Genomic DNA, 113,784 nt, shown 5'->3' with positions numbered 1-113,784 from the left:
GGCCGAGAAGCTGGGCACCGTGTTCACCGCCGTCGCCGGTGGGCTGGCGCAGTCGGTCACCGTCGAGGTGCGCGGCAAGCTCGCCGAGTTCGACGACTCGGTGCTGCAGCTGGCCGTGCTCAAGGGCGTGTTCTCCGACGTGGTCGAGGAGCAGGTCACCTACGTCAACGCCCCGCTGTTCGCCGAGCAGCGCGGCCTGGACGTCGCGCTCACCAGCGACGTCGAGAGCCCCGACTACCGCAACCTGGTCCGGGTGCGCGGCGCGATGGCCGACGGCCGCGAGGTCGCCGTCTCGGGCACGCTGTTCGGCAAGAACCAGGTGCCCAAGCTGGTCGAGGTGGACGGCTTCGACATGGACCTCGACCTCTCGGGCCACCTGCTGTTCTTCGTCTACACCGACCGGCCCGGCGTCGTCGGCACGGTCGGGGCGGCGCTCGGCGAGGCGGGTGTGAACATCGCCGGCGCGCAGGTCAGCCGCACCACCCGCGGCGGCGAGGCGCTCATGGCCGTCGTCGTCGACAGCCCGGTGCCGGCCGACCTGCTGGCCGACATCGCCGCGCGCATCGGCGCGCGCGAGGCCCGCAGCGCCGACCTCGATCCCCGCTGACCTAGGGTCGTCGCCATGCGCCTGGCAGTGATCGCGGGAGACGGCATCGGCCCCGAGGTGGTGGCCGAGGGTCTCAAGGTCCTCGGCGGCGTCGTCCCCGACCTCGAGACCACGGAGTACGACCTCGGCGCCACCCGCTGGCAGCGCACCGGCGAGCTGCTGCCGGACTCGGTGCTCGACGAGCTGCGCGGTCACGACGCGATCCTGCTCGGCGCGATCGGCGACCCCGGGGTGCCGCCGGGCATCCTCGAGCGGGGGCTGCTGCTGCGGCTGCGCTTCGAGCTCGACCACCACGTCAACCTGCGCCCGGCGAAGCTCTACGACGGCGTGCGCAGCCCGCTGGCCGAGCCCGGCCCGATCGACATGCTGTGCGTCCGCGAGGGCACCGAGGGGCCCTACGTCGGCAACGGCGGGGTGCTGCGCCGCGACACCCCGCACGAGGTGGCCACCGAGGTCAGCCTCAACACCGCGTTCGGCGTCGAGCGGGTCGTGCGGTACGCCTTCGAGCGGGCCACGGCCCGCCCGCGCCGGCACCTGACGCTGATCCACAAGACCAACGTGCTCACCCACGCCGGGTCGCTGTGGTCGCGGACGGTCGAGGAGGTCGGCGCGGAGTTCCCCGAGGTCACCGTCGCCTACCAGCACGTCGACGCGGCCTCGATGTTCTTCATCACCGACCCGGGCCGCTACGACGTCATCGTCACCGACAACCTCTTCGGCGACATCGTCACCGACGTCGCGGCGGCGGTGACCGGCGGCATCGGGCTGGCCGCCAGCGGCAACCTCGACGCGTCGGGCACCAACCCGGGCATGTTCGAGCCGGTGCACGGCTCGGCCCCCGACATCGCCGGGCAGGGCGTGGCCGACCCGACCGCCACCGTGCTGTCGGTCGCGCTGCTCCTCGAGCACCTCGGCCGCGGCGACCAGGCCCGCAAGGTCAACGCCGCCGTCGCCTTCGACCTGTCCACCCGCGACGCGCAGCGGCCGGTGCGCACCGCCGAGGTCGGCGACCGCCTGGCGGCGCTGGCCGGCGGCTAGGCACTCGACCGACCTCACCTCGCGGTGCCCGACCTCGCGCTGCCGGGTGAGGCCGGGCACCGCGGCGTGCGGTCGGGGGCGCGCTAGACTCCGCGGCGATGCACCTGTCCGGCACCACCCTCATCATCGACTAGCGCGCGGTCAGCACCCCGACCGCGCGCAGACCCTCCGTACCCGGGGGGTCTTCTTCGTGTGAGGGGCGCGATCGCCGTCGACACCCGGGAGCACCCGTGGCCACCGACGCCTCCTTCCACGTCTTCGACACCACCCTGCGCGACGGCGCCCAGCGCGAGGGGATCAGCTTCTCGGTCGCCGACAAGCTGGCCGTCGCGCGGCTGCTCGACGAGATCGGCGTCGGCTACATCGAGGGCGGCTGGCCGGGGGCGCTGCCCAAGGACACCGAGTTCTTCGCCCGCGCCCGCACCGAGCTCAAGCTGCGGCACGCGGTGCTCGTCGCGTTCGGGTCCACCCGCCGGGCCGGGGTCCGCGTGGAGGACGACCCGCAGGTGCAGGCGCTGCTGGACGCCGAGACGCCGGTGGTCTGCCTGGTCGCGAAGTCCGACGTCCGGCACGTGCGCGAGGCGCTGCGGACCACGCTCGAGGAGAACCTCGCGATGGTCGCCGACACCGTCGCGCACCTCGTCGCGCACGGCCGGCGGGTGTTCGTCGACTGCGAGCACTTCTTCGACGGGTACGCCGCCGACCCCGACCACGGCGTGGCGGTGCTGCGGGCCGCGTTCGCCGCGGGTGCCGAGGTCGGCGTCCTCTGCGACACCAACGGCGGCATGCTGCCCATGGGCGTGGGCCGCGTGGTGGCCGACGTCCGGTCGCGGGTCGACGGGCGGCTGGGCATCCACTGCCAGGACGACACCGGGTGCGCCGTGGCCAACTCGCTGGCCGCCGTCGAAGCCGGGGTGACCCACGTGCAGGGCACCGCCAACGGCTACGGCGAGCGGGCGGGAAACGCCGACACCTTCGCGCTGGTGGCCAACCTGGTCACCAAGATGGGCCTGCCCGTGGTCCCCGCGGAGTGCCTGCCCGAGCTGCAGCGGGTCAGCCACGCGATCGCCGAGCTCGCCAACATCGCCCCCGACGACCACCAGCCCTACGTCGGCGCCTCGGCGTTCGCGCACAAGGCCGGCCTGCACGCCAGCGCGATCAAGGTCAGCCCGGAGCTCTACAACCACCTCGACCCGACCGTCGTCGGCAACGACATGCGCATCCTGGTCACCGAGATGGCCGGCCGTGCCTCGGTCGAGCTCAAGGGCCGCGAGCTCGGCGTCGACCTCGGCGGGCACGGCGACGTCGTCGGCCGGGTGGTCGACCGGGTGAAGGTGCTCGAGGCCGAGGGCTGGTCCTTCGAGGCGGCCGACGCCTCCTTCGAGCTGCTGCTGCGTGCCGCGCTGCCCGAGGCCCCGCCGCCGCTGTTCGAGCTGGAGAGCTACAAGACCTCCGTCGAGCACAGCCGCACCGGCGACGTCGTCAGCGAGGCCACCGTGAAGGTGCACGTCGACGGCGAGCGGATCATCAGCACCGCCGAGGGGAACGGCCCGGTCAACGCCCTGGACAACGCGCTGCGCCAGGCGCTGGTCAGCCGCCACCCGCAGCTGGCCGACGTCTCGCTGGCCGACTACAAGGTCCGCATCCTGGGCTGGAAGGGTGGCACCGGCGCCACCACGCGGGTCCTGGTCGACACCACCGACGGCGTCGGCGAGTGGACCACCGTCGGGGTGCACGCCAACATCGTCGAGGCCTCCTGGCACGCCCTGGTCGACGCGCTCACCTACGCCGTCCGCCACCGCTGACCGCGGCCTCCCGGGTGGTGAGCGCAGGCGTCAGCGCCGGGGCCGGACCTCGCCCATCGGGCCGAAGCCGCTGACGTCGGGGGTGTCGACGTAGATGATCTGCGGCTGCTCGGCGACCAGGTCCGACATCCAGTCGAAGGCGGCCTCGGCGTGCGGGGTGGCCACGTGCGAGGCGCCGGCGTCGGAGTCCCGGAAGCCCTCGATGCAGACGAAGGTGTTCGGGTCCAGGACGCTGCGGGACCACTCGAAGAACAGGCTGCCCTCCTCGGCGTTCACCGCCGCCGCGTACTCGTCGGCCTTGGCGCGGAACTCGTCGATCGCGTCCGGCCGGACGGGGAACTTGATGACGATCAGGATCACGGGGCTCTCCTCGGATGACGGGTCACAGCGGGTCGAGCCGGCGGCGCAGCAGGCAGAAGGGGTTGCCCTCGGGGTCGGCGAGCACGTGCCAGCTCTCCTCCCCGGTCTGCCCGACGTCGGCCCGGGTGGCGCCCAGGTCCAGGAGCCGCGCGAGCTCGGCGTCCTGGTCGCGGTCGGTGGCGTTGACGTCCAGGTGCAGCCGCGGCTTGCCCGGCTCCCAGTGGTCGACGGGCGTGAAGACCAGGGTGGGGGCCGCGCCGCCGGAGCCGGCCTCCGGGCCGATCTCCACGGCGCCGTCGTCGTCACGGCCGAGCACCCGGTAGCCGAGCACCTCCGCCCACCACGCCGCCAGCGCCTCCGGGTCCCGGCTGTCGACGACGATCTCGCTCAGGCGGCAGGCCACACCGGTCACCGTAGGCGGGAGGGCCGTCCCGCGCGGGGTCAGTAGCCTCGACGTCGTGCGCATCGTCCGCTTCGCCTCGCCCTCGGGCATGTCCTTCGGCGTCCTCGACGGGGACGGCCAGGTCGCCCAGATCGAGGGCCACCCGTTCGGCACCATCTCCTTCACCGGCCAGCGCTTCCCGCAGGCCGACGTCCGGCTGCTCTCGCCGATCCTGCCCAGCAAGGTGGTCTGCGTCGGCAAGAACTACGCCGAGCACGTCCGGGAGATGAACACCGGGGACGCCCCGGAGCGGCCGCTGCTGTTCCTCAAGCCCTCGACGTCGGTCATCGGCCCGGGCGACGCCATCCGCATCCCGCCGGGCAGCACCAACGTCCACCACGAGGTGGAGCTCGCCGTCGTCATCGGCGCCCGCGGTGCGCGGAACCTGGCCCCGGAGCAGGTCGCGGGCAGCGTCTTCGGCTACACCATCGCCAACGACGTCACCGAGCGGGACATGCAGAAGAGCGACGGGCAGTGGACCCGCGCCAAGGGCTTCGACTCCTTCTGCCCGCTGGGGCCGTGGATCGAGACCGACCTCGGCGCCCTGGGCAAGGACGCGGGCGACCTCGAGATCACCTGCACGGTCGACGCCGAGCCGCGCCAGGCCGGCCGCACCAGCCAGCTGCTCTTCGACGTCCCCACGCTGGTCTCCTACATCTCGCAGGTCATGACGCTGCTGCCCGGCGACGTGGTGCTCACCGGCACCCCGGCCGGCGTCGGCCCGATCAGCCCCGGCCAGCGGGTCGAGTGCTCGATCGAGGGCCTGGGCTCGCTGGTCAACGGCGTCAGCGGTGCCGACACCGCCTCCACCGCGGGCGGCGCCCGGTGACCGCACCCGTGCGCACCCGCTTCTGCCCCTCGCCGACGGGCACGGTGCACGTCGGCCTGCTGCGGACGGCGCTGTTCAACTGGGCGCACGCCCGGCACACCGGCGGCAGCCTCGTCCTGCGCATCGAGGACACCGACGCCGCCCGCGACTCCGAGGAGTCCTACCGCCACCTGCTCGACAGCCTGCGCTGGCTGGGCCTGGACTGGGACGAGGGCCCCGAGGTCGGCGGCCCGCACGGGCCCTACCGGCAGTCGCAGCGCCACGACGTCTACCGCGAGGTGGCCGCGAAGCTGGCCGCGGCCGGGCACGCCTACGAGTCCTTCTCCACCAACGAGGAGGTCGAGGCGCGGCGGCTGGCCGCCGGGCAGGACCCCAAGCTCGGCTACGACAACGCCGACCGGTTCCTCACCGACGCGCAGAGGGCCGCCTTCCGGGCCGAGGGCCGCGAGCCGGTGCTGCGGCTGCGGATGCCCGACAGCGACCTCGCCTGGACCGACCTGGTGCGCGGCGAGGTCCGCTTCGCGGTGGGCTCGGTGCCCGACTTCGTCATCGTCCGGGGCAACGGCGCGCCGCTCTACCCCTTCGTCAACCCCGTCGACGACGCCCTCATGGGCATCACCGACGTGCTGCGCGGCGAGGACCTGCTGCCCTCCACGCCCCGCCAGCTGGCCCTGTACGCGGCGCTGCAGGACGTCGGGGTCGCCGCCGGCCCCCCGAGGTTCGGCCACCTGCCCTACGTCACCGGCGAGGGCAGCAAGAAGCTGTCCAAGCGCGACCCGCAGTCCAACGTGGACGTCTACCGGGAGCGCGGGTTCCTGCCCGAGGGCTTCGCGAACTACCTGGCGCTGCTGGGCTGGTCGATCGCCGAGGACCGCGACGTGTTCTCGATGGCCGAGATGGCCGAGGCCTTCGACGTCACCCGGGTCAGCGCCAACCCGGCCCGCTTCGACCTGAAGAAGGCCGAGGCGATCAACGCCACCCACCTGCGCGAGCTGCCCGTGGAGGAGTTCGTCGAGCGGGCGGTGCCCTTCCTGGCCGGCGCCGGACTGGTCGCCGACCCGCCCACGCCCGAGCAGGACCGGGTGCTGCGCGCGATCGCCCCGCTGGCGCAGGAGCGCAGCGTGGTGCTCTCCGACGTCGTCGGCCTGCTGGGCTTCCTGTTCGTCGAGGAGGTGCAGATCGACCCGGCCGCCGCGGCCAAGAACCTCCGGCCCGAGGACGGCGAGGTGCTCGACGCGGCCGCCGACGCGCTGCGCGACCTCGACGACTGGTCGACCGCGGGGATCGAGCAGGCGCTCAAGGCGGCGCTGGTCGAGGGCCTGGGCCGCAAGCCGCGGCAGGCATTCGGGCCGGTGCGGGTGGCCGTCAGCGGACGCACCGTCTCCCCGCCGCTGTACGAGTCGATCGAGCTGCTGGGCCCGGAGCGCACACTCGCCCGTCTCGCGGCGGCCCGGGGCGCGGCGGGGTGAGCCTCCCCCCGTGGGCGCCGCCGCCCGGCCCGGGTGGCTGGGACGGCGAGGCCTACACCGGCCCGCCGCCGACCGCCCCCTACGGCGCCCCGCCGAGGGTGCCCGGCACGTACGCGGGTGGGCCCGGCGGGCCGGTGCCGTGGGGGCCGCCCGGGGGAGCGGGGGTGCCCGCCGGGCCGGTGCCGTGGCCGCTGGGGCCGGTGTCCCTGCCGCCGGGACCGCACGGACCCGCGGGTCCGGCCCCGCTGCCGCCGGGGCTCAGGCTCGCCCCGCCGCCCGGGACGCCGCCGCACGACGAGCCGGTGCCCTTCCTGCTGGCCATGCGCTCCCGCGACTGGGCCTGGTGGCGGCCGCTGCTGGGCCTGCTGCTCTTCGTCGTCGCCTACTCGGTGGCCGCGTTCGTCGTCGTCCTGGTGACCCTGCTCACCGGGATCGAGCCCGACCTCGAGCTGCTCGACCTGGTCGACCCCGGCGTGCTGCTGATCACCAACCTCTCGCTGATCGTCGCCATCCCCATCGTGTCGCTGCTGTGGGTGGCCGCGCACGGGATGAGCCCCGGCTGGTCGGCGTCGGTGCTCGCCCGGCTGCGGTGGCGGCTGTTCGCGCCCTTCACCCTGCGTGCCCTGGCCACGCTCGGGGTGGGCATCGCGCTGTCGGTGGTGCTCGGCTTCGCGTTCGGCGACGGCGGGGTCAGCGGGCCGGTCGACGACCTGGTCTGGCTGCTCCTGGTCGTGGTGTTCACCACGCCGATCCAGTCGGCCGCCGAGGAGTACGTCTTCCGCGGGTACCTCAGCCAGGCGATCGCCGCGTGGATCCGCGGTCCGCGGGCGGGTGCGCTGGTGGCCGCCGTGGTCACCGCGGCGCTGTTCTCGGCCGCGCACGCCCCCGGCGACGTGGCCACCTTCCTCGACCGGTTCGCCTTCGGCCTGGCCGCCTCGGCCGTGGTGTGGCTCACCGGCGGACTCGAGGCGGCGATCGTGCTGCACGCGGTGAACAACGTGCTGGTGTTCTTCCTGGCGGGGACGCTCGGCGACGACGTCGCCACCGAGGAGGTGCCGGCCGGCACCGGGCTGCTGTTCCTCCTGCTCACGGTGGTGTCGATGGGCGGCTACGTGGCCCTGGTGGCCGCCTCGCGCCGGAAGCTGCGCCCGGAGCTCCTCACCCCGGCCCGCGACCTGCGCGTGCCGGCCGGCGACCCGCGGACCCGGGGGTGGTGACACCCCCTCCGCGGGCATCGGGTATGGTCGTACCCGGCGCCGCGAGGTGCCGGCCACGCCTTGGGGTATGGGGTAATTGGCAGCCCGACGGTTTCTGGTTCCGTTAGTCTAGGTTCGAGTCCTGGTACCCCAGCGAGGAAGCACCACCTCCTCACGCACGACCAGCACCACCGCACGGCCCCGTCGTCTAGCGGCCCAGGACGCCGCCCTCTCACGGCGGTAGCGAGGGTTCGAATCCCTTCGGGGCTACAGCGAGTGCGAGAGCCCCCGGTCCCCGGACCGGGGGCTCTCGCTCGTCCACGACCCGGCCGCGGCCCGCGTCCGGCGTCGTGGCAGGATCGAGGGTCCGGCCCCGTCGTCTAGCGGTCCAGGACGCCGCCCTCTCACGGCGGTAGCGAGGGTTCGAATCCCTTCGGGGCTACAGCGAGCACGAGAGCCCCCGGCCATCCGGCCGGGGGCTCTCGCGCTGTCCGGGCCCGGTGCCCGAGTGGCTGGCGATCACCACCGGGCATAGCGTTCGCAGGGCCCACCCGCGGGCCGGGAACGGGAGGCGGACGACTGTGATCCGGACGAGCGATCGGCTGGCAGACGGCCGGGAGGTCCTCTACTACGACGCGGACGGCTCACCCGTCCGGCACCCGGCCCGGGACACCCGCGACCTGCCGCCGGTCAGCACCCGCTCGCAGCTGCGCCACGACGCGCTGCTCGGGGAGTGGGTGGTCGTGGCCGCGCACCGGCAGACCCGCACCTTCCTGCCACCGGCCGACCAGTGCCCCCTGGACCCCTCGCGCCCGGGCCGGCCCACCGAGGTGCCCGAGGGCGACTACCAGGTGGTGGTGTTCGAGAACCGCTTCCCGTCGCTGGCCACCTCGGTCGACCGCGACGTCGCGCCGCACGCCCCCGGCGACCCGCTGGCCGAGCTGCGCCCGGGCTTCGGCCGCTGCGAGGTCGTGCTGTTCACCAGCGACCACGGTCAGCACTTCGCCGGCCTCGGCCGCGACCGGGCCCGCCTCGTCATCGACGTCTGGGCCGAGCGCACCGCGGAGCTGGGCGCCCTCGACGGCGTCGAGCAGGTGTTCTGCTTCGAGAACTCCGGCGAGGAGATCGGGGTGACCCTGTCGCACCCGCACGGGCAGATCTACGCCTACCCGTTCGTGACGCCGCGCGTGGAGAAGGTCCTGGCCTCGGTGCGCCGGCACCGGGAGCGGACCGGCGGCGACCTCTTCGCCGAGGTGGTGGAGGCCGAGCGCAGCGGCCCGCGGGTGGTCGCGGCCAACGACTCCTGGGTGGCGTTCGTGCCGGCCGCGGCCCGCTGGCCCTACGAGGTGCAGCTGTTCCCGATCCGCCGGGTGCCCGACCTGCCCGCCCTCGACGACGCCCAGCGCGACGACCTGGCCACGCTCTACCTCGACGTGCTGGGCCGCTTCGCGCACCGCTTCGACACCCCGATGCCCTACATCGCCGCCTGGAACCAGGCGCCGGTGCACGGTGGGGCCGACGGTGGCCGCGAGGACTGGTGGCTGCACCTGCAGCTGTTCTCGCTGCGCCGGGCCCCCGGCAAGCTCAAGTACCTCGCGGGCTCGGAGTCGGGGATGGGCGCGTTCGTCACCGACACCAACCCCGAGGACGTCGCCGAGCAGCTGCGGGCCGTGGTGGTCCCGTGAGCGAGGTGCCCACCGACGCGGAGGCCGCGGCGCGCGCGGTGGCCGCCTTCACCGACCGGTTCGGCGCGGCGCCCGAGGGCGTCTGGGCCGCCCCCGGGCGGGTCAACGTCATCGGGGAGCACACCGACTACAACGGCGGCGCGGTGCTGCCGGTGGCCCTCCCGCACACCACCCGCGCCGCGGTCGCCCGCCGCGACGACGGCCGGCTGGTGCTCGCCTCGCTGCAGCACCCGGGCGCCGACGCCGAGGTGGCCGTCGCCGACCTGGCACCGGGCGACCCCGGTGGCTGGGCCGGCTACCCGGCGGGCGTGGTGGCCGAGCTGCGGGAGTCCGTGCCCGGCGGGCTGAGCCTGCTCGTCGACGGCGACGTCCCCGCCGGTGCGGGCCTGTCGTCCTCGGCGGCCCTGGAGTGCGCGGTGGCCCTGGCGCTGCGCGACCTGCTCGGCCTCGACCTGGGCCCGGCCGACCTGGTCGACGTCGCCCGGCGGGCCGAGAACGACTTCGTCGGCGCCCCCACCGGCATCCTCGACCAGTCGGCCTCGGTGCTGTGCACCGCCGGGCACGCGCTGTACCTGCGGACCCGCGACCGCCGCAGCGAGCAGGTGCCCCTCGACCTCGCCGCCGCCGGCCTGGCGCTGCTGGTGATCGACTCGGGTACCACCCACAGCCACGCCGAGAGCGGCTACGGCGACCGCCGCCGCGAGTGCGAGGAGGCCGCGCGGCGCCTGGGCGTCGACCTGCTCTGCGACGTCCGCGACCTCGCCGACCTCGCCCCGCTGGACGACGGCGACGAGCGCGGCGCGCTGCTCCTGCGGCGCGCCCGCCACGTCGTCAGCGAGGACGCCCGGGTGCGCGAGGTGGTCGCGCTGCTGGGCGGGGGCGGCGACCCGCGCGCCGTCGGACCGGTGCTCACCGCCGGGCACGCCTCGCTGCGCGACGACTTCGAGGTGTCGGTGCCCGAGCTCGACGCCATCGTGGAGACCGCGCTGTCCGCCGGCGCGCACGGCGCCCGCATGGTCGGCGGGGGCTTCGGCGGCAGCGCCGTCGCACTCGTCGACGCGGCGGCCACCGACGCCGTCGCCACGGCCGTCACCGAGCGCGCCGGCGCCACCCGTTCGTTCGCCGTGGTCCCGTCCGCGGGTGCCCGGCGGCTGTCCTGAACCGACCCGAGTGGAGGCCTGAGTGGACGATCTGAGACTGGACGCGTCGTTCGTCGACTACCTGCTGGTGGCCGCCTACTTCGCCGTCGTGCTGTTGATCGGGGCCGCCGCGCGCAGGCGGGTGTCCGACAGCCTGGACTTCTTCCTGTCGGGCCGCTCGCTGCCCGCGTGGGTGACGGGCCTGGCGTTCATCTCGGCCAACCTCGGGGCCGTCGAGATCGTCGGCATGTCGGCCAACGGCGCCCAGTACGGCATGAGCACCATGCACTACTTCTGGATCGGCGCGGTCCCGGCCATGCTGTTCCTGGGCGTGGTGATGATGCCCTTCTACTACGGGTCGAAGGTCCGCAGCGTCCCGGAGTTCATGCGCCGCCGGTTCGGCACCGGCGCCCACCTGGTCAACGCGCTGAGCTTCGCCATCGCGCAGATCCTGATCGCCGGCATCAACCTGTTCCTGCTGGCCACCATCGTCGAGGCGCTGCTCGGCTGGCCGCTGTGGCTGTCGCTCATCGTGGCGGCGGCCGTGGTGCTCAGCTACATCACCCTCGGCGGGCTGTCGGCGGCCATCTACAACGAGGTGCTGCAGTTCTTCGTCATCGTCGCCGCGCTGCTGCCGCTGACGCTCATCGGCCTCAACCGGGTCGGCGGCGTCGGCGGGCTCGTCGACGGGATCACCGACTCCGGTCGCGGCGAGGAGCTCACCTCGTGGCCGGCCACGGAGCTGTCCGGCATCGGCAGCCCGGTCCTGTCGGTGATCGGCATCGTCTTCGGCCTCGGCTTCGTGCTGTCCTTCGGCTACTGGACGACGAACTTCGTCGAGGTCCAGCGGGCGATGGCGACCAAGTCGATGTCCGCGGCCCGGAGCACGCCGATCATCGGCGCCTTCCCGAAGATGTTCGTCCCGTTCATCGTGGTGATCCCGGGCATGATCGCCACCGTCCTCGTCCCGGAGGTCATCGAGGCGCGGGCGAACGCCGACGCGGAGTTCGACTACAACAACTCGATCCTGCTGCTGATCCGCGACACCCTGCCCAACGGCCTGCTGGGCATCGCCCTCGCCGGCCTGCTGGCGGCGTTCATGGCGGGCATGGCGGCCAACATCTCCGCCTTCAACACGGTCTTCAGCTACGACCTGTGGCAGCAGTACGTGAAGAAGGACCGGCCCGACGGCTACTACCTCGCCGTCGGCCGGTGGGCGACCGTCGGCGCCACCGTGGCCGCCATCGGGACGGCGATCATCGCGTCCGGCTACACGAACCTCATGGACTACCTGCAGACGCTGTTCGGCTTCTTCAACGCCCCGCTGTTCGCCACGTTCATCCTCGGCATGTTCTGGAAGCGGATGACGCCGACCGCGGGCTGGATGGGCCTGGTGTCGGGCACGCTGGCTGCGGTCGCCGTCGCCTTCCTCAGCGAGGACGCGTTCGGCACGGCGTCGCTGGGCGTCCTCCCGCTCGGCGGTCAGGGCGCGAGCTTCGTCGCGGCGAGCGCCGCCTTCGTCGTCGACATCGTCGTGAGCGTCGTCGTCAGCCAGGTCACCGCGCCCAAGCCGGTCGCCCAGCTCGCCGGGCTCGTCTACTCCGAGACGCCCAAGGAGCAGCGCACCGACCCCGACGCCCACCGGCTGCCCTGGTACCAGTCACCGACCAAGCTGGCCGGCATCGCGCTGGTCATGGTCGTCGTCCTCAATGTCATCTTCCGCTGACGTCAGGAGCACGGTCATGAGCAGCAGCAACCGCGCCACCCCGGCCAAGCAGGCGGCCGGTGCCTTCGACGTCCGCAACGTCATCGCCGCGCTGATCGGCTTCTACGGCGTCGTGCTGGTCCTCCTGGGCCTGTTCAGCGACACCGCAGCCGACCGGGAGCGGACCGGTGACGTCAACGCCAACCTGTGGGCGGGCCTGGCGATGCTCGTGTTCGCCGCGGCGTTCGCGCTGTGGTCCCGGCTGCGCCCGATCGTCGTCGAGGCCCCGCCGGACCGGCAGGACCCCGAGGACGACGGCAGCGGGCGGACCACCGCCGGTCACTGAGGGAGGCCCCTCCTGCCCCTCCCCGCTCGCACGCCCGCGGCGGGCCCCTGCCGTCGGGGGCGCCGCCCGGGGGTGCCCGGCCGGCGGTCTCAGCCCGCGGCGCGGGCGATCGCGGAGGCGGCCTCGAGGACGGCGCCGACCACGTCCGGCGACGGGCGCCGGCCCAGCCGCTCGACCGGGCCGGAGATGGACACCGCGCCGAGCACCGCGCCGCCCGGGTCGCGCACCGGCGCCGACAGCGACGCCACCCCGGGCTCGCGCTCGGCGACGCTGTGCGCCCAGCCGCGCCGGCGGACGTCGAGCAGCGTGCGGGCGGTGAAGCTGGCGCCGGGCAGCAGCGGCGTGACCTCCTCCGCCGGGGCGAAGGCCAGCAGCGCGTGCGCCGCCGAGCCCGCCGTCATGGGCAGCCGCGCGCCGACCGGGACCGTGTCGCGCAGGCCGGAGGCCCGCTCGGCGGCCGCCACGCAGACCCGGGTGCCGCCCTCGCGCACGTAGAACTGCGCGCTCTCCCCGCTGGCGTCGCGCAGCGCCACCAGGTGCCGGCCGGCCAGCTGCGCGAGGTCGGCGCTGCCCTGGCCGAGCTCGGCCAGCGCCGGGCCCGGCGCCCACGTGCCCGCCGGGGTGCGCCGCAGCAGCCGGTGGCCCTCCAGCGCGACGGCCAGCCGGTGCGCCGTGGCCCGCGGCAACCGGGTGCGCGCGACCAGGTCGGCGAGCGAGGCCGGCTCCTGCGCGACGGCGCGCAGGATGGCCACCGCTTTGTCCAGCACGGCAACGGGGTTAGGCTGTCCCACACAGCAATACTCTCATCTCACTCAATGAGATGGCCACCCCGGGAGGGACCCGTGCCGAAGACCCTGGCGGAGAAGGTCTACGACGCCCACGTCGTGCGCAGTGCGGAGGGTGAGCCCGACCTGCTCTACATCGACCTGCACCTCGTGCACGAGGTCACCAGCCCGCAGGCCTTCGACGGCCTGCGCGCCGCCGGCCGCACGGTCCGCCGACCCGACCTCACCATGGCCACCGAGGACCACAACGTCCCGACGCTGGACATCCTCTCGCCGATCGCCGACCCGGTCAGCCGGGCCCAGGTCGAGGCGCTGCGGACCAACGCGGCCGAGTTCGGCATCCGGCTGGCCCCGATGGGCGACCGCGACCAGGGCATCGTGCACGTCATCGGCCCGCAGCTGGGGCTGACCCAGCCGGGCATGACGATCGTCTGCGGCGACAGCCACACCTCCACGCACGGCGCCTTCGGTGCGCTCGCCTTCGGCATCGGCACCAGCGAGGTCGAGCACGTGCTGGCCACCCAGACGCTGCCGCAGTACCGCCCGAAGCAGATGGCCGTCACCGTCGAGGGTCGGCTCCCGGAGGGCGTCTCGGCGAAGGACGTCATCCTCGCCGTCATCGCCCGGATCGGCACCAACGGCGCGGCGGGCCACGTCATCGAGTACCGCGGCAGCGCGATCGAGGCGCTGTCGATGGAGGCCCGGATGACGATCTGCAACATGTCGATCGAGGCCGGTGCCCGCGCCGGGCTGATCGCCCCCGACCAGACGACGTCCGACTTCCTGCAGGGCCGCCCGCACGCCCCGCAGGGCGCCGACTGGGACGCCGCCGTCGCGCACTGGCGCACGCTGCGCACCGACGAGGACGCGGTCTTCGACGCCGAGGTCGTCCTCGACGCCGCCGAGCTCACCCCGTTCGTCACCTGGGGCACCAACCCCGGTCAGGGGCTGCCGATCGGCGAGTCGGTGCCCGACCCGGCCGCCATGACCGACGAGAACGAGCGCCGCGCGGCCGAGCAGGCGCTGGCCTACATGGGCCTGACCCCCGGCACGCCGCTGCGCGAGATCGGGGTGGACACCGTCTTCCTCGGCTCCTGCACCAACGGCCGGATCGAGGACCTCCGGACGGCCGCCGAGCTGCTGCGCGGGAAGCGGATCGACGGGAACACCCGGATGCTCGTCGTCCCCGGATCGGTCGGCGTCAAGCTGCAGGCCGAGGCCGAGGGCCTCGACCGCGTGTTCACCGAGGCCGGCGCCGAGTGGCGGGGTGCGGGGTGCTCGATGTGCCTGGGCATGAACCCCGACCAGCTGCAGCCGGGGGAGCGGTCGGCCTCCACCAGCAACCGCAACTTCCAGGGCCGGCAGGGCAAGGGCGGGCGCACCCACCTCGTCTCGCCGTCCGTGGCCGCCGCCACCGCCCTCACCGGGAAGCTGACCGCCCCGGCCGACCTCGCCGACGTCGCGCCGTGACCACCCGCCCCACCACCCCGGCAGGAGTCTGAGATGCAGCCCTTCACCACGCACACCGGCACCGCCGCCCCGCTGCGCCGCAGCGCCGTCGACACCGACCAGATCATCCCGGCCGAGTACCTCAAGCGGATCACCCGCACCGGCTTCGAGGACGGGCTGTTCGTGGCCTGGCGGCGCAACGAGCCCGACTTCGTGCTCAACCAGCCGCAGTACGCCGACGCCACGGTCCTGGTCGCCGGCCCCGACTTCGGCACCGGGTCCTCCCGCGAGCACGCCTGCTGGGCGCTCCTCGACGGCGGCTTCCGGGTGGTCATCAGCTCGCGGTTCGCCGACATCTTCAAGAACAACTCGACCAAATCGGGGCTGCTCACCGTCGTGCTGCCGCAGGCCGACGTCGACGCGCTGTGGGCCGCCGCCGAGGCCGACCCGACCACGCAGGTGACCGTCGACCTGCAGGCGCGGACGGTCTCCTACGGCGCCACGACCGTGCCGTTCGAGGTCGACGAGTACACCCGCTGGCGGCTGCTCGAGGGCCTCGACGACGTCGGCCTCACCGAGCGCCACCTCGCCGACGTCGAGGCCTACGAAGCCGGGCGCCACCCCTGGCTGCCGAAGGCGCTGCCCGCCAGGTGACGTGCAGGAGGACCCCGTCCTCCCCACCCTTCGCAGGCTCAGGGCGGGACCCGGGACGGGGCCGTCAGGGGGCGTCGGGGTCGGGGCCCAGGTCGCGGTAGTAGTCGGCGGACAGGGCGCCGGGCCGGCCGCCGAGTGCCCAGACGCTGCCCTTGGCCGACGGCGGGTGCAGCCGGGTGCCCTCCCACCGGACGCCGAGGGCCACCAGCACCGACGGGATGGCCCCGCCCTGGCTGCACACCACGCTCACCCCCGGGGCCCCGCGCGGGGCCAGCAGCCGCTCGACCACGGCCAGGCCGGCCTCCGGGTCGGCGGCGAACTCCTCCTCGCCGAGCTCCGGCAGGTCGCCCAGCGGCAGGCCGGTGCGCAGGGCCAGCGGCTCCAGCGTCTGGCGGCAGCGCACCCGCGCGGCGGTCAGCAGCTCGACCGGGCCGAACACCGGCAGCACCTCGGCGAGCTGCCGGGCCTGCCGCCGGCCCTGGGCCTCCAGCGGCCGCTCGTCGTCGGGGCCGTCCCAGTCGCTGCGGCTGCCGGCCTTGGCGTGCCGCACCAGCAGCAGCCGCGGCACCCGCGGGACGTCGGGGCGGGCCAGGTCGGCCAGCACCGCGCGGTCGTGCTCGTGGGTGACCAGGTCCGCGGCCTCGTCGAGCGGCAGCCAGCGCAGCTCGTCGACCTCGTCGTTGGGCGTGAAGTCCCGCGGGTCGCCGACGGCCTGCATGAGCCAGTAGTCGACGTGCTTGGCGCCCTCGGCGACCGTGTACCGGGTGCGCAGGCTGCGCCGGCCGGCGACGACGTCGAGGCCGGTCTCCTCGCGCACCTCGCGGACGGCGGCGGCCAGCGCGTTCTCCCCGGCGTCGAGCTTGCCCTTGGGCAGCGACCAGTCGTCGTAACGCTCCCGGTGCACCAGCGCGGTCTCCAGCCCCCCGCCGGGCGCCGTCCGCCAGACGGCGCCGCCGGCCGCGGCGACGACCCCCCGCCGGGCCTCAGCCGGCATGCTCGGTCACCGCGGCCGTCAGCGCGGCCTGGTAGTCGCGCCCGTCCAGCCGGGTCCAGGCGCCCTCGGGGCCGAGCTCCCAGCAGCGCACGCCGGGGGCCATCGCGGCGTCGAAGACCCGCTGCAGCTCGCGCTGCGCGGTCTCGTCGCAGACCCGCAGCAGCACCTCGACGCGGCGGTCGAGGTTGCGGTGCATGAGGTCGGCGCTGCCGATCCACCACTCCTGCTCCCCGCCGTTGCAGAAGGCCATCACCCGCGAGTGCTCCAGGAAGCGGCCGACGATCGAGCGCACCCGGATGCCCTCGGACAGCCCGGGCACCCCCGGCCGCAGCGCGCAGATGCCGCGGATGAACAGCTCCACGGGGACGCCGGCCCGCGCGGCCTCGTAGAGCGCGTCGATGACCCCCTCGTCGACCAGGGAGTTCACCTTGAACCGGATGCCGCAGGGCCGTCCCTCGGCCGCGTGCCGCGCCTCCCGGCGGATCTTGTCGACCAGCCCGCTGCGGATGCCGTGCGGCGCGACCATCAGCTGCCGGTAGCTGGTCTGCCGCGAGTAGCCGGTCAGGGTGTTGAACAGGTCGGTGAGGTCGGCGCCCACCCGCGGGTCGGCGGTGAGGATGCCCAGGTCCTCGTAGAGGCGCGCGGTCTTCGGGTTGTAGTTGCCCGTGCCGATGTGCACGTACCGGCGGATGACGCCGCTCTCCCGCCGCACCACCAGCGCGGTCTTGCAGTGCGTCTTGAGGCCCACCAGCCCGTAGACGACGTGGCAGCCGGCCCGCTCCAGCGAGCGGGCCCAGGTGATGTTGGCCTCCTCGTCGAAGCGCGCCTTGACCTCCACCAGCACCACGACCTGCTTCCCGGCCTCGGCCGCCTCGATCAGCGCGGTGACGATCGGCGAGTCGCCGGAGGTGCGGTAGAGCGTCTGCTTGATCGCCAGCACGTGCGGGTCGGCCGCGGCCTGCTCGATGAAGCGCTGCACGCTGGTCGCGAACGAGTGGTAGGGGTGGTGCACCAGCACGTCGCCCTCGCGCAGCGTGGCGAACACGCTCTTGGGCGTCTCGCCCTCGGACAGGCGCGGGTGGGTGGCCGGCACGAACGGCTCGTCCTTGAGCTCGGGCCGGTCGAGGTCGTAGAGCGCCCACAGGGAGGCCAGGTCGAGCAGGCCGGGCACGGTGACGACGTCCTGCGGGCTGACCTCGAGCTCGGAGACGAGGACGTCGAGGATCTGCGGGTCCATCGTCTCGGTCACCTCCAGCCGCACGGCCGGGCCGAAGCGGCGGCGGGCCAGTTCCCGCTCGAGGGCCTGCAGCAGGTCCTCGTCGCGGTCCTCCTCCACCTCGAGGTCGGCGTTGCGGGTGACCCGGAACAGGTGGTGGTCGACGACGTCGAGGCCGGGGAACAGCGAGGTCAGGTGGGCGGCGATGAGGTCCTCGAGCGGCAGGAACGTGGCCTGGCCGGAGGCGTCCTGCGCCTGGCCGGCGCCCACCGGCACGAACCGCGGCACGTTGTTGGGCACCTTCAGGCGGGCGAAGTGCCGCGTGCCGGTGTCGGGGTCGCGCACCGAGACGGCGAGGTTGAGCGACAGCCCGCTGATGTAGGGGAAGGGGTGGGCCGGGTCGACCGCCAGGGGCGTGAGCACCGGGAACACCTGGTCGCGGAAGTACTCGCGCAGCCGCCGGGTCTCGGGCTCGGCGAGGTCGGACCAGTGCACGATCCGGATGCCGGCCGCCTCCAGCCTCGGCGTGACGTCCTGCTCGAAGGCGACCGCGTGCCGGTGCACCAGCTCCTGGGTTCGCTCGGTGACCCGCGTCAGCTGCTCGCGGATGGTCAGCCCGTCGGGGGAGCGGACGGTCAGGCCGGTGCTCAGCCGCCGTTTGAGCCCGGCGATGCGCACCATGTAGAACTCGTCGAGGTTGCCCGCGAAGATCGCCAGGAACTTGACCCGCTCCAGCAGCGGCAGCGTCTCGTCCTCGGCCAGCTCGAGCACCCGCGCGTTGAAGTCCAGCCACGACAGCTCCCGGTTGAGGAAGCGGTCGGCGGGCAGCGCCGGCGGTTCCTCGCCCTGCGGTGCGCGCGTCGTCCCGGCCGTCGTCGTCTCCGCTGCCACGGCGTCATCGTGCCGCACCCGGGGAAACGGCGGACGACCCGCCGCGGGTCGCTCAGCCGGTGCGGGGCAGCAGCCGGGGGAGCAGCGCCGCGGTCGCCGGCCCCAGCCCCAGGGCGGCGGCCGCGGCGAGGTCGGCGGGGGTGTCGACGTCGCGGCGCAGCCCCGGCCAGTCCCCGCCCAGCGGCAGCGCCCCGGCGGCGGTGTGCGCGGCGGCCGAGCCGCGCCCGAATCGCGGGTCCAGCGGCACGCCGGCCGCGGTCAGCAGGGTGGTCCCGGTGCCGGCCGCGTCGGCGACGAAGCCCCGCGGCGCGCCCTCCGCGGCGGCCAGCGCCGCGGCCAGCTCGGCGGGGCGCAGTGCCGGCAGGTCCGACGACAGCGCGGCCACCGCCGCGGTCACCGCGGCGCCCGCGCCGTGGGCGAGGGCGGGGTTGAGGCCCCGGTCGGGCGCGTCGGGGACGGTGCGCGCCCCGAGCGCGGCGACCGCGGCGGCGGCGCGGTCGTCGTCGGTGACCACGACGACGTCGTCGACCGCGGGGCAGGCTCGGGCGGCGGCCACCGTGTCGGCCAGCAGGGCGAGCACGAGCACCGCGTGCCGGTCGCCCGCCGCGGGCCCGCCGGTCAGCGGGTGCAGGCGGGTCTTGGCCGCGCCGAGCCGCTTCGCCGGGACGACCACGGACCAGCGCACGGGGTCCATGTGAGCACACCGCGCCCGCCGCCGGACGGCACTGCCGGACCGGGGGCGCGGCCCCGGTGCGATCATGTGCCCGTCATCACGACCGAGCGGAGGGGTGCCGGTGACCGAGGAGCAGTCCGCCGGGCGCGGGACGGTCGCGCAGCCGCGACCGCGGGTCCTGCACGAGCGGGGCCGGCTGCCGTGGTCGCTCAGGCTCGCCGTGGTCGTCATCTACCCGGTGGCCTCCCTGCTGTTCCGGCTGCGCTACCGGCACGGCGAGCGGTTCCCGCGCACCGGTCCGGTGCTGCTGGTCGCCAACCACGTGTCGGTGCTCGACCCGCTGGCCTGCGCGCGGCTGGTGTACGACCACGGCCGCATCCCGCACTTCCTGGCCAAGCAGGCCGTGTTCCGGGGCCTGGCGGGCCGCATCCTGCTCGACGCCGGCCAGATCCCGGTCGCGCGCGGCTCCTCCGAGGCCCGCGGTTCGCTGTCGGCGGCCGCGGCCGACCTCGAGGCCGGCAACGTCGTGGTCATCTACCCGGAGGGCTCGGTGACCCGCGACCCCGACTGGTGGCCCATGGAGGCGCGCACCGGCGTGGCCCGGCTGGCGCTGACCACCGACGCCGTCGTGCTGCCGGTGGCCCAGTGGGGTCCGCAGCGGGTGCACGACTACCACGACAAGAAGCTGCACCTGCGGCTGCGCACGCCCGTCGACCACGCGATCGGGGAACCGGTGGACCTCTCCGCACTGCGGGCGGAGGTCCGCGCCGGGCGCGCGCTGACGCCCGACCTGCTCCGCTCGACCACCGACCTGATCATGGGCCGGGTGCGCGAGGAGCTGGCGGCGCTGCGCGGCGAGCCCGCGCCGCCGCCGTCCGCCCGTCGGCCGGGCCGGTCGCTGCCCGGCGACCCGCCCGGGAGCGCCGCGTGAGCGGGCCGGAGCGCTCGGGCCGCGGCACCCGCGCCGCCGTCCTCGGGGCCGGCTCCTGGGGGACGACGTTCGCCAAGGTGCTGGCCGACGCCGGCTGCACGGTCACGCTGCACGCCCGCCGTCCCGAGCTGTGCGAGGCGATCACCGAGACGGGGGAGAACCCCGACTACCTGCCCGGCGTCCGGCTCCCGCAGACGCTGACGGCGACCGTCGACGCCGCGTTGGCGCTCGACGGGGCCGACGTCGTCGTGCTCGCCGTCCCCTCCCAGTCGCTGCGGGCCAACCTCACCGCCTGGGCGCCCCTGCTGCCGCCCGACGCCAGCCTGCTGTCGCTGATGAAGGGCATCGAGCTGGGCAGCACCAAGCGGATGAGCGAGGTGATCTGCGAGGTCACCGGCGCCGGCCCCGACCGGGTGGCCGCGCTGTCGGGCCCCAACCTCGCCCGCGAGATCGCCGAGGAGCAGCCGGCGGCCACCGTGATCGCCTGCTCCGACGACGACCGCGCGACGGCGCTGCAGGCGGCCTGCCACACCCCCTACTTCCGGCCCTACACCAACCGCGACCTGGTCGGCTGCGAGCTCGGCGGCGCGGTGAAGAACGTCATCGCGCTGGCCTGCGGCATCGCCGAGGGCATGGGCTTCGGCGACAACACCCGTGCCTCGCTGATCACCCGCGGGCTGGCCGAGACCGCCCGGCTGGGGACCGCGCTCGGCGCGGAGCTGACCACGTTCGCGGGGCTGGCCGGCCTCGGCGACCTGGTGGCCACCTGCAGCTCGCCGCTGTCCCGCAACCGCACCTTCGGGGAGAAGCTCGGCCGCGGGATGTCGCTGGAGGAGGTGCAGCGCGAGACCCGGCAGGTGGCCGAGGGCGTCAAGAGCTGCCGGCCGGTGCTGGAGCTGGCACGGGCCCACGGCATCGACGTGCCGCTCACCGAGGCCGTCGTGAAGGTGTGCCACGACGGCGTCCCCGCCCAGGCGGTGCTCAAGGAGATCATGTCCCGCGAGGCGAAGTCGGAGTGAGCACGCTGCCCGACGGGTGGGGGGACGGCACCCGGTCGGTCCACGCCGGCGACGGGCCGCCGGTGCCCGGCACGCCGCTGCGGCCCTCGCCGGTGTTCGCCGCGCCCTACCACCTCGGCGGCCTGCCGCCCCGCGCGAACGGTGTGGACGCCTACGCCCGCACCGAACACCCGACGTACCGGGCCTTCGAGACGGCGGTCGGCGCGCTCGACGGCGGCCGCTGCCTGTCCTTCGCCACGGGGATGGCCGCGGTCTCCGCCGCGGTCATGGCGCTGGTGTCGGCCGGCGACCGGCTGGTGCTGCCCGCCGACGGCTACTACGCCACGCGGCTGCTGGCCCGCGACGAGCTCGAGCGGCTGGGCGTGCGCGTGGAGTACGTGTCCACCCTGGAGATCGCCGACGTCGCCGCCCGCGGCGACCTCGAGGGCGCCCGGATGGTGCTCCTGGAGACGCCGAGCAACCCGCACCTCGACCTGTGCGACGTCGCCGCCGTCGCCGCGGCCACCCGCGCCGCCGGAGCGCTGCTCGCGGTCGACAACACCACGGCCACCCCGCTCGGCCAGCGGCCCCTGGCCCTGGGCGCCGACCTCACCGTCGGCGCGGACACCAAGGCCCTCACCGGGCACAGCGACCTGCTGCTGGGCCACGTGTCGACCACCTCCGACGAGCTCCACGACCGGCTCAAGGGCTGGCGCGACCACACCGGCGCCACGCCGGGCGCCTTCGACGCGTGGCTGGGCCACCGGTCGATGAGCACCCTGGACCTGCGGCTGGCCCGCCAGGCGACCACCGCGGAGGCGGTGACGGCGGCGCTGGCGGCGCACCCGGCGGTCACCGGCGTCCGCTGGCCGTGGCGGCCCGGCGACCCGTCGTACGCGCTGGCGACCCGGCAGATGCTGCGCCCGGGCGGCGTCGTGTCGGCCGAGCTCGCCGACGAGGACGCCGTCGGCCGCTTCCTCGCCGCCACCCGGCTGTGGACGGCGGCGACCAGCTTCGGCGGCGTGCACAGCACCGTCGACCGGCGGGCGCAGTGGGGCGGGGACGCCGTCCCGGCGGGGTTCGTGCGCTTCTCCTGCGGCATCGAGGACACCGACGACGTCGTCGCCGACCTCGTGGCCGGGCTCGACGCCGCCTGACCGCGGCCGCGGGGGCGCCGACGGCGCCGTGGCTCAGGTGGCGGCGCGGGCGTCCCGGCGACGGCGGTGCGCCGCGCGGGCGGTGAGCCAGCCGCTGAAGCCCAGGTAGTACACGAGGTAGGCGAAGGACAGCACCACCACGACCGGGTTCGGGTCGGGGTACTGCACCAGCAGGACGGCGTAGGACACCAGCCAGACGACCGTCAGCAGCATGCTCAGCTGCCACAGCGCCTCGGTGCGCGAGGGGTAGAGGTAGCGCACCGGCACGAACACCAGCACCGAGCAGACCACCAGCGTGACGGCCACCGCGACCTGGGAGAGGTCGAGCACCACCGCGTAGAACGCGACGACGTTCCAGTAGCTCGGGAAGCCGAGGAAGGTGTGGTCGTCGGTCTTCGCGTCGACCCGGCAGAACTGGTAGCTCGAGGCCAGCAGCGGCAGGGCGGCGAGCAGCCAGCCCCGCCAGTCGTGCGGCAGCGCCCCGGTGGTCCACAGCAGGACCACCGGGGCGAAGACGTAGGTGAGGTAGTCGACGATGTTGTCCAGCAGCGCGCCGTCGAACCAGGGGATCGTCTCCTTGACCCGCGCGCGGCGGGCCAGCATCCCGTCGGTGCCGTCGATCACCAGCGCCGCCAGGCCGATCCACAGCGCGGTGACCGCCTCGCCCTCGAGCGCGGCGAGCACCACCAGCAGCCCCAGCACCGACCCCAGCGCCGTGTAGGCGTGCACGGCGGCGCCGGCCAGCCGCAGCCGGAGCGGGTGACGGCGCGCCGCAGCGACCCCGTGGTCAGGCCCCTCGTCGTGTGCCGTCGCCGCCGGAGGCTGGGGGTCCACCGGAGGGGCCGCGTTCTCCCGCATCGCGACGAGAGTCCCACACGGCGCGCGGACCGGCCCTGCCGGAGCGCGGGACGCGTGCCCGGCGTCGACTAGGGTCGGCCGCGATGAGCGGGACAGGCAGGGTGCGCGTCGCGGTCGTGTTCGGGGGGCGCAGCGCCGAGCACGCCATCTCCTGCGTCTCGGCGGGCAGCGTCATGGCCGCCCTCGACCCCGAGCGCTACGAGGTGGTGCCGGTGGGCATCGCCCGCGACGGGCGCTGGGTGCTGCCCGAGCCCGGCCAGCAGCTGGCCATCGACGGCGGCCGGCTGCCCGAGGTGACCGGCGGGACGGCGGTCTCGCTGGTCGGCGACCCCGCCGGCCGCGGCCTGGCGGTGCTGGAGCCGACCGCCGCGATCGGCCCGGCGCTGACCGAGGTCGACGTCGTCTTCCCGGTGCTGCACGGCGCCTACGGCGAGGACGGCACCGTCCAGGGGCTGCTGGAGACGAGCGGGCTGCCCTACGTCGGGTCGGGCGTGTTCGCCAGCGCCGCGTCGATGGACAAGGAGTTCACCAAGAAGCTCCTGGCCGCCTCCGGGCTGCCGCAGGGCGACCACGTGGTGCTGCGCGACGCCGGGGGAGCGCTCTGCGCCGACCCCGACGTCCTCACCGCGGCCGATCGCGAGCGGCTGGGGCTGCCGGTGTTCGTCAAGCCCTCGCGGGCCGGGTCGAGCATCGGCATCACCAAGGTCACCGACTGGGTGCAGTTCCCGGAGGCCGTGGCCACCGCCGCCGCCGTCGACCCGAAGGTGGTCGTGGAGGCCGCCGTCCCCGGGCGGGAGATCGAGTGCGGCGTGCTGGCCGGCCGCGACGGCGGCCCGCCCGAGGCCAGCCTGCCCGCCGAGATCCGGCTGCGGCCGGGCACCGACTGGTACGACTTCAGCGCGAAGTACCTCGAGGACGCCGTGGAGTTCGACGTCCCGGCCGACCTCACCGCCGGGCAGACGCGGATGGTGCAGGAGGCCTCCTGCCGGGCCTACCTCGCCCTGGACTGCGAGGGGCTGGCCCGCGTGGACTTCTTCCTCGGCACCGGCCCCGACGGCGCCGAGCGGCTCGTGGTCAACGAGGTCAACACGATGCCGGGCTTCACGCCCATCTCGATGTTCCCGCGCATGTGGGCGGCCAGCGGGGTCGGCTACCCCGAGCTGGTGGACCGGCTGGTCGCCTCGGCACTGGCGCGCGCGGGCCGTCCGGGGGACGCGCGGACCCCGCGGTGAACCCGGGCCGGTCGGTCGCGCTCGCCGTGGGCCTGCTGGCCCTCACCGGCTGCACGCCGACGGTGGCCGGCAGCGCCACCCCCGCGCCGGCGACGGCGACACCGGCGACCGTCGAGGAGCTCGGCGCGCTGGTGCTGGCCCGGGTGCCCTCGGGCCTGCCCCGCATCCCCGACGAGGACCTCGCGCCGCCCGCCGGTGCCAAGTCCGTCGACGACGTCGCCGGCTACGCCGAGGACCCCGCTCGCGAGCGCGCGGTGCTGCGCGACTACGGCTACCGGCACGGCTGGGAGCGGTTCTGGGGCTCGACCACCGGACCGCTGACCAGCGTCTTCGTCGACCAGTTCGACGCCCACACCGGCGCCGCGGCCTACGCCGAGGACCTGGCGGGCAACGACGCGGCGCTCTACGAGGGCGTGCTGCGCCGCGACCCGGCCGACCTGCCCGGGGGCTGCAGCCTGCTCACCGTGACCGCGCCGGCCGACGGGACCGACCCGACCACCGGCCTCTCCGGCCCGGCCGCGTTCGCCTGGTGCGCGCACGGCGTCTTCAGCGTCGCGGTGACCGCGGTGGCCGACAGCACGGAGGCGGCCACCGCGGAGCTGCGCGCGGTGGTGCTCGCCCAGCTCGACCGGCTGCCGCTGGCCTGAGCCGCCGGACGGGCAGGGCCACCGGGCGGGCAGGGTGATCAGGCGGGCAGGGCTACCGGGCGGGCAGGGCGGCGGCCAGGACGTCGCTGAGCGCGGTCACCGGGGCGCTGTCGACGTCCGGCGGCAGGCTGACCTCCACGTAGACGGCGCGGTCGACCGCCGTCCACACCGTGGCCTCCGGATCGGTCTGGTCGACATACCAGGTCACCCCGTTGATGGTGAACAGCCCCTCGCCGGGGACCAGGCCCTCCGGCTGCGGCACGCCGCACACGAGCACCACCGCCGGGTCGCCCCACGCGGCCGCGTAGGGGGTGTCGGAGTCGACCAGCCGGGCAGGGTCGCCGAGCAGGTCGAGGGGGAGGACCTGCATGAGCTGCGGGCAGGTGGCGTCGGCCTCGGGCGTCGGGGCCGGCACCTCGACCGGCAGCGGCGGGAGGTCCTCGGCGCGCTGCGGGCTGGTGCCCCCGCTCACGTCGGCGACCGCGTCGTCGTCGTCCGTGTCGCTGCCGCCGAGGACGTTGGCCAGGACGAGGACCACGACCAGCACCGGGACGGCGACGGCCAGCGCGAGCAGCGCCAGCCGGCGCAGCGGGTCGGGACGCCGGTCGGGCGCGCCGGCCCCGGGACCGGTCCCGTCGTCGGCGGGGGGAGGCTCGCTCAGCGGTCTTCAGATGTTGACGACGGGGCAGGTCAGCGTGCGCGTGATGCCGTCGACCGACTGCACGCGGGCGACGACGAGGCGGCCGAGGTCGTCGACGGTGTCGGCCTCGGCGCGGACGATGACGTCGTACGGGCCGGTGACGTCCTCGGCCTTGGTCACGCCGGCGATCTCGCTGATCGTCGAGGCCACCTGGGCGGCCTTGCCGACTTCGGTCTGGATCAGGATGTAGGCGTGGACCACGGGACGACCTTCCTCGGGCAGCGCTGCCGGTGCCGGTCCGGCACCGGCGGGCGGATCGGACCGCAACCTACCGCAGCCCCCCGGAGGACCCGGTGACACGACCCCGTCCGCTGGTCCCGCGCGAGGACCTGGCCGACAGCGTCCGCGTGGTCGGGGAGTTCGGGGTCATCGCCCGGGTGGTCGCGCGGGCCGGGTCCGCGGCGGCCGCCGAGGTGGGACCGGGCGACGACGCCGCGGTGCTGCGCGTCCCCGACGGCCGGGTGGTGGCGACCACCGACGTGCTCGTGGAGGGCCGCCACTTCCGGCGGGACTGGTCCTCGGCCGAGGACGTCGGGCACAAGGCCGCCGCGGCCAACCTCGCCGACGTCGCCGCGATGGGCGGGGTGGCCACCGCGCTGCTGGTCGGCCTGGCCTGCCCCGCGGACACGCCGACGTCGTGGCTGGAGGGCGTGGCCGCCGGCATGGCCGCCGAGTGCGCGCCGCTGGGCGCCGCCGTGGTCGGCGGGGACACCGTCGCCTCCGCGCCCGACAGCGCCGCCGTCGTGCTGTCGGTGACCGCGCTGGGCGACCTCGCCGGGCGGGCGCCGGTGCTGCGCTCGGGCGCCCGCCCCGGCGACGTGCTGGCCGTCGCGGGACGGCTGGGCTGGTCGGCCTGCGGGCTGGCGGTGCTGCGCCGCGGCTTCAGCAGCCCGCTGGCCGCGGTCACCGCACACCGGCGGCCCAGCCCGCCCTACGCCGCGGGGCCGGCCGCCGCCGACGCCGGCGCCACCGCGATGTGCGACGTCAGCGACGGCCTGCTGGCCGACGCCGGGCACCTCGCGGCCGACAGCGGCGTGGTGGTCGACGTCGACCGCGCGGCGCTGGTGCGCACGATGCTCGAGCCGCCGGGCCCGCTGCAGCAGGTGGCCGCCGCGCTGGGCACCGACCCGCTGGCGTGGGTGCTCACCGGCGGGGAGGACCACGCCCTGCTGGCCACCTTCCCGGGCGGGACCGCGCTGCCCGGGGGCTGGGTGGCGGTGGGGGAGGTGCGCTCCGGGGAACCGGGCGTGTTCGTGGGCGGGGAGCCGGCCGCGGAGGTCGCGACGGCACTGGGTGCGGGGAGGACCGGGCATGTCCACTTCGGCTGAGGCGCGGCTGCGGGACGGGACGGTCGCCGTCCTGCGCGCGGTGCCCTACGACGACCCGGTGGCCCGCGCGCTGGTCGACCGGGTGCAGCAGGAGTACGTCGACCGCTACGGCGGACCGGACGAGGCCGTGGTCGACCCCGCGGAGTTCGTGCCGCCGGCGGGGGTGTTCCTCGTCGCCGAGGTCGACGGCGTCCCCGCCGGCTGCGGCGCGTGGCGGCGGCACGCCGAGGGCGCCCCGGGCGAGGCGGAGGTCAAGCGGGTCTACGTGGAGCCGGCCTTCCGCCGCCGCGGGCTCGCCCAGGTGGTCGTGACCGCCCTGGAGGAGTCCGCGGCCCGCGCCGGGTACCGCGCGGTGGTGCTCAACACCGGGTACCGGCAGCCCGAGGCGGTGGCGCTGTACGAGGGGATGGGCTACGCGCCGGTCCCGGGGTTCGGCGTCTACGGCGGGGAACCGGGCGCGGTGTTCCTGGGCAAGCAGCTGGCCGGCCCGGCCGGGGAGCGGGAGGAGCAGCCGTGGGCATCGTGACGGTGTCGGCGTCCTACGGGGCCGGCGGGCCGGAGGTGGCGCCGGCGGTGGCCGAGCGGCTCGGCCTGCCCTTCCACGACCGCGCCATCCCGGCGCGGGTGGCCGGGCGCCTGGGCGTGTCGCAGGACGACGCCGAGGCCAACGACGAGCGCGTCCTGCGCGGGCTGTGGCGGCTGGTGGCCTCGCTCGGTGCCATGCCCGACCCCGTGGGCGGCGTCGTCCCGCTGCCCCCGCAGCCCGACGAGCGGGCCTACCGCGAGCAGACCGAGCGCGTGCTGCACGAGATCGCCGACGGCGCCGGCGGCGTCGTCCTCGGCCGGGCCGGCGCGATGGTGCTGCGCGACCGGCCCGACGCGCTGCACGTGCGGCTCGACGGGCCGCCCGAGGCGCGGCTGCGGGCGGCGGTGCTGCGCTACGGCCGCCCCGAGGGCGAGCTGCGGCAGGAGATGCAGGCCAACGACCGCACGCGCGAGGCCTACGTCCGCCACTTCTACCGGTGCGACCCGGCGGCGGCCCGGCACTACCACGTCGTCGTCGACGGGACGGCGCTGCCGCTGGACGCCGTCGTCGACGTGGTCGTGACCGCGGCGCGGGCGCGGGGGATCGGCGGCTAGGCCGGACCCCGGGTACGCGGAGGACCCCGGAGGTCGTCGACCTCCGGGGTCCTCGTCCCGTGCTGGAACGGCCCTCCTGCAGGGGCCCGCCGCGAGCCTGCGAGCGGTGGGGGGCAGGAGGGTCCTTCAGCTATGCGCGGACGACCTTGCCCGCGCGGATGCACGAGGTACAGGCGTTGATGCGGCGGCGGTTGCCGGGCGCGACCAGCGCCCGCACCGACTGGATGTTCGGGTTCCAACGGCGCGGCGTGCGGCGGTGCGAGTGCGACACCGACATACCGAAACCGGGCCCCTTGCCACAGACATCGCACACGGCAGCCACGGTGGATCACTCCCAGAAGATCGTCAGCAAACGGCGGCGCACGGACGGCGACCGCAAGACCGTCGGCCAGTCTAACCGCTCGCCGCGCGGGGCGTCGCCGCGGCCGGGCGCGGGCGCCGGCCGGGGCGACGCGACCGGGGGAGTCGGTGCCCGCAGGTACCCTCCGGCCGTGCTGCAGGCGCTCGACGACGCCGCGGTCGGACAGTGGTGCCGGGCCGCGGTCGCGGCGCTGTCCGCGGGCCGCGAGCAGCTCGACGAACTCAACGTCTTCCCGGTGCCCGACGGCGACACCGGCACCAACCTGGTGCTCACGGCCGAGGCGGCACTCGCGGCCCTGGACGCGGCCGGCGCGGAGCCCGCCTGGACGGCGCTCGCCCGCGGCGCGGTCCTCGGCGCCCGCGGCAACAGCGGCACGATCCTCGCCCAGCTGCTGCGCGGCCTGGCCGACAACCTCGCCGGTCAGGAGCCCGCCGACGGACCGGCCCTCGCCGCCGCGCTGCAGAAGGCCGCCGACACCGCCTACGGCGCGGTCGCCGACCCCGAGGAGGGCACCTTCCTCACCGTGGCCCGCGCCGGGGCCGAGACCGCGGGGGCGGCCGTCGCGGCCGGCCGGGCCGGACTCGCCGACGTGGTCGCCGCCGCCGCCGACGGCGCCCGCGCCGCGCTGGCGGCCACGCCCGGCCAGCTCGACGTGCTTCGCGACGCCGGGGTCGTCGACGCCGGCGGCGCGGGGCTGTGCCTGGTCCTCGACGCGCTGGTCGCCACCGTCACCGGGGTCGAGCCCGCCCACCTGCCGCTGCTCACCGGCGCCCCACGCCGCCGCGATCCGGCGCACGCCCCGCACCAGCCCCCGCCCGGTCCCGGCAGCGAGGTGCAGTACCTGCTCGCCGGCGCCGACGAGGCCGGCGTGGCCCGCCTGCAGTCCCGGCTGGCCGTGCTTGGCGACAGCCTGGTCGTCGTCGGCGTCGACACCCCCACCGGCCGCGAGTGGAACGTGCACGTGCACACCAGCGAGGTCGGCGCGGCGATCGAGGCCGGCATCGAGGCGGGCCGGCCGTACCGGATCGCGGTGACCCCGCTCGCACCGGTGCTCCCCGCCGCGCCCGTGCCCGGCCGCCGCGCGGTGGTCGCCCTGGTCCCCGGCGACGGCCCGGCGGAGCTGTTCACCGGCGAGGGCGTGCACGTGGTGACGGGCGGGCCCGGGGGGATCGGGGAGGACGACGTGCTCGCCGCGGTCCTCGCCTCGACCGCCACCGACGTGGTCGTGCTGCCCAACGACGCCGCGCTCACCCCCGTCGCCGCCCGGGCCGCGACCCGCGCCCGGGAGGCCGGCCGCGAGGTCGCGGTCGTCCCCACCCGCGCCCCGGTGCAGGGACTGGCCGCGGTCGCCGTGGCCGACCCCGCCCTGCGCTTCGGCGACGACGTCATCGGCATGGCCGAGGCCGCCGCCGCGACCCGGTGGGCCGAGGTCACCGTCGCCGGGCAGGACGCGCTCACCAGTGCCGGCCCGTGCCGCGCCGGCGACGTCCTGGGCTCGGCCGAGGGCGACGTCGTCGTGGTGGGAGCCGACCTCGCCGCCGTCGCCCGCGACCTGCTCGACCGGCTGCTGTCGGCCGGCGGGGAGATGGCCACCCTGCTGGTCGGCCCGGACCCCGCGCTCGGTGACGCCCTGTGCGCGCACCTGGCGCGGGCGCACCCGACGGTCGAGGTGGTCCGCTACGACGCGGGGGGCACGGTCCCGCTGCAGGCGGGGGTCGAGTGACGTGGCGGTGACCCTCGAGACCCCGCTGTCGCGGGTGCTCGGCGCGAAGACGGCCAAGGCGATGGCCGAGTCGCTGGAGCTGCACACCGTCCGCGACCTGCTGCGCCACTACCCGCGCCGCTACGCCCGCCGTGGCGAGATGACCCGGCTCGACGACCTCCAGGTCGGCGACCGCGTCACCGTCCTGGCCCAGGTCCGCCGGGTCACCACCCGCAGGATGCGCAACCGCCCCGGCTCGCTGACCGAGGTCACCGTGGGCGACGGCGCCGGGGAGATGCAGCTGGTCTTCTTCAACCGCAGGCACGGCAACCTGCGCGAGGGTGCCTGGGGGCTGTTCGCGGGGACCGTCGGCGAGTACCGCCGCGCCAAGCAGTTCGCCCACCCCGACTTCCACCTGATCACCGGCGACGACGACGAGGACTGGGCCCGCGCCCTCATCCCGATCTACCCGGCCACCAAGGACGTCTCCAGCTGGGTGGTGCAGAAGTCGGTGCGGCTGCTGCTCGACGCCTCGGGCGGCTTCGGCTTCGTCGAGGACCCGCTGCCCGAGGAGCTGCGCGCCCGGCACGGGCTGCCCAGCCTCCCGGCCGCGCTGCTCGACGTCCACCGCCCGACCTCGCAGGACGACGTCGACCGCGCCGCCGAGCGGCTCAAGTGGGACGAGGCGCTCACCCTGCAGCTGGTGCTCGCCGCCCGGCGCCGCGCCGCCGCGCTCGAGCCCGGCACCGCCCGGCCGCCCCGCGGCGGCGGCCTGCTCGACGCCGTCGACGCCGCACTGCCGTTCGAGCTCACCGAGGGCCAGCGCGCGGTGGGGGAGGAGCTGGCCGCCGAGCTCTCCCGCGACTCCCCGATGCACCGGCTGCTGCAGGGCGAGGTCGGCTCCGGCAAGACCGTGGTGGCGCTGCGGGCGATGGCGCAGGTGGTCGACGCCGGCGGGCAGGCCGCGCTGCTGGCGCCCACCGAGGTGCTGGCCGCCCAGCACGCCCGCAGCATCGCCGCGATGCTCGGCCCGCTCGCCCGCGCCGGGGAGCTCGACGGCGACCCGGCGGGCACGCGGGTGGTGCTGCTCACCGGCTCGCTCAAGGCCGCCGCCCGCCGCGAGGCCCGCGCCGCGGTCGCCGACGGCAGCGCCGGCATCGTCGTCGGCACCCACGCGCTGCTGCAGGAGGGCGTCGACTTCGCCGACCTGGGCCTGGTCGTCGTCGACGAGCAGCACCGCTTCGGCGTCGAGCAGCGCGACGCCCTGCGCGCCAAGGGCGACCGGCCGCCGCACGTGCTGGTCATGACCGCCACGCCGATCCCGCGCACGGTCGCCATGACCGTCTACGGCGACCTGGAGACCTCGGTGCTGCGCCAGCTGCCCAGCGGCCGGGGCGGGGTGGCCAGCTCCGTCGTCCCGGCCAGCGACAAGCCGGCCTGGCTGGACCGGGCCTGGGAGCGGCTGCGCGAGGAGGTCGCCGCCGGCCGGCAGGCCTACGTCGTCTGCCCGCGCATCGGCGACGACGACACCGGCAGCGCCGAGACCGACGCCCCCGACGACGCCGACGGCGCCCCCGAGGAGGCCGGCGGCGGCGACCGGCGCCCGCCGCTGGCCGTGCTCGACGTCGCCGAGGCGCTGCACGAGGGCCCGCTGGCGGGGCTGCGGCTGGCGGTGCTGCACGGCCGGATGACGCCCGAGGCCAAGGAGGCGACGATGCGCGCGTTCGCCGCCCGCGAGGTCGACGTCCTGGTGGCCACCACCGTCGTCGAGGTCGGCGTCGACGTGCCCAACGCCACGGTCATGGTCGTCCTGGACGCCGACCGGTTCGGCGTCAGCCAGCTGCACCAGCTGCGCGGCCGCGTCGCCCGCGGCAGGCACCAGGGACTGTGCCTGCTGGTGACCGAGCTCTCGCTCGCCTCGGCCACCGGGCAGCGGCTGACCGCGGTCGCCTCGACCTCCGACGGCTTCGAGCTGGCCCGGGTGGACCTCGAGACGCGGCGGGAGGGCGACGTCCTCGGCGCCGCGCAGTCGGGCCGGCGCTCGAACGTCAAGCTGCTGTCGCTGCTGGAGGACGAGGAGCTCATCGCCGCCGCCCGGCTCGAGGCCGCCGCGCTGCTGGCCACCGACCGCGGCCTGGCCGACCACCCCGGCCTGGCCGCCGAGGTCGCGGCGCTGGCCACCGACGAGCGCGCGACCTACCTCGAGAAGGCATGACGCGCCTGATCTCCGGCGCGGCCGGGGGACGGCGGCTCAAGGTGCCGCCCAGCGGCGTGCGGCCCACCGGCGACCGCGCCCGCGAGGGGCTGTTCAACAGCCTCGGCACGCTGCTCGACCTCGAGGGCGCCGCCGTGCTCGACCTCTACGCCGGCTCCGGCGCGCTCGGCCTGGAGGCGCTGTCCCGCGGCGCGGCGCAGGTGGTGCTGGTGGAGGACGGCCCCCGGGTGCTGCCGGTGCTGCGCGCCAACGTCGCCGCCGTCGGTCTGCCCGGCGCCCGGGTGGTGGCCGGCCCGGTGCGCGGCGTCCTGTCCGGTCCGCCGCCGGCCCGCTTCGACCTGGTGCTCGCCGACCCGCCGTACGCCACGCCCGCCGCCGAGGTCGACGACGTGCTGCGGGCGCTGGTCACGGGGCGGTGGCTGGCCCCGGGCGCCGTGGTCGTGGTCGAGCGGCCCGCCCGGGAGACGCCGGGGGAGTGGCCGACACCCCTCGAGCCGATCCGCGACCGCCGCTACGGCGAGGCGCTGCTCCGGTACGGTCGGCTCCCGTGAGGCGAGCGGTCTGCCCCGGGTCGTTCGACCCCGTGACCAACGGACACGTCGACGTGATCACCCGGGCCGCCGCGCTCTACGACGAGCTGGTGGTGGCCGTGCTGGTCAACCCCGGCAAGGCCGGCCTGTTCACCGTCGACGAGCGGATGGAACTGCTGCGCGAGGCGGTGGCCGACCTGCCCAACGTCGTCGTCGACAGCTTCACCGGCCTGCTGGTCGACTACTGCCGGAGCCACGACCTGCCGGTGGTGGTCAAGGGCCTGCGCGCCGTCAGCGACTTCGAGTACGAGCTGCAGATGGCGCAGATGAACCGCGAGCTGGCCGGGATCGAGACGCTGTTCGTGCCCACCGCCCCGCAGGTGGGCCACCTCTCCTCGAGCCTGGTCAAGCAGATCGCCACCTTCGGCGGGGACGTGTCCCGGCTGGTGCCGAAGGGCGTGCTCGACCGGCTGCTGGCCAAGCGGGAGACCTCGTGACGGAGGTCGTCTACCGGCTCTACGAGGTCGTCGACGAGCTGAGCCGGGTCATCGAGAGTGCCCGCGGCGTGCCCATGTCGGGCTCGTGCATGGTGCCGCGCGACCAGCTGCTGGACCTGCTCGACGACCTCCGCGAGAACCTCCCCGACGAGGTGCACGCCGCCGGCGCGATCGTCGAGCAGCGCACCGAGATCCTCGAGCAGGCCCAGGCCGAGGCCGAGCAGCTCACCGGCCGCACCCGCGACGAGGCCGACCGGCTCGTGGCCGCCGCCCGCCGGCAGCGCGAGGAGGTCCTCGGCACCGCCCGCCGCCAGCGCGACGAGGTGCTCGCCCAGGCCCAGGCCGAGGCCGACGACCTGCTGGCCCGGGCCGAGGCGGAGGCCGACCGGCTGCTCGCCGAGGCGCGCGCCCACCACGAGGCGCTGCTCGCCGACGCGCAGGCCCAGCAGGCGGAGCTGCTGGCCGCGGCGGAGGCCGAGCACGAGCGGCTGGTCAGCGAGACCGAGGTCTACCGCGGCGCGGTCCACCGCTCCGACGAGCTGGGCGCGCAGACCGTGGCCGAGGTGGACCGGATGCGCGCCGAGGTCGACGAGTACGTCGACACCCGGCTGGCGGACTTCGGCGCGACCCTCGAGCGGATGCTGCGCTCGGTGGAGAAGGCCCGCTCCACCCTCCGCGACTCCTGAGGGAGGACCCCTCCGCCCCAGGCCTCGCGAGCTCGGCCCGGGCCCCTGCGGAGGGGCCGTTCCCGTCCGTCACCGGCGTCGGACGGCGCCACCGCGGGATCGGGTAGTCTCGGTTGCTGGTCCACCGGTGACCTCCCCGGCCGGATCCCCTCCCACCTGCGACCCGCGAGTACCGACATGCCTGCCGCACCGCACCGCCCAGGCGCCGCGTCCACCGACGCCCGGCGTCCCACCGCCAACCCCTGGGCCGTCGAGCTGCGCGAGCTCGGCCGCCGCGCCGGCTCGATGCAGGAGCTCGACCGCACCATCCCGGCACCCGCGGGCTGGCGGCTCGAGCTGATCGGCGTGCCCGACGGCGCCCCGGTGCACCTGCGGCTGCGGCTGGAGTCGGTGATGGAGGGTGTGCTGGTCTCCGGCGACGTCGAGGTGCCGGTGGAGGGCCAGTGCGCCCGCTGCCTGGACCCGGTCGAGGACACGCTCGAGCTCGACGTCCAGGAGCTCTACGCCTACCCCGGCAGCACGACGGAGGCCACGAGCGAGGAGGACGAGGTCCGCCTCGTCGAGGGCGAGCGGATCGACCTCGAGCCGATGGTCCGCGACGCCGTCGTCCTGGCCCTCCCGCTCTCGCCCACCTGCACCGAGGACTGCGCGGGCCTGTGCTCGGGCTGCGGCCAGCGCCTCGACGACCTCCCGGCCGACCACTCCCACGAGCTGGTCGACCCCCGCTGGGCCGGCCTCGCCGGCCGTCTCACCACCGGAGCGGTCACCGACCGTCCGGACGACCCTGAGGAGAACTGACCGTGGCCGTCCCGAAGCGGAAGATGTCCCGCGCCAACACCCGCGCCCGCCGGTCGCAGTGGAAGGCGAGCGCCCCCACGCTCACCCCCTGCCCCAACCGTGCCTGCGGTCAGCTCAAGCCGCCGCACCAGGCCTGCCCGAACTGCGGCCAGCACGCCGGCCGCCAGGTCCTCTCGGTCTGACCCGCCTCTCGTGGGCAGCGCCGCTCCCCGCACGGCAGCCGTCCCCGACGGCGGCTCGCCGGCGGGGCAGGCGCACGCCGACCGCGCGGCCGCCTGGCTGCTCGACGCCCTCGGTGTCGAGCTGCCCGGCGGCCTGCTGGCGTTGGCGCTGACGCACCGCTCCTACGCCTACGAGCACGGCGGACTGCCCACCAACGAGCGCCTGGAGTTCCTCGGCGACTCGGTGCTCGGCCTCGTCGTCACCGACGAGCTCTACCGCAGCCAGCCCGGCCTGCCCGAGGGCCGACTGGCCAAGCTGCGCGCGTCGGTGGTCAACATGACCTCGCTGGCCGGCGTCGCCCGCCGGCTGGGCGCCGGCGGCCTGGGCCCGCACCTGCTGCTCGGCCGCGGCGAGGAGACCACCGGCGGCCGCGAGAAGGACTCCATCCTCGCCGACGCGCTCGAGGCGCTGATCGGCGCGCTGCACCTGGGCCTGGGGCTGGAGGTCACCAGCGGGCTGGTGCACCGCCTGTTCGACCCGCTGCTGGCCGACGCCGCCACCCGCGGCGCGGGCCTGGACTGGAAGACCAGCCTCCAGGAGCTCGGCGCCGCCCGCGGCCTGGGCGCACCGGTCTACGCCGTCGCCGACGAGGGCCCGCCGCACGCCAAGGTGTTCACCGCGGCGGTGTCGCTGGCCGACGTCGTCCGCGGCCGGGGGACCGGGCGCACCAAGAAGGCCGCCGAGCAGGAGGCCGCCGAGGCCGCCTGGCGCGCCTTGTCGAACGGGCGGGAGACCGCCGACGACGGCGGGGCCTGACCCGTGCCCGAGCTGCCCGAGGTCGAGGTGGTGCGGCGGGGCCTGGCGCGCTGGGTCGCCGGGCGCACCGTCGCCTCCGTCGAGGTGCACCACCCCCGCGCCGTCCGCCGCCACCTCGAGGGGACCGAGCACTTCGGAGCCGCGCTGACCGGCCGCACCCTCACCGCCGCCCACCGCCGCGGCAAGTACCTGTGGCTGCCGCTGGCCGAGCCCGACGGCACCGGCTCGGGGCGGGCGCTGGTGGCCCACCTGGGCATGAGCGGCCAGCTGCTGGTGGAGAAGCCCTCCCAGCCCGACGAGACGCACCTGCGCGCCCGGCTCACCTTCACCGACGGCGGCCGCGAGCTGCGCTTCGTCGACCAGCGCACCTTCGGCGGGCTGGCCGTGGAGGACGCGCCGGACGGCGACGGCGTCCCGCCGCGGGTGGCGCACATCGCGATCGACCCGCTCGACCCCTCCTTCGACGAGTCCGGCTTCAGCGCGGCGCTGCGCCGCCGGCGCACGGAGGTCAAGCGCGCCCTCCTGGACCAGACGCTCGTGGGCGGCGTCGGCAACATCTACGCCGACGAGGCGCTGTGGCGCGCCCGGCTGCACGGCACCCGCCCCACCGACCGGCTCACCCGCGCGCAGGTCGCCGACCTGCTCGACGGCGTGCGCAGCGTGCTCGGCGAGGCGCTGGCACAGGGCGGGACGTCGTTCGACTCGCTCTACGTCGACGTCAACGGGCAGAGCGGCTACTTCTCCCGCTTCCTGGCCGTCTACGGCCAGGTGGACCGGCCCTGTCCGCGCTGCGGTACGCCGATCGTGCGGGAGTCGTTCATGAACCGGTCGAGCTACAGCTGCCCGCAGTGCCAGCCGCGTCCGAGAGCGCGCCGCTCGTGAGCGACGCCGTGCGGGTGCACGCGCTGGTCTCCGGTCACGTGCAGGGTGTCGGTTACCGCTGGTTCGTCCGCGGCCTGGCCGACGCCGCCGGTCTGTCGGGCTGGGCGCGCAACCTGCCCGACGGCCGCGTCGAGGTGGAGCTGGAGGGGCCGGCCGACGACGTGCGCGCCGTCCTCGCTGCGCTCGAGGGGCCGCGCGCACCCGGCGCGGTCACCGGCGTGGTGCGCGAGGAGCGCCCGGTCAGCGGGGGTCGCGGGTTCACCACGGGGTGACGAAGACGACATCCGCCCGACACGGGAGGACTGCGTCCTTGGCGTTGACCTGCGTGTCCGGGGCTGTCACCCTGGTGGTACCGAGCCCGCGCCGACCGACTTCCCGGGGCGCCGGGCAACCCCCACGAGCTGTGAGAGGCCGTTTCGCCATGGCCAAGGCCCTGTTCGGTTCCGTCGTGTCCGGTGCGGAGCTCCGCGTACTCGAGGAGAACGCGGTGCTGCGGGCCAAGGTGCGCCGCCTGGAGCAGGAGCTGACCGAGCTGCGGGCCCAGCGGGACGCCGCCATCGCGCACGAGCTGCTCAGCCTCGCCGGCGACAACGCCGAGCCCGCGCTGGCGTAACGCCTCTGGCCCCGTCCGGAGGCTCACCCCGAGCCTGCGAAGGGTGAGAGGGACGGGGTCCTTCCAGTGCACCTCTCGAGCCTGACGCTCAAGGGCTTCAAGTCCTTCGCGTCCCCCACGACGCTGCGCCTCGAGCCCGGCATCACCGCCGTCGTCGGCCCGAACGGCTCGGGCAAGTCCAACGTCGTCGACGCCATCGCCTGGGTCCTGGGCGAGCAGGGCGCCAAGAGCCTGCGCGGCGGCAAGATGGAGGACGTCATCTTCGCCGGCACGGCCGGCCGCCCGGCGCTGGGCCGGGCCGAGGTGACGCTCACCATCGACAACGCCGACGGCGCACTGCCGATCGACTACACCGAGGTCTCGGTGACCCGCCGGATGTACCGCTCCGGCGAGAGCGAGTACGAGATCAACGGCGACAAGGTCCGGCTGCTCGACGTCCAGGAGCTGCTGAGCGACGCCGGCATCGGCCGCGAGATGCACGTCATCGTCGGCCAGGGCCAGCTCGACGCCGTCCTCTCCGGCCGCCCCGAGGACCGCCGTGCCTTCGTCGAGGAGGCCGCCGGCGTCCTCAAGCACCGCAAGCGCAAGGAGAAGGCGCTCCGCAAGCTCGACGGGATGCAGGCCAACCTCGACCGGCTGGCCGACCTGACCGCGGAACTGCGCCGCCAGCTCAAGCCGCTGGGCCGGCAGGCCGAGGTCGCCCGCCGCGCCGCCGGCGTGCAGGCCGACCTCCGCGACGCCCGGCTCCGCCTGCTCGCCGACGACCTCGTGGGCCTGCGCGAGGCGCTGGACAAGGACGTCGCCGACGAGACCGCCGCCCGTGCCCGGCGCGCCGTCGTCGAGGCCGAGCTGGGGGAGGTGTCCCGCCGGGAGCGCGCGCTGGACGCGGCGCTGGCTGCCGGCGCGCCGCGGCTGGGGGCGGCGCAGGACACCTGGTACCGGCTCTCCGCGCTGACCGAGCGGTTCCGCGGCGTCGCGCAGCTGGCCGCCGAGCGGCACCGCCACCTGTCCGCGGCCGTCCCGGCGGGCACCGGCGGCCGCGACCCCGAGCAGCTCGAGGCCGAGGCCGACCGGGTCGCGGCCACCGAGGCCGAGCTCGCCGCCGGGCTGGCGGCCGAGCGCGGCCGGTTGACCTCCGCCGTCGCGGCGCGGGCCGAGCTGGACGAGGCCCTGACCGCCGAGGAGCGCGCCTGGGTGGCCGCCACCCGCGCCCTGGCCGACCGCCGCGAGCGGCTGGCCCGGCTCTCCGGCGAGGTCGCCGCCGGCCGCTCGCGCGCCGCCGCCGGGCAGGCCGAGGTCGAGCGGCTGGCGCAGGCCGCCGCCGAGGCCGCGGCGCGCGCCGAGGCCGCACGGGCCCGGCTCGACGATCGTCGCGCCGGGGCCGCCGACGCCGACGACGAGGACGTCGCGCTGGTCACCGCGCACTCCGACGCCGTCGCCGCGCGGACCGCCGCCGCCCGCGACGTCACCGACCTGGCCGACGCCGAGCGCGCCGCCGAGCGCGACCGCGCCTCGTGGGCCGCCCGCCGCGACACCCTCGCGCAGGGCCTGGCGCCCGCCGACGGTGCCGCCGCGGTGCTGTCCGCGGGCGCGTCGGGCGCGCTGGCCGGCGTCCTCGGGCCGGTCGCCGAGCGGATCACCGTCGCGCCCGGCGCCGCGGTGCCGCTGGCGGCGGCACTGGGCGGGCTGGCCGAGGCGCTCGCCGTCGCCGGGGTCACCGCGGCCGCCGACGCACTGGCGCACCTGCGCGACGTCGGGGGCGGCCGTGCCGGGCTGCTGGTCACCGGCGGCCCGGAGCCGCTCCCGCGCGAGGGGTGGCCGGCCCTGCCCGAGGGCGTGCGCTGGGCGGTCGACCTGGTCGAGGCGCCCGCGGAGCTGCGGCCGGCGCTGGCGCGGGCCCTGGACCGCGTCGCCGTCGTCCCGACCCTCGGTGCCGCCGCCGCGCTGGTGAGCGCGCACCCCTCCGTCCGGGCGGTCACCGCCGACGGCGACGTCCTGGGCGCCGACCGGGCCTCCGGCGGGGCCGCCGCGGCGCCGTCGAACCTGGAGGTCCGCGCGCGGGTCGACGAGGCCGAGCGCGAGCACGCCGCCGCCGCCGCGCGCGCCGCCGAGCTGGCCGACCGGCTGGCCGCCGCGCGGGAGACCGCCCGCGCCCGCTCCGCCGACGTCGACGCCGCGCTCGCCGCCCGGCAGGCCGCCGACCGCAGCCGCTCTAAGCTGGCCGCCGAGCTCGCCGAGCTCGGTGCCGCCGCGCGTTCGGCCGACGCGGAGGCCGAGCGGTCGGCGGCCGCGCTGCGGCGGGCCGAGCGGTCGCTGGAGGAGTCGGCGGCCGCGCTGGGCGAGCGGGAGGTGCGCCTCGCCGCGGCCGAGGCGGCGCCGGTCGAGCAGGAACCCTCTCCCGAGCAGCGCGATCGTCTCCGGCTGGAGGTGGCCGCCGCCCGGCAGGTCGAGACCGAGGCGCGGCTGGCCGTGCGCACCGCCGAGGAGCGGGCCCGCGCGCTCTCCGGCCGCGCCGAGGCGCTGCGCCGCCAGGCCCGCCAGGAGCGGGCCGCCCGTGAGCGCGCCGCAGCCGCCGCGCTGGCCCGCCGCCGCGGCGCCGAGGTCGCCGCCCGCGTGCGCGCCGGTGCCGAGGAGGCGCTGACCGCGCTGGCCGGGTCGCTCGCCCGCGCGGCCGCCGAGCGCGACGAGCTCGCCCGGCAGCGCACCGCCCGCGAGGCCGAGCTGCTCGAGGTGCGCACCCGCGTCCGCGCCGCGACGGCCGAGCTCGAGCGGCTCACCGACGAGGTGCACCGCGACGAGGTGGCCCGCGCCGAGCAGCGCCTGCGCATCGAGGCGCTGGAGGAGCGGGCCGCCGAGGAGTTCGGTGTGGACCTGCCCACGCTGGTCGCCGAGTACGGCCCGGCCGCGCCCGTCCCGCCGACGCGGGCGCAGGTCGTCGCCGCCGAGACCGCGGGGGAGCCCGAGCCCGCGCCGGTGCCCTACGACCGCGCCGTCCAGGAGCGGCGGGCCGCCCAGGCCGAGCGCGACCTGACCACGCTGGGCAAGGTCAACCCGCTGGCGCTGGAGGAGTTCGCGGCGCTGGAGGAGCGGCACACCTTCCTCGCCACCCAGCTCGAGGACCTCCGGGCCACCCGGCGCGACCTGCTCACCGTCGTCCGGGAGGTCGACGGGCGGATCCACGACGTCTTCGCCGCCGCCTTCGCCGACGTGGCGCGGGAGTTCGAGGGGGTGTTCGCCACGCTCTTCCCGGGCGGGCAGGGCCGGCTGCTGCTCACCGACCCCGAGGACATGCTCACCACCGGCGTGGAGATCGAGGCGCGCCCGCCCGGCAAGAAGGTCAAGCGGCTGTCGCTGCTGTCCGGCGGCGAGCGCTCGCTGACCGCCGTCGCCCTGCTGGTGGCGATCTTCCGCGCCCGGCCCTCCCCGTTCTACGTGCTCGACGAGGTGGAGGCCGCCCTCGACGACGTCAACCTCGGCCGGCTGCTCACCCTGGTCGGGCAGCTGCGGGCGACCTCGCAGCTGATCGTCATCACCCACCAGAAGCGGACGATGGAGATCGCCGACGCGCTCTACGGCGTCAGCATGCGCGGCGACGGCATCACCGGCGTCATCAGCCAGCGCCTGCGCGAGCCCGACCCGGTCTGAGGTCGGGCACCTCCGCGGAGGTGCCCGACCTCACACCCCCGACGGGACGAGCAGGTCGACGGCGAGGGGCAGGTGGTCGGAGGCGCCGCCGCCGTCGAGGACCCGGGCGCCGGCCACCGCGATGCCCGGCGTCACCCAGACCTGGTCGATCCGCACGTGCGGCGAGCGCGCGGGGTGGGTGAGCCCCTCCTGGCGCTGCCAGAACCGCCAGCGGGCCTGGTCGTCGCGCTCGGTGGCCAGCGTCCACGCGTCGGCGAAGGACTCCCGCAGCGGCGCCAGCTCCGGGGCGTCGGGGCCGGCGTTGAAGTCGCCCACGACCACGCCGGTGGCCATGGGCTCGGTGTGCAGGTCCCGCAGCAGTGCCGCCTGCTCCGCCCGCTCGTCCGCCGACCGGGTGGACAGGTGCGTGGTGGTGACCCACAGCGCGCCGCCGTCGAGCTCGACGAGGGTGCGCAACGCGCTGCGCGGCTCGCCGCCGCCGGGCAGCGGGTGGACGTCGCTGACGAGGATCGGCAGCCGCGACAGCAGCGCGTTGCCGTACTGGCGGCGCGGCTTCCCGACGCGGCCCGGCTGGTCGATGGCCGGGCCCCACGCCAGCTGCATGTCCAGCGCCCGGGACAGCAGCACCGCCTGGTCGACGTCCTCGCTGCGCTCGCCGAAGTGGCTGTCGACCTCCTGCAGGCAGATGACGTCGGCGTCGGCTGCGGCCAGCACCGTGGCCAGCCGCGGCAGGTCGTGCCGGCGGTCGTCGCCCACCCCGTGGTGGGTGTTGAAGGTGACCAGGCGGACCGGGATCGGCGGCTGGTCGGGACCGGGCGCTGGTCGGGTCACCCCGTCAGCCTGTCACCTCCGCTGCGACCGGGTCGGCCAGCGGGAGGTCGAGCACCGTCCGCAGCTCCGCGCCGGCGTCGGGGTCGGTGCCGGTGACGTGCAGGACGAACCGCGCCTGCCGGCCCTCGAGCACCAGCTCGCCGACCTGGTTGCCGAAGTAGGGCCCGGCGGCCTTCGTCCACTCCACCGAGGGCGGCCGCACCCGCGCGGTCCGGGCGAGCGCGCCGGTCAGCCGCCGCGCCCAGCGGCTCCAGCCGATGCGGAAGCCCACCCGGATGGGGTGCGGCGCCTGGTTGTGCAGCGGGGAGACCGTCAGCTGGTGCACCCGGGTGGTCAGGTCGCCGGGGGAGACCACCTCGGCGGCGTAGGCGTGGTGGACGTCGCCGGAGAGCACCACCGCCGTCGACGGCGCCCGGCCGTGCTCCCCGCGGGCCAGCGCCGTCAGCGCGGCGGTCAGCCGGTCGAAGGAGTGCCCGAACGCGGCCCAGTGCTCGAGGTCGGCGGCCTGCCGCAGCGCCTCGGCGAGCCGGCCCAGCGGGCGGCCGTGGTGGCGCACCGCCAGCGCCTCGTCCCACCGCTCGACGGAGTCGATGGCGTGGGGGAGCAGCCAGGGCAGCGACGTGCCGACGAGCAGGTGCTCGACGCCGTCCTCGACCGCCTGGCGCACCGCGGCCTCGATCCAGGCGAACTCCTCGTCGTCGACCATCCGGCGGGCGTGCTCGTCGAGCACCCGCCCGGCCCGGCTGTCGACCACCAGCAGCCGGGCCTCGCCCCAGTGCCGCACGTAGCTCCACCGCACCGTGCGGGGGTCGCGGTCGGCGGCCCGCGCCATCTCGCGCAGCACCGGCTCGGCGTCGGCGTCGGCGGGCAGCGCCCGCACCGCCTGCCAGGTCGCGTTGCCGGCCAGCTCCTGGGGGCTGAGGTTGCCCAGGTGCTGGTAGACCCAGTAGCTGACCAGGCCGCCGGAGATCCGCTCGTCCCACCAGTCGGTGGCGGTGACGCGGGCGCGCCAGGCGGCCGAGGTGTTCCAGTCGTCGATCATCTCGTGGTCGTCGAAGACCATGGACGACGGGATGGTCGACAGCAGCCAGCGCACCTGCGGGTCGCTCCACGACTCGGCGTAGAGGCGGGTGTACTCCTCCAGGTCGCGCACCTGCCCGTCCTCGGGCACCGGCTCGCCGCGGCGGCGGGAGAGCCAGTCGCGGGTCGCCGTCGTCAGCTCGTCGGCGTAGACCTGGTCGCCGAGCAGCACCAGCGCGTCGGGCCACTCCTCCTCGGGCATCGCGGCCACCCGCACGGAGTAGGCGTCGAGCGCGTCGGGCGGGATGCCGTCGGCGAGGTCGACGGTCGTGGGCGCGGCGTAGCGGCAGGAGCCGAACGCCAGCCGGAAGGGTCCCGGCCGGCCGGGCGTGCGGATCCGGCTGGGCGGGAACGGCGCGGACTCCTCCGGCCACACCCGGACGCCGTCGAGGCGGACCTCGTAGGGCGTGGTGCTGCCGGGCTCGAGCCCCTCGACGAGGACGAGGGCGTACCAGTGCCGGCCGACGCGGAAGGTGCGCGCGCGGCGGCCGAGGACCTCCACGTCGCAGGGGCGGTCTGTCTCGACCCAGACGGTCGCCGAGACGGGGTCCACGTGCCGCAGCAGGGGGCCGAGCAGCAGGGTGGGGGTGTCTGACCCGGGCAGCGACATGCCCCCAGCCTGTCCCACCGACCTGGGTTCCGCCCAGGGCCGGCTGTGCGCGGGCTGGGAGACTGACCGGCATGGAGTTCGTGCTGATCGCCATCGCGATCGTCCTCGTGGCCCTGGTCGCCGGGGTGGGTCTGCTGGTCGGCCGCGGCCGCCGCACCACCCGGCTGGACGACGACGCCGCCTCCGGCACGACGCTCACCCGGCCCCGCCCGCCCGCGGCCCCGCCCACGGCCGAGCGACCGCCCGCGGGTGCGACCGCCTCGGGCCTGGGCGTGGCCCCGGCCGAGCCGGACGCCGTCACCCCCGACGCGCCGCCGGAGGTCGAGCTCCCGCCCGCCGTCGCCGAGCCGGACCTGGTCTTCGAGACCCCGCCGCCCTCGGCCGGCCGGCTGGTGCGGCTGCGGTCCCGGCTGGCCCGCTCGCAGTCCTCGCTGGGCCGCGGCCTGCTCACCGTGCTGGCGCGCGAGCGGCTCACCGAGGACGACTGGGAGGAGGTCGAGGAGACCCTCCTGGCCGCCGACGTCGGCGTCGCGGCCACCACCCAGATCGTCGACCGGCTGCGCACCCAGGCGATGGTGCTGGCCACCGCCTCGCCCGCCGACCTGCGCGCCCTGCTGGTCCGCGAGCTGACCGCCGTCCTCGGCCCCGACCTCGACCGCACCCTGGGCACCGACCGCCGCGAGGGCCGCCCCGGCGTCGTCCTCGTGGTCGGTGTCAACGGCGCGGGCAAGACGACGACGGTCGGCAAGATCGCCCGCGTGCTCGTCGGTGACGGCCGGAGCGTGGTGCTGGGCGCCGCCGACACCTTCCGCGCCGCGGCCGCCGACCAGCTCGAGACCTGGGGCGAGCGGGTGGGCGTGCTCACCGTCCGCGGGCGGGAGGGCGCCGACCCGGCGTCGGTGGCGTTCGAGGCGGTGCGCACCGGCGTGGAGGCCGAGGTGGACACCGTCGTCGTCGACACCGCCGGGCGGCTGCACACCAAGTCGGGCCTGATGGACGAGCTGGGCAAGATCAAGCGGGTCGTGGAGAAGCAGAGCCCGGTCACCGAGACGCTGCTGGTCCTCGACGCCACCACCGGGCAGAACGGGATCGTGCAGGCGCGGGTGTTCACCGCCGCCGTCGAGGTCACCGGCATCGTGCTCACCAAGCTCGACGGCACCGCCAGGGGCGGCATCGTCGTCTCGGTGCAGCGGGAGCTGGGCATCCCGGTCAAGCTGATCGGCCTGGGGGAGGGCGCCGACGACCTGGCGCCCTTCGAGCCCGAGGTCTTCGCCGAGGGCCTGGTGGGCGGCGCGGACTGATGGAGGACCCCCGTGCGCCCCGCCACCCGCGAGCTCGCGGCGGGCCCCTGCACGGAGGTCACGGGCCGGTCCCCCGCACGGGTCCGGCCGGTACGTGGGACCGGATCGCCGGTCCCGGCGCGGGAGCCGTCGAGAACTCGGGCAGCCTCGGGCTGGGGCTGGCCGGGGGCGTGCTGGCACCCGCGCTCGGCCGCGGCCGCACCGGGACGGCGGGGGCCGCGGTGCTGCGGCTGCTCGCGCTCGACCTGTGGGGCGGGGCGTGGTGCAACAACACCCCGGCAGCGGCGCGCTGGTACCACCGCCCGGGCCAGGGGCCGCGCCAGCACCTCGCCTTCGCCGCCGCGCACCTGCACCCCGTCGTGCTGGCGTGGCTGGACCCGGCCGGTCCGGGGGACAGGGGGGCGCGGCTGCGGTGGGCCGCCGCGCTCCACGGCTACCTCCTGGCGGCCACCGCGCTGCTCACGGCCACCCGCGACCGCCGCACCCGGCGCGTCCTCGGGCTGGCCGCGACGGCCGGGGGCGTGCTGCTCGACCGGGCGCTGGGCCCCTCGGCCGCCGCGCCGTGGTTCGCGCCGGTCTTCTACGCCAAGCTGCTCGCCGGCCACACCGCGGGAGCCGCGCTGCTGCCCGCCGACCCGCTCGCCCCGGCTCAGACGCGCGTGGGGTCGAACCCATAGGGCAGCTCGAGCCGGTGGCGGGCCAGCAGGTCGGCGTCGGCGAGCAGCTCGCGGGTGGGCCCGTCGGCCACCACGACCCCGCCGTCGAGCACCACCGAGCGCGGGCACAGCTGCAGGGCGTAGGGCAGGTCGTGGGTGACCATGAGCACCGTCACCGGCAGCGCCTCGAGGACCTCGGCCAGCTCGCGCCGGCCGGCCGGGTCGAGGTTGGAGGAGGGCTCGTCGAGGACCAGGACCTCCGGGTGCATCGACAGCACGGTGGCCACGGCCACGCGGCGGCGCTGGCCGAACGACAGGTGGTGCGGCGGGCGGTCGGCCGCACCGGCCATGCCCACCTGGTCGAGCGCGGCGGCCACCCGGGCGGCGACCTCCGGCTCGGGCAGCCCGAGGTTGCGCGGCCCGAAGGCGACGTCCTCACCGACGGTGGGCATGAACAGCTGGTCGTCGGGGTCCTGGAAGACGATGCCCACCCGCCGCCGCACCTCGGGCAGGTTCCGCCTCTCGACCGGGAGCCCGGCCACGCTCACCCGCCCGCGCCCGCCGGAGAGGATGCCGTTGAGGTGCAGCACCAACGTCGTCTTGCCCGCGCCGTTGGGGCCGAGCAGCGCCACCCGCTCGCCGCGCCCGACGCGCAGGTCGACCCCGAAGAGCGCCTGGTGCCCGTCGGGGTAGGCGAACGCGAGGTCCTCGACGAGCAGGCTGGGCGGGGCGGTGCTCACCCCAGCAGCATCCCCGCCGCCAGCACCGCCCCGGCGCCGAGGGGCAGCGCCAGTGCCGTCAGCCAGGCCTGCAGGGGGACCGCCGCGGCCGGGCCGGTGACCAGCCGGCCGGTGGAGCCGCGGGAGAGCATCGCCAGGTGCACCCGCTCGCCGCGCTCGTAGGAGCGGACGAACAGCGCCCCCGCGGAGGTGGCCACCACCCGCAGCGCGCCGGGGCCGCGGCCGCGGAAGCCACGGGACTCCCGCGCCACCCGCATGCGCCGCAGCTCACCGGTGACGACGTCGGCGTAGCGCACCATGAACGCCAGGATCTGCACGAGCACCGCGGGCAGCCGCAGCCGCTGCAGGCCGCGCACGAGCTCGCGCGGCTCGGTGGTGGCGGCGAGCACCGTGGCGGCCAGCACCGACAGCGTGGCCTTGGCCAGCAGCCCGCCGGCCGCGGTCAGCCCGCTCTCCGACAGGGACAGGCCCAGGACCTCCACCCGCGGGCCCCGCGCCACCAGCGGCAGCAGCAGCGCGAACACCACGAACGGCACCTCGACGAGCAGCCCGCGGGCCAGCCGCCCGGCCGGCACCCGCGCGACCGCGGCCGCGGCGAGGACCAGGACGGCGTACCCGGCGTAGGCCGCCGGCGCCCAGGGGGCGTGCACGGGGGTGGCGACGACGACCAGCGCGAACGCGAGGACGGCGACCAGCTTGGTGTGCGGCTCCAGGCGGTGCACCGCGCTGGTGCCGGCCACGTAGGCCGCGCCGAGCGGCCCGCCGTGCCCCGCGCCCACGGTCAGTCCCGGGAGGAGGAGGCGCCGGCCGGCTGCCGGTCGCGGCGGCGCAGCAGCAGGGTCAGCCCGCCGGCGAGCACCAGGGTGACCGCGACGCCGATGACGCCGGCCAGCCCGCCGGAGAGCCGGCCGTCCCCGACCCCGGCCACGCCGTAGTCGGCCAGCGGCGAGCCGGCGGCGGCGCTGTCCTCGGCGGTGTCGGCGAAGCCGGCCCGGCCCGCGGCCCACTCCAGGCCGTCGGGGTGCGCGCTCGCGTAGTAGCTGACGACGCCGGCGACCAGCAGCGTGACCAGCAGCCCGGCGATCCAGGAGGCACGGCGGCTCACACGGCGGCTCACACGGCGGCTCATCGCACGGGCTCCCGGTCGCGCAGGCCCGGACGGCTGGCCAGGTCGGCCGGCCGGCGCAGGTGCGCCGCGCCGTGCACCAGGTCGGGCCGCACCGACAGCACCGCGGCGAGCACCGCGACGCTGATCGCCGCCTCGCCCAGACCGATGAGCAGGTGCACGCCGCCCATGGCCGCCAGCACCGTGCCCAGCGGCACGTCGGCCACCCCGCCGGCGGCGAAGAGCCCGACGAAGGTCACCGCGGCGGCGGGCACCGAGAGGAAGGCCCCGGTGCCGGCCGCGACGAGCACGCCGGTGCGGGTGCGCGGCAGCACGGGCAGCAGCAGCCGGTACGCCCCGTAGCCCACGGCGACGGCCACCAGGCCCAGCAGCGTGACGTTGGTGCCCAGCGCCGTGAGGCCGCCGTCGGCGAACAGCACGGCCTGCACGACGAGGACGACGGTCATGCACAGCACCGCCGTCCACGGCCCCACGAGGACCGCCGTCAGCGCGCCCCCGACCAGGTGGCCGCTGGTGCCGGCGCCGACGGGGAAGTTCACCATCTGCACCGCGAAGACGAAGGCGGCCGTCAGGCCGGCCAGGGGAGCGGTGCGCTCGTCGAGCTCGCGGCGCGCACCGCGCAGGGCGATCGCCACCGTGCCGGCGGCCACCGCGCCGGTGGCCACGGACGTCGGTGCGTCCAGGAACCCGTCGGGGACGTGCACGGGCGGACCTCCAGGGTGCGTCGGGGCGGCCGGGCGCCGCACCGCGGCGACCTTATTGCACACGAGTTGCAACTGCACAGCTGTCGCATCGGGCAGGTCCGCCGGGACGCCGGACCCCGGGCGGGGCGTGCGCAACACGGCCGACACACGCCGCGCGGACACGCGGCCGGGAGTTCACCGACCGGAAACAGGCGGACGACGCCCCCGGAAACACCGGCCCGGCACGGTGAACGCCGCGTCGCCCACCCCGTCGGCCACCGGTGGCCGGGAGCGGGCGCGGCCCGACGCACCCCGGGTGCCCCCCGCGTCCCGGGTCCGCTCTGTGGCCCTGCCACACCACACGGTCAGGAGGTCGCCGTGGACACCGGTGACACCGCCTGGGTCCTGGTCAGCGCCGCGCTGGTGCTGTTCATGACCCCCGGTCTGGCGCTCTTCTACGGCGGCATGGTCCGCGCGAAGAGCGTCCTCAACATGATGATGATGAGCTTCGGGGCGCTCGCGCTGATCAGCGTGCTCTGGGTGCTCTACGGCTACTCGATGGCCTTCGGCGACGACGTCGGCGGCGGCCTGCTCGGCAACCCGTTCGAGTTCTTCGGGCTGTCCTCGCTCATCGGCACGGCCGGCCTGGAGGGCGCGTTCGCACCCGACAACCTGGTCTTCACCGTCCCGTCGCTGGCCTTCGTCGCCTTCCAGGGCGTCTTCGCCATCCTCACCGTGGCGTTGATCTCCGGCGCGATCGCCGACCGGGCCCGCTTCGGCCCGTGGATGGTCTTCGCCGGCGTCTGGGCCACGCTCGTCTACTTCCCGGTCGCCCACTGGGTGTTCGCCTTCGACGGCGCGGAGTCCGAGACCGGCGGCTGGATCGCCAACGGCCTGCTGGCCATCGACTTCGCCGGCGGCACCGCGGTGCACGTCAACGCCGGTGCCGCGGGCCTGGCGCTCGCGCTGGTGCTGGGCAAGCGGCGCGGCTTCGGCCGCGACCCGATGCGGCCGCACAACCTGCCGCTGGTCATGATCGGCGCCGGGATCCTCTGGTTCGGCTGGATCGGCTTCAACTCCGGCTCCGCGCTGGCCGCCAACGGCCAGGCCGCCGAGGTGTTCGTCACCACGCTCGCCGCCACCGGCGCGGCCACCCTCGGCTGGCTGCTCACCGAGAAGCTCCGCGACGGGCACGCCACCTCGCTGGGCGCGGCCTCCGGCGTCGTGGCCGGCCTGGTGGCCATCACCCCGGCCTGCTCCTCGGTCACGCCGCTCGGCGCGATCGCCGTCGGGCTGGTCGCCGGCGTGCTGTGCGCCCTCGCCGTCGGCCTGAAGTACCGGCTCGGCTACGACGACTCGCTCGACGTCGTCGGCGTGCACCTCATCGGCGGCCTCTGGGGCACCGTCGCCGTCGGCCTGTTCGCCTCGGCGGCCACCACGGCCGGCGTCGACGGGCTGTTCTACGGCGGCGGCGTCGACCAGCTGTGGCGGCAGGCGCTGGGCGCCCTCGCCGTCCTGGTCTACTCGTTCGTCCTCACCCTCGTCATCGGCGGCGTCATCGCCAAGGTCATGCGCTTCCGCATCCCCGAGGAGGACGAGGTCGCCGGCATCGACGGCGTCGTCCACGCCGAGACCGGGTACGACCTCGCCTCGCTCGGTGGCGGTGGCGGCTCGGCCCTCGCGGCCGGCGGCCAGTCCCGCGCCGAGGCCCGGGGCACGAACCTCACGGAAGGGAGCCGGGTGTGAAGCTCGTCACCGCGATCGTCAAGCCGTTCAAGCTCGACGACGTCAAGAACGCCCTCGAGCTGATCGGGATCACGGGGCTGACGGTCAGCGAGGTCCAGGGCTTCGGCCGCCAGCGCGGGCACACCGAGGTCTACCGCGGCGCGGAGTACCAGGTGGACTTCGTGCCCAAGGTCCGCATCGAGGTGGTCGTCGGCGAGATCGACGCCGCCCGCGTGGTGGACGCCGTCGTCGAGTCGGCCTCCACCGGCCAGATCGGCGACGGGAAGGTCTGGGTCACCACGATCGACGAGATCGTGCGGGTCCGGACCGGCGAGCGCGGCGAGGACGCGCTCTGAGCGGGTCCTGACCCGAGACCGGAGGACGGCCGGGGCGGTGGGGGACCACCGCCCCGGCCGGCGCCGTTCCACACGCCACCACCGAGGGGGGACCGTGCCGGACCTGGGGTCGCTGCCCGACCTGTCGCGCGCCGAGCGGGTGCGGGTGCTCGACGGCTGGCTGGGCGGCCTGCTGGCCGACGCCGTCGCCGGGACGCCGCCGCCGCGCCAGCGCCGCGGCGGGCCGCCTCCGCGGACCGGCGCCGACGGGGTCGCACTGGTGGCCGTCGGCAGCCTCGGCCGCCGCGAGCCCCCGCCGCACGGCGACCTGGACCTGGTGCTGGTGCACGACGGCCGCCCCGAGGTCGCCGCCCTGGCCGACGCCGTCTGGTACCCGATCTGGGACGCCGGCGTGCGGCTGGACCACTCGGTGCGGTCGGTGGCCGAGGCGGTCTCGGTGGCCTCCACCGACGTCAAGGCCGGGCTCGGCCTGCTCGACGCCCGGCTGGTCGCCGGCGACGCGGGGCTGGCCGGCGCGCTGCGCACCGCGACGCTGGCCAGCTGGCGGCAGTCGGCGGGCCGGCTGCTGCCCCAGCTGCGCGACCTGCGCCGCACGCGCGCCCGGCAGGTCGGGGAGCTGGCCTTCCTGCTCGAGCCCGACCTCAAGGAGGCCTACGGCGGCCTGCGCGAGGGGCAGGTGCTGCGCGCCGTCGCCGCCGCCCAGCTGGTCGACGAGCCCTCCGCCGAGGTCGAGGCCGTCTACGCCTTCCTGCTCGACGTGCGCGACGAGCTGCGCCGCCGCACCGGCCGCCCCGGCGACGTCCTGGTCCGGCAGGAGCAGCGGCCGGTCGCGGCCGCCCTCGGGTTCGTGACCGACGGCGCTGCCGACGAGGACCGGCTGCTGCGCGAGGTGAGCCTGGCCGGCCGCCGGCTGGCCTTCGTCGCCGACGACACCTGGCGGCGGGTCGAGGCGGCACTGGTCCGCCGGCCCCGCGCCCGCTACCGGCGGATCCGCCGCGAGCCGCTGGCCGAGGGCGTGGTGCGCCAGGGCGACGAGGTCGTGCTCGCCCGCGACGCCCGCCCGGCCGCCGACCCGGGGCTGCTGCTGCGCGGTGCCGCGGCCGCCGCCCGCGAGGACCTGCTGCTCTCGCCGTACACGCTCAGGGTGCTCGCCGTGCACTCCCCGCCGGTGCCCGAGCCGTGGCCGGCCGAGGTGCGCTGGTCGTTCCTGCGGCTGCTGGCCAGCGGCCGCCCGGCCGTGCCGGTGATCGAGCAGCTGGACCAGGAGGGGCTGCTGGCCCGGCTGCTGCCCGAGTGGGACCGTGTCCGCTCGCTGCCGCAGCGCCACCCGTGGCACCGGTACACCGTCGACCGGCACCTGGTCGAGGCGGCCGCGGCGGCCGCCGAGCTCACCCACGACGTCGACCGGCCCGACCTGCTGCTGGTGGCCGCGCTGCTGCACGACGTCGGCAAGGGCTGGCCCGGCGACCACAGCGTCGTGGGCGAGCCGGTCGCCGCCGGGATCGCCGCGCGGATGGGCTTCTCCGACGTCGACGCCGCCACCCTCGGCACGCTGGTGCGCCACCACCTGCTGCTGCCCGACACCGCCGTCCGGCGTGACATCGACGACCCGGCGACCATCGACCGGGTCGCGGCGACGATCGGCGGGGACGCGCAGGTGCTGCAGCTGCTGCACGCGCTGGCGCAGGCCGACGGGGCGGCGACCAGCAGCTCGGCCTGGTCGCCGTGGAAGGCGCACCTGGTCGCCCACCTGGTGGCCCGCGTGCAGGCGCGGCTGGGCGGCGCGCCGTCCGCCGACGCCGACGCCGACCCGGTGCTGCACCCGACCGAGCCGAGCGTGCGGGCCGCGGGGGCCGACGGCGCGGTGACCGTCGGGGTGGAGGACGTCGCCGACGGTCAGCAGGTGACCATCGGCGCGCCGGACCGCCCGGGGCTGTTCAGCCGGCTGTCGGGGGTGCTCGCGCTCAACCAGCTCGACGTCCGGGCGGCCAAGGTCAACGTCGTCGACGGGCGGGCGACGGCGGTGTTCGCCGTCCGCCCGCGCTTCGGCCGGGCGCCGCAGCCGACGATCCTGGCCGACGCCGTCCGCGCCGCGCTGGAGGGGACGCTGCCGCTGGCCGACCGGCTGCGGCAGCGCGAGGCCGACTACCGGCAGGGCACCGGACGCGCCACGGCGCCGCGGATCTCCTGGCACGACTCGGAGGTCAGCGGGGAGGCGACCAGCATCGTCGAGGTGCGCGCCGCCGACCGGGCGGGCCTGCTCTACCGGCTGACCGCGGCGCTGGCCGCCGAGGGGCTCGACGTCACCTCGGCGCGGATCGAGACCCTGGGCGCCGACGCCGCCGACTACTTCTACGTGGTCAGCCCGACCGGGGAGCGCATCGACGCCGGGCAGCGGGCGCGGGTGGAGACGGCCCTGGTCGCCGCCACGCGGGGCGCGGTCCCCGACCCCGCGCACAGCGGGGGAGGGGACACACCGGGCTGAGCTCCCCGGGACTGTCGGTGGGGCGTGGGACCGTCGCAGCCGAGCGGGACGGAACGGTCCCGTCGCCGACCGTCGAGGAGCCCCCGTGGACGCCCAGCAGCACTGGCCCTGTCCGACCTGCGGCGACGAGCGGGTGTTCGAGCAGCCCCCGTGCGTCGACGGGCACGCCGCCGACGGCGCCGAGTGCCCCGAGTGGGTGTGCTCCGACTGCGGCACCGCGTTCTTCCTCGGCGGCCTGGAGGCCGTGGTCCGGGCGGTGGCCGGACACCGCGCCGCCTGAGATCGGGTGCCCGCCGCGCGTACGGTGCCCGCGTGACCGCGTCGCCGCCGGGGTGGACCTTCCTCTCCAACCACGGGCACGTGCTGGTGAGCCTGGCCGCCGACCCCGAGGCCCGCATCCGCGAGATCGCCGGCCGCGTGGGCATCACCGAGCGGTCGGTGCAGATGATCCTGGCCGACCTGGAGGAGGCCGGCTACGTCGTCCGCGAGCGCGTGGGGCGGCGCAACCACTACACCGTCGTCGACCACGGCCGGTTCCGGCACCCGCTGGAGGGGCACGTGCGGGTCGGGGACTTCCTGGCCCTGGTGGTGCGCGAGCGGCCCTCGGCCGACTCGGCCTGAGAGGGGGTCCGGCCCGCCCCGCGCCCGCGGAGCAGCGGAGCGGTGGCCGCTTCTCGATACGCTGGACACCAGGAGGCGTGCAGGCCCGGCCGGACCGCGGCCGTCGCCGTGTCGCCGGTCGCGCGCCGACCGGGCGGGCCACGCCGCGAGCTCTGACGAGGACGTGCTGTGTTCGAGACCCTCTCCGACCGCCTCGACAAGGTCTTCACCGGCCTGCGGGGCAAGGGCCGGCTGACCGACGCCGACATCGACGCCACCGCGCGCGAGATCCGCATCGCGCTGTTGGAGGCCGACGTCGCGCTGCCGGCGGTGCGGGCCTTCATCAACGCCGTCAAGGAGCGGGCCCGCGGGGCGGAGGTCTCGCAGGCGCTCAACCCCGCGCAGCAGGTCATCAAGATCGTCAACGAGGAGCTCATCCAGATCCTCGGTGGCGAGACCCGCCGGCTGCGCCACGCCAAGCAGTCGCCGACGGTGATCATGCTGGCCGGCCTGCAGGGCTCCGGCAAGACCACGCTGGCCGGCAAGCTCGGCCGCTGGCTCAAGGGTCAGGGTCACACCCCGCTGCTGGTGGCCTGCGACCTGCAGCGGCCCAACGCGGTCAACCAGCTCTCGATCGTGGCCCAGCAGGCCGGCGTCGACGTCTACGCGCCCGAGCCGGGCAACGGCGTCGGCGACCCCGTCCGGGTGGCCGCCGACTCCGTCGAGCACGCCCGCCGCACCCAGCACGACGTCGTCGTCGTCGACACCGCCGGCCGGCTGGGCATCGACGCCGAGCTGATGGCGCAGGCCGCCGGCATCCGCGACGCCGTGCGTCCCGACGAGACGCTGTTCGTCGTCGACGCGATGATCGGCCAGGACGCCGTCACCACGGCCGAGGCGTTCCGCGACGGGGTCGGCTTCAGCGGCGTCGTCCTCACGAAGCTCGACGGCGACGCCCGGGGTGGTGCCGCCCTGTCGGTGCGCTACGTGACCGGGCAGCCGATCATGTTCGCCTCCACCGGCGAGAAGCTCACCGACTTCGACGTCTTCCACCCCGAGCGGATGGCCTCGCGCATCCTCGGCATGGGCGACGTGCTGACCCTCATCGAGCAGGCCGAGCAGGCCTTCGACGCCGACCAGGCCGAGAAGATGGCCGGCAAGCTCGCCAGCCGGGAGGGGTTCACCCTCGAGGACTTCCTCGAGCAGATGATGGCCATCCGCAAGATGGGCCCGATCGCCAACCTGCTGGGCATGCTGCCCGGCGCGGGGGCGATGAAGGAGCAGCTCAAGCAGGTCGACGACCGCGACCTCGACCGCACCGCGGCGATCATCCGCTCGATGACCCCGCAGGAGCGGGTCGACTCGAAGATCATCAACGCGTCGCGGCGGGTGCGCATCGCCAACGGCTCCGGCGTCACCGTCACCGAGGTCAACCAGCTGCTGGAGCGCTTCGCGCAGGCCCAGAAGATGATGGGCCAGATGGCCGGCAGCATGGGCCTGCCGGGCATGGGCCCGATGTCGAAGAAGGCCCGCGGCCGCCAGATGCAGGCGCAGTCCGCCAAGAAGGGCAAGGGCAAGAAGGGCGGCAAGAGCAAGGCCCCGGCCCGTCGGCCGATGGGCGCCCCCGGGCTGCCGACCGGCGCCGGCTTCCCCGGCCCGCTGCCCGGCGGGATGCCGTCGCTGCCGCCCGGCCAGGCGCTGCCGGACCTGTCCAAGCTCGACTTCAGCAAGTTCGGGGACGAGCGGCCCGGGCGGTGAGCGCCCCCGCGCTGCACCTCCGCGGTGTCGTCCTCCCCGAGGGCGAGCACCGCGACCTGTGGGTCCGCGACGGCCGGGTGACCTTCGAGGCGGTACCGGGAGCGGAGACCGTCAGCCGGGACGGCTTCCTGCTGCCCGGGCTGGTCGACGCGCACTGCCACGTCGGCATCGGCCCCGGCGGGGTGTCGGTCGAGGACCTGCCGGGCCTGCGGGAGCAGGCGCTGGCCGAGCGCGCCGCCGGTGTGCTGGCGCTGCGCGACTGCGGCTCGCCGGTGGACACCCGGGCCCTGGACGGCGAGCCCGACCTGCCCACGATCGTGCGGGCCGGCCGGCACGTCGCCCGCACCCGCCGCTACATCCCGGGCCTGGCCGTCGAGATCGAGCCCGACGGGCTGGTCGGGGCGGTCCGCACGCAGGCCCGCCGCGGCGACGGCTGGGTGAAGCTGGTCGGCGACTGGATCGACCGCTCGGTCGGCGACCTGGCGCCCGAGTGGCCGGCCGACGCCCTGGCCGCGGCGATCGCGGCCGCGCACGAGGAGGGCGCCCGGGTCACCGCGCACACCTTCGGCACCGACGCGCTGCCCGGCCTGGTCCGCGCGGGCATCGACTGCATCGAGCACGGCACCGGGCTGACCGAGGACCTCGTCGGCGAGATGGCCGCGCGCGGCACCGCCGTCGTCCCGACGCTGGTCAACGTGGAGAACTTCCCCGGCTTCGCGGCGGCGGGGGAGAAGCGGTTCCCGGCCTACGCGAGCACCATGCGGCGGCTGTACGCGCAGTCGGGCGCCGTCGTCCGCGCCGCGTACGAGGCCGGGGTGCCGGTGTTCGCCGGCACCGACGCCGGCGGCGGCATCAAGCACGGCCGGATCGCCGACGAGGTGCGCGCGCTGTGCCAGGCCGGCCTCCCCGCCGAGGCGGCGTTGGCCGCGGCGTCGTGGGCTGCGCGGCGGTGGCTGGGCCTGCCGGGCATCGAGGAGGGCGCGCCGGCCGACGTCGTCGTCTACGACAGCGACCCGCGCACCGACCTCGACACCCTGACCCGCCCCGTCCTCACCGTGCTGCGCGGCCGCGTCGTCTGAGGGCGCCGCGATGACCAGGGACCCTGGTCGTCGCGTGCCCGACCCGACGGTGGGACGTCAGGGAGGACGCGCTGCGGTGCGGGAGGACGGCGGCCTCGCGGAACGGGCTCGCTCCGGCCTGGGAGACTCCCCCCGTGCTCCTTCGCATGTCGACGCTGTTCCTGCGCACCCTGCGCGACGACCCGGCCGACGCCGAGGTCCCCAGCCACCGCCTGCTGGTGCGGGCCGGGTACATCCGGCGGGCCGCGCCGGGCGGCTTCACCTGGCTGCCGCTGGGCTACCGCGTCTTCCGCAACGTCGAACGCGTCATCCGCGAGGAGATGGACGCGATGGGCGCGCAGGAGGTGAACTTCCCCGCGCTGCTGCCGCGCGAGCCCTACGAGGCCACCAACCGCTGGACCGAGTACGGGCCCAACCTCTTCCGGCTCCAGGACCGCCGGGGCGTCGACTACCTGCTCGGCCCCACCCACGAGGAGATGTTCACGCTCCTGGTGAAGGACCTGTACTCCTCCTACAAGGACCTGCCGCTGTCGCTGTACCAGATCCAGACCAAGTACCGGGACGAGGCGCGGCCCCGGGCCGGGCTGTTCCGCGGCCGCGAGTTCACGATGAAGGACAGCTACTCCTTCGACGTCGACGACGCCGGCCTGGACAAGAGCTATGCCGCGCACCGCGACGCCTACATCCGCGTCTTCGACCGCCTGGGCCTGGAGTACGTCATCGTCTCGGCGATGTCGGGCGCCATGGGCGGGTCGCGCAGCGAGGAGTTCCTGCACCCGACGGCGATCGGCGAGGACACCTTCGTCCGCTCGCCCGGCGGGTACGCCGCCAACGTCGAGGCGGTCAGCACCGTCGTCCCCGAGCCGGTCCCGCTCGAGGGCCTGCCCGCCGCCCACGTCGAGGACACCCCCGACACCCCGACCATCGAGACGCTGGTCGCCGTCGCGCGGCAGCTGTTCCCCGACGCCGGCTACACGGCGGCGAGCACGCTGAAGAACGTCGTCGTCACGCTGGTGCACCCCGACGGCACCCGGGAGCCCCTGGTCGTGGGCCTCCCCGGCGACCGCGAGGTCGACGCCAAGCGGCTCGAGGCGCAGGTCGCGCCGGCCGAGGTCGAGCCGTTCGCCGAGTTCGACGCGCACCCCGAGCTGGTCAAGGGCTACATCGGCCCCCAGGTGCTCGGCGCCGGCAGCGCCTCGGGCATCCGCTACCTCGTCGACCCGCGCGTCGTCCCCGGCACCCGCTGGGTCACCGGCGCCAACGCGCCGGGCAAGCACGTGTTCGACCTGGTCGCCGGCCGCGACTTCACCTGGGACGGCGTCGTCGAGGCCGCCGAGGTGCTCGCCGGCGACCCCGCGCCCGACGGCTCCGGCCCGCTGGAGCTGGCCCGCGGCGTGGAGCTCGGGCACATCTTCCAGCTCGGCCGCAAGTACGCCGCCGCCCTCGGCCTGGAGGTGCTCGACGAGAACGGCAGGCTCGTCACGGTGACGATGGGCTCCTACGGCATCGGCGTCTCCCGGGCCGTGGCCGCGATCGCCGAGTCCACCCACGACGAGCTGGGCCTGGTCTGGCCCCGGGAGGTGGCGCCGGCCGACGTGCACGTCGTCGCCACGGGCAAGGACGCCGCGGTCTTCACCGCCGCCGAGTCGCTCGCGCAGGAGCTCGTCGGCGCCGGGCTGACCGTGCTGTACGACGACCGCCCGAAGGTGAGCCCCGGCGTGAAGTTCAAGGACGCCGAGCTGCTGGGGATGCCGACGATCGTCACCGTCGGCCGCGGGCTGGGCCAGGGCGTCGTCGAGCTGCGCGACCGGGCGACGGGGGAGCGGTCGGAGGTGCCGGTGGCCGACGCCGCGGCCGCCGTCCTCGCTCAGGTGCGGTCGGCGACCAGCTCGACCTCGTAGCCGTCGGCGTCCTCGAGGTAGGCCGCCCGGTGCTGCGGGCCGCCGGCGAACGGGTGGCGGTCGGCGAACAGCAGCCGCCACCCGTGCACGGGGGCCTCGGCCACCAGGGCGTCGAGGGCGGCGGCGTCCCCGGCCCAGAACGCCAGGTGGTTCAGGCCCGGGCGCAGCCGCTCGTGGGTGCCGGCGGCCAGCGCCGGCGACTGCTCGACGACGACGTAGACACCGCCGAGCCGCCAGGACCGGCCGTGCTCCCACGACCGGTACGGCGCCGCGCCCAGCGCGGGGAGCAGCCAGCCCCAGGAGCGTTCCGCCCGGGCGAGGTCGGGCACCCACAGCTCCACGTGGTGGAGCAGTCCCCGGCTGGTCACTGCGCACCTCCCGGCATCTGGCATCATGGTCGGTCGAACACGGCGGTGTGCGGCCCTCTCACCGCTGCCGGCCGTGTCCCTGGCTCCGCCCCGGCGTAACCCCACGCGTCCGTCCGGCGAGCACCGACAGACAGCGTTCGAGGAGAACACGAGCCACCGTGGCCACCAAGATCAAGCTCATGCGACTGGGCAAGATGCGCGCGCCGTACTACCGCATCGTCGTCGCCGACGCCCGCACCAAGCGCGACGGCCGCTCGATCGAGACGATCGGCAAGTACCACCCGAAGGAGGACCCCTCCTTCATCGAGGTCGACAGCGAGCGCGCCCAGTACTGGCTCGGCGTCGGCGCGCAGCCGACCGAGGCCGTCGCGGCCATCCTCCGGGTCACCGGCGACTGGCAGCGGTTCAAGGGCGAGCCGGCCCCGCCGCCGATGAAGGTCGCCGCCCCCAAGCCCGACCGCAAGGCCCTCTACGAGGAGGCCGTGCGCAGCAACGGCGACGAGCCGGCCGCCGGTGCGACCACCCCGAAGAAGAAGGCCGCCCCCAAGGCCGACTCGCCCGCCGACACGGTCGCCGAGGCCTCCGCGGCCGCCGGCGACGGCCCGGCCGCCGGCGGCGCCCCGACGACGTCCGCCGAGTAAGACGTGCTCGAAGAGGCGCTCGAGCACCTGGTCAAGGGCATCGTCGACCACCCGCGCGACGTCACCGTGGACGTGGTGGGCGGTCGCCGGGGCAAGACCCTCGAGGTCCGGGTGCACCCCGACGACCTCGGCAAGGTGATCGGCCGCGGCGGCCGCACCGCCAAGGCGCTGCGCACGGTGATGACCGGCGTCGGCGGCCGCGGCGTGCGGGTCGACGTCGTCGACACCGACGGGCGCTGAGCGCCTCCCGTCCCTTGGACGCAGTGGACACCCCACCGGACACCGTGGTGGTCGGCCGCATCGGCCGGCCCCACGGTGTCCGCGGTGAGGCGACCGTCGAGGTCCGCACCGACGACCCGGACGACCGCTTCGTCCCCGGCGCCGTGCTGCTGACCGACCCCGCCGCCCGCGGGCCGCTCACCGTGGCCGGCGCCCGCTGGCACCGCGAGGTGCTGCTGCTGGCCTTCGAGGGCTACCACAGCCGCGAGGACGTCGAGACCCTGCGCGACACCCTGCTCGAGGTCCCGGTCGCCGACCTGCCCGAGCTCGAGGACCCCGAGTCCTTCTACGACCACCAGCTGGTGGGCCTGGCCGCCCGGCTGGCCGACGGCGCGCCGCTGGGCACCGTCACCGCCGTCCGCCACGAGGGCGCCGAGCTGCTCGTCGTGTCCCGCGACGGCGGCCGGGAGCTGCTGGTGCCCTTCGTCGCCGCCATCGTGCCGACCGTCGACCTGGCGGGCGGGTTCGTCGTCGTCGACCCGCCCGAGGGCCTGCTCGACCTGTGACCGCCTACCGCGTCGACGTCGTCACGATCTTCCCCGAGTACCTGGCGCCGCTGCGCCAGTCGCTGCTGGGCAAGGCCGCCGAGCGCGGGCTGGTCGCCATCGGCGTGCACGACCTGCGGCAGTGGACCGACGACGTCCACCGCACCGTCGACGACGCCCCCTACGGCGGCGGGCCCGGGATGGTCATGCGGCCCGAGCCCTGGGCGCGCGCCCTGGAGGCGGTCCGCCCGTCCGGCACCCGCCTGGTCGTGCCCACCCCCGCCGGGCGCCCCTTCACCCAGGCCGTCGCCGCCGGGTGGGCCGCCGAGCCCGGCCTGGTCTTCGCCTGCGGCCGCTACGAGGGCATCGACCAGCGCGTCGCCGACTGGGCCGCGCAGCACGGGCCGGTGTCGGAGGTCTCCATCGGTGACTACGTGCTCGCCGGCGGCGAGTCCGCGGTCCTGGTCATGGTCGAGGCGGTCACCCGGCTGATCCCCGGCGTGGTGGGCAACCGCGAGTCGGTCGAGTACGACTCGCACGCCGACGGGCTGCTCGAAGGCCCCTCCTACACCCGCCCGGCGTCCTGGCGCGGGCTCGACGTGCCACCCGTGCTGCTCTCCGGCGACCACGCCGCCATCGCCCGCTGGCGGCGCGCGGAGTCGCTGCGGCGGACCGCCGCCCGGCGCCCCGACCTGCTGGCCGCGCTGCCCGAGGACGCCCTGGGCCCGGCCGACCGCGCGGTCCTCGACGGTGCCTGAGCACGCCTGGGTCCGCCCCACCGCGCGGGTGGTCGTCCTCGACCCCGGTGGCCGGGTGCTGCTGCTCGGCGCCCGGCTGACCGACCCGGCGGTCCCGCCCGGCGACGTGCTCTTCTGGTACACGCCCGGCGGGGGAGTGGAGGACGGCGAGAGCGTGCGCGAGGCCGCCGCCCGCGAGCTCGCCGAGGAGATCGGGCTGGTCGTCGAGCCCTCGGCGCTGGAGGGCCCGGTGTGGTTCCGGCGGCACGTGGGCTCCTTCGCCGGCGTGCAGGTCGACTCGCGGGAGACCTTCTTCGTCCTGCGCGACGTCGTCCACGAGGTCGACGCCACCGGCCGCACCGAGCTCGAGGTGCTCGGCGCCGAGCCGCACCGCTGGTGGTCGGCCGCGGACGTGGCCGCCGCCGAGGAGGAGTTCGCCCCGCGGGAGCTGGCCGCGGTGCTGCCCGAGCTGCTCGCCGGACCGTGGCGCCGGCCACCCCGCGTGGTGGACTGAGCGGTCCGCCCCGGCCCGCGCTCGGCAGGCCGCTGCGGATGTGGCACAGTAGAGAGCTGCTGCAGACCGGAGGCGCCCGCCGACGGGCACTCCCTCCCGGAGTCGCAGCCACCTGGTCCGGCGCGCGGGGCACCCCGCTGCCCGGGCCGACGACGAGCCACTGCTGAGACCGAGGAATGCCGCGATGAACACCCTGGACGTACTCGACGCCGACTCGCTGCGCGACGACATCCCCGAGTTCCGCCCCGGGGACACCGTCAAGGTGCACGTCCGCGTCGTCGAGGGCAACCGCTCGCGCATCCAGGTCTTCCAGGGTGCGGTCATCCGCCGCCAGGGCGGTGGCATCCGCGAGACCTTCACCGTGCGCAAGGTCAGCTTCGGCGTGGGCGTGGAGCGCACCTTCCCGGTGCACACCCCGGTCGTCGAGAAGATCGAGGTCGTGACCCGCGGTGACGTCCGCCGCGCCAAGCTGTACTACCTGCGCGAGCTGCGCGGCAAGGCCGCCAAGATCAAGGAGCGCCGCGAGACCGTCGCGCGCTGACCCTCGCGTGACCCCGGCCCCGCAGCGGCCGGGTCCGACCACGGCGGGCTCCCCGCGGCCGTACGCTGACTCCCGATGAGCAGCGACCGGTCCGGGGGGCCCGCCGACGTCGTCCCGGGGGACGAGCCCCAGCCCGGAGCCGAGCATGCCGGCCGCCGCTCCGGGCGCCGCCGCCGCGAGCGGCCCGAGCAGAAGAGCTCCCTGCTGCGGGAGCTGCCGGTGCTGCTGCTGGTGGCCTTCGTGCTCGCCCTGGTCGTGAAGACCTTCTTCGCGCAGGCGTTCTTCATCCCCTCGGGGTCGATGGAGCAGACGCTGCACGGCTGCCCGGGGTGCACCGGCGACCGCGTGCTGGTGAACAAGATCCCGTACTGGTTCGGCGAGCCCGAGCCGGGCGACATCGTGGTGTTCCAGGGGCCCGACACCTGGGTGCCCGAGGTCGAGGTCCAGGACCCCTCCAACTGGCTCACCGGCGCGCTGCTGTGGCTGGGCCGGACGGTGGGCGTCGCGCCGCCGAGCGAGGACGACTACGTCAAGCGGGTCATCGCGACCGGTGGCCAGACCGTCGAGTGCTGCGACGGCGAGGGGCGGGTGGTCGTCGACGGGCAGCCGCTCGACGAGCCCTACGTCTACGAGGACACCCCGCGGGAGAGCCGCGCGTTCGCCCCGGTCACCGTGCCGGAGGGGCGGCTGTGGGTGATGGGTGACCACCGGTCGGCCTCGGCCGACTCGCGCTCGCACGTCGGCGACCGCTACAGCGGCACCGTCGCCGTCGACGACGTGATCGGCAAGGCGGCGCTCATCGTCTGGCCGGTCGACCGCTTCGGCACCCTCGACGACCCCGACATCCAGGGCACGCAGGCAGCCGCCCCGCCCGGTGCGGGCGCGGTCGGCACCGCGACGCCGGTGGCCTCCGCGCTGCCGCTGGCCGCCGGGGTGACCGGCGCGCTGCCGGTGACGGCCTGGCTGCGCCGGCGGCGGTCCCGCCGTGCCGGCAGCGGCTGACCCGACCCGCCCGCTCCCCGTCGACGGCGTCGTCCCCTCCGGGACGGCGCCGTCGACGCGTCCGGGAGGAGACCGTCGTCGCCGGGTGCCATTCCCCGAAAATGGCGTCCGCATGTCGACAATGTGCGGGAGGTGACCGTTCTGCGTTACCGGTGTGACTGCCGGCGTAATCGACCGCCATTCCGGACCGGCGCGAGAAAATCCGGAAAAGGGGTAAAGGACCCGTCAATCCACTCCGATGAGGTGTTCGAGAGCAACTCGGTTCACCGAAATGGAGTAAGTCGTGTCCGCACCCATGGCGAGCGCCGCCCGAGGCGTCACCCGCGTCCTCCTCCTCGCCGACGCCCCCGTCCTGCGCCGCGGTCTGGTCAGCATGATCAACGAGACCGCCGGCATGCAGTCGGTGGGGACCCCGGGCGAGCTGCGCCGGGCGCTGACCCTGGTCGAGACCGCCCGCCCCGATGCCGTCGTCGTCGAGATGGGTGCCGGCCGGGCCGCCACGCTCAACGTCGTCCGCGACCTGCGCCGCCGCTTCCCGCGGGTGGCGGTCGTGGCCCTGGCCACCTCCGAGGACCCGGCCGTGGTCAACGAGGCCGTCGCCGCCGGCGTCCGCGGCTACCTGCTGCTCAACACCTCGCCGACCCTGCTGGGCTGGGCCATCCTGGCCGCCCGCGCCGGCCGCACCGTCGTCGACCCGCAGATCCGCCGCGTCGAGCCCAGTGCCGCCCCCGTCGGCAAGCCGCTGACCCCCGAGGTGCCCCTGACCCGCCGCGAGTCCGACGTGCTCGACGAGCTCATCCAGGGCCAGTCCAACCGGCAGATCGGCCGCAACCTGTTCATCAGCGAGGACACCGTCAAGTCGCACGTCAAGGCGATCCTGCGCAAGCTGGGTGCTCGCGACCGGGCGCACGCGGTCTCGCTGGTCCTCTCCTCGCGTGGCGGCGGCAGCTGCACCTGCGGCGCCCACGGCCTGGCCACCCCGGCCGCGGCCGCCGCGGAGGTCTGAGGGGCGATGCTCCCGGCCCCGGCCGGACCGCCCGCCTCCTCGGCGGTCCGTGCGGGGCGCCGCCGGGCCCGACCGGCCTGGCTCCGGTCCGCGGGCCGGTCCCCTCTGTCCCCGGGGACCGGCCCGCGGTCGTCCCCGCCGCCGGGCGCTCCGACCGTCCGGGTCCCGACGTACTGTCGGACGGCGATGGCCGGCCCTCTTCCCTCCCCGCACCGGGTGGCCGCGGCACCGTCCGCCCGCCCCCGCCGCCCCGCCCTCCCCGCTGCGGACCGCCCCGACGACGCGCTGTGGGACATGGAGCGCTCGCTGCGCCGGCGCGGCTTTGCCGCCGTGGCCGGTGCCGACGAGGCCGGCCGGGGCGCCTGCGCCGGGCCGCTGGTGGCCGCCGCCTGCGTGCTGCCTGCCGGGCGCCGCGGCCGCGTCCCGGGGCTGGCCGACTCCAAGCTGCTCACCGCCGCCGCCCGCGACCGCGTCTACGACGAGGTGGTCGAGCGGGCGGTGTCGTGGTCGGTGGTGACGATCCCGGTCGCCGACCTCGACGCGCGGGGGATGCACGTGACCAACCTCGAGGCGCTGCGCCGCGCGGTGAGCACGCTGGACCCGCCCGCCGACTACGTGCTCACCGACGGGTTCGCCGTCCCCGGGCTCGGTCTGCCCACCCTCGCGGTGTGGAAGGGCGACCGGGTGGCCGCCTGCGTGGCCGCGGCGTCGGTGCTGGCCAAGGTGACCCGGGACCGCACCATGCTCGACCTGCACGAGCGCTGGCCTGAGTACGACTTCGCGGTGCACAAGGGCTACACGACCGAGGCGCACACCGCCGCGCTGGAGCGTCACGGCCCCTGCCCGGAGCACCGGTCGCGCTTCGTCAACGTCGTCCGGGCCCGGCACGCACACGCCGGTCGGGAGCTCCAGCTGACCGGTCCCGGCGGCATGGTCGATGATGGGGGCATGCCCACTGTCTCCGGAGAGCCGCGATGAGCACCGAGGACCTGGAGAAGTACGAGACCGAGATGGAGCTGCAGCTCTATCGCGAGTACCGGGACATCGTCCGGCAGTTCACCTACGTGGTGGAGACCGAGCGGCGCTTCTACCTGGCCAACTCCGTCGACCTGCAGGTGCGCGAGGCCGGGGGCGAGGTGTTCTTCGAGCTCAAGCTGTCCGACGCCTGGGTCTGGGACATGTACCGGCCGGCCCGCTTCGTCCGCAACGTCCGCGTGCTGACCTTCAAGGACGTCAACGTCGAGGAGCTGGACAAGCCCGACCTCGAGCTGCCCGACGGGCCCCGCATCACCTGATCTCGCCACGCCCGGGAGGCTGACCTCCCGGGCGGACGGCACCGGTCCGGCCGTCCACAGGCCCCTGCGCCGTCCACAGACCGCCCTCCCGGCCACCCCGGGGCCGCACCGCGGGCGACGGTCGCCGCGTGTCCACCACCACCGCACTCGGCAGCCGCGGCGAGGCGATCGCCGCGGCCCACCTCACCGACGCCGGCCTGCGCGTCCTCGACCGCAACTGGCGCTGCCGCGACGGGGAGCTCGACATCGTCGCGCGCGACGGGTCGGCGATCGTCTTCTGCGAGGTCAAGACCCGGCGCGGCACCGGCTTCGGCCACCCCGTCGAGGCGGTGACCCCGGCCAAGCAGCGGCGGCTGCGGCTGCTGGCGCAGCGCTGGCTGGCCGCGCACGACGAGCACGCCCCCGACCTCCGCTTCGACGTCGTCGGCGTGCTCGTGCCGCCCGCGGGCCTGCCGCTGGTCACCCACCTGCCCGGGGCCTTCTCGTGACGCTGGCCCGCACCTGGTCGGTCGGCCTGGCCGGGGTGGCCGGGGCGATGGTGGAGGTCGAGGTGGACATGTCCGCCGGCGTCCCCGGGGTGGTGCTGGTCGGCCTGCCCGACGCGGTGGTCCGCCAGTCGGTCGACCGCGTGCGGGCGGCGGTGGTGAACACCGGCGCCTCCTGGCCGATGCGCCGGATCACCATCGGCCTGTCGCCGGCGTCGATGCCCAAGCAGGGGAGCGGCTTCGACCTGGCGCTCGCCGCCGCCGTGCTCGCCGCCGCCGGCACGCTGCCCGCCGACTCCGCCGACGGCCTGGTCCTGCTCGGCGAGCTCGGCCTCGACGGCTCCGTGCGGGCGGTGCGCGGCGTCCTGCCGGCGGTGCTGGCGGCCGCGCAGGCCGGGCACGACACGGTCGTCGTCCCGGCCGGTAACGCCGAGGAGGCGGCCCTGGTCGCCGGGGTCGCCGTGCTGCCCGCGGCCACGCTCGGCGACCTCGTGGCCCACCTGTCCGGACGGGCGTCGCTGGCCCCGCACGTCCGCGGGCCGCTGCCGAGCCCCGCGCCGGCACCCGACCTCGGGGACGTGGTCGGTCAGGCCGCGGGCCGGCGCGCGGTCGAGGTGGCCGCCGCCGGTGGGCACCACCTGTTCCTCACCGGCCCGCCGGGCGCCGGCAAGACGATGCTGGCCGAGCGGCTGCCGGGTCTGCTGCCCGTCCTCGACGAGCGGGCCGCGCTGGAGGTCACCGCCATCCACTCGGTGGCCGGGACGCTGCCGCCCGGCGCGCCGTTGCTGAGCCGGCCCCCGTTCGAGTCGCCCCACCACTCGGCGACGATGGCCGCGCTCGTCGGCGGGGGATCGGGGGTCATCCGGCCGGGGGCGCTGTGCCGGGCCCACCGTGGCGTGCTCTTCCTCGACGAGGCGCCGGAGTTCCCCCGGGCCACCCTCGACACGCTGCGCCAGCCGCTCGAGCGCGGCGAGGTGACCATCGCCCGTGCCTCGGGCGCGGCGACCTTCCCGTGCCGCGCCCAGCTGGTGCTCGCCGCCAACCCCTGTCCCTGCGCCAGCGCGGCCGGTGACGCGGCGTGCACCTGCAGCCCGCTGGAGCGGCGCCGCTACCAGGCCCGGCTGTCGGGGCCGCTGCTGGACCGCATCGACCTGCGGGTCGACCTCCCGGCGGTGACGCGGGCGGCCTGGCTGGCCGGACAGGACCCACCCGAGCCGAGCGCGGCGGTCGCCGGCCGGGTGGCCGCCGCCCGGGAGACGGCCGCCGCGCGGCTGGGCGGAGCGGGGCTGGCGCTCAACAGCCAGGTGCCCGGCCGGTTGCTGCGGGAGCGGTGGCCGGTCCCGCGCGCGGCCCTCACCCTGGCCGAGCGGGCGCTGGAGCGCGGGCTGCTGTCGGTCCGCGGCCTCGACCGGGTGCAGCGGGTGGCCTGGACGCTGGCCGACCTCGGCGGGCGCGCGGTGCCCGACGGCGACGACGTGGCCGAGGCGCTGGGCATGCGGCTGCAGCGGGTGGCGGCATGAGCGCCCCGACCCTGGAGGAGGACCTCGAGGGCGCGCTGGACGGCCCGGCGGCGGTCGACGGGGTCGGCGTCCCCGGCATCCGGCGCGCGCGGGCCTGGCTGACGCGCGCCGCCGAACCCGGGTCGGTCGGCTTCTGGCGCTGGGTCGACGACGTCGGCCCGGTGGCCGCCGTGCGCGCCCTGCGGGCCGGGACGGCGCCGGAGGGGGCCCGGGCGCTGGTCGGCGCCCGCGCCGTCGAGGACGCCAGCCTGGCCGACCTGCACCGCGCCGAGCGCTGCGGCGCTCGCCTCGTGCTGCCCGAGGACGACGAGTGGCCGGTGCTGCCGCTGCACTCCCTGACGCTGGCGGTCGTCGGCCGCGACGGTGACGTCGAGCAGGCCGACCGCACCACGGCGCTGGTGCCGCCGGTGGCGCTGTGGGTGCGCGGCACCGCCCGCCTCGACGAGGTCGTCGACCGCTCGGTGGCCGTGGTCGGCTCCCGGGCCTCCACCGCCTACGGCGAGCACGTGGCCGGGGAGCTGGGCCACGAGCTGGGGGAGCGCGGCTGGACCGTGGTGTCCGGCGGCGCCTACGGCGTCGACGTCGCAGCGCACCGCGGTGCCCTGGCCGCCGGCGCCCCGACGGTCGCGGTCCTGGCCTGCGGGGTGGACCGCGCCTACCCGGCCGCGCACTCGACGGTGTTCAGCCGGATCGTCGACTCCGGCGGCCTGCTGGTCAGCGAGTGGCCGCCCGGCGCCGCCCCGCACCGGCACCGCTTCCTCGTCCGCAACCGGATCATCGCCGGGCTCACCCGCGGCACGGTGGTGGTCGAGGCGGCCGCCCGCTCCGGCGCGCAGGCCACCGCCCGGCGGGCGCAGCGGCTGGGCAAGGCGGTGCTGGTCGTGCCCGGGCCGGTCACCAGCGCGATGTCGGTGGGCTGCCACGACCTGCTGCGCGACGAGGACGTGGGCGCCCGGCTGGTGGGCAACGCCGCCCAGGTGGTCGAGGCGGTGGGCGGTCTGGGGGTCGACCTCGCCGACCCGCCGGAGCGGCCCGCCCGGGCCGGCGACGGCCTGACCGACCTCGCCCGCCGGGTGCTCGACGCCTGCCCGGTCCGGGTGGGTGTGAGCGCCGAGCGGCTGGCCGCCGTCGCCGGGTGCGACCCGCTGGAGGCGGTGCGGGTGCTGCCCGGGCTGGAGATCGCCGGGCTCGTGCAGTGGACCGGCACCGGCTGGCGGCTGGCGCCGCCGCCGAGGCGGCGGCGCGACGGCTGAGACGGCGGTGGCGGGGGACGCCTGCCGCGGGCGGCGCGACGGCGCGGCGGCTTGACCGCCGGAGGACTCCGTCGGACGGTCGGACGGTGACCGCCCGCACCGCCGACGCCCGCGCCGCGCTGCCGCCGGCGCTCGCCGCGGCGCTGGAGGGCTACGAGCAGGCGCTGCGCGAGGAGCGCGACCTGTCGGAGCACACCGTCCGCGGGTACGTCACCGACGCCGTCCGGCTGCTCGACCACCTCGCCCGCCGCGGCGGCACCACCGTCGGCGAACTCGACCTCGCCGCCCTGCGCAGCTGGCTGGCCCAGGGCCGCGCCCGGGGAGCCGGCCGCGCGACCACTGCCCGCCGGGCCGCCGCCGCGCGGTCGTTCACCGCCTGGCTGCGCCGCTCGGGCGCCACGTCCGAGGACGTCGGACTGCGGCTGGTCAGCCCCAAGGCCCACCGCACGCTGCCCGACGTGCTCGCCCCCGACCAGGCCCGCGCGGTGGTCGAGTCGACCGCCGGCGCCGACGACCCGGTCGGGCTGCGCGACGCCGTCGTCCTCGAGCTGCTCTACGCCAGCGGCATCCGGGTCAGCGAGCTCGTCGGCCTCGACGTCGACGACGTCGACCGCGGCCGGCGGCTGCTGCGCGTCCTCGGCAAGGGGCGCAAGGAGCGCAGCGTCCCCTACGGCGCGCCGGCCGAGCAGGCCCTCGACGCCTGGCTGGTGCGCGGCCGCCCGGCCCTGGCCACCCCCGGGTCCGGCCCGGCGCTGCTGCTGGGCCTCCGCGGCCGCCGGCTCGACGCGCGCGAGGCCCGCCGCACGGTGCACGCCGCCGTCGCGGCCGTCCCCGGCGCCCCGGACGTCGGCCCGCACGGGCTGCGCCACTCCGCGGCGACCCACGTGCTCGAGGGCGGCGCCGACCTGCGCTCGGTCCAGGAGCTGCTCGGCCACGCTAGCCTCGCCACGACGCAGATCTACACGCACGTGACGGTCGAGCGGCTCCGGGCGGTGCACGCGCAGGCGCACCCACGCGCATGACCACGCCGCCCACCCAGACCCCGCCGGCCGCCGCGCCGGCGTCCATCGCGAGACCCCGAGCCCACCAGAGAGCGGGAGTGCACACCGTGCCCGAGGCGACCATCCACCGGATCGGCGGCGAGTCCGAGGAGGACGCCGACGCAGCCATCGCCGAGCTCTGGGCGCAGTACGTCACCGAGCGGGCGCCGGCCCTGCGCGACCGGCTGATCCTGCACTACGCACCGCTGGTCAAGTACGTCGCCGGCCGGGTCGGCAGCGGCCTGCCCGCGCACGTCGAGCAGGCCGACCTCGTCTCCTACGGCACCTTCGGGCTCATCGACGCCATCACCCGGTACCAGCCCTCGCGCGAGGTCAAGTTCGAGAGCTACGCGATGGCCCGCATCCGCGGCGCGATCATCGACGAGCTCCGCAGCACCGACTGGATCCCGCGGTCGGTGCGGATGAAGGCCCGCCAGTTCGAGCGCACCGTCGCCGCCCTCGAGAGCCGGCTGCAGCGCAGCCCCACCGAGGAGGAGGTGGCCGCGGAGATGGACATGGACGTCGAGGAGGTCCGCAAGTTCCTCGGCCAGCTGTCCCTGGTCAACGTGGTCGCCCTCGACGAGCTGCTCACCGACGACGACGGCGGCGCCCCGCGGCTGGTCGACACCCTGCAGGACGTCAACGCCGCCGACCCGCAGGCCGTGGCCGAGCACGGGGAGGCCCGCCAGATGCTCGCCCGCGCCGTCGAGCAGCTGCCCGAGCGGGAGAAGGTCGTCGTCAGCCTCTACTACTTCGAGGGCCTGACGCTGGCCGACATCGGCCGCGTCCTCGGCGTCACCGAGAGCCGGATCTGCCAGCTGCACACTAAGGCCGTGCTGCACCTGCGCACCAAGCTCGCAGACATCGCCTGACCGTGTGACCCGTCGCCACGGTCGAGCACTCGTCGCTCCCCGAGGGCCCCGGTCGGCCTCCCGGGCACGCGACCGGCCTCCTGCCCACCCAGGGCCACGGGTGCGGTCAGAAGGGTCGATCGGGCACCGCCGGGATGCCCCATCCCTCCTGCACCTCGCCTCCGGTCACCCGGATCACGAGGACACCCTGTGCCGTCCCAGGAGCCGGGCCACCTGTCGAGTGCAGGTTCGCGATCAGGATCGTGCCGTCGTGGGAGCGGACGTCGAGCCACTCCGCGCGGTAGTCGGGGTGGTCGTGGAGGAAGCGCTGGATGAATGCGAGGTACTCGTCGGCGCTGTAGTCGCCTGCCGGCGGATGGCTCCCGATCACGTGCCACCGGCCGCTGTCGCTCCACAGCGCCCGCGCCTCCTCCAGCGCCCCGGCGCGCACCTTCCGGTACACGGCCGTGACGACGTCCTGCGGACCGTCCATCGCCGCCTCCGTCATCGCCGGAGTCCCCCACCTGCAGGGCGGTACGACGTCCACGGTCGACCTCGCGCTGTGCGGGACCTGCGGCTGTCCCGTCCGGGCCCACCCCCCGACCGGTCGCCCCGGGCGGATGTCGCCGGAGGCGGTGTCGATCGGATCGCGGCGGCCGTCGCGGGGGCGCACGACCGCCGACGGCGGTGCCTGGTGGTCGGGGTCGTGCTGCGGAGGCGCTGCAGCCAGGTCCTCCACTCCTCGGCCGATGCGCGCGGTCGGGCTGGCGGCGCGGTGCTCGACGATCGCACCGGAGGTGCGGCGGCGGCACGGCCGCCGGGTGGCCGGGCTCCACACCCAGGCGCTGGAGGCGGGAAGCCGGACGGTCCCGGGAGGGTCGGGCCGGACGAGGCGAGCGGTGAGCTGGGCCTGGTGGACCTCCTGCTGGTCGCGCCTCACCCGGTGGGCAGCAGCCGCACCTCGGGCGGGCGCAGCAGCGACAGCGGGTCGAGGTAGGTCTCCCCGCGGCGCAGCCCCCAGTGCAGGCAGGCCGCGGCCGGGCAGCCCTCGTGCCCGGCGAGCAGGGTCCCGAGCGGTGCGCCGCGGGTCACCGCCTGGCCGGCGGCCACGACCGGCGCGACCGGTTCGTACGTCGTGCGGAGGCCGTCCGCGTGGTCGACGCTGACCACCGGCCGGCCGGCCACCATCCCGGCGAAGACGACCACGCCGTCCCCGGCGGCGCCCACCACCGCCCCGGGTGCCCCAGCCAGGTCGGCGCCCCGGTGCCCGGGGCCGTACGGCGAGGGCGGCGGCACGAACGGCCGCGTGACCACCGGCGGGTCGCCCACCGGGGACACCCAGGCGGGCGCGACGGCGACCCCCGGCCCGGCGACCGCGGGCGCCGGGAGCAGGAGCGCGGCGACGACCAGCAGGACGGCGGGCAGGGAGCGCGCGGGCACTCCGGCAGCCTCGCCGCGGCACCGGCTCGCCGGGGCGGTCGCGGCCGGTCTGTGGACGGCGCCGACGGCGGGGGAGGGCCGATCGGTGCTCGGCGTATGCTGTCCGGTGCGACCCGCCACGGCGGGTCGACTCCGCGCGTCCTCCTCCCGCCGCTCCGGCGGGGCAGCCCCACCTCGGTCCCGGTCCTCCACCGGGTCGGTGGCGCCGCGGGACGCCAGGGCGGGACACCACCCGGTGCCCGCGACAACCGAGGAGCGCGGCCGCCCGGCGGTCGCGCGCAGACAGGAAGGCTGCGGCCATGGCAGTCGTCAGCATGAAGCAGCTGCTCGACAGCGGCGTCCACTTCGGGCACCAGACCCGTCGCTGGAACCCGAAGATGAAGCGCTTCATCTTCACCGAGCGCAACGGCATCTACATCATCGACCTGCAGCAGACGCTCGGGTACATCGACTCGGCCTACGAGTTCGTCAAGCAGACGGTCTCGCACGGCGGCTCGATCCTCTTCGTCGGCACCAAGCGCCAGGCGCAGGAGGTCGTCGCCGAGCAGGCGCAGCGCGTGGGCATGCCCTACGTCAACCAGCGCTGGCTCGGCGGCATGCTCACCAACTTCCAGACGGTGCACAAGCGGCTCCAGCGCCTCAAGGAGCTCGAGGACATGGAGCAGACCGGCGTGATGGCCGGCCTGTCGAAGAAGGAGCAGCTCGGCCTGACCCGCGAGAAGGCCAAGCTCGAGCGCAGCCTCGGCGGCATCCGCGACATGCAGAAGGTGCCCAGCGCCATCTGGATCGTCGACACCAAGAAGGAGCACATCGCCGTCGGCGAGGCCCGCAAGCTCGGCATCCCGGTCGTGGCGATCCTCGACACCAACTGCGACCCCGACGAGGTCGACTACAAGATCCCGGGCAACGACGACGCGATCCGCGCCATCAACGTGCTGACCCGCGTGATCGCCGACGCCGTCGCCGACGGCCTGATGGCCCGCTCGGCCGCGCAGGCCAACGCCGGCCGCGAGGACGGCGGCGCCCCGGTCATCGGCGGCGACGAGCCGCTGCCGGACTGGGAGCGCGAGCTGCTGACGGGCGGTGCCGGCACCGAGGCCGACGGCGCCTCCCCGCTGCCGGAGACGCCCGTCGCCCCGCCGGCCGTCACCGCCGAGGAGATCGCCCCGGTCGAGGGCGTGCCCGCCACCGGCGACACCTCCACCGGCACCCAGGGCGCCCAGAACGGCTGACGCGCCGGCGCCGCCGTCCGGCCCGCGGGCCGGACGGCGGCGCCCTGGCACGTCCGCACCCACCAACTCCAGACCCGTGAGGAAGTGACATGCCCGCCTTCACCGCTGCCGACGTCAAGCGCCTGCGCGACGCCACCGGCGCCGGCATGATGGACGCCAAGAAGGCCCTGACCGAGGCCGACGGCGAGTACGACAAGGCCATCGAGCTGCTGCGCATCAAGGGCGCCAAGGACGTCGGCAAGCGCCTCGAGCGCTCCACGACCAACGGCATCGTCGTCAGCAAGCACGGCGCGCTGCTCGAGCTCGACTGCGAGACCGACTTCGTCGCCAAGAACGCCGACTTCGTCGCGCTGGCCGAGCGGCTCGTCGAGATCGTCCTCGAGCAGTCGCCGGCCGACATGGACGCGCTGCTGGCCACCGAGGTCGACGGCCAGACCGTCGCCAAGCTGGTCGAGGCCGAGTCCGCGCGCATCGGCGAGAAGCTCGTCCTCTCGCGCTTCGCCACCTTCGAGGGCCCGACCGCGGTCTACCTGCACAAGCGCGCCACCGACCTGCCCCCCGCCATCGGCGTCGCCGTGCAGTACCAGGGCGGCAGCGAGGAGGCCGCGCGCTCGCTGGCGATGCACATCGCCGCCGCGCGCCCGCGGTACCTCTCCCGCGACGAGGTCCCGGCCGAGGCCGTCGAGACCGAGCGCCGCGTGGCCGAGCAGACCGCCAAGGAGGAGGGCAAGCCCGAGCAGGCGATCACCAGGATCGTCGAGGGTCGGGTCAACGCCTACTACAAGGACTTCGTCCTGCTCGAGCAGCCGTCGATCACCGAGCCCAAGCGCACGGTGAAGCAGATCGTCGACGAGGCCGGCCTGACCGTGCAGCGGTTCGCCCGCTTCGAGGTCGGCCAGGCGTAACCCGGTACCGCACCGCCGGCCCCGTCCCGATCCGGGACGGGGCCGGTGGCACGTCCGGGCCCGGCTGGCGCCCGGCGCACCGTTTGGCAGGATCACGCCCAACGACGTCGAGCGAGGGATGAGCAGTTGACCGACACCGCCGCGCCGCAGACGACCCAGCACCCGCCGCTCTCGGCCCCCACCGCCTTCCAGCCCGCCGACGGCGCGGGATACCAGCGGGTGCTGCTCAAGCTCTCCGGTGAGGCCTTCGGCGGCGGCAGCGTCGGCGTCGACGGCGGCATCGTGCACAGCATCGCCGAGCAGCTCGCCTCGGTCGTGCACGGCGGCACCCAGGTCGCCGTCGTCGTCGGCGGGGGCAACTTCTTCCGCGGTGCCGAGCTGGCCGAGGCCGGGATGGACCGCCGGCACGCCGACTACATGGGCATGCTCGGCACGGTCATGAACGCCCTCGCCCTGCAGGCCTTCTGCGAGCAGGTGGGCCTGGAGACCCGGGTGCAGACCGCGATCACCATGGGCCAGGTCGCCGAGCCCTACATCCCGCGCAAGGCCGTGCGGCACATGGAGAAGGGCCGGCTGGTCATCTTCGGCGCCGGCGCCGGCATGCCCTACTTCTCCACCGACACCGTCGCCGCCCAGCGCGCCCTGGAGATCGGCTGCCAGGTGCTGCTGATGGCCAAGAACGGCGTCGACGGCGTCTACGACGACGACCCGCGCACCAACCCGGGCGCCACCATGTACGACGACCTCGAGTACGCCACGGTGCTCGCCGACCAGCTCAAGGTCGCCGACGCCACGGCCATCAGCCTGTGCATGGACAACCGGATGCCGATCGTGGTGTTCAACCTGCTGCGCGACGGCAACATCGCCCGCGCCGCGGCGGGTGAGAGGATCGGGACGCTGATCAGCTGAGCGCGCCCGCACGAGGACACCGCACCGCAGGACGACGGCGGGGACGAACCCGCCGCAGGAGGAGAGACCCGTGATCGACGACACCCTGCTCGACGCCGAGGAGCGGATGGACAAGGCCCTGTCGGTCGCTCGGGAGGACCTCGGCTCGGTGCGCACCGGTCGCGCCGCCCCCTCGATGTTCAACAAGATCCTGGTCGACTACTACGGCGCCCCCACGCCGGTGCCGCAGATGTCCTCGATCACCGTGCCCGAGGCGCGGATGGCGGTCATCAAGCCCTACGACAACAGCCAGCTGCAGGCGATCGAGCGGGCCATCCGCGACAGCGACCTCGGCGTCAACCCGACCAACGACGGCCAGATCATCCGCGTGGTCTTCCCGCAGCTGACCGAGGAGCGCCGCCGCGACCTGGTGAAGATGGCGCGCAGCAAGGGCGAGGACGCCAAGGTCGCCATCCGCAACGTGCGCCGCCGGGCCAAGGAGGAGCTCGACCGCATCGCCAAGGACGGCGAGGCCGGCGAGGACGACGTGCGCCGCGCGGAGAAGGAGCTCGACGACCTCACCGCCCAGCACGTCTCGGCCATCGACGACGCGGTCAAGAACAAGGAGGGCGAGCTGCTCGAGGTCTGAGCCGCTCTCCCGGTCCTCCCCATGACCTCCCGTCCCGACGCCGCCGGGGCCGGCCCGTCCCGGGACGCCGACACCGGGCCGATCCCGGTCGTGCGGCGTCCGTTGCCGCCGCCCCCGCCGCCCGGTCCGGTGCGGCCGGCGTCGCCGCCGACCGGCCCGCTGACGGCTGCGGCGCCCGTCGCCGCGCCCCGCCCGCCGGCACCCGGGGGCGGGGTGCCGGCGCCGGGCACCCAGGAGATGGCCGTGCCGGCCGGCGGCACCCCTGTCCCGACCGGGTCGACCCTGGCCGCGCCGCCCGATCCCGAGCCCGACCTCGTCCCGCCGAAGAGCAGCCGCGCCGGCCGCGACCTGGTCGCCGCCATCGGTGTCGGCCTCGGGCTGGGCGCGGTCATCATCGCCTCGCTGCTGGTCTACCGCCCGGCGTTCCTGCTGGTCGTGGGCGCGGCGATCCTGGTCGGCGTCGTCGAGCTGGTGCGGGCGCTGGAGGCGGGGGGAGCGCGGGCCCCGCTCGTCCCGCTCGTCGTCGGCACCGTCGCCATGCTGGGACTGGCCTGGACCCGCGGTCCCGACGGGCTGGTGACCGCGTTCCTGTTCACCGCCGTCGCCGTCCTGCTGTGGCGGCTCGGCGACGGGCCGGAGGGCTACCTGCGCGACGCCTCGGCCGGGGTCTTCGTCGCCCTGTACGTCCCGCTGCTGGCCGGTTTCGCCGTGCTGCTCCTGGTCCCCGACGACGGGGCGGTGCGGGTGCTGCTGTTCATCGCGACGGTGGTCGGCAACGACGTCGGCGGCTACACCGCCGGCGTGCTGTTCGGCCGCCACCCGATGGCGCCCACGGTGAGCCCGAAGAAGTCGTGGGAGGGCATGGCGGGGTCGCTGGTGGCCTGCGTCGCGGTCGCCACCCCGTTCGTCACCCTCGGCCTCGGCGGGCCGTGGTGGGGCGGGGTGCTCTTCGGCGCCGCACTCGCCGTCAGCGCCACCGCGGGCGATCTGGGGGAGTCCCTGGTCAAGCGGGACCTGGGCATCAAGGACATGGGCACCCTGCTGCCCGGCCACGGCGGGATCATGGACCGCCTCGACAGCCTGCTGCCCTCCGCCGCGGTCGCCTACCTGCTGCTGTCCTGGGTCGCCCCCGCCTGAGCGTCCGCGGCGGTCACCTCCCACGTCGAGCCGACGACGGCGAAGCCCCGCCGGGCGTACCAGTGCCGCGGCCAGTCGGCGGCGTCGGCCTCCAGCACGACCAGGTCACAGCCGGCGTCGGCGGCCCGCTCCAGCAGCCGGGCGAGGACGGCGTCGCCGTACCCGCGGCCCCGCGCCCCGGGGGCGGTGCCCACCGCCTCGATCGCCGCCGTCGCGCCGTCCACCCGCAGCTGCCCGGAGGCCACCACCCGGCCGGCCTCCCGCACCGCCACGTCGGTGACGGCGACGACCCGGTCGGTGCGGTGCTCGCGGCCGACCAGCTGCGCCACCACCTCGTCGAGGTCCGGCGTCCCGGCCAGGCCCCGCCGCCACCCGGCCTCCCAGAACGGGTGCACCTCGCGCTGGTCGACCACCTCGGCCCGCTGCGCCCCGGGCAGCGCCGGCGTCGGCGGGCGGGCCATGACCAGCAGCTCCTCGGCCTGCCACCCGCGCCGGGCCAGCCCGGCGGCGACGCCCCCGGCACCGGGCCAGGTCAGCGTGGCCGCGGGGTGCGGCAGGCCGGTGGCGGTGGCGGCCCGCTCGACGGTGTCGGCGTCGACCGGCGCGACGACCACCAGCCGGTTGTCGTCGCGGGAGTACGGGAAGCGGGGGTCGAGCACCGCGACGCCGCCGGGCACGTCGCGCACCTCGGCGGCGCGGCGGGTGCGCACCGACAGCCCGAGGGCCAGCGCCCGCCCGAGGGCGTCCTCCGGCGCGGGCAGGGCCAGCGGCACGGGCGGCCGGTACGGGACGACGGCGACCACCGCGGCCGCCGGCAGCGGCCCGTACAGGTGCGGGAAGCGCATGCCGTCGGGGTCACCGGGGACCCCGGGTTCCTCGACCACGGGGTCGGCCAGCCGGGCCGGGTCGACGACGAGCAGCACCAGGTCGCGCCGGGCGGGGAACAGGCGGGCGGCCGGCAGGTGCACCTGCTCCGGCCGCGAGAGGTGGACGAAGGGCCCGTCGGGGTGCAGCGCGCCCACGGCCAGCGCCGCCCGCCAGGTGGCCGGCTCGCAGAGGTGGACGAGCACGCTCACCCGGGCAGCGCGTCGGGGTCGATCCCGCGGGCGGCCAGCGCCGACTCGATCGCCTCGCACACGGTGCGGACGACGGCCACCCGCGCGTACCGCTTGTCGTCCCCGGGGACGACGGTCCAGCGCCCGCCGGCGTGGTCGGTGCGCGCGAGCATCTCCTCGACGGCGTCCTCGTAGGCCGCCCGCTTGTCCCGGTTGCGCCAGTCCTCGTCGGTGAGCTTCCAGGCGCGGTAGGGGTCGGCGGCGCGCGACTCGAAGCGGCGCAGCTGCTCCTCGGGCGAGACGTGCAGCCAGAACTTCACCAGCACGGTGCCCTCGGCGGCCAGCGTGGTCTCCAGGTCGACGATCTCGCCGTAGGCCCGCTGCCACGCCTCCTCCGTGGCGAAGCCCTCCACGCGCTCGACCAGCACCCGGCCGTACCAGGTGCGGTCGAGGACGGCCATGCCGCCCCAGCCGGGCAGCACCGGCCAGAAGCGCCACAGGAAGTGGTGCCGCTTCTCGTCCGGGGTCGGCGCGGCGAACTGGGCCACCCGCACGTGCCGCGGGTCGAGCTCGTCGACCAGCCGCTTGATGGCACCGCCCTTGCCGGAGGCGTCCCAGCCCTCGAACAGCACGCACACGGGTGGCCCGATCGGCCCGCCGAGCTGCCCGCCGAGGAACAGCCGCAGGTGCACCAGCCGCTGCTGGGCGGCGGCCAGCTGTTCCCTGGCCTCCTTCTTGGGCAGCCGGGCGGACAGGTCGACGTCGTCGAGTCGGCTCACCCGCCCGAGCCTGGCGCACGCACGACCGGCTGTCAGCTCGACCGGGTGGCCACGGTGTAGGACAGCAGGACGCTGTCGGAGCCCGGGCGCCGGGACGTGTCGCGCAGCCGCAGGTGCGCCGGGATCCCGTCCGGGAAGGCGCGCAGGCCGGCGCCCAGCAGGGCGGGGCCGACCAGGAGGACGAGCTCGTCGACCAGCCCGGCGGCCAGCAGGTCGCCCCACAGCGTCCGGCTGCCGAAGACGAGGACGTCCGCGCCCGCCCGTTCCCGCAGCGCGGTCACGGCTGCACGGGCGTCGGCCCGGCGGACGATCGTCGTCGTGCCGGCCCAGGGCCCGGTGTCGGCCGGGGTCAGGGAGTCGGAGACGACCACCTTCGGCAGCTCGGCGTTGCGCTGTGCCGTCTCGCGGTGCAGGTCGGCGACCGACGGGTCGAGCTGCACCGCGGGGGAGACCGTCGGGTCCGCGGCGACGGCCGGCCAGTAGGCCGCCATCTGGCGGTAGGTCGTGGCACCCAGCAGCAGGGTGCCGGCGGCGCGCAGCCGCTCCAGGTTGAGGGCGTCGAACCAGCCGTCCATCGGCAGGCGGGAGATGTCGCCGCCGGGGCCGGCGACGTACCCGTCCAGGGACACGAGGGTGCTGACGACGACAGAGCTCACGGGAGGTCTCCTAGCGGAAGGGGGATCCGTCACCCGTGCAGAGACACGGGAACACGCCGGTTCATCGGTCGCCGGCGGATCCGGTCACGAAGAGCGCGTGCAGCGCCGGGTCGACGAAGCCGGCGATCCAGCCGACCCGGCCCTCGCGCAGCCCGAGCACGATCACCGACCCGGGGCGCCAGGCGCCGTCGGCGTGCTGCTCGCAGAGCAGGCCGGCCGAGGCGTTGACCGTCGCCGGCCGCAGCCGCCACGGGGTGGCGAACACCCGCTGGGCGAGGAAGCGGCCGACGTCGTGCCGCCCGGCGAACCAGGCCGGCAGCGGCGGCATGGTGAACCGGACGTCGTCGGTGAGCAGCCCCAGCAGCGCGTCGACGTCGGCGGACTCCCAGGCGGCCACGAACCGCTCGACCAGCGCGGCCCGGCCCGCACCGCCGAGCCGGGCCAGCTCGGCCTGCTGGCTGCGGGCGGGCAGCCGCTCGGCGAGGCCGCCGCGGGCCCGCTGCAGCGCGCTGTTGACCGAGGCGGGCGTGGTCCCGAGCAGCGCCGCGGTCTCCGCCGCGCTGTAGCCGAGGACCTCCCGCAGCAGCAGCACGGCGCGCTGGGTCGCCGGCAGGTGCTGCAGCGCGGCCACGTAGGCCAGCTCGACACTCTCCCGGCGGAGGTAGGCGGTCGCCGGGTCGAGGTCGTCGGTGCGGTCGTCCGCGAGGTCCTCGGGCAGCGGTTCGAGCCACACCGGCCCCGGCACCGGCTCGCCGAGGTCGGTGACGTCCGAGCGTGGCGGACCCGCGTCCGGTGACAGCAGCCGGGGCCGCCGCCGCGCCTGCCGCAGGCAGACCGACGTCGCCACGCGGTACAGCCAGGTGCGCAGCGAGCTGCGCCCCTCGAAGCCCGGCAGCCCGCGCCAGGCGGCCAGCAGCGTCTCCTGCAGGGCGTCCTCGGCGTCGTGGGGCGAGCCCAGCATCCGGTAGCAGTGCGCGGCGAGCTCCCGGCGGTGCCGCTGGGCCAGGCGGGTGAACGCCGCCTCGTCCCCGGCGCGCGCGGCGGCGACGTCGTCGTCCGGTGTCACCGGGCCTCCGCGTGCCGGCGGATCCACGCGTGCATGGCGATGCCCGCGGCGACGCCGGCGTTGATCGAGCGGGTGGAGCCGAACTGGGCGATGGACAGGACGTCGTCGGCGACCTCCCGCGCCTGCGTGGAGAGCCCGGTGCCCTCCTGACCGAGGAGGAGCAGGCACGCCCGCGGCAGCTGCGCGGTCTCGATGGGCCGGGCGCCGGGGAGGTTGTCGACCGCGAGCACCGGCAGCCCCGCCTCGCGCGCCCAGGCGCCGAGGGCCGCGGCGTCGGGGTGGTGGCGCACGTGCAGGTACCGGTCGGTGACCATCGCGCCGCGGCGGTTCCACCGCTTGCGGCCGACGACGTGCACCTCCGCGGCGAGGAAGGCGTTCGCGGTGCGCACGACCGTGCCGATGTTGAGGTCGTGCCGCCAGTTCTCGATGGCGACGTGGAAGGCGTGCCGGCGCGGGTCGAGGTCGGCGACGATCGCCTCGACGCTCCAGTAGCGGTACCTGTCGACGACGTTCCGCCGGTCGCCGTGCGCGAGCAGGTCCGGGTCGTAGCGCGGGTCGTCGGGCCACGCCCCCTGCCACGGACCCACGCCCACCGTGTCCAGCGGGGCGCCCCCGGTCTCCGCCTCGGTCACCCGGCCGACGCTAGTGGGCCGCCGTCGCGCCTCCGGTGGTCCGGCGGGTCCGTCCGGCACCATGTCTCGACCGAGCGTGACTCTCCGACGACTATCGGTGATTGGAAGGTGGGATGGCGGCGCACCAGGACGACGAGGGAACGGACGGCCGGGCGCCCGGCACGGACGGACCCGTGTCACCCGACGAGGAGTGGGCCGACTGGCTGCCCGACTGGGTGAGTGCGGCCGAGGCGCCCGCCGGCGGCGACCTCCCCACCGAGGACCCCGCGCGCGACGCCGTGGACGCCGTGGACGCCGTGGACGACCCTGCGGACGAGCCCGCGGAGGACGGCGCGGACGAGCCCGCGGAGGACGACGCGGAGGACGGCGCTCCCGCGGACGCGCCCGGGCAGGTGGTCGACGAGCCCGTCGCCGCGGAGCCCGTCACGGTCGACCCCCCTGTCGCGGAGCCCGCTGTCGCCGGGCCGGTTCCGTTCGAGGACCCCACGGCCGAGGACGTCGCGGTCGAGGACGTCGCGGTCGAGGACGTCGCGGTCGAGGACGTCGCGGTCGAGGACGTCGCCCCCGAGCCCGCCGTCCCCGCGGCGCCGGGCGACCAGGACGAGGACGGGACCGACGACCCCGAGCCGCTCGGCGCCGTCGCGGCCGGGGACCGGCTGGTCGTCGTCGGCCCGCGGCCCCGCCCCCGGCGCCGGGCGGGGATCGTCGGTGCGCTCGTCCTGCTGGCCACCGGCGGCATCGCGGGCGCGGCGGCGCTGGCGACCTCGGCCTCCGGTCCGGTCCCGACCGCGGCCGTGCAGGTGTCGCCGGAGCCGGCGCCCGCCCCGGTGCGGGTCGCGCCTCCGGCGGGGCCCTCCGGGGCGGCCGACGCCGTGCCGCTCGCCCCGACCAGCAGCATCCCGGTGCCGGCCACCCCGGAGCGGGCCGACGGCAGCGATCCGGCGCCGGCGGCGGTCCGCAGCGCGCGGCTCCGGGCGGGCTCGCCGGCCCCCGCCGCGGCGCCACCCGCGGTCGTCCCACCACCCCCGGCCGCACCCCCGCCCGCCGTCCCCACCGTCCCGGCTGTTCCCACCGTCGAGGCGCCTCCCGCGGTACCCGAGGGCGGCGGGCTCCCGGCCGGGGGACCGCCGGACGCGGCCCCGCCGGCGGAGGAGCCGGAGCCGCAGGCCCCGTGGGAGGCACCCGTGCCGGACCCCGTCGAGCCGCCCGTCCCGCCCCTGGACCCGCCCCTCGACCCGCCTGCCGACGACCCCGTCGAGGTGCCGGTCGAGGACCCCGCCCCGCTTCCCGAGCCCCCGGACGAGACGGACCCGACCGGGACGCCACCCGCGGACACCGGCACGCCCGACCCCGCCGCGCCGTCGCCCTGAGCGAGCCAGCTCACCCGCGACGGGGCCCGCGACGCGCCGGGGGGTGGGACGATGGGGAGGCCATGACTGCCCTGCCCCTGGTCCTCGACGCCCCGCGCCGCGGCAAGCCGCCGCGCCACCTCGCCGACCTGACCCGCGAGGAGGCGCGCGCCGCCGTGTCCGAGCTCGGTCAGCCGGCCTTCCGCGCCGACCAGCTGGCGCGGCACTACTTCCGCGGGGTCACCGACCCGGCGGACATGACCGACCTGCCGGCCGCGGCCCGCGGGGCGCTCACCGGCGCGCTGCTGCCCGGCCTGCTCACCCCGGTGCGCACGCTGAGCGCCGACGGCGGCCGCACCCGCAAGACGCTGTGGCGGCTGCACGACGGCGCCCTGGTCGAGAGCGTGCTCATGCGCTATCCCGACCGCGCCACGGTCTGCATCTCCAGCCAGGCCGGCTGCGGCATGGCCTGCCCCTTCTGCGCCACCGGCCAGAACGGCCTGACCCGCAACCTGTCGACCGCCGAGATCGTCGGCCAGGCCGTCGCGGCGGCCGCGGCCATGGCGAGCGGCGAGGTCCCCGGCGGCCCGGGCCGGCTGTCCAACGTCGTCTTCATGGGCATGGGCGAGCCGCTGGCCAACTACCCGCGGGTGCGCCAGACACTGCGCGCGCTGCTCGCCCCGGCGCCGTGGGGCCTGGGCCTGTCGCAGCGCGCGGTCACCGTCTCCACCGTCGGCCTGGTGCCCGGCATCCGGAAGCTCACCGAGGAGGGCATGGCGGTCACCCTCGCGGTGAGCCTGCACGCCCCCGACGACGAGCTGCGCGACACCCTCGTGCCGATCAACACCCGCTACAAGGTGACCGAGGTCGTCGAGGCCGCCGACGCCTACGCCGCCCGCACCGGCCGCCGCTACTCGGTCGAGTACGCGCTCATCCGCGACGTCAACGACCAGCCCGAGCGGGCCGACCTGCTGGGCCGGCTGCTGGCCGGGAAGCTGGCCCACGTGAACCTGATCCCGCTGAACCCCACCCCGGGCAGCCCGTGGGACGCCAGCCCGCTGCCCGCGCAGCGGGAGTTCGTCGCCCGGCTGCGCGCCCACGGGGTGGCGACGACGGTCCGCGACACCCGCGGCCAGGACATCGACGGCGCCTGCGGCCAGCTCGCCGCCGCCGACCTGGGGGACGACGTCGGCGTCCCCGCCGTGGCCACGCCCACCCCCACGACGCCCACCCCCACGACGCCCACCCCCACGACGCCCACCCCCACGACGGCCACCCCGACGCTCGAGGCCCCCGTGCCGCTGGGCGCCGAGGCCGACGCGTGACGTCGGGCACCGACGAGCAGGCGCACGACGGGCCGGTCGCGGAGCACGAGCACCACCACGCCGACGTCTCGGGCGGGTGGCTGCGGGCCGCCGTCTTCGGGGCGATGGACGGGCTGGTCACCAACACCGCGCTGGTGGCCGGCGTCGGCGGCGGGGGAGCGGCGCCTCGCGCGATCGTGCTCACCGGCGTCGCCGGGCTGGTCGCGGGCGCCGTGTCGATGGCGCTGGGCGAGTACACCTCGGTGAAGACGCAGAACGAGCAGCTCGACCTCGAGGTGGCCAAGGAGCGGCGCGAGCTCGCCCGCCACCCCGAGGAGGAGCTCGCCGAGCTGGTGGGGATGCTGCGCGTCCGCGGCGTCGAGGACCGGCTGGCGCGCGAGGTCGCCAGGCAGCTCTCCCGTGACCCGGAGGTCGCGCTGCGGCTGCACGTCGTCGCGGAGCTCGGCCTGTCCCCGGAGGACAAGCCCTCGCCGCGGACGGCGGCGCTCTCGTCGTTCCTGACCTTCGCGCTGGGCGCGGCGCTGCCGCTGCTGCCCTACCTGTTCGGGCTCTCGCTGCTGTGGGTGGCGCTGCTGTGCGGCGGCCTGGGCCTGGTGGCCGCGGGCGCGCTGTCGTCGCGGTTCACGCCGCGGCCGTGGTGGTACGCGGGGCTGCGCCAGCTGCTCTTCGGCGCGATCGCGGCGGGCGCCACCTACCTCGTCGGCACGGCGATCGGCGTCACGGCGACCTGAGGCGCCGGCACCCGCGGACGCCCTCCCCACACGCCACGACCCGGCCCCGCGCGGTGCGGGAGCCGGGTCGTCGTGTCGGGGCGGGGGAGCGTCAGGGGCGCCAGGCGGTCCGCTTGCGGCGCAGGTCCCACAGCAGCATCACGACCATCAGGCCGGCGATGCCGACGAGCCAGAGGTCCTCCATCCGGCCCTCGTGGTTGCCCCACAGGTAGGCGAGCAGCGACAGCACCCCGAGCCAGCCGGCGACCTGCCCCCACCTGCCGGCGTGGCCGTGCCAGCCCCAGTCCTCGGGACGCTCGTGCTCGACGGGGTGCTCGCCCGCGCGGACCACGCCCTCCTCGCGGTTGGGCTGGTTGACGCGCGTGGTCAGCGGGTCGTGCTGGCGGACCCCGGGGCCGTGCTGATCGCTCACGCTCCCATCCTGCCAGCCGCGGCCGCCGCCCACCGGACGAGGTGGCGGCGGGTCGTCAGCGCCGGCAGGAGAGCCCGGCCGCGGCGACGGCGGCGGCGGTGTCCGCCGTGGGCCGCCGGGTCGCGGCCGGACCCCGCGGCTCGCCGGCCGGGAGGACGGTGACCGGCCCGAGGTCGGCCCGGCCCAGGTCCAGCAGGTCGGTCACCGAGGTGCCGGGGTCGACCGAGACGGCGCCGGAGGCCGCCCACGCGACCGCGTGCAGCCGCCACGGGCGCGGGACCGAGCCCCGCACCTGGTCCGACAGCGCCGACAGGACGGCACCCGCCGCGTCGGCCCGGCCGTCGGGGTCGACGACCGCGGGCACCCACGTGCCGTCGACGAGGTGCTCGGGGTGGCGGGACCGGACCAGGGCCAGCGCGGTCGCGCCGTCCACGCGTTGGGGGCCGGCGCGGGGCAGCAGCAGGCCGGCCGGCTGGTCGCGCACCGGCTGGGGGACGTCGACCTGCAGACCGCCGGAGGCGTCGACGACCGCGGCGAAGCCGGCCAGGTCGACGGTGACGAGGTGGTCGGTGGGGATGCCCAGGCCGCACAGGGCGCGGACGGTGTCCTGGGGACCGTCCAGCCAGGTGAGGCCCAGCCGGCCCACCCGGTTCCCGGTCGGGACCAGCAGGTCGCGGGGGACCGACAGCACGGACGTCCCGGCGTCGGTCTGGTGGACGACCACGACGACGTCGGCCCGGTCGCCCGGCACGGCCTCCGGGGTGCCGAAGTGCCGCGGGTCGGCACCGGCGGGGAGCGCGGCACGGGAGTCCAGGCCCACGAGCACCCACGTGCGGCCGTCGGAGTCGTCGGCGGCGAGGTCGACGGCGACCCCGTCGAGGCGGGCGGCCAGCACCGCGGCGTCCGTCAGGGCGGCGGCCGGCAGCGCGAGCAGCGCCACCAGGACGACCCACGGCCACCTGGCTCTGCCGGGTGACGACCGACGCCGGCCAGGGGATCCCTGGCCGGCGTCGGTGCCGTGCGGTGCGCTCACCGTCAGGCCTGCGGGGCCTCCGCCGCCCCGGCCGAGCGCCTGCGGGCGAGGAGGACCAGGCCGCCGCCCAGGGCCAGGGTGCCGGCGCCGAGGCCGAGCGGGAGGGCGACGCCGGCGCCGGTGTAGGCCAGGCTCGCCGGGTCGGTGCCGGCCGTCGGCGCGCCGACGGTGAGGGTCTCCTGGAAGTAGGTGCCCCCGTCGCCCTCGTAGACCAGGGTGTGGTCCGCGTGCGGGGTCCCCGCCGGGACGGTGAAGGAGACGGTCACGACGCCCTGGGCGTCGGCGCGGAAGACCCCGGCGGTCCAGGGGTCCGAGTGCAGGGTGACGGTCACCTCCTCGAACGGCTGGAACCCGCGCAGCACCTTGACCACCCGCGCGCCGGGCGCCGAGCGGTCGCCGGTGGAGGCGCCGGTGTCGGGGCTGCTGACCCCGGGGGTGTTGTGCGCGGCGCCCCGGACGGTCCCGGTGGCGGGGGTGGTCACGCCGGCGGAGCCGGTCGGGGAGCCGGTCGGTGTGGCGGTCGGTGTGCTGGTGACCGCTCCCGTGCCGGGGGTGGGCGCGGCCGCCGGCGGGACCCAGCCGGCCGGGACGACCGTGACGGTGACCGGCGGGTACTCCCCGCCCGCGGTGTAGTAGTCGCAGTTGACCGGGATCACGTAGGTACCCGGGTCCATCTCGACGTACATGCTGACCAGGAGGGTCCAGGTGCCGTCGGGCCGCGCCTGGGCCGACCCCTCGAGCCAGCTGGTCTCGCCGGCGTAGTAGACGTCCGCCGGGTGCGTGGCCCCCTCGGGGGCGAAGCACCCGGTGCCGGAGAGGACGATCCCCTCGCCGATCTCGACGACCGGGTCGGCGACCGTGGGCGTCGGGAGGGTGTCCCCGGCGAGCGCGTTCGGTGCGAGCACCAGACCCGTGGCAGCGACGCCCAGGGCGAGACCGGCGGTGGTGGACAGGCGGAGCGGGGACACGCGTGACATGGGCCCTCCAGGGCGTCCGTGGCCCGGAGACCCGAGCCGTCGAGATCCACATCGGCACGGTTCCGTTCCACTGAAGCTCGATGATCACCTGGGTCAGGAGTGACGCGCGGGGCGGGTGGGGTCCGGGGCCGGCCGGTTGGGAGGATCGCGGCATGAGCGAGCCGCGCGAGGTGACCCTGCTGGGCTCCACCGGCTCCATCGGCCGGCAGGCGGTCGCGGTCGCGGGACAGAACCCCGACCGGCTGCGGGTCACCGCGCTGGCCGCGGGCGGTGGCGACGTCGCCCGGCTGGCCGACCAGGCCCTCACCCTCGGCGTCCGCACGGTGGCGGTGGCCCGGGCGACGGCGGCCCAGGACCTGCAGCTGGCCTTCTACGCCGCCGCGTCCCGGCGCGGGTGGGCCCGGGGCGAGTACGCGCTGCCGGAGATCCTCGCCGGCCCCCGGGCGGCCGAGGAGCTCGCCGCCCGCCGGACCGACGTCGTCCTCAACGGCATCACCGGCTCCATCGGGCTCGGGCCCACGCTGTCGGCGCTGCGGGCGGGCAACACCGTGGCCCTGGCCAACAAGGAGTCGCTGGTGGCCGGCGGGGACCTCGTCCTCGCCGCGGCCGGGCCCGGTCAGCTGGTGCCGGTCGACTCCGAGCACTCCGCGCTGGCCCAGTGCCTGCGCGGCGGCGCGCGCGGCGAGGTGGCCCGGCTGGTGCTCACCGCCAGCGGCGGCCCGTTCCGCGGGCGCGCCGCCGCCGAGCTCGCCGACGTCACCCCTGCGCAGGCGCTCGCCCACCCCACCTGGGACATGGGTCCGGTGGTGACGATCAACTCCGCGACCCTGGTCAACAAGGGCCTGGAGCTCATCGAGGCGCACCTGCTCTTCGGCGTCCCCTACGCCGACATCGACGTCGTCGTGCACCCGCAGTCGATCGTGCACTCGATGGTCACCTTCACCGACGGCGCGACCATCGCCCAGGCGAGCCCGCCGGACATGCGGCTGCCGATCGCCCTCGCCCTGGCCTGGCCCGACCGGCTGCCGCACGTGCAGCCGGCGCTGGACTGGTCGACGGCGAGCACCTGGGAGTTCGCGCCGCTGGACGCCGACGCGTTCCCCGCCGTCCGGCTGGCCCGCGCGGCGGGGGAGGCCGGCGGCGTCGTCCCGGCGCTGTACAACGCGGCCAACGAGGAGGCGGTCGCGGCCTTCCTCGCCGGCCGGCTGCGTTTCCCGGACGTCGTCGGACTGGTCGCGCGTACCCTCGACGACGCGCCGGACCTCGGCGCACCCACCTGCGTGGACGACGTGCTGGCCGCTGAGCGCTGGGCCCGGCAGCACGCCCGCGCCGCCCTGGCCGGAGGACCGAGCTGAGCACGCTCCTGACCGTCCTCGGGATCGCCGCCTTCTTCGTCGGGCTGCTGTTCTCGATCGGCTTCCACGAGTTCGGTCACTTCTTCTGGGCCCGGAAGTTCGGCATGCGGGTGCCGCAGTTCATGGTCGGCTTCGGTCCCACGCTGTTCTCCCGGACGCGGGGCGAGACCGAGTACGGCGTCAAGGCCATCCCGCTGGGCGGCTACATCCGCATCGTCGGCATGATCCCGCCGGCCGAGGAGAACGAGAGCAAGCGGGCCACCCGCATGCGCACCTTCATCGCCGAGGTCCGCGGCCAGGCCCTCGACGACGTGCTGCCCAGCGACGGCGACCGGGTCTTCTACAAGAAGCCCTGGTGGCAGCGGGTGGTCGTGATGTTCGCCGGGCCGTTCCACAACCTGGTGCTGGCGCTCGTCTTCTTCGCCGTCACGCTGACCGCCATCGGCACCAACGTCATCACCACCCAGGTCGACGCCGTGCCCGCCTGCGTGGTCCCGGCCGGCGCGGAGAGCATCCAGCTCGCCGAGGAGCAGGACCGCGACGTCTGCTCCATCCCGATCGTCGCCACCGGCGCCGACGCCGGCCAGGTCTGCGAGCAGGGCACCCCCGGCTGCGCGGCCCCCGTGGCCAGCCCCGCCGCCGAGGCCGGACTGCGCCCCGGCGACACCATCGTGGCCGTCGACGGGCAGTCGCTCGACCCCACGGCCTACGACAGCTGGACCACGGTGCAGCAGGCCATCCGCGGGTCGGCCGACGAGCCGCTCGAGCTCACCGTCGAGCGCGACGGGCAGCGCCGCGAGCTCACCGTCACGCCGATCGAGAACGTCGTCCCCACCGACGACGGCGAGGGCACGATGACCGCCGGCTACCTCGGCGTCGGCCCGGTGTTCGGCTTCGCCCGCCAGTCCCCGTCGGCCCTGCCCGGCTACTTCGGGATGGTCGTCTCGCAGTCGGTGCAGCGGCTGGTCGAGATCCCCGAGCGCATCCCGCAGCTGTTCCGCGCGGCCTTCCTCGGCGAGGAGCGCGACGCCAACGGCCCGATCGGCGTCGTCGGCGTGGGCCGCATCTCCGGCGAGGTCTTCGCCATCCAGGAGTTCAGCGGCGCGGAGAAGCTGAGCTTCTTCCTCAGCCTGCTGGCCAGCGTCAACCTGGTGCTGTTCCTGTTCAACCTGCTGCCGATCTACCCCCTCGACGGTGGGCACGTGGCCGGCGCGCTGTACGAGAAGGCCCGCTCGGTGGTCGCCCGCTGGCGCGGCCGCCCCGACCCCGGCCCGTTCGACATCGCCCGGCTCATGCCGGTCGCCTACGTCGTGGCGGGCCTGTTCATCGCGCTGTCGGGGTTGCTGCTGGTCGCCGACGTGGTCAACCCGATCACACTGCAGTAGCCGACGGCGCCGACCCCGCCGGAACGGGGATACTCGGGCGCATGGCCACCTCCGTCGGTCTCGGCATGCCCGCGCTGCCCCCACCCGTCCTCGCCCCGCGCCGCAAGACCCGCCAGCTCATGGTCGGCGACGTCGGCGTCGGCAGCGACTTCCCGGTCAGCGTGCAGTCGATGACGACGACCAAGACCGCCGACGTCAACGCGACGCTGCAGCAGATCGCCGAGCTGACCGCGTCGGGCTGTCAGATCGTGCGGGTCGCCGTCCCCGACACCGACGACGCCGAGGCGCTGCCGGTCATCGCGCGGAAGTCGCAGATCCCGGTGATCGCCGACATCCACTTCCAGCCGCGCTACGTCTTCGCCGCGATCGACGCCGGCTGCGCCGCGGTCCGGGTCAACCCCGGCAACATCAAGAAGTTCGACGACAAGGTCGGCGAGATCGCCCGGGCGGCCAAGGGCGCCGGCATCCCGATCCGCATCGGCGTCAACGCCGGGTCGCTGGACAAGCGGCTGCTCGCCAAGTACGGCAAGGCCACGCCCGAGGCGCTGGTGGAGTCGGCGCTGTGGGAGTGCTCGCTGTTCGAGGAGCACGACTTCCGCGACATCAAGATCTCGGTGAAGCACAACGACCCGGTCGTCATGGTGCGCGCCTACGAGCTGCTGGCCGCCCAGTGCGACTACCCGCTGCACCTCGGCGTCACCGAGGCCGGCCCCGCGTTCCAGGGCACCATCAAGTCCGCCGTCGCCTTCGGCGCGCTGCTGTCCCAGGGCATCGGCGACACGATCCGCGTCTCGCTCTCGGCCCCGCCGGCCGAGGAGGTCAAGGTCGGCAACCAGATCCTCGAGTCGCTCAACCTGCGCCAGCGCGGCCTGGAGATCGTCAGCTGCCCGTCGTGCGGGCGTGCGCAGGTCGACGTCTACAAGCTGGCCGACGAGGTCACCGCCGGCCTGGAGGGCATGGAGGTCCCGCTGCGCGTGGCGGTCATGGGCTGCGTCGTCAACGGTCCCGGCGAGGCCCGCGAGGCCGACCTCGGTGTGGCCTCGGGCAACGGCAAGGGCCAGATCTTCGTCAAGGGCGAGGTGGTCAAGACCGTCCCCGAGTCGCAGATCGTGGAGACCCTCATCGAGGAGGCTCTGAAGATCGCGGAGGGGATGCCTCTCGCCGGCGAGCAGCTCAACGGCGGCGTCGCGTCCGGCCCGCCCGTCGTCACCGTCAGCTGACCCGCCCGTCCCCGTGCTCCGCTCGCCGACCGCCCGCGTCCTCGACGAGACCGACGAGCCGGCCGTCCGCCGGCTCCTGGCGCTCGACCCGGTCGGCGCCTGCGTGATCGCCGGGCGGGTGGAGGTCGCCGGGACCGCGCCGGCGGCGCTGGGCGCCCCGCTGTGGGGGATCGGCGGCGGCCGCTCCCTCGACGCGGTCTGCCTGGCCGGCGCCAACCTCATCCCGTTCGCCGTCCCCGGCGCCGAGCGGGCCGCGGCCGCCGCCTTCGCCGAGCGCGCCCGCCGGGGTGGCCGGCGCTGCTCGACCATCGTCGGGCCCGCCGCCGCGGTCGAGCCGCTGTGGGAGCTGCTCGAGCCCTCGTGGGGCCCGGCGCGCGACCACCGGCCCCGGCAGCCGCTCATGGCCGTCGAGGGCCCGCCGGCGGTGGCGCCCGAGCCGCGGGTGCGCCCGGTGCGGCCCGCCGAGGTCGACGTCCTGCTGCCCGCCGCGGTCGCCATGTTCACCGAGGAGGTCGGCGTCAGCCCGCTGCGGATCGACGGCGGTGCCGGCTACCGGGCCCGCGTCGAGGACCTCGTGCGCGCGGGCCAGTCGCTGGCCTGGATCGAGGACGGCCAGGTGCTGTTCAAGGCCGAGATCGGCGCGGTGTCGCGCGCGGCCTGCCAGGTGCAGGGCGTGTGGGTCGCCCCGGCGCTGCGCGGCCGGGGCCTCGGCGCCGCCGGCATGGCCGCCGTCGTCGAGTACGCCCGGACGGCGATCGCGCCGGTGGTCAGCCTGTACGTCAACGACTACAACGCCCCCGCCCGGGCGGTGTACCGGCGGGTCGGCTTCACCGAGGTCGGCTGCTACGCCAGCGTCCTCTTCTGAGGCGCCTCCCCGGATCGGGCACCACCGTCTGACAGGGTGGGTGGCCGTGGGAGCACGACGCACGGCGGTCCTCGGTTCGGTCCTGACGCTGCTCGCCGCCCCGGCGCTGGCGGCCTGCTCGGGTGGCTCGGAGGACGACGTCCGCGCCGCCGCGCAGGCCTTCCTCGACGACTGGTCGGGCGGCGGTGCCGGCGCCGCCGCCGCGGCCACCACCGACCCCGCCGCGGCCGGCGCCCTGCTCGAGCAGACGGCCACCGACCTGCCCGGGGCCACGCTCGCCGCCGAGCTCGGCGAGGTCACCGTCGACGACGGCACCGCCACCGCCGGGTGGACGGCCACCTGGGACCTCGCCGCCGCCCCCGACTGGACCTACGAGGCGACCCTCGAGCTCCGCGAGGCCGACGAGGGCTGGCAGGTCGTGGCCGCGCCCACCGTCGTGCACCCCGAGCTGGCCGAGGGGCAGCGCCTGCAGCTGACCCGCACGCTGCCCGAGCGCGCCGCCCTCACCGACGCCGCGGGCCAGCCGCTGTTCACCCCCACCGAGGTGGTCAACGTGGGCGTGGCCAAGGACCAGGTGACCGACCTGCCGGCCCTGGCCGCGGCGCTGTCGGCGGCCACCGGGATCCCGGCCGAGCAGATCACCGCCGACGTCGAGGTCGCCCCGGCGGGCCAGTTCGTGCCGGTGATCACCCTGCGCCGGCCCGACTTCGAGGCGATCCGCGCCCAGGTGTTCGACCTGCCCGGCGCGGTGTTCCCCACCGAGACCCGGCTGCTGGCCCCCTCCGCACGGTTCGCCCCGGCGCTGCTCGGCCGGGTCGGCGCGGCCACCGCCGAGGTGATCGAGGAGACCACCGAGGACGACGAGGCCGTCTACGCCGCCGGCGACCAGCTGGGCCTGTCGGGCCTGCAGCGCGCCTTCCAGGAGCAGCTCACCGGCACTCCCGGCTTCACCGTCTCGGTGGTCAGCACCGACGAGACCACCGGCGACGCCGGTCGCCAGGTGGCCGCCGTCGACCCGGTGCCCGGCGAGCCGGTGCAGACGCCGCTGGTCCGCCCGCTGCAGGACGCCGCCGACGCCGCCGTCGCCACCCAGCCGCTGGCCACCCACCTGGTCGTCGTGCGGCCCGGGACCGGTGAGGTCCTGGCGGTGTCCTCGAACGAGGCCGCGGCCGCCGGCAACGCGCTGACCGGGCAGTACCCGCCGGGCTCGAGCATGAAGGCGATCACCGCGACCGCGCTGCTCTCCTCCGGCGGGCTCACCCCCGACACCCCGGTGGCCTGCCCCGGGACGACGGTCGTCGAGGGCCGCGAGTTCGAGAACCAGGACCAGTTCGACCTCGGCACGGTGCCCTTCACCGAGGCCTTCGCGCAGTCGTGCAACACGACCTTCATCCAGGCCGGCCTGCAGCTGCCCGACGACGCGCTCGCCGCCGCGGCCGCCTCCTACGGCGTCGGCACCGACTGGCAGCTGCCGGTCGACGTGTTCTCCGGCAGCGTGCCCACCGACTCCACCGGCACCACCAAGGCGGCGAACGCGATCGGCCAGGGCCAGGTGCTGGTGAGCCCGGCGCAGATGGCGCTGGTCGCCGCCGGCATCGCCGGCGGGACGCCTGCCGTCCCGGTGGAGGTCGTCGGCGCCGAGCCGGCCGGGCCGGCGCCGGAGGGCCCGGGCCAGGCGGTCCTCGACCAGCTGCGGCCGATGATGCGGCAGGTGGTGCTGTCGGGGACGGCGACCGCGCTGGCCGCCCGCGGCGAGGTGTACGGCAAGACCGGCACCGCCGAGTTCGGCAGCAACACCCCGCCGGACTCCCACGGCTGGTTCGTCGGCTACCAGCTCGGCGGCCCGCAGGGCGACATCGCCTTCGCCGTCCTGGTGGAGGCCGGCCAGTCCAGCAGCGCCGCCGTCGGCGTCACCGACGCCTTCCTCGGCGGCCTCGGCGGCTGACGGCTCAGGACAGGCCGGGCAGGGACGTGGTCAGCGGGGTCCGCCCGGCGGCCACCCGCCAGCCGACGGCGCGGGCCTCGGCGGCCTGCAGGCCGTCGACGGCGAGCTGCCGCACCTCGAGCTCCGCGGCGGCGGCCAGCAGCGCCACCCACGAGCCGCTGACCCCCTCCTCGAGGACGACGGCCAGAGCCGCGGCGTCGACCGCCGACAGCACGGGGAACGGCAGCTCGTAACCGGCTCCGGCCGGCGTCGCGTCGGCGCCGCGCCCGTCGAGCAGCGCCGCCAGCCGGTCGCGGGCGTCACGGTGCGCCTGCTCGGCGTCGGTCGCCGGCGCCCGCCCGTCGGCCGGCAGCGCCGCACCGACGACGCCGTAGCCCCACACCGCGGCGTGCTCCGCGGCGAGCGCGTCCTGCAGTGCGGTCTCCTCGGCGCCCGCCGCGCCGTTCCCGTCCTCGGCCATGCCCGTCCCCCCTCACGCCAGCGCGGTCTCGTGACCGCGCAGCCCGGCCGCCACCGACCCCAGCAGTGCCGCCCGCGCGCCGGTCACCTCGACGCAGGCCGTCGCGTGGCTCGTCGCCGCCGTGCCGATCTGCTCCCGCAGCCACGCCCGCACGTCGCCGCCGGCCGGCGGTGCGAGCGCCGGAGCCGCGGCCGTCGAGGAGGCCCTGCCCGAGGAGGCCGCGCTCGAGGAGGCCGCGCTCGAGGGCGCCGCCTCGCGCAGCCGGTCGAGCTGGTCGCGGGCCTGGTCCGCAGGCACCGCGAGCTCGGCGCGCAGCGCCGGGTCGGCCGTGCCGGCCGCGGCGTAGGCGGCCACCACGGCCTCCTGGACGGCGACCTGCGCGGCCAGCCGGTCGACCTGCTCGGCGGTCTCCCGGGCGGCCTCCCCGGAGCTGCCGGGGGTGCAGCCGGCGGTCGCGGCGAGCAGGGCCAGCCCCGCCGCGCCGGCGAGCAGGCCACGCCGGGAGAACCCGGCCGGGACGGGGGGAGCGGGCGGTGCGGACATCGCCGCCATCCTCCCAGGCCCGCTCCCGCCTGCCGGGCAGCGACGGGCGGGTGCCGCCCGGGCACCCCGGCCCGAGCACGCCGTCCGCGCGGGCACCTCGTCCGGCCGACGGGCGAGCGCCCGGCGGGGGAGCGGTAGCCTGACGGCTCCCCCGGGTACGCACGGCCGGTGCCGTGCGACGCGCGCCGCCGGGTGCGGCCCGGGCGGTGCGGTCCGCCGAGCACGAGCTCCGACCGGTCCAGGAGGGAGGGAGCCCGTGTCCACGCGACGGCAGGACCCGGCCGCGGGTCGCGACGACCCCGCCGCCACCCGGCTGGCCGGCTGGATCACGCCCGTGGTCGCCGCCGGCGGCTACGACCTCGAGGAGCTGGTGGTCACCCCCGCGGGCCGGCGCAGCATCGTCCGCGTGGTCGTCGACCGCGACCAGGGCGTCACGCTCGACGACGTCGCGGAGGTCAGCCGTGCGGTGTCGGCCGTGCTCGACGACAACGACGGCGAGTTCGGCGCCGCCCCGTACGTGCTCGAGGTGACCAGCCCCGGCGTCGACCGGCCGCTCACCGAGCCCCGGCACTGGCGGCGCAACACCGGGCGCCTGGTCGCCGTCGCCGTGGGCCCCGCCGGTGCGACCGAGCAGGTGACCGGCCGGGTCACCGCCGTCGACGACGGTGGCGTGACCCTCGCCGTGGAGAAGCCGGGCAAGCCCGGCGCGCGCCGCAAGCCCCCCACCCCCCGGCACGTCCCGTGGGCCGAGCTGGGCGCCGGGCGGGTGCAGGTCGAGTTCGCCCGCCCCGGCAAGGACGACGACGCGCACGACGACGCGCACGACGACGCACACGACGACCCGCTGGACGACGGGCTGCCGGACGACGAGCTGCCGGACGACGAGGGCGACGACGACGGAGGAGGACAGTGAACATCGACGTGACCGCCCTCAAGGCGGTCGAGCGGGAGAAGGGCATCCCCGCCGACACGGTCATCGAGGCCATCGAGACGGCGCTGGTGACCGCCTACCGGCACGCCGACGGCGCCGCCAAGCACGTGCGGGTGCACGTCGACCGCAAGACCGGCGAGGTCGCCGTCCTCGCCCAGGAGCTCGGCGCCGACGGCGAGGTCGTGCGCGAGTGGGACGACACCCCCTCGGACTTCGGCCGGATCGCGGCCAGCACCGCCAAGCAGGTCATCGTCCAGCGGCTGCGCGACGCCGAGCACGAGCAGACCTTCGGCGAGTACGCCGGCAAGGAGGGCGACATCGTCAGCGGCGTCGTCCAGGCCGACGCGCGCCGCAACGCCCAGGGCTCGGTCCTGGTCGACATCGGCAAGGTCGAGGCGGTGCTCCCGTCCGCCGAGCAGGTGCCCGGGGAGAAGTACCCCCACGGCAGCCGGCTGCGCGCCTACGTCGTGTCGGTCGCGCGCACCTACCGCGGGCCGCAGGTGACCGTCTCGCGCACCCACCCGAACCTGGTGCGCAAGCTGTTCGCCCTCGAGGTCCCCGAGATCGCCGACGGCAGCGTCGAGATCGTCGCCGTCGCCCGCGAGGCCGGGCACCGCTCGAAGATCGCGGTCCGCACCTCGGTGCCGGGGCTCAACGCCAAGGGCGCCTGCATCGGGCCGATGGGGCAGCGGGTGCGCAACGTGATGAGCGAGCTGCACGGCGAGAAGATCGACATCGTCGACTGGTCCGACGACCCCGCCACGTTCGTCGCCTCGGCGCTGAGCCCCGCCCGGGTCAGCACCGCGACCCTGGTCGACCCGAAGGCCAAGGCGGTGCGGGTCGTGGTGCCCGACTACCAGCTGTCGCTGGCCATCGGCAAGGAGGGCCAGAACGCCCGCCTCGCCGCCCGGCTCACCGGCTGCCGCATCGACATCCGCAGCGACGCCGCCCCCGACGACGCCGCGCCCTCGCCCGGGGTGGGCCGCCCGCCGCTGCGCTCGGGCCCGCCACCGGTGCGCGCCGGCGCCCCGGGCGGCCGCCCGTCCCCCGGCGCGGGTGCCCTGCGGCCCGGTCAGCGGCGCCCGGAACAACGGGGTCCCGCAGCGCGCTAGAGTGACGGGTGGCCGAAACGTCGATCCCGGTGCGCACCTGTGTGGGCTGCCGGGAACGCGCTCCGGTCACCGACCTGCTGCGCGTCGTCGTCCGGGACGGGGCCCTCGTGCCCGATCCGCGACGGCGGCTCCCCGGCCGGGGCGCCTCGCTGCACCCCACCCCGGAGTGCCTGCGCGCAGCGGAGCGACGCCGGGCCTTCCCCCGGGCGCTGCGTCTCCCCGGTGGAGGCGGCGCCGCGGTGGAGGCCGGTCCGCTCCGGGCCCACGTCCTCGGTGCACCAGCACCAGCGGACACCCGGCCCGGACGGGCGCACCACGACGAACGACAGACCGCAGTCCCACCGGCAGACCGGCTCCCGGCCGGTCCGCACGTCGAGAGCAGGACGTCGTCGGATGAGCAAGCCGTGAAGTCCCCACGATGACAAGCCAGACCATGCACCACTGACGACGAGGTCGCGCGGGCGAGCCGCCGGCCTCACCAGAGGAGATCCGTGCCAGGCAAAGCCCGCGTCCACGAACTCGCCAAGGAGTTCGGGGTCGACAGCAAGACCGTGCTCGCCAAGCTCAAGGAGCAGGGCGAGTTCGTGAAGTCCGCCTCCTCGACCGTCGAGGCCCCCGTGGCCCGACGGCTCCGGGAGGCCCTCGGCGCCTCCACCGGCGGCAACGGCGGCGGTGCCCCCGCGGCCCGTCCCGCCGCACCGCGCCCGTCCGCGCCGCGCCCGTCCGCCCCGCAGCCGGTGGCCAGCGCCCCGCAGGCCCCCGCCGCCCCGTCGGCTCCGGCCCCGGTCGCCGGTCCCACCCCGGGTCCGCGTCCCGGTGCCGCGCGTCCCGGTGCGCCCACTCCCGGCCCGCGGCCGGCCGCGCCCCAGGCTCCGGCCGCCGGCGCGCCGGTCCAGCAGCCCGCCGCCGGTGCCCCGGTCCAGCAGCCGGCCGCCAGTGCCCCGGTCCAGCCGGCGGCCGGTGCCCCGGTCCAGCAGCCGGCCGCCCCGCAGGGGCCGCGTCCGGGCGCCCCGCGCCCGGGTGCCCCCGCGCCGCGTCCGGCCGGCGGTGCGGTGCCCGGTCCCGCGCGTCCGGGCGCCCCGCGCCCGGCGGCTCCCGGTGCGCAGCGTCCCGGCGCCCCCGGTGCCGCTCCGGCCGCACCCGGCGCCGGTCCCCGGCCGGGTCCCCGCCCGGCCCCGCGTCCGGGCAACAACCCCTTCAGCAGCGCCCCGCGGCCCGGCCCGGCCGCCGGCGGCCCGCGTCCCGGCCCCGCGGCCGGCGGTCCCCGGCCCGGTCCCGGTGCCGGCGGCCCGCGTCCCGCACCCGGTGCCGGCGGTCCCCGTCCCGGTGGCCCCCGCCCGGGCCCCGGTGCCGGCGGTCCGCGTCCGGCCGCCGGTCCCGGCGGTCCCCGCCCGAACCCGGGGATGATGCCGCAGCGTCCCTCGCCCGGCATGATGCCGCCGCGTCCGGCCGGTGCCGGCCGTCCCGGCGGTGGTCCCGGCGGTGCCGGTGGCCGTGGCCGCCCGGGTGCGCCCGGCGGTGGCGGCGGCTTCCGTCCCGGTGGCGGCGGCGGCCCCGGTGGCGGCGGCGCGCCGGCCGGCGGTGGCTTCCGCAGTGGTGGCGGCGGCGGTGGCCGCGGTCGTGGTCGCGGTGGCTCCGGTGCGGGCACCGCGGGTGCCTTCGGGCGTCCCGGCGGCCGTGGTCCGGTCCGCGGGCGCAAGAGCAAGAAGCAGCGGCGTCAGGAGTTCGACTCCATGGCGGCGCCCAGCATGGGCGGCGTCAGCCTGCCGCGTGGGCACGGGCAGACCGTCCGGCTGCCCCGCGGCGCCTCGCTGACCGACCTCGCCGAGAAGATCGGCGCCCAGCCGGCCGCCCTGGTCACCGCCCTGTTCCACCTGGGCGAGATGGTCACCGCGACCCAGTCGGTCAACGAGGACACCCTGCAGCTGCTCGGTGCCGAGATCGAGTGGGACATCCAGGTCGTCAGCCCGGAGGACGAGGACCGCGAGCTCCTCGAGACCTTCGACCTCACCTTCGGCGACGAGGGCGACGAGGCCGACTGGGAGGCCCGCCCGCCGGTCGTCACCGTCATGGGTCACGTCGACCACGGCAAGACGAAGCTCCTCGACGCCATCCGCAACACCAACGTGGTGGCGCGCGAGGCCGGCGGCATCACCCAGCACATCGGCGCCTACCAGATCGTCACCGAGCTGGAGGACTACGAGCGGCCGATCACCTTCATCGACACCCCGGGTCACGAGTCGTTCACCGCGATGCGTGCCCGCGGCGCGAAGGTGACCGACATCGTCGTCCTGGTCGTGGCCGCTGACGACGGTGTCATGCCGCAGACGGTCGAGGCGCTCAACCACGCCCAGGCCGCCGAGGTGCCGATCGTGGTCGCGGTCAACAAGATCGACAAGGAGGGGGCCAACCCCGCCAAGATCCGCCAGCAGCTCACCGAGTACGGCCTGGTGGCCGAGGAGTACGGCGGCGACACGATGTTCGTCGACGTCTCCGCGACCACGCGTCAGGGCCTCGACGAGCTGCTCACGGCGATCCTGCTGACCGCCGACGCCTCCCTGGACCTGCGCGCCAACACCGAGCAGGACCCCCAGGGCGTCGTCATCGAGGGCAAGCTGGACAAGGGCCGCGGCCCCGTCGCGACCGTCCTCGTCCAGCGCGGCACGCTGCGCCAGGGCGACTCGATCGTCGCCGGGGACGCCTACGGGCGCGTCCGGTCGCTCCTCGACGAGCACGGCAACAAGCTCAAGGAGGCCCTGCCGGCCCGCCCCGTGCAGGTCGTGGGGCTCACCTCGGTGCCGCGTGCCGGTGACACGTTCCTCGTCGTCGAGGAGGACCGCGTCGCCCGGCAGATCGCCGACCGTCGCCAGGCCCGCATCCGCAACGCGCAGAACGCCTCCATGCGCAAGCGGATCAGCCTCGAGGACCTCGACGCCGCGCTCAAGGAGAACCGCCAGCTCAACCTGATCATCAAGGGCGACAACTCGGGCACCGTCGAGGCGCTCGAGGAGGCCCTGATGAAGATTGAGGTGAGCGACGACATCTCGCTGCGGGTCATCCACCGCGGCGTCGGTGGCATCACCAAGAGCGACATCGACCTGGCGCTGGCCGACGACGTCATCGTCCTGGGCTTCAACGTCCGGGCCGAGGGCCAGGCCACCGAGCTCGCCAGCCGCGAGGGCGTCGACGTCCGGTACTACTCGGTCATCTACCAGGCGATCGAGGAGATCGAGGCGGCCCTCAAGGGCATGCTCAAGCCGGAGTACGAGGAGGTCGCGCTCGGCACGGCGGAGGTCCGCGAGGTCTTCCGGGTGCCGCGCATCGGCAACGTGGCGGGCTCCATCGTCCGCAGCGGCACGATCACCCGGAACTCCAAGGCCCGGCTGGTCCGTGACGGGGTGGTCGTCGCCGACAACCTCACCGTCGAGTCGCTGCGCCGGTTCAAGGACGACGTCACCGAGGTCCGCGACGGCTACGAGTGCGGTATCGGGCTCGGGTCGTTCAACGACATAAAGATCGAGGACGTCATCGAGACGTTCGAGATGCGCGAGAAGCCGCGCGCCTAGCGCGCAGCGCGTCGTCGCCCGGCAACAGGGAGGAGCACCCGTGTTCACGGGGGCGCTGACCGCCGACCTGTTGCTGGGCGACGTCCACTCGCTCAAGGGCAAGCGCGCCGTGGTCCGGCCGATCGTGGCCGAGCTGCGGCGCCGCTTCGCCGTGGCCGCGGCCGAGGTCGGCGACCTCGACCTGCACCGCCGCGTGCAGGTCGCGGTCGCCACGGTCGCGGGGGACGCCGGTCAGGTGACCGACGTCCTCGACGCCTGCGAGCGGTTGCTGGCCGAGCGGCCGGAGGTGACGCTGCTGTCGACGCACCGGCAGCTGTTCAGCAGTACCGACTGACCCATCCATCCACCACCGTGGCCCCGTCCCGGGCCCGCCCCCAGCGTGCGAGGGGTGGGCAGGACGGGGTCCTTCCACCCCGGAGGTCCGCCGTGGCCGACCCCGCCCGCGCCCGCAAGCTGGCCGTGCGCATCCGCCAGATCGTCTCCGCGGCGATCGAGTCGCAGATCAAGGACCCCCGGCTGGGCATGGTCACCGTGACCGACGCCCGCGTCACCAGCGACCTGCGCGAGGCCACGGTCTTCTACACCGTCTACGGCGACGAGACCGCGGTCGCCGACTCCGCCCGCGCGCTGGCCAGCGCCACCGGCGTGCTGCGCTCGACGGTGGGCAGGCAGACCGGCATCAAGTTCGTGCCGACGCTGGAGTTCGTCGCCGACCACGTCCCCGACACCGCCCGCGAGCTCGACGAGGCGCTCGAGCGGGTCCGGCACGCCGACGCGGAGCTCGCCCGGCTGCGCGAGCACGCCACCTACGCCGGCGACGCCGACCCCTACCGGCACCCCGAGGCCGACGACGACCCGGAGGACGTGGGCTCGTCCTCCGAGCACAGGAGCGCCTCGTGAGCGGGCTCGCGAGCTCACGCGAGGACACAGCAGCGCCGCGAACGCGGCCGACGAGCGCCAGCGAGGAGGTCTCGTGAGCGAGAACGACCCCGACCCGTACCTGCCCGGCGAGGGCCAGGGCCGCTCGGAGTTCGGCGGCCGCGCCGAGCCCGACGCCGGCGACCCGACCGACGGCGGCCGCGAGGGCCAGATCGGCGAGGTGCCCAGCATCGCCGAGGACGAGCCCGACGACGGCGGCCCCGCGCTGCCGCCCGGCGGCGGCCGGGTCACCGAGGACTCCAACGCGTCCCCGGTGGCCGACCCCGGCCCCGACGCCTGAGCCCGGTGACCGTCCCGTCCACAGCCGGGCGCACCCCCGCCGCCGTGCTCGCCGAGGCGGCCGACGCCCGGGCCACCGTCGTGCTGTCCGGGCACGTGCAGCCCGACGCCGACGCCCTCGGCAGCACGCTCGCCCTCGCCGAGGGCCTGCGCCGCCGCGGCGCCCGGGTGCACGCCACCTTTCCCGGCCCGCCCACGCTGCCGGCCTCGCTGGGCTGGCTGCCCGGCGCCGAGGGGCTGGTGCCGTCGGGCGCGGTGCCCACCGCGCCCGACGTCTTCGTCGGCCTCGACGCCGCCTCCCCGGGCCGGCTCGGGGAGCTGGCCGCGGTGCTCGAGCGGGCCGGTACGTCGGTCGTGCTCGACCACCACGCCAGCAATCCTGGCTTCGGCGACGTCCGCCTCGTCGACCCGGCCGCGCCGGCCACCGTGGTGCTGGTCGCCGCGCTGCTGGACGAGCTCGACGTCGCCCTCGACGCGCCGCTGGCCACGCTGCTCTACGCCGGGCTGGCCGCCGACACCGGTTCCTTCCGGTTCGGCAGCACCCGCCCGGACACCCACCACCTGGCCGCCCGGCTGCTCGGCACCGGCATCGACCACGCCGCGATCAGCCGGCGGCTGTTCGACACCGCGCCCTTCGGCTGGCTGCGCCTGCTCTCGGCGGTGACCGGCCGGGCGGCGCTCGAGCCCGAGGTCGGCGGGGGCCTGGTCTGGACCTGGTCGACCACCGCCGAGGCCGCCGAGCACGGCCTGCCCGGCGAGCAGCTGGAGGCGCTGGTCGACGTCGTCCGCAGCACCGCCGAGGCCGACGTCGCCTGCGTGCTCAAGGGCCAGGACGACGGGACGTGGTCGGTGTCGCTGCGCTCGCGCGGCGCCACCGACGTCGCCCGGGTGGCGATGGCCCTGGGGGGCGGCGGGCACCGCGCGGCGGCCGGGTTCACCTCGCACGAGGACCGCGGGACGACCATGGCCCGCATCCGCGGGGAGCTGGCCGCCGGCCGATGACCCGGTCGTCCCCCTTCCGGCGGGATCGCCGACCTCGCCCGGATCCGGCCCCGGAACCGCACGGGACCGCCGATCCCGCCGCGGCCGGGCGGCGGGCACCCGGCGTCCTCGCGCTGGCCCTCCCGGCGCTGGTGGTGCTGGCCGCCGAACCGCTGTACCTGCTCGTCGACACCGCCGTGGTGGGCAACCTCGGCACCGTCCCCCTCGGCGGGCTCGCCGTCGGGGGCGGCCTGCTCGCCTGGGCCGCGGCGCTGCTGAACTTCCTCGCCTACGGCACCACCGCCCGCGCCGCCCGGCGGGCGGGGGCCGGCGACCGCGCGGGCGCCGTCGCCGAGGGGGTGCAGGCCACCTGGCTGGCGGTGCTGCTCGGCGCCGCCGTCGTGCTGCTGTTCCAGGTGCTGGCCGGCCCGCTGACGCAGACGCTGGCCGGCGGCCCCGGCGAGGTGGCCGAGGCGGGGGAGCAGTGGCTGCGGGTGGCCGGCTGCGGCGCCCCGCTGCTGCTGGTCTCCCTGGCCGGCAACGGCTGGCTGCGCGGCGTACAGGACCTGCGCCGCCCGGTGCGCTTCGTCCTCGCCGGTAGCCTGCTGAGCCTGGTCCTCTGCCCGCTGCTCGTGCACCCGGCCGGCCTCGGGCTGCCCGGGTCCGCGGTCGCCAACCTCGTCGGCCAGTCGCTGACGGCGGCGCTGTTCGTGCGCGCGCTGCTGCGGGAGGGCGCCGACTGGCGGTTCCGCCCGGCCGCCGTCCGCGCGCAGCTCGTGTTGGGCCGTGACCTGCTGCTGCGCGCCACCGTGCTGCAGCTGGCCTTCCTCGTCGCGGCCGGGGTCGCCGCGCGGACCGGGCAGGCGGCTCTCGGCGCCCACCAGATCGCCCTGCAGCTGTTCCTCTTCCTCGCGCTGGTCCTCGACGCCTACGCCATCGCCGCCCAGACGCTGGTCGGCCACGCGCTCGGCGCCGGGCGCCCCGCCGAGGCCCGGGCCACCGCCCGGCGGGTGACCCTGTGGGGCCTGGGCACCGGCGTGCTGGTCGCCGTGGTGCTGCTGGCCGGCCGCGACCTCGTCGTCCCGCTGTTCACCGGCGACCCCGCCGTCCGCGCGCAGGCCGGGCTGGTGTGGTGGTTCCTCGCCGGCTTCCAGCCGCTGGCCGGGGTGGTGTTCGCCCTCGACGGCGTGCTCATGGGCGCCGGCGACGTCGGCTACCTGCGCACGGTGACCGTGGGCGCGGCCCTGGTCGGGTTCCTGCCGCTGTCGCTGCTGTCCGGGCCGCTGGACTGGGGCCTGGCCGGGGTGTGGACCGGGCTGACGGCGTTCATCGCGCTGCGGCTGGTCGCCGTCCTGGCCCGGGTGGCGGGGGACCGGTGGCTGACCGCACCTGCCACGGTGGGCGCGTGAGCCCACCCCACGAGGACCCTCCGCTGGCGCTCCACGTCTCCGCGGGGACCCCGGCATGAGCCGCCGACGCGCCGCCGACGCCGACGTGACCCCGGGGGTCCTGCTGGTCGACAAGCCCGGCGGGATGACCTCGCACGACGTCGTCGCCCGGGCCCGGCGGGTGCTGTCGGTGCGGCGGGTCGGGCACGCCGGCACCCTCGACCCGATGGCGACCGGCCTGCTGGTGCTCGGCGTCGGTGCGGCGACCCGGCTGCTGGGCCACCTCGGCGGCTCGGACAAGGTCTACGAGGCCACCATCAGGCTCGGGCAGACGACGGTCACCGACGACCGCGAGGGGGAGGTGCTGACGACCACGTCCGCCGCGCACCTCGACGACGACGCCGTCCGCGCGGCGCTGGCCGGCCAGACCGGGCCGCTGCAGCAGGTGCCCTCGTCGGTGAGCGCGGTCAAGGTCGGCGGCCGCCGCAGCTACGACCGCGTCCGGGCCGGCGAGGAGGTCGTGCTCGAGCCCCGGTCGGTCACCGTGCACCGCGTCGACGTGCACGCGGTCACCCGGCCGACCCCCGACCTGGTCGACGTCGAGGTCACGGTGGCCTGCACCGCCGGTACCTACGTGCGCGCCATCGCCCGCGACGCCGGCGCCGCGCTCGGCGTCGGCGGCCACCTGACCGCGCTGCGCCGCACCGCCTCGGGCCCGTTCACCACCGCGCAGGCCGCACCGGTCGAGGACGCCGCTGCCGCGCTCGCCGCGGGCGGCGGTCCCGGCGTGCTGACCCTCCCGGAGGCCGCGACGGCGGTCTTCCCCGAGCGGCGGCTCACCGACGACGAGGCCCGCGCGCTCGGGTATGGCCAGCGGGTGCCCGCCACGGGCCGGCCGGGGCTGTCGGCCGCCGTCGACCCCGCCGGCCGGTTGGTGGCCCTCGTCGAGGACGCCGGGTCGACCGCCCGCGTCGCCGTCGGCTTCCCCTCCGCCTAGCCGGTCCGCCCGGCTAGCCCCGGGCCACCGTGCCGACCAGCGAGTCGTCGAGGTGGGCCAGCAGGTCGGCCGGGTCGTCGTAGACCTCGTCGGCCCCCTCCTCGAGCAGCTCGGCGCGCGAGATGCCCCCGCAGGTCAGCGCGATGACGGGGAAGCCGGCGCCCCTCGCCGCCCGCACGTCCCAGATCGTGTCGCCCACCGCGACGGTCCGGTCGGGGTCCAGACCGTGGGCCTCGGCGGCGGTGCGCAGCAGGTCCGGCGCCGGCTTCGCCGACTCCACGTCGCCCGACGTCGTCGACCCGTCGACGACGTCCTCGCCGCCGATCGCCGGCACCATCCACTCCAGGTCCGACTCCTCACCGCTGGTCGCCAGCACCACGGCCAGCTCCCGCTCCCGGCACGCGGCGAGCAGCTCGTCCACCCGGGGGAAGGCCACCACCTGCTCGCGCAGCGGCTCGTAGCGGCGGCTCTTGGCCTTCATCACCTCGTCGACGTCACCCGCGTCGTCCCCCAGCAGGTGGGTGACGAGCTCGGCGCTGCCGATGCCGATCGACCGGTGGCACTCGGCCATCGACACGTCGTCGTGCCCGGTGTCGCGGAAGGCCTGCCACCAGGCGAGGACCTGCAGGTAGTTGGTGTCGAGCAGGGTGCCGTCGACGTCGAGGAGCACGCCGGGCCGCTTCTCCGGGGTCACCGGGCCATCCTCACCCGGGCGCCGGACTCCCGCTCCGGTTAGCCCGGGCGCACGCCGGGGCAAGGGGAGCGCATGAGCGTCGTGAAGATCAACGCGATCAGCGTGCCGCCCCACATGCACGAGCGCTTCGAGGAGCGCTTCCGCGGCCGGGCCGGCGCCGTGGAGAAGACCGCCGGCTTCGAGTGGTTCGAGCTGCTGCGCCCGCTGGAGGGCACCGACCAGTACCTGGTCTACACGCGGTGGTCGAGCGAGGAGGCCTACCGGGCCTGGGAGGACGGCCAGGACTTCGCCCGGGCGCACGAGGGCGGCGGCGACGAGCTGGCCCCCGCGGCCAGCGACTCGCACCACCTGTGGTCCTACGAGGTCATCGAGAGCTCCGCGCCCGACCGGCCCTGACCTGCCCGGGGGAGGCGGCGGTGGTCGGCTCCCGGCCGCCGACGGGCCCGGCGCTACTGTGAGCGGCGGGCCGGTCGTCCGCCGGTCCCGCCCCGAGCTCGCCCAGGTGGGAGACATGACCGACACGCTCGCCGACAGCCGCACCTCGTCCCGGGTCTTCACCGAGGGCGTGCCGGTGACCGTGGAGGACGTGTCCCGCCGCCCGGCCGCCGAGCGCGAGGCGGTGCTGGCCGACCCCGGCTTCGGCCGGCACTTCACCGACTCGATGTTCGTGGCCCGCTGGACCGCGGGCCGCGGCTGGCACGACGCCCGGCTGACCGCCTACGCGCCGCTGCAGGTCGACCCGGCCACCGCGGCGCTGCACTACGCGCAGTCGATCTTCGAGGGGCTCAAGGCCTACGCCCAGCCCGACGGCAGCGTGGCCACCTTCCGCCCCGAGGCCAACGCCGCCCGCTTCGCCCGCGGTGCCCGCCGGCTGGCGATGCCGCCGGTGCCCGAGGATGCGTTCATCGCCGCCGTCGACGCGCTCGTCGACGCCGACCGCGACTGGGTGCCCACCGGACCGGACCAGACGCTGTACCTGCGGCCCTACCAGCTGGCCACCGAGCCCTTCCTCGGCGTGCGGCCGGCCCACGAGTACCTCTTCCTCGTCATCGCCAGCCCGGCGGGCGCCTACTTCCCGCGCGGGGTCCACCCGGTGTCGGTGTACCTCTCCGAGGACTACATCCGGGCCGCGCCCGGCGGCACCGGCGACGTCAAGTGCGCCGGCAACTACGCCGCCAGCCTGCTGGCGCAGGAGCAGGCCATCGAGGCCGGCTGCGACCAGGTGGTCTGGCTCGACGCGGTGGAGAAGCGCTACGTCGAGGAGATGGGCGGGATGAACCTGTTCTTCGTCCTCGGCACCGGCGACGGCGCCGAGCTCGTCACCCCCGAGCTCACCGGCACGCTGCTGCCCGGCATCACCCGCGACTCGCTGATCGCCGTCGCCCGCGAGCGCGGCTTGCGGGTCACCGAGCGCCGGTTCAGCGTCGACGAGTGGCGCTCGGGGGTCGCCGACGGCACGGTCACCGAGACCTTCGCCTGCGGCACCGCCGCCGTGATCACCCCGGTCGGGGAGGTCAAGGCCCGCACCGGCGACTTCACCGTGGGCGACGGCGAGCCCGGACCGGTCACGATGGGGCTGCGCGAGCACCTGCTCGACATCCAGCACGGCCGGGTGCCCGACACCCACGGCTGGCTGCACCGGGTCGCCTGAGCAACCCGGTCCTGACGACGTGCGCCGCTGGCGGGGGTTGCCGGCCACCCCCGGCGACCTGGGCCGCACGGTGGTGACCATCGGCATGTACGACGGCGTCCACCGCGGCCACCAGGAGCTCATCGGCACCGCGGTGGCCCGCGCCCGCGCGCTGGGCCGGCCCTGCGTGCTGGTCACCTTCGACCCGCACCCCACCGAGGTGGTCCGCCCCGGCACGCACCCGGCGATCCTCACCTCGCTCGACCGCAAGGCCGAGCTGGTCGCCGCCCTCGGCGTCGACGCGATGTGCGTCCTGCCGTTCACCCAGGAGTTCAGCCGGTGGACGCCCGAGGAGTTCACCCACGAGGTGCTGGTGGAGAACCTGCACGCGGCCGCCGTCGTCGTCGGGCAGAACTTCACCTACGGGCACCGCGCGGCCGGCAGCGTCGCGACGCTGACCCAGGAGGGCCGCCGGTTCGGCTTCGCGGTGGAGGGCGTGCCCCTCGCCGGGGACGCCTCGGCCGACGGCGAGGTGACCATCTCCTCGACCTACATCCGCGCCTGCGTCGCCGCGGGCGACATGCACAGCGCGGCCCGCGCGCTGGGCCGGCCGCACCGGGTCGACGGCGTCGTCGTCCGCGGTGAACGGCGCGGCCGCGAGCTGGGCTACCCGACGGCGAACGTGGAGAGCCCGCCCTGGACCGCCATCCCCGCCGACGGCGTGTACGCGGGGTCCCTGGTCGTCCAGGACACCTCCGGCCGCACCGGCGACAGCCGCCCGGCCGCGATCTCGGTGGGCACCAACCCCACGTTCCAGGGGACCCGGCGCACCGTCGAGGCGTACGTCCTCGACTTCTCCGGCGACCTCTACGGCGAGCACGTCGGCGTCGAGTTCGTCGAGCGGCTGCGGCCGATGACCTCCTTCGCGGGGGTCGACGAGCTGGTCGCCACGATGGCCGACGACGTCGCGCGCACCCGCGCGGTGCTGGGGTCACCCCCCGCCGGGTGATCACCGCGGCGGGCGGCCACCGCCGCGCTGGTAGTCTGCTGGACGCCGCGTGTGCGCGGCGATGTGTGTCACCTGCCCCCGTGAGTCAGACCGGGGGCCACACGAGACCTGGCCAGGAGGCCCGTCCATGGCGCTCGACAGCGCGACGAAGCAGCAGATCATGACCGACTACGCGACCGTCGAGCGGGACACGGGCTCGCCCGAGGTCCAGGTCGCGATGCTCACCCGCCGGATCAGCGACCTGACCGAGCACCTCAAGCAGCACAAGCACGACCACCACAGCCGCCGGGGCCTGCTGCTCCTGGTCGGCCGCCGTCGCCGGCTGCTGAACTACCTGGCCAAGACCGACATCAGCCGCTACCGCTCGCTCATCGAGCGGCTCGGTCTGCGCCGCTGACCCCGGAGGGGGCCGTCCCGCCGGGACGGTCCCCTCTCTCGTGGGGCACCCGCCCTGCGAGCCCCGGCGCCCCGCCGCGCGCCCCGACGCTGGTCGGTCCTCGGTGGTGGCCCCCGGGTGTGCCCCTCCGCGACGGAGGGAACCGACCCCGTGGGCTTCGATCGAAGACCGGTCACCCGGCAGCAGTCCGGCGCAGGACGCCACGAAGAGGACGTCGCCGCATGCGACGCAGGAAGAGGACGACGTGTCCGCACCCACCACCCAGGGCAGCCAGGCCACCAACGGCGTGGCTGCCGAGTACGACCCCGAGGACGGCGTCACCACCGCCACCGCGGTCATCGACAACGGCAGCCGCGGCAGCCGCAGCATCACCTTCGAGACCGGGCGGCTGGCCAAGCAGGCCGCCGGCTCGGTCGTCGTCACCACGGGCGACACCATGCTGCTGTCGGCCACCACGGCCGGCCGGCAGCCCAAGGAGCACTTCGACTTCTTCCCGCTGACGGTCGACGTCGAGGAGCGGATGTACGCCGCCGGGCGCATCCCCGGCTCGTTCTTCCGCCGCGAGGGCCGCCCCAGCGAGGACGCGATCCTCACCTGCCGGCTCATCGACCGCCCCCTGCGCCCGACCTTCGCCAAGGGCCTGCGCAACGAGGTCCAGGTCGTCATCACCGTGCTGGCGCTCGACCCCGACCACCTCTACGACGTGCTGGCGATCAACGGCGCCTCGGCCTCGACGCAGCTGTCGGGCCTGCCGTTCTCCGGCCCGGTCGGCGGCACCCGCGTGGCGCTGGTCGACGGCCAGTGGGTCGGCTTCCCGACGCACGCCGAGCTCGAGGACGCCGTCTTCGACATGGTCGTCGCCGGCCGGCTGCTGCCCGACGGCGACGTCGCCATCATGATGGTCGAGGCCGAGGCCACCGAGAAGACGATCCAGCTGGTCGCCGGCGGCGCGTCCGCCCCGACCGAGGAGGTCGTGGCGCAGGGCCTCGAGGCCGCCAAGCCCTTCATCCGGGCGCTGTGCGAGGCGCAGTCGGCGCTGGCCGAGAAGGCCGCCAAGCCGGTCGCGGAGTTCCCGCGCTTCCTCGACTACCAGGACGACGTCTACGCCGCCGTCGAGTCCGCCGCCCTCGAGCGGCTGACGCAGGCGCAGTCGATCGCCGGCAAGCAGGAGCGCAACGACGCCACCGACGCGCTCAAGGACGAGGTCGTCGCCTCGCTGGCCGAGCAGTTCGCCGGCCGCGAGAAGGAGGTGTCGGCCGCCTTCCGCGCCGTCACCAAGAAGGTCGTGCGCCAGCGCATCCTGCGCGACAAGGTCCGCATCGACGGCCGCGGCGTCACCGACATCCGGCCGCTGTCGGCCGAGGTCGAGGTCGTCCCGCGGGTGCACGGCTCGGCGCTGTTCGAGCGCGGCGAGACCCAGATCCTGGGCATCACCACGCTGAACATGCTGCGGATGGAGCAGCAGCTGGACACGCTGTCGCCCGAGACGCGCAAGCGTTACATGCACAACTACAACTTCCCGCCGTACTCCACTGGCGAGACCGGTCGCGTGGGCTCGCCCAAGCGACGCGAGATCGGCCACGGCGCGCTCGCCGAGCGGGCGCTGCTGCCGGTGCTGCCCGACCGCGAGGAGTTCCCCTACGCGATCCGGCAGGTGTCCGAGGCGCTGGGCTCCAACGGCTCGACGTCGATGGGCTCGGTGTGCGCATCCACCCTGGCGCTGCTCAACGCCGGTGTGCCGCTCAAGGCCCCGGTCGCCGGCATCGCGATGGGCCTGGTGTCCGACGAGGTCGACGGCAAGACGGAGTACATCGCGCTGACCGACATCCTCGGCGCCGAGGACGCCTTCGGTGACATGGACTTCAAGGTCGCCGGCACCAAGGACTTCGTCACGGCGCTGCAGCTGGACACCAAGCTCGACGGCATCCCGTCCGACGTGCTCGCCCAGGCGCTGACCCAGGCCCGCGCCGCCCGGCTGCACATCCTCGACGTGATGAACGAGGCCATCGACGCCCCGGACGAGATGAGCCCGTACGCCCCGCGCGTGACCACGGTGCGCATCCCGGTCGACAAGATCGGCGCGGTCATCGGCCCCAAGGGCCAGATGATCAACTCGATCCAGGACGAGACCGGCGCCGACATCACCATCGAGGACGACGGCACGATCTACGTCGGCGCCTCCGACGGTCCCTCGGCCCAGGCCGCGGTGGACCGGATCAACGCCATCGCCAACCCGCAGATGCCGAAGGTCGGGGAGCGCTTCCTCGGCACGGTCGTCAAGACCACGCCGTTCGGCGCCTTCGTCTCGCTGCTGCCGGGCAAGGACGGCCTGGTCCACATCAGCAAGCTCGGTGGCGGCAAGCGCATCGGCAAGGTCGAGGACGTCGTGAACGTCGGCGACAAGCTGCAGGTCGAGATCACCGACATCGACGCCCGCGGCAAGATCAGCCTCGTCCCGGTGGCCGCCGAGGCCGCCGGCGACGGCGCTCCCGCCGGTGACGCGGCCGCTCCGGCCGACGCGCCCGCGGAGGCCTGACACGACCGCCGACCCGACGACGACCGGGGCCGGAACGGGCACGGGGTCTGCCGACCTCGGGCTCGTCCCGGCCCCGGTCGGTGTTCCCTCCGTCCTCGACGTCGACGACGACGGCGGCCGGGTGGAGCGCACGGTGCTCCCCGGCGGCCTTCGGGTGCTCACCGAGACGATGCCCGGCGTGCTGTCCGCGACGCTGGGCATCTGGGTGGGCGTCGGCTCGCGCGACGAGACCGACCGCGTAGCCGGTGCCTCGCACTTCCTCGAGCACCTGCTCTTCAAGGGCACCCGCAGCCGCAGCGCCCTGGAGATCGCGACGGCGATGGACGCCGTCGGTGGTGAGATGAACGCCTTCACCGCCAAGGAGCACACCTGCTACTACGCCAACGTGCTCGCCAGCGACCTGCCGCTGGCGGTCACGCTGCTCGGCGACCTGGTCACCGAGGCGCTCAACACGCCCGAGGACCTGGAGTCCGAGCGGACGGTGGTGCTCGAGGAGATCGCCATGCGCGACGACGAGCCCTCCGACCTCGTGCACGACCTGTTCGCCGAGACGCTCTTCGGCGGCAGCCCCCTGGGCCGGTCGGTGCTGGGCAGCGTCGAGTCGATCGAGGGCCTGTCCCGCGACGACGTCGACGGCTGGTACCGCTCGCGCTACGCCCTCCCGTCGATGGTGGTCACCGCCGCCGGGCGGGTCGACCACCAGCAGGTGGTCGACCTGGTGACGGCGGTCTTCGGCGACCGGCTCGCCGGTGACGGGGCCCCCGCCCCGCTGCGCCGGGGCGAGGACGCCGCCCCCGGCCGGCCCGCCCGGCCGACCGGGCTGGTGTCGCGCCGCACCGAGCAGACGCACCTGCTGCTGGGCAGCCTGGGGCTGAGCCGCTTCGACGACCGGCGCTACGCCGCGGCGGTGCTGGAGACCGCGGTCGGCGGCGGGATGAGCTCGCGGCTGTTCCAGGAGGTCCGCGAGAAGCGCGGGCTGGTCTACAGCGTCGGCTCGGCGCTGACCTCCTACGCCGGCACCGGCTCGTTCTCGGTCTACGCCGCCTGCTCCAAGAAGCGGGTGCCCGAGGTCCTGCGGCTGGTCCGCGAGGAGGTGGCGCGCGTGGCCGCCGACGGGCTCACCCCCGAGGAGGTCGCCCGCGGGCGAGGGCAGCTGCGCGGCGGCACCGTCCTGGGCCTGGAGGACACCGGGTCGCGGATGAGCCGGCTCGGCAAGAGCGAGCTCTCGCACGGGGAGTACGTGCCGGTGCGCGAGGTGCTCGAGCGGATCGCCGCGGTCGACGAGGAGCAGGTGCGCACCGTGGCCGCCGACCTGCTCACCCGGGAGACCTGCCTGGCCGTCGTCGGCCCCTACCGCGCCACCGACCTCGACCGGCTGTGAGCGGTCCGTCCGTGGTCACCCGGCCCCCGCACCCCGCACTGCGCGTCCACGGCGCGCTGTCGCGCGGCGCGTTCGCCGTCACGGTGCTCGTGTCGCTGGCGGTGCTCTTCGCCCCGGCGTCCGACGTGCCCACCGCACCTCCAGGGGTGGACAAGCTCGTGCACCTGGCGCTGTTCCTGGCGCTGGCACTCGCCGGGCGGTGGGCGGGCATCCGCCCCGTGCCCCTCGCGGTCCTGCTGCTGGCCTACGGCGCGGTCAGCGAGGTGGTCCAGGCCGCCTCGGCCCTGGCGCGCTCGGGCTCGGTGCTCGACTGGCTGGCGGACGCCGCCGGCATCGGCCTCGGCCTGCTGGCGTGGTCCGCGGGGGAGCGGCGCCCCGCCGTCCGCTGACCGGTGTTGCACCCCGACCGGACGCCGGGAAACCTGACCCGGTGACCACCACCCCCTCCGCACCCGACCACCAGGCAGCCGGCGTCGGAGGGGCGGAGCCGCCGCGGACCGCGGTCGGCGTGCTCGGCGCGCGGGGGCGGATGGGCACCGAGGTGGTCAAGGCGGTCAACGCCGCCGACGACCTCGAGCTGGTGGCGATGGTCGACGACGGCGACTGGCTGTTCAACGTGGCCGACGCCGGCGCCCAGGTGGTCGTGGACTTCACCCGCCCGGACGTCGTCATGGACAACATCCGGTTCTGCATCGACCAGGGCATCCACTGCGTGGTCGGGACCACCGGCTTCGACGAGCAGCGGCTGGCCACGGTGGCGCAGTGGCTGGAGCCCAAGCCGGACGTCGGCGTGGTCATCGCCCCGAACTTCGGCATCGGCGCGGTCCTGCTCATGCGCTTCGCCCAGGAGGCCGCGCGGTTCTTCCCCTCCACCGAGGTGGTCGAGCTGCACCACCCGAACAAGGTGGACGCCCCCTCGGGGACGGCGGTGCGCACGGCCCGGCTGGTCGCGGCGGCCCGCCGGGCGGCCGGCCTGCCACCCTCGCCCGACGCCACGACCGACTCGCTGCCCGGCGCCCGCGGTGCCGACGTCGAGGGGATCCCGGTGCACGCCGTGCGCCTCACCGGGCTGGTCGCCCACCAGGAGGTGCTCATGGGTGCGGCGGGGGAGACCCTGACGCTCCGGCACGACTCCTTCGACCGCGCGTCCTTCATGCCGGGCGTGCTCCTGGCGGTCCGCGAGATCGGCGGCCGCCCCGGCCTGACCGTGGGGATCGAGTCCCTCCTCGGGCTCTGAGGGGGACGCCCGCGGTGTGACGGAGACCCCGCGTGCACGACCCCCGGAGGTCGTGTACTGTTCTCTTCGCGCCGGACGGGGCCGAGAGGCCCGCGGAGAGCACCCCAGCGGTGCAGACCTCCGCGAGACGGCGTAGAGTGGGACAAGCCGCCTCCGACAGAGCCCGAGAGGGTCGAGTTGGTGTGCGTCCGCTCCTTGAGAACTCAACAGCGTGCCGAAAGTCAGTGCCAAGTAGTACCCCGTCCGCATCCTGTGGGGTGTGGAGGGTTCCTTTGGTTGATTGATCGAGATCTGTCAGGTCTTGGTTCTTCGCCTGGTTCAAGCATCTACGGAGAGTTTGATCCTGGCTCAGGACGAACGCTGGCGGCGTGCTTAACACATGCAAGTCGAACGCTGAACCCTGCTTGCGGGGGGATGAGTGGCGAACGGGTGAGTAACACGTGGGCAACCTGCCCCCGGCTCTGGGATAACTCCAAGAAATTGGGGCTAATACCGGATGTTCACCGGCTGCCGCATGGTGGTGGGTGGAAAGGGTTTCC

At 75.9% G+C, this 113,784-nt stretch carries 118 protein-coding genes, 3 tRNA genes, 1 rRNA gene and 1 pseudogene (1 of these 123 only partly in view); 93 read left to right on the top strand and 30 right to left on the bottom strand.

Annotated features, from left to right (window positions below; genetic code table 11):
• The 3 genes from serA to cimA form a co-directional block, all read left to right on the top strand.
• Positions 1-607, top strand: the final stretch of a protein-coding gene (gene serA / locus BMZ33_RS04125; protein WP_169063869.1) for a phosphoglycerate dehydrogenase. It extends 995 nt beyond the left edge of the window; only the last 607 of its 1,602 coding nucleotides appear in the window; its start codon lies beyond the left edge, outside the window; its stop codon occupies positions 605-607.
• Positions 608-622: 15 nt separating this feature from the next.
• Positions 623-1,645: a 3-isopropylmalate dehydrogenase gene (locus tag BMZ33_RS04120; RefSeq protein ID WP_091108180.1), complete on the top strand. Its 1,023-nt coding sequence runs from the start codon at positions 623-625 to the stop codon at positions 1,643-1,645.
• A 230-nt stretch (positions 1,646-1,875) separates the two neighbouring features.
• Complete coding sequence (gene cimA, locus BMZ33_RS04115) at positions 1,876-3,450, top strand: citramalate synthase (protein ID WP_091108178.1); 1,575 nt, start codon at positions 1,876-1,878, stop codon at positions 3,448-3,450.
• Between the two features lie 30 nt (positions 3,451-3,480).
• Here cimA and BMZ33_RS04110 read toward each other — a convergent pair whose 3' ends face one another.
• Together BMZ33_RS04110 and BMZ33_RS04105 are read right to left on the bottom strand one after the other, a co-directional pair.
• Positions 3,481-3,810 (bottom strand): putative quinol monooxygenase, encoded by a 330-nt coding sequence (locus BMZ33_RS04110; RefSeq protein WP_091108176.1) that lies wholly within the window; start codon positions 3,808-3,810, stop codon positions 3,481-3,483.
• 22 nt (positions 3,811-3,832) lie between these two features.
• The gene (locus BMZ33_RS04105) at positions 3,833-4,213 is read right to left on the bottom strand and encodes a VOC family protein (RefSeq protein ID WP_091108174.1); all 381 of its coding nucleotides are present in this window, start codon (positions 4,211-4,213) and stop codon (positions 3,833-3,835) included.
• Positions 4,214-4,268: 55 nt separating this feature from the next.
• On the opposite strand from BMZ33_RS04105, the gene BMZ33_RS04100 reads away from it, so the two are divergent.
• The 10 genes from BMZ33_RS04100 (at position 4,269) to BMZ33_RS04050 (ending at position 12,621) form a co-directional block, all read left to right on the top strand.
• On the top strand, positions 4,269-5,081 hold the full coding sequence (locus BMZ33_RS04100) for a fumarylacetoacetate hydrolase family protein (protein WP_091108171.1): 813 nt from the start codon (positions 4,269-4,271) through the stop codon (positions 5,079-5,081).
• Positions 5,078-6,550 (top strand): glutamate--tRNA ligase, encoded by a 1,473-nt coding sequence (gene gltX, locus BMZ33_RS04095; protein ID WP_091108169.1) that lies wholly within the window; start codon positions 5,078-5,080, stop codon positions 6,548-6,550. The genes BMZ33_RS04100 and gltX overlap by 4 nt, the downstream gene beginning before the upstream one ends.
• Positions 6,547-7,767, top strand: coding sequence for a CPBP family intramembrane glutamic endopeptidase (locus BMZ33_RS24390; protein ID WP_169063868.1), 1,221 nt, complete (start codon positions 6,547-6,549; stop codon positions 7,765-7,767). Before gltX ends, BMZ33_RS24390 begins: the two co-directional genes overlap by 4 nt.
• A 61-nt stretch (positions 7,768-7,828) precedes the next feature.
• Positions 7,829-7,900 (top strand) — tRNA-Gln (locus BMZ33_RS04080).
• 43 nt (positions 7,901-7,943) lie between these two features.
• A tRNA-Glu gene (locus BMZ33_RS04075) sits at positions 7,944-8,016 on the top strand.
• 99 nt (positions 8,017-8,115) lie between these two features.
• Positions 8,116-8,188: transfer RNA gene (locus BMZ33_RS04070), tRNA-Glu, on the top strand.
• Between the two features lie 139 nt (positions 8,189-8,327).
• Positions 8,328-9,431 (top strand): galactose-1-phosphate uridylyltransferase, encoded by a 1,104-nt coding sequence (gene galT / locus BMZ33_RS04065; RefSeq protein ID WP_091108164.1) that lies wholly within the window; start codon positions 8,328-8,330, stop codon positions 9,429-9,431.
• A complete protein-coding gene (galK, locus tag BMZ33_RS04060; RefSeq protein ID WP_169063867.1) occupies positions 9,428-10,591 on the top strand; it encodes a galactokinase in 1,164 nt (387 codons plus the stop codon). The genes galT and galK overlap by 4 nt, the downstream gene beginning before the upstream one ends.
• A gap of 22 nt (positions 10,592-10,613) precedes the next feature.
• Positions 10,614-12,296 (top strand): sodium:solute symporter family protein, encoded by a 1,683-nt coding sequence (locus BMZ33_RS04055; RefSeq protein WP_091108161.1) that lies wholly within the window; start codon positions 10,614-10,616, stop codon positions 12,294-12,296.
• 16 nt (positions 12,297-12,312) lie between these two features.
• Entirely contained in the window at positions 12,313-12,621 is a 309-nt protein-coding gene (locus tag BMZ33_RS04050) for a hypothetical protein (RefSeq protein ID WP_091108159.1), read from the top strand.
• A gap of 89 nt (positions 12,622-12,710) precedes the next feature.
• Here BMZ33_RS04050 and BMZ33_RS04045 read toward each other — a convergent pair whose 3' ends face one another.
• Entirely contained in the window at positions 12,711-13,388 is a 678-nt protein-coding gene (locus BMZ33_RS04045; RefSeq protein WP_169063866.1) for an IclR family transcriptional regulator, read from the bottom strand.
• A 75-nt stretch (positions 13,389-13,463) separates the two neighbouring features.
• Here BMZ33_RS04045 and leuC point away from each other — a divergent pair, with 75 nt between their 5' ends.
• Together leuC and leuD are read left to right on the top strand one after the other, a co-directional pair.
• Complete coding sequence (gene leuC / locus BMZ33_RS04040) at positions 13,464-14,876, top strand: 3-isopropylmalate dehydratase large subunit (protein ID WP_091108154.1); 1,413 nt, start codon at positions 13,464-13,466, stop codon at positions 14,874-14,876.
• A gap of 33 nt (positions 14,877-14,909) precedes the next feature.
• On the top strand, positions 14,910-15,509 hold the full coding sequence (gene leuD / locus BMZ33_RS04035; protein WP_091108152.1) for a 3-isopropylmalate dehydratase small subunit: 600 nt from the start codon (positions 14,910-14,912) through the stop codon (positions 15,507-15,509).
• 64 nt (positions 15,510-15,573) lie between these two features.
• Here leuD and BMZ33_RS04030 read toward each other — a convergent pair whose 3' ends face one another.
• The 3 genes from BMZ33_RS04030 to cofC are packed head-to-tail and all read right to left on the bottom strand — an operon-like array spanning position 15,574 to position 19,304.
• Positions 15,574-16,503 (bottom strand): NUDIX hydrolase, encoded by a 930-nt coding sequence (locus tag BMZ33_RS04030; protein WP_091108150.1) that lies wholly within the window; start codon positions 16,501-16,503, stop codon positions 15,574-15,576.
• On the bottom strand, positions 16,493-18,610 hold the full coding sequence (locus BMZ33_RS04025) for an RNA degradosome polyphosphate kinase (protein WP_169063865.1): 2,118 nt from the start codon (positions 18,608-18,610) through the stop codon (positions 16,493-16,495). Before BMZ33_RS04025 ends, BMZ33_RS04030 begins: the two co-directional genes overlap by 11 nt.
• A 52-nt stretch (positions 18,611-18,662) precedes the next feature.
• Positions 18,663-19,304 carry a 2-phospho-L-lactate guanylyltransferase gene (gene cofC / locus BMZ33_RS04020; RefSeq protein WP_091108145.1) on the bottom strand — a complete coding sequence of 214 codons (642 nt, stop codon included), beginning with the start codon at positions 19,302-19,304 and terminating at the stop codon, positions 18,663-18,665.
• Positions 19,305-19,404: 100 nt separating this feature from the next.
• On the opposite strand from cofC, the gene BMZ33_RS04015 reads away from it, so the two are divergent.
• Genes BMZ33_RS04015 through BMZ33_RS04005 form a run of 3 tightly spaced genes read left to right on the top strand, consistent with a single transcriptional unit; the run spans position 19,405 to position 22,369 of the window.
• Positions 19,405-20,214, top strand: a complete 810-nt coding sequence (locus BMZ33_RS04015) for a lysophospholipid acyltransferase family protein (RefSeq protein WP_169063863.1) — start codon at positions 19,405-19,407, stop codon at positions 20,212-20,214.
• Positions 20,211-21,233, top strand: a complete 1,023-nt coding sequence (locus BMZ33_RS04010; protein WP_091108142.1) for an NAD(P)H-dependent glycerol-3-phosphate dehydrogenase — start codon at positions 20,211-20,213, stop codon at positions 21,231-21,233. The genes BMZ33_RS04015 and BMZ33_RS04010 overlap by 4 nt, the downstream gene beginning before the upstream one ends.
• Entirely contained in the window at positions 21,230-22,369 is a 1,140-nt protein-coding gene (locus BMZ33_RS04005; RefSeq protein WP_169063862.1) for a cystathionine gamma-lyase, read from the top strand. The genes BMZ33_RS04010 and BMZ33_RS04005 overlap by 4 nt, the downstream gene beginning before the upstream one ends.
• A 33-nt stretch (positions 22,370-22,402) precedes the next feature.
• Here the strand turns inward: BMZ33_RS04005 and BMZ33_RS04000 are convergent, their stop codons facing one another.
• Complete coding sequence (locus BMZ33_RS04000) at positions 22,403-23,227, bottom strand: CDP-alcohol phosphatidyltransferase family protein (protein ID WP_169063861.1); 825 nt, start codon at positions 23,225-23,227, stop codon at positions 22,403-22,405.
• An 83-nt stretch (positions 23,228-23,310) separates the two neighbouring features.
• On the opposite strand from BMZ33_RS04000, the gene BMZ33_RS03995 reads away from it, so the two are divergent.
• A complete protein-coding gene (locus tag BMZ33_RS03995; protein WP_091108139.1) occupies positions 23,311-24,459 on the top strand; it encodes a D-alanine--D-alanine ligase family protein in 1,149 nt (382 codons plus the stop codon).
• Positions 24,456-25,106 carry a hypothetical protein gene (locus BMZ33_RS03990; protein WP_091108137.1) on the top strand — a complete coding sequence of 217 codons (651 nt, stop codon included), beginning with the start codon at positions 24,456-24,458 and terminating at the stop codon, positions 25,104-25,106. The genes BMZ33_RS03995 and BMZ33_RS03990 overlap by 4 nt, the downstream gene beginning before the upstream one ends.
• Before the next feature lie 52 nt (positions 25,107-25,158).
• Here BMZ33_RS03990 and BMZ33_RS03985 read toward each other — a convergent pair whose 3' ends face one another.
• Together BMZ33_RS03985 and BMZ33_RS03980 are read right to left on the bottom strand one after the other, a co-directional pair.
• Positions 25,159-25,671, bottom strand: coding sequence for a DUF3515 domain-containing protein (locus BMZ33_RS03985; protein WP_280139188.1), 513 nt, complete (start codon positions 25,669-25,671; stop codon positions 25,159-25,161).
• A 102-nt stretch (positions 25,672-25,773) separates the two neighbouring features.
• Positions 25,774-26,007 carry an Lrp/AsnC ligand binding domain-containing protein gene (locus BMZ33_RS03980; RefSeq protein ID WP_091108133.1) on the bottom strand — a complete coding sequence of 78 codons (234 nt, stop codon included), beginning with the start codon at positions 26,005-26,007 and terminating at the stop codon, positions 25,774-25,776.
• 92 nt (positions 26,008-26,099) lie between these two features.
• On the opposite strand from BMZ33_RS03980, the gene BMZ33_RS03975 reads away from it, so the two are divergent.
• From BMZ33_RS03975 to BMZ33_RS03965, 3 genes are read left to right on the top strand one after another with little or no spacing between them, the layout of a single operon-like run.
• The gene (locus tag BMZ33_RS03975; protein ID WP_169063859.1) at positions 26,100-27,134 is read left to right on the top strand and encodes a thiamine-phosphate kinase; all 1,035 of its coding nucleotides are present in this window, start codon (positions 26,100-26,102) and stop codon (positions 27,132-27,134) included.
• Complete coding sequence (locus BMZ33_RS03970; RefSeq protein ID WP_091108131.1) at positions 27,118-27,660, top strand: GNAT family N-acetyltransferase; 543 nt, start codon at positions 27,118-27,120, stop codon at positions 27,658-27,660. The genes BMZ33_RS03975 and BMZ33_RS03970 overlap by 17 nt, the downstream gene beginning before the upstream one ends.
• Complete coding sequence (locus BMZ33_RS03965) at positions 27,648-28,274, top strand: cytidylate kinase-like family protein (protein WP_091108129.1); 627 nt, start codon at positions 27,648-27,650, stop codon at positions 28,272-28,274. Before BMZ33_RS03970 ends, BMZ33_RS03965 begins: the two co-directional genes overlap by 13 nt.
• A gap of 130 nt (positions 28,275-28,404) precedes the next feature.
• Here the strand turns inward: BMZ33_RS03965 and rpmB are convergent, their stop codons facing one another.
• Positions 28,405-28,587, bottom strand: coding sequence for a 50S ribosomal protein L28 (rpmB, locus tag BMZ33_RS03960; RefSeq protein WP_425283681.1), 183 nt, complete (start codon positions 28,585-28,587; stop codon positions 28,405-28,407).
• A 178-nt stretch (positions 28,588-28,765) separates the two neighbouring features.
• Between rpmB and BMZ33_RS03955 the strand changes: the two genes are divergently transcribed.
• From BMZ33_RS03955 to smc, 12 genes are all read left to right on the top strand, one after another.
• The gene (locus BMZ33_RS03955) at positions 28,766-30,358 is read left to right on the top strand and encodes a DAK2 domain-containing protein (protein WP_169063858.1); all 1,593 of its coding nucleotides are present in this window, start codon (positions 28,766-28,768) and stop codon (positions 30,356-30,358) included.
• A 7-nt stretch (positions 30,359-30,365) separates the two neighbouring features.
• Positions 30,366-32,552: an ATP-dependent DNA helicase RecG gene (gene recG, locus BMZ33_RS03950; protein ID WP_169063857.1), complete on the top strand. Its 2,187-nt coding sequence runs from the start codon at positions 30,366-30,368 to the stop codon at positions 32,550-32,552.
• Complete coding sequence (rsmD, locus tag BMZ33_RS03945) at positions 32,549-33,103, top strand: 16S rRNA (guanine(966)-N(2))-methyltransferase RsmD (RefSeq protein ID WP_091108125.1); 555 nt, start codon at positions 32,549-32,551, stop codon at positions 33,101-33,103. The genes recG and rsmD overlap by 4 nt, the downstream gene beginning before the upstream one ends.
• Positions 33,100-33,579 (top strand): pantetheine-phosphate adenylyltransferase, encoded by a 480-nt coding sequence (gene coaD / locus BMZ33_RS03940; RefSeq protein ID WP_091108123.1) that lies wholly within the window; start codon positions 33,100-33,102, stop codon positions 33,577-33,579. Before rsmD ends, coaD begins: the two co-directional genes overlap by 4 nt.
• Complete coding sequence (locus BMZ33_RS03935; protein WP_091108121.1) at positions 33,576-34,265, top strand: SPFH domain-containing protein; 690 nt, start codon at positions 33,576-33,578, stop codon at positions 34,263-34,265. The genes coaD and BMZ33_RS03935 overlap by 4 nt, the downstream gene beginning before the upstream one ends.
• Positions 34,266-34,442: 177 nt before the next feature.
• Complete coding sequence (locus tag BMZ33_RS03930) at positions 34,443-35,063, top strand: YceD family protein (protein ID WP_091108119.1); 621 nt, start codon at positions 34,443-34,445, stop codon at positions 35,061-35,063.
• Positions 35,064-35,065: 2 nt separating this feature from the next.
• Positions 35,066-35,245, top strand: a complete 180-nt coding sequence (rpmF, locus tag BMZ33_RS03925; protein WP_075014296.1) for a 50S ribosomal protein L32 — start codon at positions 35,066-35,068, stop codon at positions 35,243-35,245.
• A gap of 10 nt (positions 35,246-35,255) precedes the next feature.
• Complete coding sequence (gene rnc / locus BMZ33_RS03920) at positions 35,256-36,041, top strand: ribonuclease III (protein WP_091108117.1); 786 nt, start codon at positions 35,256-35,258, stop codon at positions 36,039-36,041.
• A 3-nt stretch (positions 36,042-36,044) separates the two neighbouring features.
• Complete coding sequence (gene mutM / locus BMZ33_RS03915; protein ID WP_091108115.1) at positions 36,045-36,923, top strand: bifunctional DNA-formamidopyrimidine glycosylase/DNA-(apurinic or apyrimidinic site) lyase; 879 nt, start codon at positions 36,045-36,047, stop codon at positions 36,921-36,923.
• Positions 36,920-37,195, top strand: coding sequence for an acylphosphatase (locus BMZ33_RS03910; protein ID WP_169063856.1), 276 nt, complete (start codon positions 36,920-36,922; stop codon positions 37,193-37,195). The genes mutM and BMZ33_RS03910 overlap by 4 nt, the downstream gene beginning before the upstream one ends.
• A gap of 149 nt (positions 37,196-37,344) precedes the next feature.
• On the top strand, positions 37,345-37,536 hold the full coding sequence (locus tag BMZ33_RS03905) for a hypothetical protein (protein ID WP_091108111.1): 192 nt from the start codon (positions 37,345-37,347) through the stop codon (positions 37,534-37,536).
• A gap of 66 nt (positions 37,537-37,602) precedes the next feature.
• Positions 37,603-41,181 carry a chromosome segregation protein SMC gene (smc, locus tag BMZ33_RS03900; protein ID WP_091108109.1) on the top strand — a complete coding sequence of 1,193 codons (3,579 nt, stop codon included), beginning with the start codon at positions 37,603-37,605 and terminating at the stop codon, positions 41,179-41,181.
• A gap of 30 nt (positions 41,182-41,211) precedes the next feature.
• On the opposite strand, the gene BMZ33_RS03895 is transcribed toward smc, so the two are convergent.
• Both BMZ33_RS03895 and BMZ33_RS03890 read right to left on the bottom strand, forming a co-directional pair.
• On the bottom strand, positions 41,212-42,012 hold the full coding sequence (locus tag BMZ33_RS03895; RefSeq protein WP_091108107.1) for an endonuclease/exonuclease/phosphatase family protein: 801 nt from the start codon (positions 42,010-42,012) through the stop codon (positions 41,212-41,214).
• Positions 42,013-42,016: 4 nt separating this feature from the next.
• Entirely contained in the window at positions 42,017-43,702 is a 1,686-nt protein-coding gene (locus tag BMZ33_RS03890) for an alkaline phosphatase D family protein (protein ID WP_091108105.1), read from the bottom strand.
• A gap of 71 nt (positions 43,703-43,773) precedes the next feature.
• Between BMZ33_RS03890 and ftsY the strand changes: the two genes are divergently transcribed.
• Positions 43,774-45,003, top strand: a complete 1,230-nt coding sequence (ftsY, locus tag BMZ33_RS03885) for a signal recognition particle-docking protein FtsY (protein WP_091108103.1) — start codon at positions 43,774-43,776, stop codon at positions 45,001-45,003.
• A 170-nt stretch (positions 45,004-45,173) separates the two neighbouring features.
• The gene (locus tag BMZ33_RS03880; RefSeq protein ID WP_136697191.1) at positions 45,174-45,680 is read left to right on the top strand and encodes a hypothetical protein; all 507 of its coding nucleotides are present in this window, start codon (positions 45,174-45,176) and stop codon (positions 45,678-45,680) included.
• On the opposite strand, the gene BMZ33_RS03875 is transcribed toward BMZ33_RS03880, so the two are convergent.
• The 4 genes from BMZ33_RS03875 to BMZ33_RS03865 are packed head-to-tail and all read right to left on the bottom strand — an operon-like array spanning position 45,653 to position 48,229.
• The gene (locus BMZ33_RS03875) at positions 45,653-46,399 is read right to left on the bottom strand and encodes an energy-coupling factor ABC transporter ATP-binding protein (protein WP_091108100.1); all 747 of its coding nucleotides are present in this window, start codon (positions 46,397-46,399) and stop codon (positions 45,653-45,655) included. The two genes, BMZ33_RS03880 and BMZ33_RS03875, sit on opposite strands and share 28 nt — an antisense overlap.
• Positions 46,396-47,178, bottom strand: a complete 783-nt coding sequence (cbiQ, locus tag BMZ33_RS03870; RefSeq protein WP_091108098.1) for a cobalt ECF transporter T component CbiQ — start codon at positions 47,176-47,178, stop codon at positions 46,396-46,398. The genes BMZ33_RS03875 and cbiQ overlap by 4 nt, the downstream gene beginning before the upstream one ends.
• 2 nt (positions 47,179-47,180) lie before the next feature.
• A complete protein-coding gene (locus BMZ33_RS23040; RefSeq protein WP_211202803.1) occupies positions 47,181-47,516 on the bottom strand; it encodes a PDGLE domain-containing protein in 336 nt (111 codons plus the stop codon).
• 8 nt (positions 47,517-47,524) lie between these two features.
• The gene (locus BMZ33_RS03865; RefSeq protein WP_169063854.1) at positions 47,525-48,229 is read right to left on the bottom strand and encodes an energy-coupling factor ABC transporter permease; all 705 of its coding nucleotides are present in this window, start codon (positions 48,227-48,229) and stop codon (positions 47,525-47,527) included.
• Positions 48,230-48,586: 357 nt separating this feature from the next.
• Between BMZ33_RS03865 and BMZ33_RS03860 the strand changes: the two genes are divergently transcribed.
• From BMZ33_RS03860 to BMZ33_RS03825, 8 genes are all read left to right on the top strand, one after another.
• A complete protein-coding gene (locus BMZ33_RS03860) occupies positions 48,587-49,954 on the top strand; it encodes an ammonium transporter (protein ID WP_091108096.1) in 1,368 nt (455 codons plus the stop codon).
• The gene (locus tag BMZ33_RS03855) at positions 49,951-50,289 is read left to right on the top strand and encodes a P-II family nitrogen regulator (protein WP_091108093.1); all 339 of its coding nucleotides are present in this window, start codon (positions 49,951-49,953) and stop codon (positions 50,287-50,289) included. Before BMZ33_RS03860 ends, BMZ33_RS03855 begins: the two co-directional genes overlap by 4 nt.
• A 94-nt stretch (positions 50,290-50,383) precedes the next feature.
• Complete coding sequence (locus BMZ33_RS03850) at positions 50,384-52,774, top strand: [protein-PII] uridylyltransferase (RefSeq protein WP_091108091.1); 2,391 nt, start codon at positions 50,384-50,386, stop codon at positions 52,772-52,774.
• Between the two features lie 85 nt (positions 52,775-52,859).
• Entirely contained in the window at positions 52,860-53,054 is a 195-nt protein-coding gene (locus tag BMZ33_RS03845; protein ID WP_091108090.1) for a hypothetical protein, read from the top strand.
• Between the two features lie 32 nt (positions 53,055-53,086).
• Positions 53,087-53,395 carry a helix-turn-helix transcriptional regulator gene (locus BMZ33_RS03840; RefSeq protein WP_091108088.1) on the top strand — a complete coding sequence of 103 codons (309 nt, stop codon included), beginning with the start codon at positions 53,087-53,089 and terminating at the stop codon, positions 53,393-53,395.
• Positions 53,396-53,563: 168 nt separating this feature from the next.
• Positions 53,564-55,132 (top strand): signal recognition particle protein, encoded by a 1,569-nt coding sequence (gene ffh, locus BMZ33_RS03835; RefSeq protein WP_091108086.1) that lies wholly within the window; start codon positions 53,564-53,566, stop codon positions 55,130-55,132.
• Positions 55,129-56,211 carry an amidohydrolase family protein gene (locus tag BMZ33_RS03830; protein WP_169063853.1) on the top strand — a complete coding sequence of 361 codons (1,083 nt, stop codon included), beginning with the start codon at positions 55,129-55,131 and terminating at the stop codon, positions 56,209-56,211. The genes ffh and BMZ33_RS03830 overlap by 4 nt, the downstream gene beginning before the upstream one ends.
• Before the next feature lie 134 nt (positions 56,212-56,345).
• Positions 56,346-58,112, top strand: coding sequence for a proline--tRNA ligase (locus BMZ33_RS03825; RefSeq protein WP_091108083.1), 1,767 nt, complete (start codon positions 56,346-56,348; stop codon positions 58,110-58,112).
• Here the strand turns inward: BMZ33_RS03825 and BMZ33_RS03820 are convergent.
• Positions 58,079-58,480, bottom strand: coding sequence for a VOC family protein (locus BMZ33_RS03820; RefSeq protein ID WP_169063852.1), 402 nt, complete (start codon positions 58,478-58,480; stop codon positions 58,079-58,081). The genes BMZ33_RS03825 and BMZ33_RS03820 overlap by 34 nt on opposite strands.
• Before the next feature lie 158 nt (positions 58,481-58,638).
• On the opposite strand from BMZ33_RS03820, the gene rpsP reads away from it, so the two are divergent.
• The 15 genes from rpsP (at position 58,639) to whiG (ending at position 70,150) form a co-directional block, all read left to right on the top strand.
• Entirely contained in the window at positions 58,639-59,121 is a 483-nt protein-coding gene (rpsP, locus tag BMZ33_RS03815; RefSeq protein WP_091108081.1) for a 30S ribosomal protein S16, read from the top strand.
• 3 nt (positions 59,122-59,124) lie between these two features.
• Positions 59,125-59,361 carry an RNA-binding protein gene (locus BMZ33_RS03810; RefSeq protein WP_091108079.1) on the top strand — a complete coding sequence of 79 codons (237 nt, stop codon included), beginning with the start codon at positions 59,125-59,127 and terminating at the stop codon, positions 59,359-59,361.
• A 23-nt stretch (positions 59,362-59,384) separates the two neighbouring features.
• Positions 59,385-59,906: a ribosome maturation factor RimM gene (gene rimM / locus BMZ33_RS03805; protein ID WP_169063851.1), complete on the top strand. Its 522-nt coding sequence runs from the start codon at positions 59,385-59,387 to the stop codon at positions 59,904-59,906.
• Positions 59,903-60,643: a tRNA (guanosine(37)-N1)-methyltransferase TrmD gene (gene trmD, locus BMZ33_RS03800; protein WP_091108075.1), complete on the top strand. Its 741-nt coding sequence runs from the start codon at positions 59,903-59,905 to the stop codon at positions 60,641-60,643. The genes rimM and trmD overlap by 4 nt, the downstream gene beginning before the upstream one ends.
• Positions 60,636-61,136: an NUDIX domain-containing protein gene (locus BMZ33_RS03795; RefSeq protein WP_091108073.1), complete on the top strand. Its 501-nt coding sequence runs from the start codon at positions 60,636-60,638 to the stop codon at positions 61,134-61,136. Before trmD ends, BMZ33_RS03795 begins: the two co-directional genes overlap by 8 nt.
• Positions 61,137-61,320: 184 nt before the next feature.
• A complete protein-coding gene (rplS, locus tag BMZ33_RS03790; RefSeq protein WP_091108071.1) occupies positions 61,321-61,677 on the top strand; it encodes a 50S ribosomal protein L19 in 357 nt (118 codons plus the stop codon).
• 75 nt (positions 61,678-61,752) lie between these two features.
• Positions 61,753-62,679, top strand: coding sequence for a signal peptidase I (lepB, locus tag BMZ33_RS03785; RefSeq protein WP_091108069.1), 927 nt, complete (start codon positions 61,753-61,755; stop codon positions 62,677-62,679).
• A 283-nt stretch (positions 62,680-62,962) separates the two neighbouring features.
• Positions 62,963-63,685 (top strand): response regulator transcription factor, encoded by a 723-nt coding sequence (locus BMZ33_RS03780; protein ID WP_169063850.1) that lies wholly within the window; start codon positions 62,963-62,965, stop codon positions 63,683-63,685.
• A gap of 186 nt (positions 63,686-63,871) precedes the next feature.
• Positions 63,872-64,663, top strand: a complete 792-nt coding sequence (locus BMZ33_RS03775) for a ribonuclease HII (protein WP_091108066.1) — start codon at positions 63,872-63,874, stop codon at positions 64,661-64,663.
• Positions 64,660-64,980 (top strand): DUF2469 domain-containing protein, encoded by a 321-nt coding sequence (locus BMZ33_RS03770; RefSeq protein WP_073421822.1) that lies wholly within the window; start codon positions 64,660-64,662, stop codon positions 64,978-64,980. The genes BMZ33_RS03775 and BMZ33_RS03770 overlap by 4 nt, the downstream gene beginning before the upstream one ends.
• 128 nt (positions 64,981-65,108) lie before the next feature.
• Entirely contained in the window at positions 65,109-65,468 is a 360-nt protein-coding gene (locus BMZ33_RS03765) for a YraN family protein (protein WP_091108063.1), read from the top strand.
• Positions 65,465-66,985, top strand: a complete 1,521-nt coding sequence (locus tag BMZ33_RS03760) for a YifB family Mg chelatase-like AAA ATPase (protein ID WP_091108060.1) — start codon at positions 65,465-65,467, stop codon at positions 66,983-66,985. Before BMZ33_RS03765 ends, BMZ33_RS03760 begins: the two co-directional genes overlap by 4 nt.
• Entirely contained in the window at positions 66,982-68,238 is a 1,257-nt protein-coding gene (gene dprA / locus BMZ33_RS03755) for a DNA-processing protein DprA (RefSeq protein ID WP_091108058.1), read from the top strand. The genes BMZ33_RS03760 and dprA overlap by 4 nt, the downstream gene beginning before the upstream one ends.
• 86 nt (positions 68,239-68,324) lie before the next feature.
• Entirely contained in the window at positions 68,325-69,260 is a 936-nt protein-coding gene (locus BMZ33_RS03750) for a tyrosine-type recombinase/integrase (protein ID WP_091108056.1), read from the top strand.
• Between the two features lie 86 nt (positions 69,261-69,346).
• A complete protein-coding gene (gene whiG / locus BMZ33_RS03745; RefSeq protein ID WP_091108841.1) occupies positions 69,347-70,150 on the top strand; it encodes an RNA polymerase sigma factor WhiG in 804 nt (267 codons plus the stop codon).
• A gap of 106 nt (positions 70,151-70,256) precedes the next feature.
• Here the strand turns inward: whiG and BMZ33_RS22545 are convergent, their stop codons facing one another.
• Both BMZ33_RS22545 and BMZ33_RS03735 read right to left on the bottom strand, forming a co-directional pair.
• The gene (locus BMZ33_RS22545) at positions 70,257-70,622 is read right to left on the bottom strand and encodes a nuclear transport factor 2 family protein (protein WP_136697190.1); all 366 of its coding nucleotides are present in this window, start codon (positions 70,620-70,622) and stop codon (positions 70,257-70,259) included.
• 443 nt (positions 70,623-71,065) lie between these two features.
• Complete coding sequence (locus BMZ33_RS03735) at positions 71,066-71,569, bottom strand: murein hydrolase activator EnvC family protein (RefSeq protein ID WP_091108052.1); 504 nt, start codon at positions 71,567-71,569, stop codon at positions 71,066-71,068.
• 299 nt (positions 71,570-71,868) lie between these two features.
• On the opposite strand from BMZ33_RS03735, the gene rpsB reads away from it, so the two are divergent.
• The 5 genes from rpsB to BMZ33_RS03710 all read left to right on the top strand — a co-directional run bounded on the left by rpsB (position 71,869) and on the right by BMZ33_RS03710 (position 76,380).
• On the top strand, positions 71,869-72,801 hold the full coding sequence (rpsB, locus tag BMZ33_RS03730) for a 30S ribosomal protein S2 (RefSeq protein ID WP_091108050.1): 933 nt from the start codon (positions 71,869-71,871) through the stop codon (positions 72,799-72,801).
• Between the two features lie 89 nt (positions 72,802-72,890).
• On the top strand, positions 72,891-73,706 hold the full coding sequence (tsf, locus tag BMZ33_RS03725) for a translation elongation factor Ts (RefSeq protein WP_091108048.1): 816 nt from the start codon (positions 72,891-72,893) through the stop codon (positions 73,704-73,706).
• Between the two features lie 126 nt (positions 73,707-73,832).
• A complete protein-coding gene (pyrH, locus tag BMZ33_RS03720) occupies positions 73,833-74,615 on the top strand; it encodes a UMP kinase (protein ID WP_091108045.1) in 783 nt (260 codons plus the stop codon).
• A gap of 70 nt (positions 74,616-74,685) precedes the next feature.
• Positions 74,686-75,243: a ribosome recycling factor gene (gene frr / locus BMZ33_RS03715; protein ID WP_091108043.1), complete on the top strand. Its 558-nt coding sequence runs from the start codon at positions 74,686-74,688 to the stop codon at positions 75,241-75,243.
• A gap of 21 nt (positions 75,244-75,264) precedes the next feature.
• Complete coding sequence (locus tag BMZ33_RS03710) at positions 75,265-76,380, top strand: phosphatidate cytidylyltransferase (protein ID WP_091108041.1); 1,116 nt, start codon at positions 75,265-75,267, stop codon at positions 76,378-76,380.
• Here BMZ33_RS03710 and BMZ33_RS03705 read toward each other — a convergent pair.
• The 5 genes from BMZ33_RS03705 to BMZ33_RS03685 all read right to left on the bottom strand — a co-directional run bounded on the left by BMZ33_RS03705 (position 76,347) and on the right by BMZ33_RS03685 (position 80,568).
• Positions 76,347-77,456 (bottom strand): GNAT family N-acetyltransferase, encoded by a 1,110-nt coding sequence (locus tag BMZ33_RS03705; protein WP_091108039.1) that lies wholly within the window; start codon positions 77,454-77,456, stop codon positions 76,347-76,349. The two genes, BMZ33_RS03710 and BMZ33_RS03705, sit on opposite strands and share 34 nt — an antisense overlap.
• Positions 77,453-78,214 (bottom strand): polyphosphate kinase 2 family protein, encoded by a 762-nt coding sequence (locus tag BMZ33_RS03700; RefSeq protein WP_091108037.1) that lies wholly within the window; start codon positions 78,212-78,214, stop codon positions 77,453-77,455. The genes BMZ33_RS03705 and BMZ33_RS03700 overlap by 4 nt, the downstream gene beginning before the upstream one ends.
• Before the next feature lie 32 nt (positions 78,215-78,246).
• The gene (locus tag BMZ33_RS03695) at positions 78,247-78,870 is read right to left on the bottom strand and encodes a dihydrofolate reductase family protein (RefSeq protein ID WP_091108035.1); all 624 of its coding nucleotides are present in this window, start codon (positions 78,868-78,870) and stop codon (positions 78,247-78,249) included.
• Positions 78,871-78,931: 61 nt separating this feature from the next.
• Positions 78,932-79,936 carry an RNA polymerase subunit sigma-70 gene (locus tag BMZ33_RS03690; protein WP_091108033.1) on the bottom strand — a complete coding sequence of 335 codons (1,005 nt, stop codon included), beginning with the start codon at positions 79,934-79,936 and terminating at the stop codon, positions 78,932-78,934.
• Positions 79,933-80,568 (bottom strand): TrmH family RNA methyltransferase, encoded by a 636-nt coding sequence (locus BMZ33_RS03685; protein ID WP_169063849.1) that lies wholly within the window; start codon positions 80,566-80,568, stop codon positions 79,933-79,935. Before BMZ33_RS03685 ends, BMZ33_RS03690 begins: the two co-directional genes overlap by 4 nt.
• 173 nt (positions 80,569-80,741) lie before the next feature.
• Here BMZ33_RS03685 and BMZ33_RS03680 point away from each other — a divergent pair, with 173 nt between their 5' ends.
• The 3 genes from BMZ33_RS03680 to BMZ33_RS03670 all read left to right on the top strand — a co-directional run bounded on the left by BMZ33_RS03680 (position 80,742) and on the right by BMZ33_RS03670 (position 83,973).
• Positions 80,742-81,938: a hypothetical protein gene (locus tag BMZ33_RS03680; RefSeq protein WP_136697189.1), complete on the top strand. Its 1,197-nt coding sequence runs from the start codon at positions 80,742-80,744 to the stop codon at positions 81,936-81,938.
• A gap of 62 nt (positions 81,939-82,000) precedes the next feature.
• Positions 82,001-83,242, top strand: a complete 1,242-nt coding sequence (gene rlmN / locus BMZ33_RS03675) for a dual-specificity RNA methyltransferase RlmN (protein ID WP_091108027.1) — start codon at positions 82,001-82,003, stop codon at positions 83,240-83,242.
• A complete protein-coding gene (locus BMZ33_RS03670) occupies positions 83,239-83,973 on the top strand; it encodes a VIT1/CCC1 transporter family protein (RefSeq protein ID WP_091108025.1) in 735 nt (244 codons plus the stop codon). Before rlmN ends, BMZ33_RS03670 begins: the two co-directional genes overlap by 4 nt.
• Positions 83,974-84,064: 91 nt before the next feature.
• On the opposite strand, the gene BMZ33_RS03665 is transcribed toward BMZ33_RS03670, so the two are convergent.
• From BMZ33_RS03665 to BMZ33_RS03655, 3 genes are all read right to left on the bottom strand, one after another.
• Positions 84,065-84,385: a DUF2631 domain-containing protein gene (locus BMZ33_RS03665; RefSeq protein WP_091108023.1), complete on the bottom strand. Its 321-nt coding sequence runs from the start codon at positions 84,383-84,385 to the stop codon at positions 84,065-84,067.
• 55 nt (positions 84,386-84,440) lie between these two features.
• Positions 84,441-85,325 (bottom strand): LCP family protein, encoded by an 885-nt coding sequence (locus BMZ33_RS03660; protein WP_169063848.1) that lies wholly within the window; start codon positions 85,323-85,325, stop codon positions 84,441-84,443.
• Positions 85,326-85,420: 95 nt separating this feature from the next.
• On the bottom strand, positions 85,421-86,395 hold the full coding sequence (locus BMZ33_RS03655; RefSeq protein WP_136697188.1) for a hypothetical protein: 975 nt from the start codon (positions 86,393-86,395) through the stop codon (positions 85,421-85,423).
• A gap of 152 nt (positions 86,396-86,547) precedes the next feature.
• Here BMZ33_RS03655 and dxr point away from each other — a divergent pair, with 152 nt between their 5' ends.
• From dxr to BMZ33_RS03630, 5 genes are read left to right on the top strand one after another with little or no spacing between them, the layout of a single operon-like run.
• Positions 86,548-87,750, top strand: a complete 1,203-nt coding sequence (dxr, locus tag BMZ33_RS03650) for a 1-deoxy-D-xylulose-5-phosphate reductoisomerase (protein WP_091108017.1) — start codon at positions 86,548-86,550, stop codon at positions 87,748-87,750.
• Positions 87,702-89,135, top strand: coding sequence for a site-2 protease family protein (locus tag BMZ33_RS03645; RefSeq protein WP_169064009.1), 1,434 nt, complete (start codon positions 87,702-87,704; stop codon positions 89,133-89,135). Before dxr ends, BMZ33_RS03645 begins: the two co-directional genes overlap by 49 nt.
• Positions 89,136-89,176: 41 nt before the next feature.
• Positions 89,177-90,355: a flavodoxin-dependent (E)-4-hydroxy-3-methylbut-2-enyl-diphosphate synthase gene (gene ispG, locus BMZ33_RS03640; RefSeq protein ID WP_091108013.1), complete on the top strand. Its 1,179-nt coding sequence runs from the start codon at positions 89,177-89,179 to the stop codon at positions 90,353-90,355.
• A gap of 13 nt (positions 90,356-90,368) precedes the next feature.
• Positions 90,369-91,220, top strand: coding sequence for a GNAT family N-acetyltransferase (locus tag BMZ33_RS03635; protein ID WP_091108011.1), 852 nt, complete (start codon positions 90,369-90,371; stop codon positions 91,218-91,220).
• A gap of 46 nt (positions 91,221-91,266) precedes the next feature.
• Positions 91,267-93,165 carry a penicillin-binding transpeptidase domain-containing protein gene (locus tag BMZ33_RS03630; RefSeq protein ID WP_091108840.1) on the top strand — a complete coding sequence of 633 codons (1,899 nt, stop codon included), beginning with the start codon at positions 91,267-91,269 and terminating at the stop codon, positions 93,163-93,165.
• Positions 93,166-93,169: 4 nt separating this feature from the next.
• Here BMZ33_RS03630 and BMZ33_RS03625 read toward each other — a convergent pair whose 3' ends face one another.
• Together BMZ33_RS03625 and BMZ33_RS03620 are read right to left on the bottom strand one after the other, a co-directional pair.
• Positions 93,170-93,625, bottom strand: coding sequence for a ferritin-like domain-containing protein (locus BMZ33_RS03625; protein ID WP_091108009.1), 456 nt, complete (start codon positions 93,623-93,625; stop codon positions 93,170-93,172).
• Positions 93,626-93,637: 12 nt separating this feature from the next.
• Entirely contained in the window at positions 93,638-94,168 is a 531-nt protein-coding gene (locus tag BMZ33_RS03620; RefSeq protein ID WP_091108839.1) for a hypothetical protein, read from the bottom strand.
• Positions 94,169-94,424: 256 nt separating this feature from the next.
• On the opposite strand from BMZ33_RS03620, the gene rimP reads away from it, so the two are divergent.
• From rimP to truB, 11 genes and pseudogenes are all read left to right on the top strand, one after another.
• The gene (gene rimP / locus BMZ33_RS03615) at positions 94,425-95,081 is read left to right on the top strand and encodes a ribosome maturation factor RimP (protein WP_169063847.1); all 657 of its coding nucleotides are present in this window, start codon (positions 94,425-94,427) and stop codon (positions 95,079-95,081) included.
• Positions 95,078-96,211: a transcription termination factor NusA gene (nusA, locus tag BMZ33_RS03610; RefSeq protein ID WP_091108008.1), complete on the top strand. Its 1,134-nt coding sequence runs from the start codon at positions 95,078-95,080 to the stop codon at positions 96,209-96,211. The genes rimP and nusA overlap by 4 nt, the downstream gene beginning before the upstream one ends.
• 8 nt (positions 96,212-96,219) lie before the next feature.
• Positions 96,220-96,633 (top strand): DUF448 domain-containing protein, encoded by a 414-nt coding sequence (locus tag BMZ33_RS03605; RefSeq protein WP_091108006.1) that lies wholly within the window; start codon positions 96,220-96,222, stop codon positions 96,631-96,633.
• Positions 96,634-96,702: 69 nt separating this feature from the next.
• Positions 96,703-96,849: pseudogene (locus BMZ33_RS24385) on the top strand (translation initiation factor IF-2 N-terminal domain-containing protein); the annotation flags it as partial.
• Positions 96,850-97,944: 1,095 nt separating this feature from the next.
• Positions 97,945-99,777 (top strand): translation initiation factor IF-2, encoded by a 1,833-nt coding sequence (gene infB / locus BMZ33_RS23920; protein ID WP_244524240.1) that lies wholly within the window; start codon positions 97,945-97,947, stop codon positions 99,775-99,777.
• Between the two features lie 40 nt (positions 99,778-99,817).
• Entirely contained in the window at positions 99,818-100,111 is a 294-nt protein-coding gene (locus BMZ33_RS03595) for a DUF503 domain-containing protein (RefSeq protein WP_091108002.1), read from the top strand.
• Between the two features lie 92 nt (positions 100,112-100,203).
• Positions 100,204-100,677, top strand: coding sequence for a 30S ribosome-binding factor RbfA (gene rbfA / locus BMZ33_RS03590; RefSeq protein WP_091107999.1), 474 nt, complete (start codon positions 100,204-100,206; stop codon positions 100,675-100,677).
• A gap of 73 nt (positions 100,678-100,750) precedes the next feature.
• Entirely contained in the window at positions 100,751-100,996 is a 246-nt protein-coding gene (locus BMZ33_RS03585) for a hypothetical protein (RefSeq protein ID WP_091107997.1), read from the top strand.
• Between the two features lie 5 nt (positions 100,997-101,001).
• Positions 101,002-101,997, top strand: a complete 996-nt coding sequence (locus BMZ33_RS03580; RefSeq protein WP_169063846.1) for a DHH family phosphoesterase — start codon at positions 101,002-101,004, stop codon at positions 101,995-101,997.
• Positions 101,994-103,385: an MATE family efflux transporter gene (locus tag BMZ33_RS03575; protein WP_091107993.1), complete on the top strand. Its 1,392-nt coding sequence runs from the start codon at positions 101,994-101,996 to the stop codon at positions 103,383-103,385. The genes BMZ33_RS03580 and BMZ33_RS03575 overlap by 4 nt, the downstream gene beginning before the upstream one ends.
• Before the next feature lie 55 nt (positions 103,386-103,440).
• Positions 103,441-104,361, top strand: coding sequence for a tRNA pseudouridine(55) synthase TruB (truB, locus tag BMZ33_RS03570; RefSeq protein ID WP_091107990.1), 921 nt, complete (start codon positions 103,441-103,443; stop codon positions 104,359-104,361).
• 13 nt (positions 104,362-104,374) lie between these two features.
• On the opposite strand, the gene BMZ33_RS03565 is transcribed toward truB, so the two are convergent.
• Positions 104,375-105,055 carry an HAD family hydrolase gene (locus BMZ33_RS03565; RefSeq protein ID WP_091107989.1) on the bottom strand — a complete coding sequence of 227 codons (681 nt, stop codon included), beginning with the start codon at positions 105,053-105,055 and terminating at the stop codon, positions 104,375-104,377.
• Positions 105,056-105,127: 72 nt separating this feature from the next.
• Between BMZ33_RS03565 and BMZ33_RS03560 the strand changes: the two genes are divergently transcribed.
• The 9 genes from BMZ33_RS03560 to BMZ33_RS03520 all read left to right on the top strand — a co-directional run.
• Complete coding sequence (locus BMZ33_RS03560; protein WP_091107987.1) at positions 105,128-105,451, top strand: antibiotic biosynthesis monooxygenase family protein; 324 nt, start codon at positions 105,128-105,130, stop codon at positions 105,449-105,451.
• A 115-nt stretch (positions 105,452-105,566) separates the two neighbouring features.
• On the top strand, positions 105,567-106,706 hold the full coding sequence (locus tag BMZ33_RS03555) for a branched-chain amino acid aminotransferase (protein ID WP_169063845.1): 1,140 nt from the start codon (positions 105,567-105,569) through the stop codon (positions 106,704-106,706).
• Positions 106,707-106,725: 19 nt separating this feature from the next.
• Positions 106,726-107,694, top strand: coding sequence for a bifunctional riboflavin kinase/FAD synthetase (locus BMZ33_RS03550; RefSeq protein WP_091107985.1), 969 nt, complete (start codon positions 106,726-106,728; stop codon positions 107,692-107,694).
• Between the two features lie 127 nt (positions 107,695-107,821).
• Positions 107,822-108,091, top strand: a complete 270-nt coding sequence (rpsO, locus tag BMZ33_RS03545; protein ID WP_091107983.1) for a 30S ribosomal protein S15 — start codon at positions 107,822-107,824, stop codon at positions 108,089-108,091.
• A 244-nt stretch (positions 108,092-108,335) separates the two neighbouring features.
• On the top strand, positions 108,336-110,627 hold the full coding sequence (locus tag BMZ33_RS03540; RefSeq protein WP_169063844.1) for a polyribonucleotide nucleotidyltransferase: 2,292 nt from the start codon (positions 108,336-108,338) through the stop codon (positions 110,625-110,627).
• A gap of 121 nt (positions 110,628-110,748) precedes the next feature.
• Positions 110,749-112,008: a M16 family metallopeptidase gene (locus BMZ33_RS03535; protein WP_169063843.1), complete on the top strand. Its 1,260-nt coding sequence runs from the start codon at positions 110,749-110,751 to the stop codon at positions 112,006-112,008.
• A complete protein-coding gene (locus tag BMZ33_RS03530) occupies positions 112,005-112,397 on the top strand; it encodes a VanZ family protein (RefSeq protein ID WP_169063842.1) in 393 nt (130 codons plus the stop codon). Before BMZ33_RS03535 ends, BMZ33_RS03530 begins: the two co-directional genes overlap by 4 nt.
• A gap of 41 nt (positions 112,398-112,438) precedes the next feature.
• Entirely contained in the window at positions 112,439-113,245 is an 807-nt protein-coding gene (dapB, locus tag BMZ33_RS03525) for a 4-hydroxy-tetrahydrodipicolinate reductase (RefSeq protein ID WP_091107978.1), read from the top strand.
• 325 nt (positions 113,246-113,570) lie between these two features.
• Positions 113,571-113,784 (top strand): 16S ribosomal RNA (locus tag BMZ33_RS03520); the annotation flags it as partial.

The sequence above is a fragment of the Geodermatophilus dictyosporus genome, assembly GCF_900115505.1.
Classification (GTDB): Bacteria; Actinomycetota; Actinomycetes; order Mycobacteriales; family Geodermatophilaceae; genus Geodermatophilus; species Geodermatophilus dictyosporus.
Note: the sequence above shows the minus strand (reverse complement) of the source record. Positions and strands in the feature narration are given on the sequence as shown.

Bases quoted from the DNA above. Each gene is read 5' to 3' on its own strand.
- BMZ33_RS03555 (WP_169063845.1), top strand. From the start codon at position 105,567: ATGACCGACACGCTCGCCGACAGCCGCACCTCGTCCCGGGTCTTCACC.
- BMZ33_RS03620 (WP_091108839.1), bottom strand. From the start codon at position 94,168: ATGTCCGCACCGCCCGCTCCCCCCGTCCCGGCCGGGTTCTCCCGGCGT.
- rpsO (WP_091107983.1), top strand. From the start codon at position 107,822: ATGGCGCTCGACAGCGCGACGAAGCAGCAGATCATGACCGACTACGCG.
- BMZ33_RS03770 (WP_073421822.1), top strand. From the start codon at position 64,660: ATGAGCACCGAGGACCTGGAGAAGTACGAGACCGAGATGGAGCTGCAG.
- ispG (WP_091108013.1), top strand. From the start codon at position 89,177: ATGGCCACCTCCGTCGGTCTCGGCATGCCCGCGCTGCCCCCACCCGTC.
- rlmN (WP_091108027.1), top strand. From the start codon at position 82,001: ATGACTGCCCTGCCCCTGGTCCTCGACGCCCCGCGCCGCGGCAAGCCG.
- ftsY (WP_091108103.1), top strand. From the start codon at position 43,774: ATGGAGTTCGTGCTGATCGCCATCGCGATCGTCCTCGTGGCCCTGGTC.
- BMZ33_RS04000 (WP_169063861.1), bottom strand. From the start codon at position 23,227: ATGCGGGAGAACGCGGCCCCTCCGGTGGACCCCCAGCCTCCGGCGGCG.
- infB (WP_244524240.1), top strand. From the start codon at position 97,945: ATGGCGGCGCCCAGCATGGGCGGCGTCAGCCTGCCGCGTGGGCACGGG.
- BMZ33_RS03710 (WP_091108041.1), top strand. From the start codon at position 75,265: ATGACCTCCCGTCCCGACGCCGCCGGGGCCGGCCCGTCCCGGGACGCC.
- BMZ33_RS03930 (WP_091108119.1), top strand. From the start codon at position 34,443: ATGCCTGCCGCACCGCACCGCCCAGGCGCCGCGTCCACCGACGCCCGG.
- BMZ33_RS03970 (WP_091108131.1), top strand. From the start codon at position 27,118: ATGTCCACTTCGGCTGAGGCGCGGCTGCGGGACGGGACGGTCGCCGTC.
- BMZ33_RS03625 (WP_091108009.1), bottom strand. From the start codon at position 93,625: ATGGCCGAGGACGGGAACGGCGCGGCGGGCGCCGAGGAGACCGCACTG.
- rplS (WP_091108071.1), top strand. From the start codon at position 61,321: ATGAACACCCTGGACGTACTCGACGCCGACTCGCTGCGCGACGACATC.
- BMZ33_RS04050 (WP_091108159.1), top strand. From the start codon at position 12,313: ATGAGCAGCAGCAACCGCGCCACCCCGGCCAAGCAGGCGGCCGGTGCC.
- rpsB (WP_091108050.1), top strand. From the start codon at position 71,869: ATGGCAGTCGTCAGCATGAAGCAGCTGCTCGACAGCGGCGTCCACTTC.
- BMZ33_RS03995 (WP_091108139.1), top strand. From the start codon at position 23,311: ATGAGCGGGACAGGCAGGGTGCGCGTCGCGGTCGTGTTCGGGGGGCGC.
- dprA (WP_091108058.1), top strand. From the start codon at position 66,982: ATGAGCGCCCCGACCCTGGAGGAGGACCTCGAGGGCGCGCTGGACGGC.
- BMZ33_RS03575 (WP_091107993.1), top strand. From the start codon at position 101,994: ATGACCCGGTCGTCCCCCTTCCGGCGGGATCGCCGACCTCGCCCGGAT.
- BMZ33_RS03560 (WP_091107987.1), top strand. From the start codon at position 105,128: ATGAGCGTCGTGAAGATCAACGCGATCAGCGTGCCGCCCCACATGCAC.
- BMZ33_RS04120 (WP_091108180.1), top strand. From the start codon at position 623: ATGCGCCTGGCAGTGATCGCGGGAGACGGCATCGGCCCCGAGGTGGTG.
- BMZ33_RS03655 (WP_136697188.1), bottom strand. From the start codon at position 86,395: ATGTCACGCGTGTCCCCGCTCCGCCTGTCCACCACCGCCGGTCTCGCC.
- BMZ33_RS03890 (WP_091108105.1), bottom strand. From the start codon at position 43,702: ATGTCGCTGCCCGGGTCAGACACCCCCACCCTGCTGCTCGGCCCCCTG.
- rsmD (WP_091108125.1), top strand. From the start codon at position 32,549: ATGACGCGCCTGATCTCCGGCGCGGCCGGGGGACGGCGGCTCAAGGTG.
- BMZ33_RS04030 (WP_091108150.1), bottom strand. From the start codon at position 16,503: ATGCCGGCTGAGGCCCGGCGGGGGGTCGTCGCCGCGGCCGGCGGCGCC.
- BMZ33_RS03905 (WP_091108111.1), top strand. From the start codon at position 37,345: ATGGCCAAGGCCCTGTTCGGTTCCGTCGTGTCCGGTGCGGAGCTCCGC.
- leuD (WP_091108152.1), top strand. From the start codon at position 14,910: ATGCAGCCCTTCACCACGCACACCGGCACCGCCGCCCCGCTGCGCCGC.
- lepB (WP_091108069.1), top strand. From the start codon at position 61,753: ATGAGCAGCGACCGGTCCGGGGGGCCCGCCGACGTCGTCCCGGGGGAC.
- truB (WP_091107990.1), top strand. From the start codon at position 103,441: ATGAGCCGCCGACGCGCCGCCGACGCCGACGTGACCCCGGGGGTCCTG.
- cofC (WP_091108145.1), bottom strand. From the start codon at position 19,304: ATGGACCCCGTGCGCTGGTCCGTGGTCGTCCCGGCGAAGCGGCTCGGC.
- tsf (WP_091108048.1), top strand. From the start codon at position 72,891: ATGCCCGCCTTCACCGCTGCCGACGTCAAGCGCCTGCGCGACGCCACC.
- dxr (WP_091108017.1), top strand. From the start codon at position 86,548: ATGAGCGAGCCGCGCGAGGTGACCCTGCTGGGCTCCACCGGCTCCATC.
- BMZ33_RS22545 (WP_136697190.1), bottom strand. From the start codon at position 70,622: ATGGACGGTCCGCAGGACGTCGTCACGGCCGTGTACCGGAAGGTGCGC.
- BMZ33_RS03775 (WP_091108066.1), top strand. From the start codon at position 63,872: ATGGCCGGCCCTCTTCCCTCCCCGCACCGGGTGGCCGCGGCACCGTCC.